Annotated in this window: 109 protein-coding genes and 2 pseudogenes (1 of these 111 running past the window's edge); 53 read left to right on the top strand and 58 right to left on the bottom strand. The window is 40.0% G+C overall.

The window, feature by feature from the left end:
• The 3 genes in view from tsaD to CWB72_RS02640 are tightly spaced (at most 30 nt apart) and all read right to left on the bottom strand, a layout consistent with a single transcriptional unit that may run on beyond the window.
• Nucleotides 1–311 carry the 5' portion of a tRNA (adenosine(37)-N6)-threonylcarbamoyltransferase complex transferase subunit TsaD gene (gene tsaD, locus CWB72_RS02650; RefSeq protein WP_138629144.1) on the bottom strand. Its footprint begins 703 nt before the window's first position, so 311 of the gene's 1014 nt are visible here — the first part of the coding sequence; its start codon is at nt 309–311; the stop codon falls past the left edge of the window.
• Nucleotides 312–341: 30 nt separating this feature from the next.
• The gene (locus CWB72_RS02645; protein ID WP_138629057.1) at nt 342–932 is read right to left on the bottom strand and encodes a YjaG family protein; all 591 of its coding nucleotides are present in this window, start codon (nt 930–932) and stop codon (nt 342–344) included.
• Nucleotides 925–1248, bottom strand: a complete 324-nt coding sequence (locus CWB72_RS02640; protein ID WP_130255882.1) for a putative signal transducing protein — start codon at nt 1246–1248, stop codon at nt 925–927. Before CWB72_RS02640 ends, CWB72_RS02645 begins: the two co-directional genes overlap by 8 nt.
• Nucleotides 1249–1283: 35 nt before the next feature.
• Here CWB72_RS02640 and CWB72_RS02635 point away from each other — a divergent pair, with 35 nt between their 5' ends.
• The 3 genes from CWB72_RS02635 to CWB72_RS02625 all read left to right on the top strand — a co-directional run bounded on the left by CWB72_RS02635 (nt 1284) and on the right by CWB72_RS02625 (nt 4273).
• Nucleotides 1284–1679 (top strand): DUF2721 domain-containing protein, encoded by a 396-nt coding sequence (locus tag CWB72_RS02635; protein WP_138567167.1) that lies wholly within the window; start codon nt 1284–1286, stop codon nt 1677–1679.
• 61 nt (nt 1680–1740) lie between these two features.
• Entirely contained in the window at nt 1741–3270 is a 1530-nt protein-coding gene (locus tag CWB72_RS02630) for a DUF3369 domain-containing protein (protein ID WP_138629055.1), read from the top strand.
• Between the two features lie 109 nt (nt 3271–3379).
• Nucleotides 3380–4273, top strand: a complete 894-nt coding sequence (locus CWB72_RS02625) for a LysR family transcriptional regulator (RefSeq protein WP_138629053.1) — start codon at nt 3380–3382, stop codon at nt 4271–4273.
• A 67-nt stretch (nt 4274–4340) separates the two neighbouring features.
• On the opposite strand, the gene ubiA is transcribed toward CWB72_RS02625, so the two are convergent.
• Together ubiA and CWB72_RS02615 are read right to left on the bottom strand one after the other, a co-directional pair.
• Entirely contained in the window at nt 4341–5216 is an 876-nt protein-coding gene (gene ubiA, locus CWB72_RS02620) for a 4-hydroxybenzoate octaprenyltransferase (protein ID WP_130255886.1), read from the bottom strand.
• Entirely contained in the window at nt 5206–5730 is a 525-nt protein-coding gene (locus CWB72_RS02615; RefSeq protein ID WP_171037206.1) for a chorismate--pyruvate lyase family protein, read from the bottom strand. Before CWB72_RS02615 ends, ubiA begins: the two co-directional genes overlap by 11 nt.
• A gap of 241 nt (nt 5731–5971) precedes the next feature.
• Here CWB72_RS02615 and CWB72_RS02610 point away from each other — a divergent pair, with 241 nt between their 5' ends.
• Nucleotides 5972–6367 carry a flagellar basal body-associated protein FliL gene (locus CWB72_RS02610; protein WP_130255888.1) on the top strand — a complete coding sequence of 132 codons (396 nt, stop codon included), beginning with the start codon at nt 5972–5974 and terminating at the stop codon, nt 6365–6367.
• Here CWB72_RS02610 and glpG read toward each other — a convergent pair.
• The 6 genes from glpG to CWB72_RS02580 all read right to left on the bottom strand — a co-directional run bounded on the left by glpG (nt 6364) and on the right by CWB72_RS02580 (nt 11685).
• Nucleotides 6364–7185: a rhomboid family intramembrane serine protease GlpG gene (glpG, locus tag CWB72_RS02605; protein ID WP_138567172.1), complete on the bottom strand. Its 822-nt coding sequence runs from the start codon at nt 7183–7185 to the stop codon at nt 6364–6366. The two genes, CWB72_RS02610 and glpG, sit on opposite strands and share 4 nt — an antisense overlap.
• Nucleotides 7182–7499, bottom strand: coding sequence for a thiosulfate sulfurtransferase GlpE (gene glpE, locus CWB72_RS02600; protein WP_130255890.1), 318 nt, complete (start codon nt 7497–7499; stop codon nt 7182–7184). The genes glpG and glpE overlap by 4 nt, the downstream gene beginning before the upstream one ends.
• Nucleotides 7500–7561: 62 nt before the next feature.
• Complete coding sequence (gene tdh, locus CWB72_RS02595) at nt 7562–8587, bottom strand: L-threonine 3-dehydrogenase (protein ID WP_138567173.1); 1026 nt, start codon at nt 8585–8587, stop codon at nt 7562–7564.
• 90 nt (nt 8588–8677) lie between these two features.
• Complete coding sequence (locus CWB72_RS02590; RefSeq protein WP_058028993.1) at nt 8678–9874, bottom strand: glycine C-acetyltransferase; 1197 nt, start codon at nt 9872–9874, stop codon at nt 8678–8680.
• Between the two features lie 163 nt (nt 9875–10037).
• Nucleotides 10038–10592, bottom strand: coding sequence for a D-glycero-beta-D-manno-heptose 1,7-bisphosphate 7-phosphatase (gene gmhB / locus CWB72_RS02585; protein WP_138629051.1), 555 nt, complete (start codon nt 10590–10592; stop codon nt 10038–10040).
• 40 nt (nt 10593–10632) lie between these two features.
• On the bottom strand, nt 10633–11685 hold the full coding sequence (locus CWB72_RS02580; RefSeq protein WP_138629049.1) for a glycosyltransferase family 9 protein: 1053 nt from the start codon (nt 11683–11685) through the stop codon (nt 10633–10635).
• A gap of 145 nt (nt 11686–11830) precedes the next feature.
• On the opposite strand from CWB72_RS02580, the gene CWB72_RS02575 reads away from it, so the two are divergent.
• Nucleotides 11831–12553: a 3-deoxy-D-manno-octulosonic acid kinase gene (locus tag CWB72_RS02575; protein WP_138629047.1), complete on the top strand. Its 723-nt coding sequence runs from the start codon at nt 11831–11833 to the stop codon at nt 12551–12553.
• 70 nt (nt 12554–12623) lie between these two features.
• Here the strand turns inward: CWB72_RS02575 and hldE are convergent, their stop codons facing one another.
• From hldE to CWB72_RS02560, 3 genes are read right to left on the bottom strand one after another with little or no spacing between them, the layout of a single operon-like run.
• The gene (hldE, locus tag CWB72_RS02570) at nt 12624–14066 is read right to left on the bottom strand and encodes a bifunctional D-glycero-beta-D-manno-heptose-7-phosphate kinase/D-glycero-beta-D-manno-heptose 1-phosphate adenylyltransferase HldE (RefSeq protein WP_138629045.1); all 1443 of its coding nucleotides are present in this window, start codon (nt 14064–14066) and stop codon (nt 12624–12626) included.
• A complete protein-coding gene (locus tag CWB72_RS02565) occupies nt 14066–14668 on the bottom strand; it encodes a D-sedoheptulose-7-phosphate isomerase (protein ID WP_252371477.1) in 603 nt (200 codons plus the stop codon). The genes hldE and CWB72_RS02565 overlap by 1 nt, the downstream gene beginning before the upstream one ends.
• Nucleotides 14669–14721: 53 nt before the next feature.
• Complete coding sequence (locus CWB72_RS02560; RefSeq protein ID WP_138629043.1) at nt 14722–16173, bottom strand: capsule assembly Wzi family protein; 1452 nt, start codon at nt 16171–16173, stop codon at nt 14722–14724.
• Between the two features lie 153 nt (nt 16174–16326).
• Here CWB72_RS02560 and waaA point away from each other — a divergent pair, with 153 nt between their 5' ends.
• A complete protein-coding gene (gene waaA, locus CWB72_RS02555; protein WP_138629041.1) occupies nt 16327–17583 on the top strand; it encodes a lipid IV(A) 3-deoxy-D-manno-octulosonic acid transferase in 1257 nt (418 codons plus the stop codon).
• Nucleotides 17584–17601: 18 nt separating this feature from the next.
• Nucleotides 17602–18153 carry a DUF1415 domain-containing protein gene (locus CWB72_RS02550; RefSeq protein ID WP_436409840.1) on the top strand — a complete coding sequence of 184 codons (552 nt, stop codon included), beginning with the start codon at nt 17602–17604 and terminating at the stop codon, nt 18151–18153.
• A 106-nt stretch (nt 18154–18259) separates the two neighbouring features.
• Here CWB72_RS02550 and CWB72_RS02545 read toward each other — a convergent pair whose 3' ends face one another.
• The 4 genes from CWB72_RS02545 to CWB72_RS02530 all read right to left on the bottom strand — a co-directional run bounded on the left by CWB72_RS02545 (nt 18260) and on the right by CWB72_RS02530 (nt 23102).
• On the bottom strand, nt 18260–19216 hold the full coding sequence (locus CWB72_RS02545; protein WP_138629039.1) for an aldose epimerase family protein: 957 nt from the start codon (nt 19214–19216) through the stop codon (nt 18260–18262).
• Between the two features lie 75 nt (nt 19217–19291).
• Nucleotides 19292–20875 carry a sodium/sugar symporter gene (locus tag CWB72_RS02540; protein ID WP_138629037.1) on the bottom strand — a complete coding sequence of 528 codons (1584 nt, stop codon included), beginning with the start codon at nt 20873–20875 and terminating at the stop codon, nt 19292–19294.
• 44 nt (nt 20876–20919) lie between these two features.
• Nucleotides 20920–22050 (bottom strand): galactokinase, encoded by a 1131-nt coding sequence (gene galK / locus CWB72_RS02535; protein WP_252371476.1) that lies wholly within the window; start codon nt 22048–22050, stop codon nt 20920–20922.
• Nucleotides 22051–22067: 17 nt separating this feature from the next.
• Nucleotides 22068–23102 (bottom strand): UDP-glucose--hexose-1-phosphate uridylyltransferase, encoded by a 1035-nt coding sequence (locus CWB72_RS02530; RefSeq protein ID WP_138629033.1) that lies wholly within the window; start codon nt 23100–23102, stop codon nt 22068–22070.
• A gap of 128 nt (nt 23103–23230) precedes the next feature.
• On the opposite strand from CWB72_RS02530, the gene CWB72_RS02525 reads away from it, so the two are divergent.
• From CWB72_RS02525 to ygjK, 3 genes are all read left to right on the top strand, one after another.
• The gene (locus CWB72_RS02525) at nt 23231–24283 is read left to right on the top strand and encodes a LacI family DNA-binding transcriptional regulator (RefSeq protein ID WP_138629031.1); all 1053 of its coding nucleotides are present in this window, start codon (nt 23231–23233) and stop codon (nt 24281–24283) included.
• A gap of 129 nt (nt 24284–24412) precedes the next feature.
• Entirely contained in the window at nt 24413–27607 is a 3195-nt protein-coding gene (locus CWB72_RS02520; RefSeq protein ID WP_138629030.1) for a glycoside hydrolase family 2 TIM barrel-domain containing protein, read from the top strand.
• Between the two features lie 3 nt (nt 27608–27610).
• Nucleotides 27611–29941 carry an alpha-glucosidase gene (ygjK, locus tag CWB72_RS02515; protein ID WP_138629028.1) on the top strand — a complete coding sequence of 777 codons (2331 nt, stop codon included), beginning with the start codon at nt 27611–27613 and terminating at the stop codon, nt 29939–29941.
• 37 nt (nt 29942–29978) lie between these two features.
• Here the strand turns inward: ygjK and CWB72_RS02510 are convergent, their stop codons facing one another.
• From CWB72_RS02510 to CWB72_RS02490, 5 genes and pseudogenes are all read right to left on the bottom strand, one after another.
• Entirely contained in the window at nt 29979–31052 is a 1074-nt protein-coding gene (locus CWB72_RS02510) for a hypothetical protein (protein WP_138629026.1), read from the bottom strand.
• A gap of 176 nt (nt 31053–31228) precedes the next feature.
• Nucleotides 31229–32077 (bottom strand): carboxylate/amino acid/amine transporter, encoded by an 849-nt coding sequence (locus tag CWB72_RS02505; RefSeq protein ID WP_138629024.1) that lies wholly within the window; start codon nt 32075–32077, stop codon nt 31229–31231.
• A 104-nt stretch (nt 32078–32181) separates the two neighbouring features.
• Nucleotides 32182–32361, bottom strand: a pseudogene (locus tag CWB72_RS21085) (DUF1501 domain-containing protein); the annotation flags it as partial.
• Nucleotides 32324–33058 (bottom strand): PKD domain-containing protein, encoded by a 735-nt coding sequence (locus CWB72_RS02495; protein WP_138629022.1) that lies wholly within the window; start codon nt 33056–33058, stop codon nt 32324–32326. The pseudogene CWB72_RS21085 and the gene CWB72_RS02495, both read right to left, overlap by 38 nt.
• 253 nt (nt 33059–33311) lie before the next feature.
• Nucleotides 33312–33575 (bottom strand): ribbon-helix-helix domain-containing protein, encoded by a 264-nt coding sequence (locus CWB72_RS02490; protein WP_138629020.1) that lies wholly within the window; start codon nt 33573–33575, stop codon nt 33312–33314.
• A gap of 20 nt (nt 33576–33595) precedes the next feature.
• On the opposite strand from CWB72_RS02490, the gene CWB72_RS02485 reads away from it, so the two are divergent.
• Nucleotides 33596–33991 carry a VOC family protein gene (locus tag CWB72_RS02485; RefSeq protein ID WP_138629018.1) on the top strand — a complete coding sequence of 132 codons (396 nt, stop codon included), beginning with the start codon at nt 33596–33598 and terminating at the stop codon, nt 33989–33991.
• Between the two features lie 134 nt (nt 33992–34125).
• Nucleotides 34126–34527: a helix-turn-helix domain-containing protein gene (locus CWB72_RS02480; protein WP_138629016.1), complete on the top strand. Its 402-nt coding sequence runs from the start codon at nt 34126–34128 to the stop codon at nt 34525–34527.
• A gap of 82 nt (nt 34528–34609) precedes the next feature.
• Here CWB72_RS02480 and CWB72_RS02475 read toward each other — a convergent pair whose 3' ends face one another.
• Complete coding sequence (locus CWB72_RS02475; protein ID WP_138629014.1) at nt 34610–34855, bottom strand: hypothetical protein; 246 nt, start codon at nt 34853–34855, stop codon at nt 34610–34612.
• 163 nt (nt 34856–35018) lie between these two features.
• On the opposite strand from CWB72_RS02475, the gene CWB72_RS02470 reads away from it, so the two are divergent.
• The 3 genes from CWB72_RS02470 to CWB72_RS02460 all read left to right on the top strand — a co-directional run bounded on the left by CWB72_RS02470 (nt 35019) and on the right by CWB72_RS02460 (nt 39749).
• Nucleotides 35019–36119 (top strand): c-type cytochrome, encoded by a 1101-nt coding sequence (locus CWB72_RS02470; RefSeq protein WP_138629012.1) that lies wholly within the window; start codon nt 35019–35021, stop codon nt 36117–36119.
• A gap of 149 nt (nt 36120–36268) precedes the next feature.
• Nucleotides 36269–39154: an insulinase family protein gene (locus CWB72_RS02465; RefSeq protein ID WP_138629010.1), complete on the top strand. Its 2886-nt coding sequence runs from the start codon at nt 36269–36271 to the stop codon at nt 39152–39154.
• A gap of 187 nt (nt 39155–39341) precedes the next feature.
• Nucleotides 39342–39749: an ExbD/TolR family protein gene (locus CWB72_RS02460; RefSeq protein ID WP_138629008.1), complete on the top strand. Its 408-nt coding sequence runs from the start codon at nt 39342–39344 to the stop codon at nt 39747–39749.
• 57 nt (nt 39750–39806) lie between these two features.
• On the opposite strand, the gene CWB72_RS02455 is transcribed toward CWB72_RS02460, so the two are convergent.
• Complete coding sequence (locus tag CWB72_RS02455; protein ID WP_138629006.1) at nt 39807–41015, bottom strand: iron-containing alcohol dehydrogenase; 1209 nt, start codon at nt 41013–41015, stop codon at nt 39807–39809.
• 128 nt (nt 41016–41143) lie between these two features.
• Between CWB72_RS02455 and dbpA the strand changes: the two genes are divergently transcribed.
• Together dbpA and CWB72_RS02445 are read left to right on the top strand one after the other, a co-directional pair.
• On the top strand, nt 41144–42532 hold the full coding sequence (gene dbpA / locus CWB72_RS02450; protein WP_138629004.1) for an ATP-dependent RNA helicase DbpA: 1389 nt from the start codon (nt 41144–41146) through the stop codon (nt 42530–42532).
• 180 nt (nt 42533–42712) lie between these two features.
• Nucleotides 42713–43114 carry a disulfide bond formation protein B gene (locus CWB72_RS02445; RefSeq protein WP_138629002.1) on the top strand — a complete coding sequence of 134 codons (402 nt, stop codon included), beginning with the start codon at nt 42713–42715 and terminating at the stop codon, nt 43112–43114.
• A gap of 81 nt (nt 43115–43195) precedes the next feature.
• On the opposite strand, the gene CWB72_RS02440 is transcribed toward CWB72_RS02445, so the two are convergent.
• The gene (locus CWB72_RS02440) at nt 43196–43696 is read right to left on the bottom strand and encodes a lactoylglutathione lyase family protein (protein ID WP_138629000.1); all 501 of its coding nucleotides are present in this window, start codon (nt 43694–43696) and stop codon (nt 43196–43198) included.
• A 92-nt stretch (nt 43697–43788) separates the two neighbouring features.
• Here CWB72_RS02440 and CWB72_RS02435 point away from each other — a divergent pair, with 92 nt between their 5' ends.
• Nucleotides 43789–44664: a LysR family transcriptional regulator gene (locus CWB72_RS02435; protein WP_138628998.1), complete on the top strand. Its 876-nt coding sequence runs from the start codon at nt 43789–43791 to the stop codon at nt 44662–44664.
• A gap of 157 nt (nt 44665–44821) precedes the next feature.
• A complete protein-coding gene (locus tag CWB72_RS02430) occupies nt 44822–45496 on the top strand; it encodes a tellurite resistance TerB family protein (protein ID WP_252371480.1) in 675 nt (224 codons plus the stop codon).
• Nucleotides 45497–45541: 45 nt separating this feature from the next.
• Here the strand turns inward: CWB72_RS02430 and CWB72_RS02425 are convergent, their stop codons facing one another.
• The gene (locus tag CWB72_RS02425) at nt 45542–46732 is read right to left on the bottom strand and encodes an alpha/beta hydrolase-fold protein (RefSeq protein ID WP_138628996.1); all 1191 of its coding nucleotides are present in this window, start codon (nt 46730–46732) and stop codon (nt 45542–45544) included.
• 166 nt (nt 46733–46898) lie between these two features.
• On the opposite strand from CWB72_RS02425, the gene CWB72_RS02420 reads away from it, so the two are divergent.
• On the top strand, nt 46899–47636 hold the full coding sequence (locus CWB72_RS02420; RefSeq protein ID WP_138628994.1) for a spondin domain-containing protein: 738 nt from the start codon (nt 46899–46901) through the stop codon (nt 47634–47636).
• Nucleotides 47637–47701: 65 nt separating this feature from the next.
• Here CWB72_RS02420 and CWB72_RS02415 read toward each other — a convergent pair whose 3' ends face one another.
• A complete protein-coding gene (locus tag CWB72_RS02415) occupies nt 47702–48631 on the bottom strand; it encodes a LysR family transcriptional regulator (protein WP_138628992.1) in 930 nt (309 codons plus the stop codon).
• A gap of 137 nt (nt 48632–48768) precedes the next feature.
• Here CWB72_RS02415 and chrA point away from each other — a divergent pair, with 137 nt between their 5' ends.
• A complete protein-coding gene (gene chrA, locus CWB72_RS02410; protein WP_138628990.1) occupies nt 48769–49923 on the top strand; it encodes a chromate efflux transporter in 1155 nt (384 codons plus the stop codon).
• 45 nt (nt 49924–49968) lie between these two features.
• Here the strand turns inward: chrA and CWB72_RS02405 are convergent, their stop codons facing one another.
• Nucleotides 49969–51585, bottom strand: coding sequence for an RNA polymerase sigma factor (locus CWB72_RS02405; protein ID WP_138628988.1), 1617 nt, complete (start codon nt 51583–51585; stop codon nt 49969–49971).
• 189 nt (nt 51586–51774) lie between these two features.
• Between CWB72_RS02405 and CWB72_RS02400 the strand changes: the two genes are divergently transcribed.
• Together CWB72_RS02400 and CWB72_RS02395 are read left to right on the top strand one after the other, a co-directional pair.
• Nucleotides 51775–52359, top strand: coding sequence for a CIA30 family protein (locus tag CWB72_RS02400; RefSeq protein ID WP_138628986.1), 585 nt, complete (start codon nt 51775–51777; stop codon nt 52357–52359).
• A gap of 58 nt (nt 52360–52417) precedes the next feature.
• Nucleotides 52418–53611: an acyltransferase family protein gene (locus CWB72_RS02395; RefSeq protein WP_171037205.1), complete on the top strand. Its 1194-nt coding sequence runs from the start codon at nt 52418–52420 to the stop codon at nt 53609–53611.
• A gap of 422 nt (nt 53612–54033) precedes the next feature.
• Here CWB72_RS02395 and sdhD read toward each other — a convergent pair whose 3' ends face one another.
• Nucleotides 54034–54363: a succinate dehydrogenase, hydrophobic membrane anchor protein gene (gene sdhD, locus CWB72_RS21080; protein WP_354384652.1), complete on the bottom strand. Its 330-nt coding sequence runs from the start codon at nt 54361–54363 to the stop codon at nt 54034–54036.
• Nucleotides 54363–54743, bottom strand: coding sequence for a succinate dehydrogenase, cytochrome b556 subunit (sdhC, locus tag CWB72_RS02385; protein ID WP_138628980.1), 381 nt, complete (start codon nt 54741–54743; stop codon nt 54363–54365). The genes sdhD and sdhC overlap by 1 nt, the downstream gene beginning before the upstream one ends.
• A gap of 156 nt (nt 54744–54899) precedes the next feature.
• On the opposite strand from sdhC, the gene CWB72_RS02380 reads away from it, so the two are divergent.
• Nucleotides 54900–55091, top strand: coding sequence for a hypothetical protein (locus CWB72_RS02380; RefSeq protein ID WP_138628978.1), 192 nt, complete (start codon nt 54900–54902; stop codon nt 55089–55091).
• Between the two features lie 98 nt (nt 55092–55189).
• A complete protein-coding gene (locus CWB72_RS02375) occupies nt 55190–55786 on the top strand; it encodes a hypothetical protein (RefSeq protein ID WP_212747867.1) in 597 nt (198 codons plus the stop codon).
• A gap of 106 nt (nt 55787–55892) precedes the next feature.
• Here the strand turns inward: CWB72_RS02375 and CWB72_RS02370 are convergent, their stop codons facing one another.
• The 3 genes from CWB72_RS02370 to CWB72_RS02360 form a co-directional block, all read right to left on the bottom strand.
• Nucleotides 55893–56141: a DUF3297 family protein gene (locus CWB72_RS02370; protein WP_058028947.1), complete on the bottom strand. Its 249-nt coding sequence runs from the start codon at nt 56139–56141 to the stop codon at nt 55893–55895.
• 84 nt (nt 56142–56225) lie between these two features.
• A complete protein-coding gene (locus tag CWB72_RS02365; RefSeq protein WP_138628976.1) occupies nt 56226–57347 on the bottom strand; it encodes a response regulator transcription factor in 1122 nt (373 codons plus the stop codon).
• Between the two features lie 22 nt (nt 57348–57369).
• A complete protein-coding gene (locus tag CWB72_RS02360) occupies nt 57370–58446 on the bottom strand; it encodes an HD-GYP domain-containing protein (protein WP_138628974.1) in 1077 nt (358 codons plus the stop codon).
• A gap of 144 nt (nt 58447–58590) precedes the next feature.
• Between CWB72_RS02360 and CWB72_RS02355 the strand changes: the two genes are divergently transcribed.
• Nucleotides 58591–62523, top strand: a complete 3933-nt coding sequence (locus CWB72_RS02355; protein WP_252371475.1) for a response regulator — start codon at nt 58591–58593, stop codon at nt 62521–62523.
• 42 nt (nt 62524–62565) lie between these two features.
• Nucleotides 62566–63423: a bile acid:sodium symporter family protein gene (locus CWB72_RS02350; RefSeq protein ID WP_138628970.1), complete on the top strand. Its 858-nt coding sequence runs from the start codon at nt 62566–62568 to the stop codon at nt 63421–63423.
• Between the two features lie 47 nt (nt 63424–63470).
• Here CWB72_RS02350 and CWB72_RS02345 read toward each other — a convergent pair whose 3' ends face one another.
• The 3 genes from CWB72_RS02345 to nth all read right to left on the bottom strand — a co-directional run bounded on the left by CWB72_RS02345 (nt 63471) and on the right by nth (nt 66917).
• Nucleotides 63471–64760, bottom strand: coding sequence for an MDR family MFS transporter (locus CWB72_RS02345; protein ID WP_138628968.1), 1290 nt, complete (start codon nt 64758–64760; stop codon nt 63471–63473).
• A gap of 202 nt (nt 64761–64962) precedes the next feature.
• Nucleotides 64963–66156, bottom strand: a complete 1194-nt coding sequence (locus CWB72_RS02340) for a CobW family GTP-binding protein (protein ID WP_138628966.1) — start codon at nt 66154–66156, stop codon at nt 64963–64965.
• Between the two features lie 89 nt (nt 66157–66245).
• A complete protein-coding gene (gene nth, locus CWB72_RS02335) occupies nt 66246–66917 on the bottom strand; it encodes an endonuclease III (protein WP_138628964.1) in 672 nt (223 codons plus the stop codon).
• A 231-nt stretch (nt 66918–67148) separates the two neighbouring features.
• Between nth and CWB72_RS02330 the strand changes: the two genes are divergently transcribed.
• Nucleotides 67149–68549 carry a S41 family peptidase gene (locus CWB72_RS02330; RefSeq protein ID WP_138628962.1) on the top strand — a complete coding sequence of 467 codons (1401 nt, stop codon included), beginning with the start codon at nt 67149–67151 and terminating at the stop codon, nt 68547–68549.
• Nucleotides 68550–68659: 110 nt separating this feature from the next.
• Here the strand turns inward: CWB72_RS02330 and CWB72_RS02325 are convergent, their stop codons facing one another.
• Entirely contained in the window at nt 68660–70768 is a 2109-nt protein-coding gene (locus CWB72_RS02325; RefSeq protein WP_138628960.1) for a TonB-dependent receptor domain-containing protein, read from the bottom strand.
• A 134-nt stretch (nt 70769–70902) separates the two neighbouring features.
• Here CWB72_RS02325 and CWB72_RS02320 point away from each other — a divergent pair, with 134 nt between their 5' ends.
• The 3 genes from CWB72_RS02320 to CWB72_RS02310 all read left to right on the top strand — a co-directional run bounded on the left by CWB72_RS02320 (nt 70903) and on the right by CWB72_RS02310 (nt 74012).
• Complete coding sequence (locus tag CWB72_RS02320) at nt 70903–71883, top strand: helix-turn-helix domain-containing protein (RefSeq protein WP_171037203.1); 981 nt, start codon at nt 70903–70905, stop codon at nt 71881–71883.
• Between the two features lie 100 nt (nt 71884–71983).
• The gene (locus CWB72_RS02315; RefSeq protein WP_138567223.1) at nt 71984–72823 is read left to right on the top strand and encodes an AAA family ATPase; all 840 of its coding nucleotides are present in this window, start codon (nt 71984–71986) and stop codon (nt 72821–72823) included.
• 4 nt (nt 72824–72827) lie between these two features.
• Entirely contained in the window at nt 72828–74012 is a 1185-nt protein-coding gene (locus CWB72_RS02310; protein WP_138628956.1) for a vWA domain-containing protein, read from the top strand.
• Between the two features lie 48 nt (nt 74013–74060).
• Here CWB72_RS02310 and CWB72_RS02305 read toward each other — a convergent pair whose 3' ends face one another.
• Nucleotides 74061–74309 carry a hypothetical protein gene (locus CWB72_RS02305; protein ID WP_138628954.1) on the bottom strand — a complete coding sequence of 83 codons (249 nt, stop codon included), beginning with the start codon at nt 74307–74309 and terminating at the stop codon, nt 74061–74063.
• Between the two features lie 187 nt (nt 74310–74496).
• Between CWB72_RS02305 and CWB72_RS02300 the strand changes: the two genes are divergently transcribed.
• The 3 genes from CWB72_RS02300 to CWB72_RS02290 all read left to right on the top strand — a co-directional run bounded on the left by CWB72_RS02300 (nt 74497) and on the right by CWB72_RS02290 (nt 76577).
• On the top strand, nt 74497–75213 hold the full coding sequence (locus CWB72_RS02300) for a substrate-binding periplasmic protein (protein ID WP_171037202.1): 717 nt from the start codon (nt 74497–74499) through the stop codon (nt 75211–75213).
• 92 nt (nt 75214–75305) lie between these two features.
• Nucleotides 75306–75998 carry a VC0807 family protein gene (locus CWB72_RS02295; RefSeq protein ID WP_138628950.1) on the top strand — a complete coding sequence of 231 codons (693 nt, stop codon included), beginning with the start codon at nt 75306–75308 and terminating at the stop codon, nt 75996–75998.
• Between the two features lie 372 nt (nt 75999–76370).
• On the top strand, nt 76371–76577 hold the full coding sequence (locus CWB72_RS02290) for a hypothetical protein (protein ID WP_138628948.1): 207 nt from the start codon (nt 76371–76373) through the stop codon (nt 76575–76577).
• A gap of 150 nt (nt 76578–76727) precedes the next feature.
• Here CWB72_RS02290 and CWB72_RS02285 read toward each other — a convergent pair whose 3' ends face one another.
• The 4 genes and pseudogenes from CWB72_RS02285 to CWB72_RS02270 all read right to left on the bottom strand — a co-directional run bounded on the left by CWB72_RS02285 (nt 76728) and on the right by CWB72_RS02270 (nt 79580).
• Entirely contained in the window at nt 76728–76928 is a 201-nt protein-coding gene (locus tag CWB72_RS02285) for a hypothetical protein (protein WP_130254277.1), read from the bottom strand.
• A 665-nt stretch (nt 76929–77593) separates the two neighbouring features.
• Nucleotides 77594–78649: a hypothetical protein gene (locus CWB72_RS02280; protein WP_138628946.1), complete on the bottom strand. Its 1056-nt coding sequence runs from the start codon at nt 78647–78649 to the stop codon at nt 77594–77596.
• Nucleotides 78650–79004: 355 nt separating this feature from the next.
• Nucleotides 79005–79157, bottom strand: a pseudogene (locus tag CWB72_RS02275) (cation:dicarboxylate symporter family transporter); the annotation flags it as partial.
• A 210-nt stretch (nt 79158–79367) separates the two neighbouring features.
• Nucleotides 79368–79580, bottom strand: coding sequence for a hypothetical protein (locus tag CWB72_RS02270; RefSeq protein WP_138628944.1), 213 nt, complete (start codon nt 79578–79580; stop codon nt 79368–79370).
• 342 nt (nt 79581–79922) lie between these two features.
• Here CWB72_RS02270 and CWB72_RS02265 point away from each other — a divergent pair, with 342 nt between their 5' ends.
• A complete protein-coding gene (locus CWB72_RS02265; RefSeq protein WP_171037201.1) occupies nt 79923–84050 on the top strand; it encodes a hybrid sensor histidine kinase/response regulator transcription factor in 4128 nt (1375 codons plus the stop codon).
• A 109-nt stretch (nt 84051–84159) separates the two neighbouring features.
• Here CWB72_RS02265 and CWB72_RS02260 read toward each other — a convergent pair whose 3' ends face one another.
• Nucleotides 84160–85530 (bottom strand): L-cystine transporter, encoded by a 1371-nt coding sequence (locus tag CWB72_RS02260; RefSeq protein ID WP_138628940.1) that lies wholly within the window; start codon nt 85528–85530, stop codon nt 84160–84162.
• 308 nt (nt 85531–85838) lie between these two features.
• Here CWB72_RS02260 and CWB72_RS02255 point away from each other — a divergent pair, with 308 nt between their 5' ends.
• Entirely contained in the window at nt 85839–86147 is a 309-nt protein-coding gene (locus CWB72_RS02255) for a hypothetical protein (RefSeq protein ID WP_058028923.1), read from the top strand.
• Nucleotides 86148–86323: 176 nt separating this feature from the next.
• Here CWB72_RS02255 and CWB72_RS02250 read toward each other — a convergent pair whose 3' ends face one another.
• From CWB72_RS02250 to CWB72_RS02240, 3 genes are all read right to left on the bottom strand, one after another.
• Complete coding sequence (locus CWB72_RS02250) at nt 86324–86710, bottom strand: hypothetical protein (protein ID WP_138628939.1); 387 nt, start codon at nt 86708–86710, stop codon at nt 86324–86326.
• A 228-nt stretch (nt 86711–86938) separates the two neighbouring features.
• Nucleotides 86939–87487 carry a peptide deformylase gene (gene def / locus CWB72_RS02245; protein ID WP_138628937.1) on the bottom strand — a complete coding sequence of 183 codons (549 nt, stop codon included), beginning with the start codon at nt 87485–87487 and terminating at the stop codon, nt 86939–86941.
• A 20-nt stretch (nt 87488–87507) separates the two neighbouring features.
• Nucleotides 87508–88560 carry a hypothetical protein gene (locus tag CWB72_RS02240; RefSeq protein ID WP_138628935.1) on the bottom strand — a complete coding sequence of 351 codons (1053 nt, stop codon included), beginning with the start codon at nt 88558–88560 and terminating at the stop codon, nt 87508–87510.
• Nucleotides 88561–88820: 260 nt separating this feature from the next.
• On the opposite strand from CWB72_RS02240, the gene CWB72_RS02235 reads away from it, so the two are divergent.
• The 8 genes from CWB72_RS02235 to CWB72_RS02200 all read left to right on the top strand — a co-directional run bounded on the left by CWB72_RS02235 (nt 88821) and on the right by CWB72_RS02200 (nt 94871).
• Nucleotides 88821–89615: a hypothetical protein gene (locus CWB72_RS02235; RefSeq protein WP_138628933.1), complete on the top strand. Its 795-nt coding sequence runs from the start codon at nt 88821–88823 to the stop codon at nt 89613–89615.
• A 186-nt stretch (nt 89616–89801) separates the two neighbouring features.
• Nucleotides 89802–90053 carry a hypothetical protein gene (locus CWB72_RS02230; RefSeq protein ID WP_130255241.1) on the top strand — a complete coding sequence of 84 codons (252 nt, stop codon included), beginning with the start codon at nt 89802–89804 and terminating at the stop codon, nt 90051–90053.
• A gap of 198 nt (nt 90054–90251) precedes the next feature.
• Nucleotides 90252–90560 (top strand): DUF6172 family protein, encoded by a 309-nt coding sequence (locus CWB72_RS02225; protein WP_138628931.1) that lies wholly within the window; start codon nt 90252–90254, stop codon nt 90558–90560.
• Between the two features lie 282 nt (nt 90561–90842).
• A complete protein-coding gene (locus CWB72_RS02220) occupies nt 90843–91709 on the top strand; it encodes an AraC family transcriptional regulator (RefSeq protein ID WP_138628929.1) in 867 nt (288 codons plus the stop codon).
• Between the two features lie 220 nt (nt 91710–91929).
• Nucleotides 91930–92136 carry a hypothetical protein gene (locus CWB72_RS02215; RefSeq protein WP_138628927.1) on the top strand — a complete coding sequence of 69 codons (207 nt, stop codon included), beginning with the start codon at nt 91930–91932 and terminating at the stop codon, nt 92134–92136.
• Nucleotides 92137–92289: 153 nt separating this feature from the next.
• Nucleotides 92290–93417, top strand: coding sequence for a helix-turn-helix domain-containing protein (locus CWB72_RS02210; protein ID WP_138628925.1), 1128 nt, complete (start codon nt 92290–92292; stop codon nt 93415–93417).
• Nucleotides 93418–93547: 130 nt separating this feature from the next.
• Nucleotides 93548–94009: an ABA4-like family protein gene (locus CWB72_RS02205; RefSeq protein ID WP_212747866.1), complete on the top strand. Its 462-nt coding sequence runs from the start codon at nt 93548–93550 to the stop codon at nt 94007–94009.
• Nucleotides 94010–94247: 238 nt separating this feature from the next.
• Nucleotides 94248–94871: a hypothetical protein gene (locus tag CWB72_RS02200; protein WP_171037200.1), complete on the top strand. Its 624-nt coding sequence runs from the start codon at nt 94248–94250 to the stop codon at nt 94869–94871.
• A 357-nt stretch (nt 94872–95228) separates the two neighbouring features.
• Here CWB72_RS02200 and CWB72_RS02195 read toward each other — a convergent pair whose 3' ends face one another.
• Nucleotides 95229–96095 (bottom strand): pirin family protein, encoded by an 867-nt coding sequence (locus tag CWB72_RS02195; RefSeq protein WP_138628921.1) that lies wholly within the window; start codon nt 96093–96095, stop codon nt 95229–95231.
• Nucleotides 96096–96211: 116 nt separating this feature from the next.
• On the opposite strand from CWB72_RS02195, the gene CWB72_RS02190 reads away from it, so the two are divergent.
• The 3 genes from CWB72_RS02190 (at nt 96212) to CWB72_RS02180 (ending at nt 99994) form a co-directional block, all read left to right on the top strand.
• Entirely contained in the window at nt 96212–97117 is a 906-nt protein-coding gene (locus tag CWB72_RS02190) for a LysR substrate-binding domain-containing protein (protein WP_138628920.1), read from the top strand.
• Between the two features lie 169 nt (nt 97118–97286).
• Nucleotides 97287–98135 carry an HAD family hydrolase gene (locus tag CWB72_RS02185; protein WP_171037199.1) on the top strand — a complete coding sequence of 283 codons (849 nt, stop codon included), beginning with the start codon at nt 97287–97289 and terminating at the stop codon, nt 98133–98135.
• 119 nt (nt 98136–98254) lie between these two features.
• Nucleotides 98255–99994 carry a hypothetical protein gene (locus tag CWB72_RS02180; protein ID WP_138628916.1) on the top strand — a complete coding sequence of 580 codons (1740 nt, stop codon included), beginning with the start codon at nt 98255–98257 and terminating at the stop codon, nt 99992–99994.
• A 130-nt stretch (nt 99995–100124) separates the two neighbouring features.
• On the opposite strand, the gene CWB72_RS02175 is transcribed toward CWB72_RS02180, so the two are convergent.
• A complete protein-coding gene (locus CWB72_RS02175) occupies nt 100125–100895 on the bottom strand; it encodes a DUF4097 family beta strand repeat-containing protein (protein ID WP_138628914.1) in 771 nt (256 codons plus the stop codon).
• Between the two features lie 437 nt (nt 100896–101332).
• On the bottom strand, nt 101333–101710 hold the full coding sequence (locus tag CWB72_RS02170; protein ID WP_138628912.1) for a MerR family transcriptional regulator: 378 nt from the start codon (nt 101708–101710) through the stop codon (nt 101333–101335).
• A gap of 58 nt (nt 101711–101768) precedes the next feature.
• Between CWB72_RS02170 and CWB72_RS02165 the strand changes: the two genes are divergently transcribed.
• Entirely contained in the window at nt 101769–102620 is an 852-nt protein-coding gene (locus CWB72_RS02165; RefSeq protein WP_138628910.1) for an alpha/beta hydrolase family protein, read from the top strand.
• A gap of 57 nt (nt 102621–102677) precedes the next feature.
• Here the strand turns inward: CWB72_RS02165 and ppiC are convergent, their stop codons facing one another.
• From ppiC to CWB72_RS20485, 4 genes are all read right to left on the bottom strand, one after another.
• The gene (ppiC, locus tag CWB72_RS02160) at nt 102678–102956 is read right to left on the bottom strand and encodes a peptidylprolyl isomerase PpiC (protein WP_138568714.1); all 279 of its coding nucleotides are present in this window, start codon (nt 102954–102956) and stop codon (nt 102678–102680) included.
• Nucleotides 102957–103362: 406 nt separating this feature from the next.
• Nucleotides 103363–104577 (bottom strand): hypothetical protein, encoded by a 1215-nt coding sequence (locus tag CWB72_RS02155; protein WP_138628908.1) that lies wholly within the window; start codon nt 104575–104577, stop codon nt 103363–103365.
• 467 nt (nt 104578–105044) lie between these two features.
• Entirely contained in the window at nt 105045–105599 is a 555-nt protein-coding gene (locus tag CWB72_RS02150) for a hypothetical protein (RefSeq protein WP_212747865.1), read from the bottom strand.
• Nucleotides 105600–106128: 529 nt separating this feature from the next.
• On the bottom strand, nt 106129–106278 hold the full coding sequence (locus CWB72_RS20485; protein ID WP_165385534.1) for a hypothetical protein: 150 nt from the start codon (nt 106276–106278) through the stop codon (nt 106129–106131).
• A 226-nt stretch (nt 106279–106504) separates the two neighbouring features.
• Between CWB72_RS20485 and CWB72_RS02140 the strand changes: the two genes are divergently transcribed.
• Nucleotides 106505–106711: an XRE family transcriptional regulator gene (locus CWB72_RS02140; protein ID WP_138628902.1), complete on the top strand. Its 207-nt coding sequence runs from the start codon at nt 106505–106507 to the stop codon at nt 106709–106711.
• A gap of 97 nt (nt 106712–106808) precedes the next feature.
• On the opposite strand, the gene CWB72_RS02135 is transcribed toward CWB72_RS02140, so the two are convergent.
• Both CWB72_RS02135 and CWB72_RS02130 read right to left on the bottom strand, forming a co-directional pair.
• Nucleotides 106809–108041, bottom strand: coding sequence for an aspartyl protease family protein (locus CWB72_RS02135; protein ID WP_138628900.1), 1233 nt, complete (start codon nt 108039–108041; stop codon nt 106809–106811).
• Between the two features lie 52 nt (nt 108042–108093).
• The gene (locus CWB72_RS02130; RefSeq protein WP_130255258.1) at nt 108094–108570 is read right to left on the bottom strand and encodes a MarR family winged helix-turn-helix transcriptional regulator; all 477 of its coding nucleotides are present in this window, start codon (nt 108568–108570) and stop codon (nt 108094–108096) included.
• 268 nt (nt 108571–108838) lie between these two features.
• Between CWB72_RS02130 and CWB72_RS02125 the strand changes: the two genes are divergently transcribed.
• Entirely contained in the window at nt 108839–109153 is a 315-nt protein-coding gene (locus CWB72_RS02125; RefSeq protein WP_138568705.1) for a hypothetical protein, read from the top strand.
• Between the two features lie 412 nt (nt 109154–109565).
• On the opposite strand, the gene CWB72_RS02120 is transcribed toward CWB72_RS02125, so the two are convergent.
• A complete protein-coding gene (locus CWB72_RS02120) occupies nt 109566–110558 on the bottom strand; it encodes a fatty acid desaturase (RefSeq protein ID WP_138628898.1) in 993 nt (330 codons plus the stop codon).
• Between the two features lie 442 nt (nt 110559–111000).
• The gene (locus CWB72_RS02115) at nt 111001–111438 is read right to left on the bottom strand and encodes an acyl-CoA thioesterase (protein WP_138628896.1); all 438 of its coding nucleotides are present in this window, start codon (nt 111436–111438) and stop codon (nt 111001–111003) included.
• Between the two features lie 590 nt (nt 111439–112028).
• Here CWB72_RS02115 and CWB72_RS02110 point away from each other — a divergent pair.
• From CWB72_RS02110 to CWB72_RS02100, 3 genes are all read left to right on the top strand, one after another.
• Nucleotides 112029–112490, top strand: coding sequence for a MarR family winged helix-turn-helix transcriptional regulator (locus CWB72_RS02110; protein WP_138628894.1), 462 nt, complete (start codon nt 112029–112031; stop codon nt 112488–112490).
• A gap of 15 nt (nt 112491–112505) precedes the next feature.
• A complete protein-coding gene (locus CWB72_RS02105) occupies nt 112506–113597 on the top strand; it encodes a S41 family peptidase (RefSeq protein ID WP_138628892.1) in 1092 nt (363 codons plus the stop codon).
• Nucleotides 113598–113867: 270 nt separating this feature from the next.
• Nucleotides 113868–114470, top strand: a complete 603-nt coding sequence (locus tag CWB72_RS02100; RefSeq protein ID WP_138628890.1) for a hypothetical protein — start codon at nt 113868–113870, stop codon at nt 114468–114470.
• Nucleotides 114471–115343 lie beyond the last annotated feature (873 nt).

Below are 115343 nucleotides of genomic sequence, written 5' to 3'. Positions count from 1 at the left end.
TTACTCCAAGCAAATGCCAATGAGCGACCAATTGAAGTGCCTACTAATAGCGCCCCTACTAAACCAGGCCCAGCAGTATAAGCAACACCGTCTATGTCTTCGGGACCGCAGCCGGCTTCTTTAAAAGCTTCATCAATCAGTGGAATGGTTTTGCGAACATGGTCTCGTGAAGCCAGTTCTGGTACAACACCGCCATAATCAGCATGTACCTTTACTTGACTGTAAAGTTTATGGGCTAGTAACCCTTGCTCATCATCGTAAATTGCAATTCCCGTTTCGTCACAAGATGATTCAATGCCTAAAATGCGCATCAATAATTCTCCAATCTCTTAATCTTTACGTTAAATTGCAATGCCGATATTAGTTTGACCATCAGCGATAGCTTGTTGCTTAAGCGCTTTCACACTGTCGCTGCTGATACGACCCATACTCTCAACGAATTCAATCATCTTGCTTAACACGTCAATTTCATATTGCATGTAAGGATGTTCACGAACCAGTTTGTTTTCAGGTTCTAGTCCTTCGCTTTCGATCAATAGCTCAACATAACGCGCAACGGTTGCTTGTGAAATTTTCGCAACACTCACAAATTCATGCTCATCTTTGGCCATTAAACCATGAATTAAGCCAAGTAAAGCAGTTGCTGCATCAATGGCGGGGTAAGTCCCGAACATCGGATAATCGTTTAACTCTGGTACATTCGGTTCAATTTTCTCAATTTGCTTTTCTAAGCTGATCTTACTTTTTGGCAATAAGATTTTTTCCCAACACACATTTAACGCACTGCGTAACGTACTGGCATCACCAAATTCTGTGGCTTCACTGAACAATTCGTAGTTAGGCAACATACGCTCTAAAACCGCAGCAGCCAGCACCGCCTTTTGTAAATAATTTAACTCTCTAATTCGCTGAAAGTTATTCGCTTTACTCATAATCTTTTCCACATTGCCAGCATGCTTGAAAAGCTGGCCCGTTAAATTCGTCACACTCAGGACATTGCCATTCAGTGCTTTTTTCTTGTTGTTGGTAGTTTACCAATAATTCCTGCGCTTGGCGCAATTTTATCTTATAAACCCACACAGAAACCTTTGCTTGATCTAGCGGAATTTCTCCAAGTGCACCTTGTAACGCCTCCCCTTTGAGCAAAACATCTATATTTGCTTGCTCCAGTAACCCTTTTATCAAATGCGCTTCAATCACATTATCTGAGTTAAAAACTTCACACCATTGCCAAAGATTATCTGTCATAATAAATATTAAAAAGACCTTAAGTTAAAACGGCTATGACACTAACAACACCCGCACTGCTATTTCCTGCCATATCATTGTTACTATTAGCATATACCAATCGCTTTTTAGTGCTTGCACAATTGATAAGAGAATTAAACGCCAGAGAAGGAAGCACTAATCGCCCAGTTGTGTTAGCACAAATTGACAATCTGAAAAAGCGCATCAAATTAATTCGCGCCATGCAGGTTTGGGGCGTGTTTTCATTTTTACTCTGCACTGTATCTATGTTTAGCCTATTCATCGCCCAACAATTACCTGGCATCATTTTATTTGGGGTAAGCTTATGCTGCTTAACTGCTTCATTAATTATTTCACTTTATGAAATTCACATCTCATGTGATGCCATTGAAATAGAATTGCAAAATATCGAAAAAAAGCCCGTTGCTTAATTGAGCAAGCTTGCCCTTTCCTGTCTATACTCATTTTGAATAAGTATAGACAGGGTGAAGTGTGGATAATTTCCTATTTTCTGATGAAAATTTAAATCAAGAGCACCAAGCGCAGAGTAATATTGACGACTGCTGGGATGTACTCGTGGTTGATGATGAAGAAGATATCCATCAAGTTACGAAACTCGTACTATCTGGTTTCGAGTTTGAAGGTAAAACTTTGCGATTTCATCATGCCTACTCGGCCAAAGAGGCCATAGAGGTGTTAAATCAGGAAAAAAATATTTCTGTCGGTTTAATTGATGTCGTGATGGAAAGTAATCATGCTGGTCTAGACCTGATAAAACATATTCGCCAAGATATAGGAAATCATGACATACGCCTAATACTCCGGACAGGACAACCTGGCGAAGCCCCTGAAGAAGCCGTGATACGAGATTACGATATCAATGATTATAAGAATAAAACTGAGTTAACCGCGGTCAAGCTCAAAACCTTACTCTATTCAGCGCTTCGCTCCCACCGAGATATCCAAACTATTGCCAAACATAAAGCTGGCCTTGAACGAATAATTGATGCATCAGGTTCATTCTTAAGATGTAACAGCGTTCGTGAGTTCGCTTCCACAATACTTGCTCATGTTTCTGACGTAATGGGGCTATCTTCAAGTGACATATATTGTGCTGCTGCTGTGAATAATCAAGGAGCACAAGCCGAACAGTTTAGGTTGTTAGCCACATCTGGAGAAGGCGTAGAACCGACCACGGAGGCAATCCCTGCTAATGTAAAACAGCTTTTCATGGAAACGCACAATAACAAGCATTCTTTGCAAACTGAATTCGAATACATTGGCTATTTTCCTTCGCAAAGTGGAGGAGAAACCATGCTATATGTGAGTAAAGATTCCGCGTTACAGCAAACTGATTGCCAACTGTTAGCATTCTTTGCCAATAATATTGCACTAGCTTATGACAACATTAAATTACGAGAAACAGTCAAAGAGTCACAAAAAGAGCTTTCGTATATTTTAGGAGAAGCCGTTGAAAAACGCTCCAAAGAAACGGGCTCTCATGTCAAACGCGTTGCTAATTACAGTCAACTATTAGCCAAGCTGTATGGGTTGAATGACTACCAATCAGAAATTATAAAACTTGCTTCTCCTTTACATGACATTGGCAAAATTAGTATTCCGGACATAATTTTAAATAAACCTGGAAAGTTGACCCCTGAAGAGTGGGAAATTATGCAGACTCATGCACAAGTCGGGTACGAGATCCTCCATAATTCAAGTAATGAAATTCTCAAATGCGGTGCAATAATCGCTTATCATCATCATGAAAAATGGGATGGCCGTGGCTACCCACAAGGCTTAAGTGGCCAAGATATTGATATTGTTGGTCGAATTACTGCGTTAGCTGATGTTTTTGACGCTTTAGGCAGTGATCGCTGTTATAAACCAGCTTGGCCTTTAGAAAAAGTTATTTCACTGATACAATCGGAAAAAGGTAAGCATTTCGATCCCAAACTTGTTGATTTATTTATAAATAACTTAGATGAGTTTATAATTATCCGAGATAGTTATCCCGATTAGTTATTTGTAAGTTTAATGTAAAAAAGTATTTCACCCTTATTGCTATTTGTATTACTATTGGGTAAATACGTAGTTCTATACGAGCCGTTGAAATTAAAAGGAATTTCAAATGAGATTTGAACAACTTGAGCAATTTGTTGCTCTAGGCAATTTACGACATTTTCGCCAAGCCGCTGAACAAACTAATATTAGTACTTCAGCCCTCACCCGAAGCATTCAAACCCTTGAAGATGAAATTGGTTGTGAGTTAGTAAAGCGCTCCACACGCTCTGTTCGTTTAACTGAACAAGGCGAGTTATTTTTAGCTTACTGCAAAACAACCTTAAACGAACTTGAAAGTGCTAAGAAGAATATTAAACAAAGTCTTTTTGGCAGTGACCATACCAAAGTTGTCATTGGTTACACACAGCAAATGAGCAGTGTTGTCCCCGTAGTTTGCGGTCAATTTTTAGCACATCACCCGAGTGTAAAAATTGAAATGCAAATGCTAGATGAGTCCGATTTAACTAATAAGTTGCAACTAGGTGAGATTGATATCAGTGTTTGCATGCACTCTGCAGAATTGGCCAGCTCTGATGTATATATTCCTGATCAACTCATCATGTTTGTTGCAAAAAATCACCCACTGCTTAATAACGATACTGTGACAAAACAAGCGTTAGTAAAATACCCTATGTTTGGTTGTCTATCCCAATCTAGACATATCCAGCATATGTTAAATGAAACGGCTGATAGCTTTAACAAAGCAACATCAATGAAAGTCGGCAACATTAATGAGGTGCTGAGCAATATCAAAAATAGTGAACTCTTTGCTATCGCTGGTATTGAGCACTCCAAATTAGTTGCTCAAGAGTCTGATATTGTATTGATTAAAACCAATAAAGACATCCCAACTGAGCAGGTTTTAGTTCGAACAAACCACACACTAAGCGAAGATGCTAATATCAAAGAATTAGTAAGCTTAATTGAGCAATTTGAACAAAGGCGCGCACTATCAGTGTAATTTGTAAATAGATAAAAAACCTGCTTTTAGCAGGTTTTTTATTACTTTTTTAGATGATTCTGGTTGCTTAATTACTCCATAAAGCAACGGCTAACCCGAAAAATACCACCATTCCTACATAATGATTATTTAAGAATGCTTTAAAACAGTTTTCTCGAACTCTTTCATGAATAAGCGTTTGTTGAAAAATTAAAAAACCACTTGCTGCAATTAACCCAAAATATGCAAAAGCAGATAATGATTGGCTTGCAAAAATACCCGCCATAATCCCAACAAAAGTAATATTTAGCGCTGCAATTATGACCCTGTCATTATCGGCAAATAACACGGCCGTAGATTTAACCCCTAATTTTAGGTCATCATCTCTGTCTACCATGGCATACATAGTATCGTAGGCTACAGTCCAAATTAAATTAGCCGCAAACAACCACCAAGCAATCATAGGTACTTGCTGTTGAGAAGCCATGAAAGCCATAGGAATAGACCAGCTAAAAGCCGCGCCTAGTACCACTTGTGGCAAATGTGTGTAACGCTTCATAAACGGGTAGCATGATGCAAGTGCTAATGCCCCAAAAGATAAAACAATTGTTTGCCAATTCAGCGAGAGCACAAGCACAAAAGCAATTAATATAAGGCCTAGAAATAAACTTAGTGCTTCACCAGCAGACACCTTACCTAATGCCAGAGGGCGAGTAGCAGTTCGCTTTACTGCCCCATCAATCTTGCGGTCAGCAAAGTCATTAATAACGCAACCTGCGCTGCGCATCACAAAGACACCTAACGAAAAGACCACAAATAGATGCCAACTAGGCAAGCCACCATTCGCCAGCCAAAGCGCCCAATAAGTCGGCCAGAGTAATAGCAAAGTTCCAATCGGCTTATCGGTTCTCATCAACTGCTTATAAGCTTCACGATGTTGCCACTTTAAGGCGTCAAGTTGCATCTAAAACCTCAGGTAAAAAGACTTCGCACACCATCACATGTGCATCTGATTGAGAGAAAATACGTCTTCTCGCAAATATAGGCATCCTCTTAATGTCAGAACGATTAAGTAATTGAGCCAACTCTTCTCGTGACTCCACTTCAGCTACTTCTAACTCTGAGCGCTGCCATAACGCATTTTGAAATAAAACCTCCCCCAAAGGAGTTTCACCTAGTTGCTCAACCCCTTTTTCACAAGCTGGAAGAGAGATCCAGCTTTGCGCATACACCTGTATCACATCATCACACAGCAATAATACTTCTCTACAAATGTAATCACCATATTCATTGCCTAGTAGCTTGGCTTTGATGGGCTGCTCATTCAAAAGTAACACTTTAAAGTCTTCACTTTTACTTTTTAAACGCGCTGTCAGTGACCCTGTATCACCTAATATCGGTTTTAAAGCCGCAGGAACTGCTAACTCACAAAGCGAGCTTCGCCATGAGTAATCAATAGAAATAGGGGGTTTCAACAAAATAAAATCTTACTTAAATTACAACCAGCACATCATAACATTGCTCACAACAGCCACAAAGTTTAGGTTTTCCTTTTTTATGCTTTTTAGCCATGCTATTACATTTTTAATGATGGAATTATCGAAAACTCTCTGAGTAATTTCTATACTTGTTAAAAGCGGACCACACAGTATAAATTTACATAAAATACATATACAATTGACTTTAAAGAAAGTTTTAATAACAGGAACTTCGCTCACTATGAAGATGCTCTTAAGCCTTTTTGCTATATTCCTACTTACCTTTAGCAGCAGCTCTGTTCGTGCAGAAGCAAATGTTGGCTACTTTGGTTTTGAACCTGACATCACCACCAACTATATTAGGCAATCTAGTAAGAAGTTGGGATACATTCGTGTTACCGTTGATTTAATGTTAAATGATATGAAGAATATTGCCATTGTAGAGCACCACACACCGCTGCTTCGTGACGCTATTGTGCAGATTTTAAGCAAGGAACCAGAAGAGACTATTAAATCACTAACTGGCCGTGAAGAAATTCGTCAGCGTTGTGCGGAAAAATTAAAAAAGCTTCTTAAAGATGAAACCGGAGATGAAATTATCCGCGAAGTATTGTTTACTAAATACCTTTACCACTAGCTATGATTTTTGTTTGGCAGTTGTAATACAGCAATTGCCATTCCACTTAATAAACCAAATAGGTGCGCCCAGTTCGCCATACTAATAAATAACACGTTAGCAAAGCCTAATACCATCCATACCAACATAAAACCGACGATTGGCTTAGTGATTAACTGCTTTTCTTCGGGCAGTTTTGTACTGTAGATCCATGCAAAACCCAGCAAGGCATACACCACCCCACTTAATCCACCAAAACGGTTATCAACCAATAAATACTGAGCCCAATTACTCACTAATGCAGAGATAAAAAATAGTAAGAATAAGTTCAAACTACCCACTTGCTTCACAATTTTATTGCCTAAATACAGCCACCAGCTCAGATTAAAAATAAGATGTAATGCGCCATAGTGAATGATAGAAGGTGTCAACCATGAAAATGGTTCTCTTGGATTAAATAGTAACTTATCAAGCCATGATTGCGGATTTTGTGCAAAGAAAAAGCTTGCAAAAACCGAGATGCAAACAATAAACGTAAGCTTTAAAAACCAATGCAACCGGACAAATCGCTTCGCAAGATTTAAATCTTTACCCATGTAGTTAAACTTTACTTGGGTATCACCTGTTTGCCATGACGCCGCTAAATAGCGTTCATGATAGGGGTCAGTTAGAAACTCTTGCCACAGCAGCGTTGCACGCTCAGCATCTTGTTCTGATACCCACACTTGTGCAGTGCGGTTGTCTAAATAGGTCAACTTAACCTTGATCCCCTGACTCTTAAAATAGTCAGCTGCGCCTTGCAAGGCTCTAGGCTCTGAGTGTTGACCTAATAAAATCATTGGCTCACAGACTCTGGTTGCTCAAGCGCCCACTGCGTAAAACCACCGTCCATGCTATACACGTCTTCGAAGCCTTGTTCTATAAGATAATTTGCAGCACCTTGTGAACTCACACCATGGTAGCAAACCACCACGATTGGCTGCTCATAGTCTTTCTCAACCATAAACTGGCCGATGTTTGCATTTGATAAATGAATGGCGCCAGGCATGTGGCCAGCAGAAAATGCATTTGGATCACGAATATCGGCAATAACGACATCATCGCGTTGCATAAGCGCTTTAGTTTGTGCAACTGAAATATGTTTAAACGGCATAAATTACTTCTCAAAAATACAAAAAGGCGACATTTGCCGCCTTTAACACAAATGGAACTTTATTAGTCCCAGTTTAAGATCACTTTACCTGATTGACCAGAGATCATGGTATCGAACCCCGTTTGGAAATCATCAATATGGAACTGGTGTGTAATGATAGGGTCAAGATTTAAACCAGATTGGATAAGGCTTGCCATTTTGTACCAAGTTTCAAACATCTCACGACCATAGATACCTTTGATCACTAAACCTTTGAAAATAACTTGGTTCCAATCAACCGCCATATCCGATGGTGGAATACCTAACATGGCAATCTTACCACCGTGATTCATGTTGTTTAACATAGAGTTAAACGCCACTGGTACACCTGACATTTCAAGACCAATGTCAAAGCCTTCAGTCATACCAAGCTCAGCCATCACATCTTCAAGCTTTTCTTCTGCCACATTAACAGCACGTGTTGCACCCATCTTACGCGCAAGCTCTAGACGGTATTCGTTCACATCAGTGATGACTACATGGCGAGCACCTACGTGCTTCGCCACAGCCGCAGCCATAATACCAATTGGACCAGCACCTGTGATCAATACATCTTCACCAACTAGGTCGAATGACAGTGCTGTGTGTACTGCATTACCAAATGGGTCAAAGATTGAAGCTAATTCGTCAGAAATATTATCTGGGATCTTAAATGCGTTATAAGCTGGAATAACTAGATATTCAGCAAATGAGCCTTCACGGTTTACACCCACACCAATAGTATTTCGACATAAATGTACGCGACCAGCACGACAGTTACGGCAATGACCACAAGTAATATGGCCTTCACCAGATACGCGGTCTCCAAGCTCAAAACCACGCACTTCTTGACCCATGCCAACCACTTCACCGACATATTCATGACCCACAACCATAGGGGTAGGAATGGTGTTTTGCGCCCACTCATCCCACTTATAAATGTGTACGTCTGTGCCACAAATCGCAGTTTTACGTATCTTGATTAATAAGTCATTGTGCCCAACCTCTGGTTTTGGTGCATCTGTCATCCAAATCCCAGGTTCAGCTTTTAATTTCGATAATGCTTTCATTGTTACGTCCCAAGCAAAAAACAATTCGCCAGATCATACTTATGATTTGGCGAATTTCAGTATTAATAAGCGTATTGCTATTTAATAAATTTAGATGATACCTAGCTCTTTACCAATACGTGTAAAGGCATCAATTGCTTTGTCTAGCTGCGCTTTCGTATGCGCCGCTGAAATTTGCGTACGAATACGTGCTTGGCCTTTTGGTACAACAGGGAATGAGAAACCTGTTACATAGATACCTTCAGCTAATAACTTGTCAGCCATTGCTGCAGCCACTTTCGCATCACCAAGCATTACAGGGATAATTGCGTGATCTTTACCTGCACAGGTAAAACCTGCCGCTTCCATGTTTTCACGGAAGTAAGCTGCATTTTCCCAAAGTTGATCACGTAGTGCTTTACCGTCTTTAAGCATATCAAGTACAGCAATTGATGCTGTTACGATTGAAGGCGCTAAAGAGTTTGAGAATAAATAAGGACGAGAACGCTGACGTAGCCAATCAATCACTTCTTTCTTACCAGACGTGTAACCACCTGACGCACCACCAAGTGCTTTACCTAAAGTACCTGTGATGATATCAACGCGGTCAATCACGTTGCAGTATTCGTGTGTACCACGACCGTTTTCACCCACAAAGCCAACAGCGTGAGAGTCATCAACCATCACAAGTGCGTCGTACTTATCCGCTAAATCACATACAGCTTCTAAGTTACAGATAACGCCGTCCATTGAGAACACGCCATCAGTTGCGATTAGTTTTGTTTTCGCGCCCGCTTCAGTTGCGGCAATGAGTTGTTCTTCAAGTGCTGCCATGTCGTTGTTTGCGTAACGGAAACGCTTCGCTTTACATAAACGCACACCATCAATGATTGACGCGTGGTTTAAGGCGTCAGAGATGATCGCATCTTCTGGACCTAAAATAGTTTCGAATAAACCCGCATTTGCGTCAAAACAAGAAGAGTAAAGAATAGTATCTTCAGTTTGTAAGAACTCACTGACTTTTGCTTCTAGTGTTTTATGGATGTCTTGTGTACCACAAATAAATCGTACTGACGCTACACCAAAGCCATGGGCATCTAAGCCTGACTTAGCGGCTTCAATTAAGCTTGGGTGATTCGCTAAACCTAGGTAGTTGTTTGCACAGAAGTTAATTACTGAGTCACCACTTGCTACTGCAATTTCAGCCTGCTGAGAAGACGTGATAATACGCTCGCTTTTGTATAAGCCTTCTGCTTTTACCTGCTCAAGCTGCTCTTGTAGTTGACTATAAAATGCCGATGCTCTCATGTAGAGTCTCCAATAAATTGCACAGTGTGCCTGTTTTCACACAGTTTTTGTTGTCTGTTCATTGCGCCTAACTATCGCAATAATTTTAAACAGGCGTATTGTAAGGGCTACGCACTATAAATGCACGGAGCCATTGTTCAAAAATTGAGGCGAATGTAAACGTTTATGAGACAAATGCAACCGTTTCTTTAATAGAAACACAAACTTGATCTGCTTCTGCTGCATCTTGTTCTGAAAAAGCTTGTCCTGAATTGACTAAAATAGCCGTTTTCACGCCGGCTGCGCGCGCAGCCTGAATATCTGATACTTTATCGCCGATCATGACGCTTTGTGACACATCAATATCAAATGCATCAATGCCTTGCTGCAACATACCCGGGTTTGGCTTACGACAGTCGCAGTCTTGCAAATATTCAGGTAGCGCTTTTTTAGGATGGTGCGGACAAAAATACACCTCAGTTATTGGGCATTGCTGCTGTGCAAATTGTACTTTCATCCACTCGGTCAGCTGATTAAATTGTGCTTCATCATAATAACCGCGGCCAATGCCCGATTGATTGGTCACCACAATTAAAATATAACCCTTAGCGATAAAATCACGACAAGCGTCGAATACCCCATCGATAAATTCAAAGTCTTCAATTTTATGCACATAAGCGTGATCGTGATTGATCACCCCATCTCTATCGAGGAAAACGGCTTTCTGTTTCGTTGTCATGATAATTACTAATTCGTTTAGTTTTAAGAATAAAAGACTGTTAAATAAGGTTTTGCTCTTTGCAAACTCGGTCGAACATAGCTTGTACGTCTGCCACGCTAATTTGCGACATCAAGGTTTTGCCTTTAACTCGCGTACCCCAAGGTAATTGTTCGGCACTTTTCTTAAACTGTGCTTGAAGGTTTTTATGATATACCTCAACCACATAGTCTTGATAAAGATAAGGGCCTGTGCGTGCAGGATTTGAATGAGCATATAAACCAATCACAGGCGTGCCCATGGTAACCGCCATGTGCGCAGGACCAGTATCAGGAGCAATGACCAATTTAGCTTGCTCTAATACACATACAAGTTGTTTCAACGTGGTTTTGCCAACCAAGTTCAATACTTCAAAATCTAAGTAAGAGATAATGTCTGTTGCCAGTTGGCGCTCCATATCTGTCGGACCACCGGTGATCACCACATTAAAACCTTTCTGCTTTGCATATTTGGCAGTTTCGGCATAGCGCTCTGGCAACCAATTACGCTCATTTTTACTCGCTGCAGGAGAGATAACTAAAACATTTTCAAGCCCAGATAGTAACTCAGCGGCTACTTGCTTATCGTCATCACTTACTGGCATTTGCCAAGTTGGCTCGTAATGTGGCACACCAATGGCTTTAGTAAACCCTCGAAAACCCTCGAGTACGTGCGCTGATTTTTCAGCTGCAATGCGTTTATTGGTAAATAAGAAGTGCCCTTCTTTGGCACGGTGCCAATCAAAACCTACTTTTACTTTGGCAGGAATACAACGAGCCGCAAGGTTGGCTCGAAGCGCTACTTGCATGTGCAGTAGCACATCGAATTGACGCCCTTTAAAGGTCTCTTTTAACTGTTTAAATGCCGCTTTACCTTGTTTTTTATCGAAAATAACAAAATCAACTCCTGGCATACCTTGTAATAACATGGCTTCAATTTTGCCCACCACCCAAGTGATTTTCGCCTCAGGGTAATGACGCTGAATAGCCTGTACGGCCGACACGGCATGACATACATCACCAATCGCCGACAAACGTAAAATACAAATATCTTTAGGAGTTGAAGATAAAACCACAACAGTCTCTTATGCTTGTAAAAATAGTTGCCAGCAGTTTAACTTAATTTATTATCTAGCCCAACTTGTTAAAGCAAACGCCTACACATCTCGAATCCCGATCCCTTTTAAGTATATACTTAGCAAAAAACTGATTTAGAATTCTATGCGCGTCATTCATCCCTCTGCCAAAACACATATTCTATTGCCCGATAACTCAGCCTTACCCGTTGAAGAAAACTGGTTCGAACCTAGCTATTGGCAACAGCAAAACAAAGTCGTGGGTGAAAAAAAAGGCCGCGCTAAAACTTACTTTTTAAACTTAGGTGAGCAAATCGGTGTGTTGCGCCACTATTGGCGTGGGGGCTTAGTGGGTAAGATTTTATCAGATCAATATCTATTTAGCCGATTAGAAAACACCCGTACCTTTCAAGAGTTTCAACTTCTGACACAACTAGAAGAGTTAGGCTTGCCGGTATCCAAACCGATTGCTGCAAAAGTTCAGCGCAGCGGGCTTATCTACCGTGGCGATCTGATCACCGAAGCCGTTACTAGTGCTCAAAGTATACTCGACAAACTAAAACAAGCCACTCTCACTGAGAGTGAGTGGCAAGCAACCGCAGAAACCCTAGCACGCTTTCACAATGCGGGCGTGTTTCACGCTGACTTAAATATCAATAACATCTTGTTTGACGAGCATAGCAAGGTTTTTCTAATCGACTTTGATAGAGGCGAACTCCGCAAGCCTTCTCAACAAACGGTTGAAAATAATATGGCGCGTTTAAAACGCTCTTTTATAAAAGAATTAAATCGAAATACGGAGTTTTATTGGCAAGAAAGCAAGTGGGATAATTTTTATGAGCTATATCGTTCATTTCTTACAATCTAGCTAAAACTCCTAAATAAAAAACGAAAAACCCAAACACAAGTTTGGGTTTTTAATAAAAACTGTAGTTAAATTAATTACTTTGAATTTTCTTAATAACATTCGAAGTTGAGCAGCCATTTACAAACTCTAGCACTTCAACAGTGCCGCTATTTGCTAGGACAAAATCAGCACCGGCGATTTCCTCAACTTTGTAATCACCGCCTTTGACTAATACGTCAGGTTTTACTTGCTCGATAAGCTTAGCTGGCGTGTCGTTTTCTTCTACCGCACCGAATGGGATCACCCAATCAACTGACGCAAGAGCACCAATCACTGTCGCACGTTCATCTAATGGATTAATTGGGCGTTCAGGGCCTTTCAAACGACTGATTGAAGCATCGTTATTTAAACCGACAACCAGCTTGTCACCTCGCGCTTTAGCCTGCGCCAAATAACGTACATGGCCAGCATGTAAAATATCAAAACAGCCATTAGTGAAGACAATTTTCTCGCCACGCTGTCGAGCAAGCTCTATATGGTGCAAGATTTCTTGCGTCGGTGCTTGATATTGCTCACCGGTTTCACGGAGATATTGCGTCAATTTTGCTGATAGCTCTTCAGGTGATACTGTTGCAGCACCCAACTTTGCAACTACTAATCCCGCAGCAACATTTGCAATTTCCACCGCTTGTTTGGCTGGCATACCAGTACCAAGCATTACAGCTAGTGTAGCAATTACCGTATCGCCTGCACCAGTTACATCAGAGACTTCCAACACTTGCGCTGCAAAATCATGTTTCTCACTTGGTGTGATCAAAGACATGCCCTGCTCAGAACGAGTCAGTAGCATGGCACCAATGCCGCAATTATCAATAATTTTACGTGCACAATCAGCAAGTACTTGCTCATCGCCTTTAATTCCACCCGCTGCAGAGTACTCATTAAGATTCGGAGTAATAAAATCTGCACCACGATAATCGGCAAGTTGTTTAGATTTAGGGTCGACCAAAACAGTTTTACCAGCCGCTTTTGCCACTTGGATCATCTCGCTGATTCTAGCCAATGACCCCTTATTGTAGTCTGAGAAAAGTACCACATCATAATCATCAACAATCTTAGTGAGCTTGTGCAACAATAGCTCTGAATGTGCCTCAAGGAAGGTTTCTTCTAGATCAAGACGCACAACTTGCTGATGACGACTGATCACACGCATTTTAGCAATGGTCGGTGCATCATCTTGGGTAATAAGCTGAGAGTTAATTTTCTCGCTTTTTAACAGTTCTTGTAGTGAGCTCCCGTTATCATCATTACCAATAATACCTAATAGGCTAACTTGACCATCTAAGTACGCGATGTTTTTGGCAACGTTGGCTGCACCACCGGCCTTATCTTCAAGCTTGCTGACTTTAACAACGGGTACAGGTGCTTCTGGTGAAATACGGCCAGTGTCGCCATGCCAGTATCTATCGAGCATCACATCACCAACGACCAGAATTTTAGCTTGTGATAACTTTTGAAAATAACTTAAATCCATTATTCGCCTTTCTCAATCGCTAGATCAATGGCTTCACATAGCCAGTGACCGATAAACATATGTGCTTCTTGAATACGCGCTGTTTCACCATTGGCAATTATAATTGGTAGGTTAGCAATATCTTTTACTAAGCCACCTTCACGACCTGTTAGCGCTACCGTGTATGCGCCAATCTCATTTGCCGCTTGAAGTGCTAAATTAATGTTTGGACTTGTACCCGAAGTCGTTAAACCAATCACCACGTCTTCAGGCTTACACAATGCTTGGATCTGGCGTTCAAAAACCGTATCGAAGTGATAGTCGTTTGAGTGTGCCGTCAAAATAGAGGTATCTGTGGTTAAGGCAATTGACGCTAAAGGGCCACGCTCTAATTTATAACGCACAACAAATTCAGCCGCTAAATGCTGTGCATCCGCCGCGCTACCGCCATTACCACACCAAATTACTTTACCACCTGACTTAAGCGCTTTTTGACAAGCAGTTAAAAGTTGCATCGCTTCACTTTGGTATTTATCTACTGTTGCAAACAGCGCTCTGTGGCGCTCAAGGCTTGCTAAAAAACTGTTTTCAAGCATGTTGTCTTTTTTAATATCTTGCGACATGTGCGTTCCTACTTTTCCCGCTGTTGTCAAAAATCTATTGTCCTACTACTGGTCTACCAGTATACATTGACTGCTAACCAAGTATAGTTTTCACCAAATACGTCTTTACCTAAAGTGAGTGTGGTTTCTAGGCGCTTATCGCCATAGGCTCGGTCATAACCAAGTTTAAGCTCTTTTGCTGTATGATATTGACCACTTTTAAGTCCATTATCATTTACGTACCCACTACGGTTCTGAACTTTCATAAATTGAGCAGTCCATAGTGCATTCTTCGTATCCAGGTAAGAAATCAGTAATGTATCTATTTTACTAGGTACAATGTCAGAGAATGTTCTTCTATCTGCAGCAAAATTCCCTATTACAAAGCCATCGATTGTATTGCCTTGTTTTGGATAAATCCAATTTATATACCACTCGCCATGCATATTGGTATGTTCGTATCGAAAGGTCATACGATCTGTTAAATGTGGTAGAAAGACACCAAAACTGTTTGCAACATTTCCGAATTGGTAGTTTTTATGATCTCTTGTATCCTCGCCACCAGTTTCAAGGTACCACTCAACGGGAAGGATCCAATTTGTTCTAATCGAACTTGTAATTGTCGCCCACTGATCACCCAATTCATTATCCGGCCCGCCAACTAAACCCGAGTTATCATTTCCCGCAGGATCAAAATACGCTTTAAACACATCTTTCATTGATACTTTTCTAGGGCCGCCACCGAACTGCATCATGCGGTTTACGCCAATTTTCCAGCCATTAATTGGCTCAATCGATAAATGCGTACCGGCAAGTTTTGGCGTACCGCTGTGCAAAGTATCTTGATACAAAATGCCCTTTTCAACATGCTCTAATTTTGAATAGAAAAGCTCAAAATCGAAGTTCCACCAATTTTTTAACGGCGCGTTTAAACCCAGAGAAACAGATAAAGGCGCTTGAGCGTTGTTAGAGTAAACTTGCGCAAACGTTTTAAACGGCGAGAACCAATGCTCTTTGTAACCTAAATTCAGCTGTAAATTATCACCACCTAACGCATAGAAGCTGTTATAGGCGACTAGCTTGCCTTGCTCAACACGATACTCGGCGCCTAGTTGCATTAAACTGTGTTCACCACCGCGCCAAATACCATCGAAAGACACTTCCGCATACTCACTTGAGCTGTTGCTACGGTCGTTGGCCAGTTTTACTTCAGCGCCAGAATCGGCTCTAAGTTTAACGCCCATGCGCGTGACTGCATCTCGGCTCATATAAGGCTGAATACCAGATAAAATCTGTGCGTGCAGGCCTGGATTTGATTGTTTTATTTGCCTAAGGGCAATTTGCACATCATAAATGCGATACGGCTTCGCCATTGGCGTGCCTGTTGAGATGGCAAACATTCTATCAATTTGATGTTCTAATACTGGGTGCTTACCTAAAGGTAAATACGCAGTCGGTGCAGCCATCGCTTGACCTGCGATACCCAAAGCCGCAGCAAATAAGGTTGAAAATAGCTTTAACTTCATAATTCAATTCTTCTCTAATGAACTTGCCATAGTAACAAATTCAATAAACAGGAGCACGACCCTAAACTGTTTAAATTTGTTAATTCGTTTTCATAAGCGATTGAGCGGGTTAAAATGCCAGTTGTTTACTTACTTCAATAATAACGGTTGGTTATGGCGCGCTTTTTATATTCGTTGTTTTTATACGCACTCAGCCCCCTCATTGTGTTTTACCTTTATGTAATTCGTGGCAAAAAAAATGCGGGCTACCGTGAATTTTTTATCGAGCGATTTGCGCTTGGTTTAAAAAAATTGCCTCAGAAAGCGATAGTGTTTCATTGTGCTTCTGTCGGCGAAGTACTGGCTGCTACACCACTCATTAAAGCGTTCAAAGCTGAAAACCCAAAGCAAGCGATTATCGTTACCTGCAATACTCCTACAGGCCGTTCACAAATTAAAAATAGCCTGCCCAATACACCGCTTTGCTATTTGCCTATCGATTTTTGGAGTGCCAGTAAACGCTTTATTAAGACATTAACGCCCGTGCAGCTTGTAGTACTCGAAACTGAGCTTTGGCCAAATTTATTTGCCGCGGCCCATGCGAAAAATATCTCTGTCAATGTTGTTAATGCTCGCCTGTCAGAAAAGTCTCTACAGGGCTACCAAAAAGTGCTGCCGCTTGCCAATGACATCATGAGCCACATAACTACTTTAGCGAGTCACAACGAAGAAGATGCTAAACGCTTCTTACAGCTAGGGCTTAATAAAGAAAAAGTCACAGTAACTGGCTCAATTAAATTCGACATTAACGTCGATGAAGAGGCCAAAGCGACTGTCTCTGAATTCAAAGAATGCTTCAATCGCAGCAAAATTTGGGTTGCCGGTTCGACCCACCCTGGTGAACATGAACAAGTTCTGGCGGCCCACCAGCAAGTGCTTGAAACCCATCCTGATGCGCTACTGATTATTGCACCTCGACACCCTGAGCAATTTGCCAAAGTTGCAGAGCTTCTCAAAGACTCGAACTTGTCGTTTTCTAAGCGCTCAGGAGAGTTTAACCCGAACAGCCAAGCTCTATTGGCTGATACTTTAGGCGAACTTAAATACTTGTTTGGCAGTGCTAACATTGCCTACATTGGCGGCAGTTTAATTAAACGCGGCGGTCACAACCCATTAGAGGCTGCAGCATTTTCAGTAGGCACTTTGACTGGTCCCCATGTCTATAATTTTGCCCATATTTACCCTGATTTAGGGGCGCACCAAGGCTGTATTACCGTACATTCTAGTAACGAATTGGCGGAGCAAATAAATAGACTTTTCAACAACCCAAGTGATTGTGCAGAACTCGGAACGAACGCCCTTGCCTGCTTGCAAAAAAATCAGGGGGCGATAGCCAAAACCGTTAACTTAATCAGCACACATCTTTCTTAATTTATCGAGCAATATTTTATGACAATTGAACACACCTTAATTACCCAAGCCATGCAAAATTGGGTTAAAAGCGTCATTGTAAAATTCAACTTTTGTCCGTTTGCTCGCAAAGAAGTCGAAGCAAATACCATCGCCTATATTGTCTCAGAAGACGAAAAACACGAAGACGCGGTGATGACCATGCTTGAACAACTGGCACATTTAGACGCGCATCCAGAAGTAGAAACTACCCTGCTTATTTTTGCTGAAGGGTTTAAAGATTTTGATAGTTACTTAGACTTAGTCGACCTTGCTAACGCACTTTTAGCTGCACAAGGCTATGAAGGTAAATATCAAATCGCTCACTTCCACCCAGACTATGAGTTTGCCGACAGCGAACCGGGCGATGCTGCCAATTACACCAATCGTGCGCCTTACCCAACACTGCACCTTATTCGTGAGGAAAGCATGGCCGAAGCACTGGCAAATTACGACGACCCAGAAAGCATTCCTGAAAACAATATCCGTTTCGCTCGACGCAAAGGCGAAGCATTCTGGCAGCAACTTTTGGCTAACTGCTATAAGTCTTAAACTGCATATATTAGCTTCAGAATATTACTATTGATTGGCTTTTAACAAAGGCATCAATTTGAAGATTTAATAATTTTAAATCGAAAATTGATACTCGGTATAAAGGTCAATCAAGCTCAGTAAAACTCAATATCATAGTATTTTTATATTGCTGTTCAGGCTGAACTAGAATGCTATCAAACTGCTCATGATTTAATGCATCAGGGTAATTATGTAGCTCTAAACACATGCCCGAGTACGGCGAAAATGGGGCTGATAGAAATCCACCTATATAGCATTGCAAACCATTTTGGTCGCTAAAAACACTCATTCGCACGCCATTATTTTTTGATACCAGTTGTGCCACTAATCTCATACCTTGAGGCGCTTTGTGAAACACAAAATAATGATCTAGGTCGCCAGCCTGCTGCAACGATTTGGGCTCGCGAAAATCAAATTTTGAGGTCGCTAATTTGCTTTCATCGACTTTAATCAATTTTCCGGTTGGAATATTACCAGCATCTTTTTCTAACACTGATTCAGCATCAATACACAGCTCTAGATCTAAAGCTGAGTGCTCCGCCAGGTTAAAATAAGCATGATTCGTTAAATTGAGCGGTGTGGCTTTATCAGTATTTGCACAAATTTCAATTTCGAGTTTGTTGTCTTCAAAAAGGCGATAGGTGACTTGAATATTCACATTGCCGGCAAAGCCATTATCGCCATCCGGTGAGCTAAGTGTCAGCGTCACTGATGATGGCAACTGCTCAGTGATCTGCCAAAACCGTTTATCAATACTTTGCTCTCCGCCATGTAGACAATGCTCACCCTCATTTTGAGAATATTGATAGGTTTGCCCATCATAGCTAAAACGACCTCGACCAATCCGGTTTGCAACTCGTCCGCAAATAGCGCCCACATAAAAAGGATCTTCAAAAATCTGAGCTTCATCTTGATAGCGCATGAGCATTTCTTTGGGCCCATGACAGGTCGAAAAAATAATAGAACACAAGCGTGCGCCAAAGTCAGACACCACAACCTGCATGCCATTGTTATTTTTGAGGGTAATTAGAGTTTGCTTCATGAGTTAACGTATATAAAAAACAGCAGGTAATTCAATGAACTGTGAAGTACCTGCTGTTTATAAAAGAAATAACGGTTACCACCAAGTGGTATAAAGTGCGATTAAGATCACCACCACCCCTAACGCGGCCACATTGAAGCCAGTTGTAGTTGCGAAATTAACATCACCTAGTTGCACACACTCTGATCTATCTTGAGAGTCACGCTCATGCGCCTTAAACAGTTTTGAGACCAAAAAACATAGCAATAAACAGAGCACAAACACTAACCCCACTCGGTCCATAAAGGGCAAGCTTGGCAAGGCAAACTTCAAACTTAATGAAAACAGCGCAGAGCCGAACGCCGCAGCTAACGCACCATTGGCAGTTGTACCCTTGTAAAACATCCCCATCACGAAAATCACCACAATACCCGGAGTAAAGAACCCGGTGAATTCCTGAATGTACTGAAAAGCCTGCTCAAATTGGCCAAGTAAAGGCTTCGCGACTAAAAGTGCAACTACCAAAGCCAACAAAGCCGTGATACGCCCAATATTTACGTAGTGAGATTGGCTTTTGTCAGCATAAAGCTTTTTATAAATATCCATGGTAAAAATAGTTGAGATACTGTTGGTCATTGAGGCTAAAGACGACACAATCGCCGCCACTAACGCAGCAAAGACTAACCCTTTAATACCCACAGGCATAAGCGACATCATTGAAGGATACGCTTTATCTGGCGCTGTTAAGTCTGGGTATAACACCACAGCAGCAATGCCTGGCAGCACCACAATCAATGGCATCAATAATTTTAAGTACGCCGCAAAGGCAATGCCTTTTTGTGCTTCATTTAAATCTTTCGCAGCCAGAGCTCTTTGAATAATGTATTGATTAAAACCCCAGTAACTAAAGTTCATGACCCACATTCCACCAATTAATACCGACAGCCCAGGTAAGCTCATATAGTGTTCGTTTTCTGGTGATAAGATCATATCAAAATGCGTCGGTACTTGCTCGGTTAGCACACCCAAGCCAGCTAACACGCCTTGTCCGTCAGATACTGCATCCAGCGCTAAATAACTTAAGAACAAGCCACCAAATACCAGTAGGGTGACTTGCAGAATATCGGTAAATGCCACGGCTTTTAAGCCGCCATAAAGTGAGTACGCCACCGAAAACACCACTAAAAACATCATGCCATACAAGGCATCAACCCCAGCGACAGTTTCAATAGCAAGGCCACCGAGCCAAAGCACTGCAGTTAAATTCACAAATACGTAGACGGCCAACCAAAACACCGCCATGGTAGTTTTTACTCGGTCATCGTAACGCTGCGCTAAGTACTGTGGCATGGTATAAATTTGCTGTTTTAAAAATATCGGCAGCATGTATTTACCGACTAAAATTAGGGTAATAGCCGCCATCCATTCGTACGACGCAATCGCCAACCCCATGGCATACCCTGAGCCGGACATACCAATGATCTGCTCTGCCGAAATATTCGACGCAATCAGTGATGCACCTATCGCCCACCAAGGTAATGCTTTAGAAGCTAAAAAATAATCTTCGGTATTGGCACCTTCTTTTTTCTCACTGCGGGAGATCCATAATGCAATCGCCAGCAAGCCGAGTACATAAGCACTAAAAACAGAAATATCTGTGCTGTGTAAACTGATATTCATGATGTTCCTCGTTATTCTTTTTCTAATTACTTGGGTTATATTGACTAAGCTCTAAAAGCCCCCTGCACGGCTTCGCACACATACACGTCAGCCCTTAATCCGGTCTGTTTTTGGTACTCGGCTTTAACATTCTGAGTTACTGCTTCGACCAAAGCTTTTGGCATCACGGCTACCACGCAACCACCAAAACCCCCGCCAGTCATTCGCGCGCCACCTTGCTCAGCAATTTGCGATTGTATTAGCGAGACTAAACAATCCATTTCAGCTGTACTGGTAGAAAAGTCATCCTTTAATGAGTCATGTGATGCATTCATCAAACGACCTAATTGACTGACATTATTTTCTTTTAGTGCTGCAAATGCATCTAAAGTTCGCTGATTTTCGGTGATCACATGCCTTGCTCTTTTATAGTCCAGCTCACTCAAGTTTGCCTGCTCTGACTCTAATTCAGCCAAAGTCACCGCTCGAAGTACTAAAACATTAAAGTGTTTGGCCACTTGCTCGCATTGCTCGCGTCTTTGGTTATATTCACTCTCGACGAGGCCGCGTTTAACGTTTGAATTGACAATCACAATGGCTAAGTTTTCTGGAATGGGGGCGTCTTGAAAAGTTAAATCTTGGCAATCGAGTAACATGGCATGATTGCTCGCCCCCATTGCCGAAATACTCTGATCCATAACCCCGCAATTGCAGCCTACAAATTCATTCTCGGCTTGTTGCGCGAGCTTGGCCGCTGTAAAGCCATCAATCTGCAACTTAAATAAATCCGAAAACGCTTTGATCAAAGCGACTTGCAAACTAGCAGATGAACTCAACCCCGCACCTTGAGGCACGTTACCTGAGATAACGATGTCAGTGCCTTGCAGTACAAAACCGGCTTTTTGCAGGACATACACCACCCCAGTGACATAATTCACCCACATCAAATCAGGATTGAATAAAAGTTCTGTTAGCTCGAACTCGCATATTTGATTATCTAGATCATGCGCTAATACTTGCATTGTGCTGTCATCGCGCTTTGCGATGGCTACATCAGTGCCAAAGTTAATTGCTGCGGGCAGCACAAATCCCAAATTGTAATCGGTGTGGTCACCTATTAAATTCACTCGCCCAGGCGCGTGGATTACTTGCTCGGCTTGATAGCCAAACTGCTTGGCAAAAACCTGTTTAATCATTTCAGTACGGCACATTATTATTTCTCGCTGTAATGCGTTAAAGGCTGAGAACGTAATCGTTCAGCGGCTTGCTCTGGGGTTAAATCTCGCTGTGGCTCTGCTAACATTTCATAGCCCACCATAAACTTGCGAACACTGGCTGAGCGAAGCAAAGGCGGAAAAAAGCTCGCGTGTAATGTCCACTCAGGATGCTCTTGTCCATCAAATGGCGCACCATGCCAGCCCATTGAGTAAGCGAACGCGCATTCAAACAAGTTGTCATATTTAATGGTCAATTCAGACAAAATAGCCGCTAGACTCAGTCCTTGCGACTTAGTAAGTTGCGTCATACGCCGAACCGAAAAGCGCGGTAACAATAGGGTTTCAAACGGCCATGCCGCCCAAAATGGCACCACCACCAGCCAATCATCATTAATAGCGACAATTCGTGTTTGTTGCTGAATTTCTCTGGCCACATAATCTGCGAGTAAATTCCCGCCTCGCTCTGTAAAATACTGAGTTTGCGCTTGCTGCTTTTTTTCAACCAAGGTCGGTAAAGACTGCTGCGCCCAAACTTGTCCGTGAGGGTGCGGGTTTGAGCATCCCATCATCGCACCTTTGTTTTCAAACACCTGCACCCACTGGTAGGTGCCACCGAGTTCGCTATATTGCGACTGCCAGGTTTGCACCACTTTATGAATTTGCTCAACCGAAAGCTGCGCCAATGTCTTGCTGTGATCTGGTGAAAAACAAATAACACGGCTTTCACCTTGCTCAGACCGAATGGTAAATAATGGGTCGTCGCAGTGATGAACTGGCAGTTCACTTTGTAGTGCCGCAAAATCATTGTTAAATACAAAGGTATGGCTGTAATTAGGGTTTTGCTCCCCATTAATACGTGTATTACCAGCACACAAATAACAACTTTCATCATACAACGCAGTTGCTAATACTGACTGTTTTTCTGTTTGCCCCTGCCATGGCCGTTTGGCTCTATGGGGCGATACCAACACCCACTCATTGGTGAGCGGATTTAACCGCCTATGGGGGTGCTCTGTTGCATCAAATGTCATGCTTAAACCACAAAAGGATAATGTATACAAAAAAATGTAAACGGTTACATTTTTTTTAGCAAGTAAATTTACATAAAAAAATCACTCTGCTACCATCGCTCAGAATTAAGCCTTTTTTAAGCGAAAACATGGCCACCATTAAAGACGTTGCCCGAGAAGCCAAGGTATCTATTGCCACCGTGTCTCGCGTGATAAACCAAGATGACAAAGTAAGAGATAAAACCCGCGAGCATGTACTCGCGGTGATGAAAACCTTAGGTTATCAGGTAAACGTCAATGCGCGTGCTCTCTCCACACAAAAGACTGCCACACTCGGCTTAGTGGTGCCCGACATCAGCGACCCATTTTTTGCTTGCTTAGCAAAAGGCGTTGATAGCATAGCCCGTCAGCATCAAAGCCAAGTACTTTTATGCACCGCCCAAAACAGTAGCGATTCAGAACAACAAGCCATTGACTCATTATTACAACGCCGTTGTGATGGCATTATTTTGTACTGTACGCATTTAGCCAACAGCGTATTAATCGATATCGTACAACGCTATTCAAACGTGGTCGTGGTGGCACGAAATATTCCGGAAATAGCCGAAAACTGTATTTACCTAGATGATGAACTTGGTGGCCAATTGGCCGCTGAGCACCTACTCGCCTTAGGCCACAGCCGTTTTGCGAGCATTATGAGTGAGCTGCCGATTGAAGATCCCAAACACAGGCTGTCGGGGTTCAAAACGGCTTTAGGTAAGCAAGCACTTGCATTAATTGAAGAGCAAGTTACTTATGGCACACCAGATCAGCTCGGTGGCGAGCTGGCAGTAAATACCTTACTCAAAAATCAGCAAATTTTTACGGCACTTTTCGCCTACAACGATGCCATGGCAATTGGTGCAATTTCAGCGTTAGAAGAAGCGGGCTTTAAAGTGCCAGACGATATTTCGGTGATTGGCTTTGATGACATTTACCTTGCTCATTACAGCAGACCAAAACTCACCACCTTGCATTATCCTGTCGAAGCCATCGCCAAACATGCTGCACTATTGGCCATTAATAAGCATACTCAGATAGATAAAACAGCACATTCGCATAGCTATCAGCCAACATTAGTCGAGCGACAATCAACTGCATTCACGCCAACAGCGGCTGCAAAACAGAGCCTAAATAAAAATCAAGTTGAGCGGCAAAATTAAGGTTTAAGCTAAAGGCTAGCTAGCAAAAACAGAGCAACATAAAGCCTTTGGGAAGAACTATAAAAAACAATTGTATATTGTATTTAAAGCGCAATTTTAAAAATAAACAACACAGCTAAGATGACAACAATGAAAAATAAACCTTTTGTAATATTTAGCCTGAGCATGCTCACTACACTGCTATGTCAGAGCGTTTTCGCCAAAGCACCATGGCAAGACCATCAAGTGTTTGCCATCAATAAACAAGCACCGCGTGCCTCTGGGTTTAGCTATCAAAGCTTAGCGGGCGTCATGCAAGATGATCCAGCTCAAAGCGATAACTATTTGCCACTTAATGGCATGTGGCAATTTCACTGGCAACGCTCTGCGATTAATCCACCTAAAGGGTTTGAACAGCCTAATTTTGATGATTCTAGCTGGGGTCAGATCCCCGTGCCGGGCAACTGGGAGGTCGAGGGCTATGGCTACCCTATTTACTTAGATGAGCGCTTTCCGTTCACCACGAAATGGCCTGATGTCCCGCTTGAGTACAACCCAACTGGCTCGTATCGAAAGCCATTTACCTTGCCAGAGTCGTGGCAAAATAAACAAGTGTTTTTACATATAGGCGCTGCAAAATCATCGCTCGATGTTTGGCTAAATGGTGAAAAGGTCGGCTTTAGCCAAGGCGCTAAAACCCCTGCTGAGTTTGATATTACCGAGTTTGTGCAACAAGGCGACAACTTACTCGCGCTCAGGTTACGCCGTTGGAGTGACGCCAGTTATCTAGAGAGCCAAGATATGCTGAGAATTTCGGGTATTGAGCGCGACGTCTATTTATACGCCACGCCAAAACAGCATATTTTTGATTTCCATGCCAAACCACGTTTAAACAAACGCTTTGATAAAGGTACATTAGAGCTTGAATTAGACGTTAAAAACTATCAAAAAAATAACGCTCAGCTTACTGCAAAATTTGAGCTACTCGACCCTAAAGCAAACCATGCAGTTGTCGCCAAAGGCACAAAAAAATTCACGGCAAAAGCCAAAGGCACACAACAAATCAGCTTTTCAGAGCAAATAGCACATCCACAACTTTGGTCGGCAGAAACCCCAAACCTCTACACCCTAGTGATGAGCCTATACAATCAGCAAGGTGAATTACTCGAAGTGGTGCGTGATGAAATTGGCTTTAGGCACATTGAGATTGTAAATAAACAACTGACTATCAATGGTAAGCCGATTATTATTCGCGGCGTTGACCGCCATGAAACCTCGCCAACCCGCGGCCATGTCGTCGACAAAGCATCAATGGAGCAAGATATCAAACTGATGAAGCAGTTTAATATCAATGCTGTGCGCTCTAGCCACTACCCCAATCACCCATACTGGTATGATTTAACCGACAAGTATGGCTTATATGTGATCGATGAAGCAAACATAGAATCGCACCCGCTTGCTATTGACGAGAAAACCCAACTAGGTAATGAAATGAGTTGGTTACCTGCACACCTTGACCGTACTCAACGTATGTTTGAGCGTGATAAAAACCACCCTTCTATCATCATTTGGTCGTTAGGCAACGAAGCTGGCCACGGCGAGGTATTTGCCAACACCTATCAATGGTTAAAAGACAATGATGATCTGCGCGTGGTGCAATACGAGCCAGCCGAACTTGAGCATTACACAGATATCTTTGCGCCTATGTATCCGTCAATCGAAAAACTGGTTAACTACGCCAGCAATAATCCAGATAGACCCGCTATCATGATTGAATACGCCCATGCCATGGGCAATTCTGTGGGTAACTTACAAGACTATTGGGATGCCATTGAAAAGTACGAGGTGCTGCAAGGAGGCTTTATATGGGACTGGGTTGATCAATCACTAGAGTACCGCAATGAATTTGGGGAAACATACTTTGCTTATGGCAAAGACTTCCACCCGACTCTGCCAACCGACGGCAACTTTTTAAATAACGGCCTGATGGATCCAAACCGTAACCCTCACCCGCACGCATTTGAGGTAAAAAAGGTTTATCAACCGGTTAAATTTACTGCGCATAATCTGCTTAAAGGACAAGTGACTGTTCAAAATAAATTCTTATTCACGGACTTAAAAAAGTATGACCTACGCTGGAAAATTGAAGCGGACGGAGCAGTCATAAAACAAGGGCATAGTGCCATGCCAAGCGTGCAGCCGAGCAAAACCGCCATACTGAATTTTGATATTCAAGGTCTTCCTGCTTACAGCGACAAAGAATACTATGTCACCCTAAGTATGCATGCCAGAGCACAAGAGCCGCTACTGCCACTTGGTCATGAAATTGCTTTTGAACAATTCAAACTGCCTGTATCTAAGAAAAAATCAGCGTCACAAACTGATATCGAATCAGTTAAACCAAGCTATACACATCAAAAAAATACTCTAATCGCTAACGCTGCTGGCACTCAGCTTAGCTTTGATAAACGCACAGGCTGGTTACAACAACTTACTTTTAATAACCAAGCCATGTTAACCCGACCTCTTAAACCAAACTTCTGGCGTGCACCAACTGACAATGACTTAGGTAATAACCTGCAAGTACGTGCGGCTATGTGGCAAAGCGCAACTGACAGACTCAAACTCATCGCCTTACAAGCCAAATCATCGGGCGTAACTGCGCGCTATCAATCACCTGATTTTGCAGGAAGTTTGGTGCTGAATTATCAGATCACAGCGCAAGGCTATGTGCAGGTTGATTACCAGCTCAGCCTTGATGATAACCAAACCTTGCCCGACATTCCACGTGTTGGCATGCAGTTAAGTACCTTTGGTGAATATAAAAATATGTCTTGGTTAGGTCGAGGCCCACACGAAAGTTACGCCGACAGAAAAACCTCAACGCGAATTTCAGTGTTCAACACACCTGTGACCGAGCAACACCATTACTACATTCGCCCGCAAGAGAATTCTAACCGCACCGAGGTGCGCTGGATAGCACTGCAAAACGCGCAAGGCGAAGGCCTGCTTGCAGTGGGCGACAAATTATTAAATGCCAGTGCATGGCCTTATCTGCAAGCCGATATCGACTTTAACTCAGGTGATGCCAGTGCATCGGCATCAGGACTCGTACCTGTGACCACCAAGCACGCCATTGATGTTCCAGTGCGTGACCTTGTCACCCTGAATATTGATCATAAGCAAATGGGCGTTGGTGGTGATACTTCTTGGGGTCGCCTTGTTCACAAGCAATACCGCATTGCCGCTGAAAATCAGCAGTATCGTTTTACCCTAGCGCCGCTTTCTGGTGATAAAAAAACCGCTGCATTAGCCCGTGAAATTAAAGTAAGTTACGGTGAATAAACCATGAAGAACACTTTTTTGAGAACAGCAAATACACTGCTTATAGGCTTGCTTAGCGCTCTCTTTTGCACACAAAGCCAAGCGAGCTATGAGCACTTGCAGAACACCCTAACCCGAATTGGCGAGCCAAGCATGATGAAGCCCGCCGATAAATTTGGTCACAGCCCGTTTAACCCATTGTTTGATGCTGGCGCTTGGCACGGGCACTTGTTGCCAAGCTCCGCCGATGAGCTGGGTGGTTTTACCGGCCATGCACTCATTCAAGAAGAGTATTTAACGTATCTCGCCAAGCGCTTTGATCGCTTACAGGTGTATAAAAATGGTAAAAAGCTGACACTTACAGGTAAGGTGTTGAGCGAGCCAGGCAAACTTATTCAGTACCTTAAGGCAGAAGACGTAACCGTCACCCTTACTTTGATGTTTGTTGGCCCGCGTACTTCTCTGGTTGAAACAAAAGTTGATAGCGACTTCCCGCTAACTTTAAAGTTTGACGGCGAGCTACTTACACAATTTGATAAAAAGCGTACGCTTGAACAAGCCCACCAACAACTGCAGCCTAGCCTAAAAGCAACGCCACAGGGGATCACCGTACATTTTAATCAAGTGCGTTCACCTTATAGCTTACTTACCTCAGGCAGCTCGGCCTATGTTATGAGCAAATCATTAACAACTACCACACGCATTCAAGGGCAAGGTTACAGCAGCCAAGCGGATATCAAGGGCACAACTACGTTTTATACCCTATTCAGCCATGTTCTGAACGCACAAGAGCACACTGAGATTAAACAGCGCCATCAAGCAATGCTTAAAGCGCCTCAGCAATTTATGCAGGCAAGTAAAGCCCGCTGGCAGCATTATCGTAAGCCTTTACAACAACTAGAGCACCCTGCTCAGCAGCGCTTGATGGCCAAATCAATTGAGACCTTAATTGGCAATTGGCGCAGTCCTGCAGGTGCTATTACCACCGACACAGTTAGCCCGTCGGTCACCGCGAGATGGTTTTCGGGTAATTTAACTTGGCCTTGGGATACGTGGAAGCAAGCCTATGCGCTCAGTGACTTTCACCCTCAATTGGCCAAAGCCAATATTGATACGGTATTCAATCAACAAATACAAAGTGGCGATACAGTCAGGCCACAAGATGCGGGGTTTTTACTCGACCTAATCGGCTACAACCTAAGCCCTGAGCGCAGTGGTGACAGTGGTAATTGGAATGAGCGCAATACCAAGCCTAGTCTTGCCGCTTGGGCGGTATTAAAAGCCTATGAGAGCGACCAAGATAGAACATGGTTGGCAGCGCTTTATCCTAAGCTCAAAGCATATCGTGCATGGTGGCTGCGCAATCGTGACCATAACCAAAATGGCATTCCTGAGTATGGTGCAACCCTAGATAAAGCTCACAATAACGAGCAAGGTGAATTGTTATTTATTCACCAGCAGGGCAAGACAAAAACCACCAAATACGGACTTGCACAATATCGCAAACTATTAGCTCAGGGTGAGCAAGTTTTTGCCCCAGCACAAACCGCAGCCTCGTGGGAATCAGGCCGGGATGATGCTGCCACCTTTGGCTTTATCAGCAAAGCCCAGCTTGCAGATTATGTAGAGCAAGGCGGTGATGCCGCTGATTGGCAAGTGGATTTTGCTCAAAACCGTGATAACACAGGTAAGTTATTTGGCTATTCTTTGCTGCAAGAGTCGGTAGATCAAGCCAGTTATTTTTATACCGATACCCTGTATTTGGCGAAAATCGCCAACATCCTCAACATACCTGACGAAGCCAAGCAGTTTGAAGCTGATGCAAAACAAGTAAAAAGTTACATTAATCGTTGTATGTTCGATACCAATACGGGCTTTTATTATGATATTCGCATTAACAACACACCACTTAAGAATGGCTGTGCTGGCAAGCCTATCGTCGAACGAGGTATGGGCCCTGAGGGGTGGTCACCACTGTTTAATCAAGTAGCAACAGCCACGCAAGCGAAATTAGTTCGCGATGTCATGATGAACCCAGAGACCTTTTACAGCAAAGTACCGCTCGGTACAGCCGCCAAAAATAATCCAGCATATGGCCCGAATATCTACTGGCGAGGACGCGTATGGGTCGACCAATTTTATTTTGGCGTAAAGGGGTTACAACACTATGGCTATGTTCAAGAAGCTAAACAACTTGTAAAACGCTTTTTAACCAATGCCGATGGCTTGATGGAAAACGCCCCCATTCGTGAGAACTACAACCCTGAAACCGGCGAGCAACAAGGCGCACCCAACTTCTCTTGGAGTGCTGCACATATATTTATGCTGCTGAATGAGGGGTTTACTGATCAATAGAATGAAAAATGGCGCTTAATAGCGCCATTTTTACAATTTAAAGTACTGCTTTGTAATCTCTTACAAAGCTATATTCAAAGCTACCTGAGCTTAATTCCTCACAAATTGATGAAAAGCCATCTCCATGAATGGTATTGATCTCAGATTTAATCGCTTGCTCTTTTGTCACTGAATATAAACCATTAAGCAATGGCATAACCTTTAACGGATCACCATTACAACCAAAATCTAAAATTGAATATAGCTTAGCGTAACTATCACCAAGTTCAGCGGCTTTATCTATCATGACTTTATTTTTGTCTACTACTCCTAAGACAAATAGCGCCCTTGAATTATTTTCCTGATGTGCCAAATACTTTAATATCGTTTTCGATTTATATTCAGATGTTGGAAAATCATGTTCATAACGGCCTGATTCAGTGAATCTATGGCCATTAAAATATGCATGAGCATATAGTAATGACTGTTTCACTGTAAGTGTTTTTAAGTTACGAGGAGTCACATCAATTTCTTTATTTTGCTGAGCTATTCTCTGCTTATTTGCTTGAACTATTTCTGCTTGTAAGGCTTGCCCTTCAATCACAAAAACTAACATAAGGGTAGTCATTGCATGAATTGACAGCATTGAAATCAAAAAGCTCGGCATAACCACAAACCAACGATTACACCACTTTTTCAAACTCACATGTTGAGTCTTTTCCATTAATTCAAAGTAAGCTCTGTGTTCTGCAAACGGCACTTTTGTTTTGGCAAAGAAAACCGCACTCCAAGCCCCAATAAAGTACAACCCAAATAAAATAATTGCCCAAAGTTTTCCTTCAAGCAAAATGCCAAAATCAACCGCAATTAAAACAGTAGAAAGATGCAGAGTAAAAGCGACTACAGAAAATCGTTTTGCATAACCTCGGCCGTGTAATCGAACGGCAATACCAATCAAGATGCCTGATAGCACCAACATAAGAGGCGCAAATTTAGGGAAGTTTTGAAAAACAAAGAACCACGCAAATAAAATTGGCATAGTCCAAAACGCGCCACCTAGCGCCGCCAGAAAAGCATTTTGTTTATTTAATTTAACTTCTAATTTTTCAATTTCTAGCTTTGATGCACTCATAATTATATTTATTATTGACTGTAAATTATTCAAGTTTATACGAGCGTGCTTTATTAAGACATAACAGTCATTAGTTCTTGTAATTAACCATTGTTTAATAGCCATTGCAATGAAGAAAACAAGAAATATATAGACTCTAAGTCAACAGCAATTTTACGCAATATACCTCAGGGCGCCTAGCGACCTGTAACAAACTTTTGGTTAATCCAAAGTGCGAGAAGGATAATACCTCCCCCTATCGCAAGCCTGATTAAATCGGCATCTCGGTTCCAAATAACCAAATTAACCAGTATACCCGCGGGAATAAGTACGTTATTCATCACTGCAAGTGCACCTACATCCACTAAGGTTGCACCTTTATTCCACGCAAAATAACCAAAGCCAGAGGCCACCAAACCAAGGTAAATTAATATGCCCCACTGAGTGCTAGTCGTTGGTAGCTTGTCTGTATTGCCGAACAACAAAAAGAACAGCAAAGATACGACTAATGCTCCGACAAAAAACCAGCCAAACACGGTTTTATGATCGAGTGCACTGTCTTGCATTAAACGCTTATAAGTCACTTGCCCAGTTGCGAAACAAAGGTTAGCGCCTTGTACAAGCAACAAGCCAAATAAGAACTCACCATCAAGATTTTCATAACGAATAGCAACCGCACCTATTACGGCTATCACCGCAACCAGTAGATATTTGCCGTTAAACTGCCTATCAAGCACATCATTGAGTAAAGTGATATAAACCGGCGTCATCACAGTAAACAGTAACACCTCCGGCACACTCAAAAACAAAAACGAGTGATAGTAAAACCCGTACATTAAACCGAGCTGCACACCACCGATGGCCATTAATTTAAGAATAAGATCTTTAGGAGTATGTGAGCGGATTAAAAAAGGGATAAACACGCAAGTCGCCAGTGCAACTCGGCTAAAAGCGCTAAACCAAGCATCGACTTGTCCTGCCAAATACACGCCAATTAAGCTAAAAGAAAACGCCCATAAACAGGTTACAAAGGCTAAATAAGACATCAGAAAACCACATTATTATTTTCGCTTAGTAAACCATGAATACACAAAAACAAAAAGCCACAGTCATTGAGACAATAGCTTTTAGAAAATCTCAGCTAGTGATTTTAAATGAAATTCAGCGTGTGCTGATTAAAGTTCGCTAAGTTTGGAAAAATATCCACCAACTCAGAATCTGGCACGTCAAACCATTTTGCTAAGGTTGCGAAATATTGTTCGTTGGCAACTTCGGGAATAAGTCGACCACCTCTAGTGTCTCTGGGCCCGTTGAGATGCTGTGTCAATACGATTTATCTGCCTTGGGTAATCTCTGTCAAGATAATTTTCTAGATAATCGACATGATAAGTTATGGGTAACTGAATTTGAGCTTCAATCCAGTCTTGGGCACTCATACCCTCTGCAGCAAGAATCTCTGAGTAAGTAGGACCAATCCCAGCTTGATGAAGTAGCCGTGAGGCTTGCACTGTATCCATTAAAGTTTTCGCAACAAACTCAAACTCTTGCTTGGATTGCGCACCAAACTCATCACTGACGGTTAGTGAAAAGCGATAAACCTCATCGTAGCCACTATTTGCTTCAGGAATGATAAAAGAAAGAGACTGCTCTGCAGACAAAGTGACAGGCTGCCCAGAAAGTTGTTGCCATACATAACTAAGAGGACCACCTCCGGGGTCAGTGGCACTGGCTGTTAACTCTATACTTTGACCATGCTTAACCTCAGAAGGTGTAAGCACGCTGATAACCGGGCCTTGATTATCTTCGTCTGAGGCTAAATTATCGTCACCTTGGTTTTGTTCTGTGTCGGTATTACTGTCGTTATTGGTGTCATTATTGACGCCTTCACTACTTGTATCTTTTCCCGTTTCATTACCACTATCAGTAACTGGTTGATTTGAGGGGGTTGATATTGATGTATCCTTACTCGTGTTTGCTTCATTGCCACCACCACATGCAACTAAGGAAACAACTTGTAAGGATAACAACCGCTATGCGCTTACCCACCTTTATGCCTTAGTATTTACAAAAAAACCAAACCTTAGAATTAGATAGAATATTGCACACAATTATTTAGTATTACTTTTATTCAAGTTTCTGGTCATTCCTGAACAAGTTAGTGATTACTTTTTATAAGCAGATTAAAAATAGGGCGAGCAAGATGAACAAACCGTTAATTTAGATCAATTCATACATAAAATAGCGATGTAGTATTCGAGTACTACCTACTGCGCTGGTAGTTTATTTATTATTAAGCGCATAAGTCAAACAGGTAACTCGCAGCATTGAAGCTAGGTTCTTCACACTACCATGGCGTTCAATCACTTCTTGATAAAGGGTTGAAATAAAATCTGCCACAGATCGGTTTTCAGTACTCGCTATCTGCTCTAGTAACTGCCACACCTGATTTTCTAAAGAAATACTGGTAACAACTCCTTGAATGCGAACTGAGCGCTTAGTTGTTTCATACAAGTCTTGCGGCTGAGATGAGTAGAGTTCACACATAATGAAAGAGGCCCCTTAATATGGCAAAAATGATCCACAGTATGATACGAGTCATGAATGCAGAAAAATCGACGCAATTCTATCAAGATATACTCAACTTAGAAGTAAAACGAAGCTTAAATTTTAAAGGATTTGACTTACATTATTTAGGCAATGATGAGAGTGACTTTGAACTTGAACTCACAGTTAATCATGATAAAACGCAACCTTATATTCTTGGCGATGGCTATGGTCACTTGGCATTTAGTGCACAAAATATCGAGTCTCTTCATCAAAAAGCCGCTCAATTAGGTTATCGTCCTCGCCCAGTAAAGTCGTTTTACAATGATGATGAGCTAGTTGCTAAGTTCTTCTTTATTACTGATCCAGATGGTTATGAAATTGAAATCATCGAACGATCGGAGCAATACCATTAACAATAAAGACTTAACTTTTCTTACTTAAATAATCTTACTTATACAGATTTCATAGACTTGTCTGGTCAATGACGTGGCTTTTACCCTTAAACTTGTTTTAAATTGGGTACTCACGGAATATCTGAGGTTACTGTATGTCTTTAAAGCAATTACGTATTCAAAAAGGTTGGTCGCAAGAAGTGTTATCTGAGCAAAGCAATATCAGCGTTCGAACTCTACAACGAATAGAAAACGGCAAAACGGCCAATCTCACAACTTTAAAAGCACTGGCTGATGCACTAGGCGTTGAAGTGATACAACTAACTCAGCCAGATACACCTATCTATAATTGGTCCCAATCGCAAAAAGCATTTATTTCACATTTGATATATTTTGTTGTGGTCATGTTTTCATTAATCGTCATTAATATTACGTCAACACAAAATCATAGCTGGGTTTGGTGGGTATTTCTTGGTTGGGGGTTGTACCTACTCTTCGAAGGGTTAGAGGCATTTGGAGTATTCAATGTTCTAGACAGTGATGATACAAGTGAATAAGCCAGCTAAAAGCGATAGATTCATAAAAAACCACCTTGCGAGACAACTTGCAAGGTGGCCCTGGGCAGAGTAAAAATATGGCTTAAAAGTCACATTTTAATAATTTCATTGGCTTATCTGAGGCTAAAACACACCCTCTTGCTTCGTCTGTGGCTGCTTTACATTGCTTTAGCATATCCGCTTTACTTGGCGCGTTTTCTTTAAGAATGGTTTGAGCATGAGCAACTACTTTGTCACATTCACTGACAGATACAAGTTCAGCTTGAGAACAAGCAAATAAGCCCGCAGCCAAACAAGTTACTAAAATAGCTAAGTTTTGTTGTTTCATTTGACGCTCCTTACTCATTGCTAATCTCAGTATAGACAGGATCTGACCTCGCGCCATAAAAAATCATGAACAAAGCAAATTGTTACGAGATTTGTATTTGGCTAGCAATCATTTTTATCAGGCTTTATGCTCGAAAGACCGTCATTACTCTGCAAGGTTGGCTATGTCTAAAATATCTAACGGGTTGTTAGCAAGCGCCCTTATAACCATTACGCTGTTATCAAATATGGCCTTTAGCCAAGAACGTGAACGTCGCTCTCCTCCTCGAAAGCTTACCGCTGAACAGTCTCGCGTCGCAGCCAGCAACTATCAAAAGTACTGCGCACTTTGCCATGGTGAAAACCGTGAAGGCCATAAAAACGATCACGCCCCTTCACTTAGAAGTAAAAGCTTAATGGAGTCTGGTGTTGCCCACCAGATCCTCAGACCAATGCAATATGGCCGAGAAGGCACTGCCATGGGTGGATATTTAAATGAAGTCGGCGGCCCTATGACACTAGCCGAAACATGGAACCTCACTTATTGGTTATTTGAACAAGCAGGTTACGACCGTCTAAAGTTCTCAACAAATCCAGTACTAGGTGACATTAAACGAGGAGAAAAGGTTTACCAAGAAACCTGCGCAAGCTGTCATGGCAAGCAAGGTGAAGGGATCACAGGCCCAGCATTAATGAACCAATCTGCACTTGCACATAATACTGATGAGTTTATTCGCTACGCCATTCAAGAAGGTCGACAAGGGACGCCTATGCAGGCTTTCAAAAATACGCTTTCAGCTGCTGATATCGACAATATAACTGCATTCTTACGCAGTAAGTCTATGGGGTTAGTAGAAGAAAAGCCGGTGCTTAGGGCACTGCCTGAACCCAAAGATTATATTGTCAATAAACACGGAGACGACCCTAATTTTGACTTAAAAGATGGTATGTATGTACTGTCAAAAGATCTCAATGATGCTCTGAACGCCAAAAAGAAAATGGTGCTACTCGACACTCGAGTCACTTCTGTTTGGCAAACCGCACATATCGAAGGGGCCATCCCCTTCCCTTACTATGCCGATTTAGATGAAACCGTAGCGGGTATTCCTAAAGACGTACAAATTGTCGCATATTGCTCTTGTCCCCGTGCAGCCGCGGATCACACAATCAATCGTTTGCGCGCTCGAGGTTATACTCGCACTGCCGTATTGTGGGAAGGCATATTCGGCTGGATGCACTTAGGCTACCCTGTTCGCAGAGGTGATATAGCTGGTGTGAACGATTAACAAATAAAGCAATGTAAGCTGTAACTGCATAGTTTTTCCTCCTGTAGTTACATCGCTTTACATTCCGCGCAAGCAAACTGATGATTAATCTCAAGCTTGCACGTAAACTCAATAATTCAAAAACTGTATATTTCAAAGGACAACACCTAATGAAAAAAGCATTTGCCATTAGTGCTCTCGCTTTAGCACTCGCAGCGTGCTCGCAAACGTCGAACAATAATTCGCAAACCAGCGCAACAAATTCCCTAGCGCCTCTCAATACACTTGCGGTTAGCCCAAATGACCAAAGAGATTACAGAACACTAAAACTTGAAAATAATATTGAAGTCATCTTGGTATCCGATCCAAGTACAGAAAAATCAGCAGCTGCATTAAATGTGGGTGTTGGCCTTTTACAAGATCCTATGACTCAGCAAGGTATGGCTCACTACCTTGAGCACTTGCTATTTTTAGGCTCAGAGAAATACCCTGACACCAATGAATACAATGAGTTTTTAACTCAAAATGGTGGTACATCTAATGCATCTACTTGGATGACATACACCAACTACATGTTTAAGGTGAATAACGACGCTTACGACCAAGCCCTTGACCGCTTCTCTGATTTCTTCAAATCGCCTAAGCTGTATCCTGAATATACTGAAAAAGAAATCAACGCAGTAAACGCAGAATGGTCAATGCGTCGCGAAATGGACTTTTTCGGTCAATTTAAACTGTCTCGCGCCATGATGGGCGAGCACCCAGCAAACCGCTTCTTAATTGGTAATTTAGAAACACTCGGTGATAAAGAAAACAGCAATCTGCACCAAGAAACGGTCGACTTTTATAATAAATATTACTCTGCAAACATTATGAAAGTGGCGCTGATCAGTAATGCTTCGCTGGATGAAATGGAAAAGTTAGCGAAAAAACACTTTGCCCCTATTAAAGATAAAGGCATTGAAAAGCCACAAGTTAAGCAAGAAATAAATTTTGCTGAGCTAGGTGGTAAGAAAATTTACTACAAGCCTAATCAAGACTTAAAACAGTTAAAACTCGACTTCACGATCAGTAATAACCAAGACCAATTTAAATATAAACCAAACTACTTTGTTTCTTACCTGCTTGGCTCTGAAATGCCGGGTACACCCGCGCAACTGTTAAAAGAGCGTGGCTGGATAAGCTCACTCAATGCTGGCGACTCGCCAAACCATTATGGTAACTATGGTGAAATGTCGATAACCGTTAATTTAACCGATCAAGGTATGCAAAATCGTGACGAGATTGTCGCCATTATTATGCAATACATTGAGCTAGTTAAAGAAAATGGTATTGATGAGAAATACTATCAAGAGATCAAAACTTCACTTGATAATCAATTCCGCTTCTTGCAAAAAATCGACGAGTTCAGTTATGCGGCACAGCTAGTAAATAGCATGCAAGATTACCCTATCAATTACAGTATTAATGCCCCTTACTATTTTGGCCAATTTAATGCGGATGCCATAAAACAAGTACTTGCTCAGTTAACACCTGAGACACTGCGTATTTGGTATACCAGCAAAGATGAGAAAGTCGAAGAGAAACAACACTTTTATGCTGGTGAATATCGCATTGCAGACATCTCAGCAGAAGAAATGGCTAGCTGGAAAAAACCAACCAAACTGGCTCTCAATTTACCTAAAGTGAATCGTTTATTGCCAGAAAACTTTGACTTAAAAACTGCGGGTATGAAGCAATCTTCCGCTGAGTTAAAAGTTGAAAAGTCGGGGGTTAAAGTATGGCATTACCCAAGTCAGCTATTCGCGGAACAACCCAAGGGTATTTTAAAAATAGACCTTAATGCAGGCGAGGCTAATGCAGAAATCGACACACAAGTTGCTCTGGCGCTTTGGTCTGATTTATTTAACCTACAGCAAAGCTTATTACAAGCTGAAGCGAGTGTTGCTGGGATCAGCACTCGAGGTTCAAATAATAATGGTATCAGTCTATTACTTAATGGTTTCACTGATAAACAATATTTATTACTGAATGAACTGTTGTCAGATTTAATGCCTGAAGTTAATGAAACCAACTTCGCACAAGCAAAAGATCGCTTTGTACGTGGTATAAACAATGCTCAAAAGCAATTTACCGTTCGTCAGTTATTCCCTGCACTTCGTAACTTAACTGAAGCAAATGGTTTTGAAGATGACGCTCTCATTGCTGCGGCAAACAACTTAACGGTTGCAACATTCAAGGCAAATATTGAAGAAGCCCTTTCAGCAAATCAACCTCGTGTATTTGCTTTTGGTAACTACAATCAAGCAGATTTAGAACAAATCGCCGATGCTATTAGCAAAACACTTGGCAGTGAGCACAAGCAAACTGAGTTCGCTAAAACCAAAACAATCGCACCATTGCCTCAGCAAGTATTAAGTTATCAAAAAGATACCGCCGCAGCAGACAATGGTTTATTAGACATTCATGTGCACCGCAAAGCAGGCTTTAAGCAAAAAGCCATTGCCAGTGTGTTAGCAAAACATTTCAGTCACGAAGCGTTTAACCAATTAAGAACAGAAGAGCAGCTAGCTTATGCTGTGGGTGCTTTCTATTACCCTGTCGATGACTTCGCAAGTATTGGCTTATATATTCAATCGCCTGTGATGGATTTAGTTCAAGCTCAGAAGCGCTTCGACGACTTCAGAGTTGAATACAAAGCCAAACTTGATGCGTTAACTCCAGAGCAATTCGCTGCCATCAAACAAGGTGTATTAGTGGGTCTAACTGAAGCACCTAAGAATATGTATGACGAAGTGTCGCCAATTTTCTCTGATTGGTACAAAGAGAACTGGCAATACGACTCAAAACAACAAATGATTGCTGAAGTGCAAAAAGTTGAATTAGCTGATATCAAGCAGTTTTATAACGAAACGCTTGCCAACCCGAAAGCATCTCGTATTAACGTGCAGCTGCGTGGTGCTAATTACCAAGACAAACCATTTGCACAAATTAAAGGGCAAACAACCATTAAAAATGTTGCAGACTTAAAAGGCAAAGTGACCTATCAACTATAAATAAGCACTTACTTTAAAAATTGAACAATAATAACAAAAAGGGTTAACCACTAGGTTGACCCTTTTTTCTTGCCACTTTTCTTCTACTTATACATTTTGTGAAAAATTGTAAATATTAACAATAGATTAAAGGTGAGGTTACAAGCGTGGTCTAGGCTGAATATTGAAACAACATGGAGATAATGAAATGATAAAAACAGCCAAAGCACACATGCAAGAAAACCTCAGCGTAGACATGAATCCAATGCTAGACATTGTTTTCATCTTATTAATCTTTTTTATTGTAACCGCCAGCTTTAACAAAGAAGCTGTATTAGACATCGAACGAAACAACTCACCGACATTGTCTGTCACACCTAAAGTGACCCCACAGTTCATCATAGATGCAAGCAACAAGGTGTATCTAAATAATCGCCAAGTTGAAATTGATGCAATTAATGTAAATATCGCCAAACTTGCTGCCAATGCTGACATTACCGCTATCAGTGTTAGAGCACATGAAAGCAGCCAACACAATACACTGGTCACAGTTTTAAATGCGATTAAAGAGCAAACTTCAGTGCCAGTTGCACTAGGCGATGTATTAGCAAACTAGCTAAAAGCTCATAATCAAAACATAGGGGGCTATACTGCCTCCTAACTCAATGCTTTTCTAAAAAGCTACTTCTCTCTCACCGGCTTTTACCGCATCTAAAATTCGAATTACTTGATTAAGTTTCATCACTTTGGGCACAGAGTAAGAATCGTTCGCTTCGCGCAGTGCCTGTTTCGCTATCTTGAAAAAGTCTTTTTCTAAAAGACTATCTAGAGACTTGTCTATTTGTAGCGCATCAGACAATTGATCGATCCGTTTAATAAAACTATGTGCCAACTGCAGTTCGGGCAAGTCTGAGCCCCCCCCTGAAATTGCACTTTCTATTTCGGCCAGTTGATTTAAACAATGTGGTTTATTGAATCTTAATACTCTCGGTAACACCACGGCGTTAGCTAAACCATGGGGCGTATTATAATGGGCACTGAGCTGATGAGAGATGGCATGCACATAGCCCAAGCCTTGTTTACTAAACGCATAACCCGCCATAAACGAGGCAAGCGCGACCATTTCGCGTGCTTCTAAATCTGTACCATTTTTATAAGCACGAGGTAAATACTCGAGCAATAAACGAATCGCAGTTAAGGCATCACTCTGTGCATCATTAAAATGCACCCGCGCAATATAAGCTTCAATGGCATGAGTCAGTGCGTCCATGCCGGTATAAGCTGTGATCGCTGGCGGTAATGAGGCGAGTAAATCAGTATCGAGTCCTGCCGCAAGTGGCACAAAATAAGGGTCTAAGAAAAACGCTTTTTGATGTGATACTGGGTCAGAGATCACCGCAGCAACGGTGACTTCAGAGCCAGTACCTGACGTAGTTGGCACCGCAAACAAAGGCAGGGGTTTGTTCCTTACCCGCATCATGCCAATGAGTTTTTTGGGTTTGTTGCCATTAGTAAGCGTCGCCGCAACCACTTTGGCAATATCAATCGCTGAGCCCCCGCCTACGACAAATATACCATCAGCCTGAATACTCTGAGCCATTGTCACGCTGTTTTCGACTTCTAGCATGGTCGGATTCGGCACAACTTCGTCAAAAATTGTAAACTGACATTTGGCATCTTTTAGCAACTGCGTCAATGCAGACAGATTATCGTTTTGCGTCATAAAGCCATCGGCAATGATCAGTGGGCGACGTACACCACTACATACCATGAGCTTAGCCAGTTTGAGCATTGCGCCATTACCCGTTATCAAGGTAGGTTTGTTAGCAGGAAAAGCTCCCGCTAAAAACTTAATCCCCCATTTATTTATTGCAGCACGCATAGCTGAACTCCCTTGTAAAAAATATGGTATCAAATAGGTTAATTACTCAACAATAAACTAGCTAAGCCAGAGTCTCAAGCCATGCTATACTCTCGCAAATCAATTTTAGTAATTCAAAGAGCCTGACCTTGACGCAACAGCTATTTTCTCAAACATCCCTTTCTCACGATTTGTTAGACAACCTAGAATCATTGGGTTATCAGCACATGACTGACATTCAAGCACAAACACTGCCATTAATTTTAGCAGGCAAAGATGTAATTGGTCAGGGCAAAACAGGTTCAGGTAAAACGGCCGCATTTTCTTTAGGTTTATTGCATAACCTGAACGTAAAACGTTTTCGTGTGCAAGCGCTGGTCGTATGCCCGACGCGTGAATTAGCTGACCAAGTTGCTATTGAAATCCGCAAACTTGCCCGTGCTATTCACAATATCAAAGTACTCACTCTATGCGGCGGTGCACCGATGGGCCCACAAATTGGCTCTCTTGAACATGGCGCCCATATTGTTGTTGGCACACCTGGTCGAATTGAGGAGCATTTACGCAAAGGCCGTTTAGACTTAAGTGAAGTAAATACCTTTGTGCTTGATGAAGCTGACCGCATGCTAGAAATGGGCTTTGAAGACGCTATCGAATGCATTATTGAACTCTGCCCAGCAAAACGTCAGAACTTACTATTTAGTGCAACATTCCCGCCAAAAATTGAGCAACTTGCTAAGCACGTTATGACTGCACCAGAAAAAGTGACGGTCGAAGCAAGCCACGATCACAGCAACATCACCCAATATTTCTATGAAGTAGACAACAACGATGTGCGCTTAGATGCCGTACAAAAGCTACTACTTGAATTTCAACCAAAGTCAGCGGTGATATTCGCTAACACCAAAGCTGAGTGCCAAGCGGTATGTGATGAATTACAACAACTTGGGTTTGATAGTGCCGCCCTTCATGGCGACCTAGAACAAAAAGACCGTGACCGAACGCTTGTTCGCTTTGCTAATAAGAGCTTAACCATTTTAGTGGCCACCGATGTTGCAGCTCGCGGTATTGACGTTGACCATGTTGAAATGGTGATCAACTACCATATTGCCCACGACCCTGAAGTACACGTACACCGAGTTGGCCGTACTGGCCGAGCTGGTAATACGGGTATTGCATGCTCACTGATGAGTTATAAAGAGTCTCACAAAGTAAATGCCTTAGAAGATTATTTAGATATCACCATTGAGCCAAGTGATCTGCCTAGTGATGCCGTGTTTAACAATCCGATTACCCGTGCACCTATGGTGACACTACAAATTGATGGCGGCAAAAAAGCCAAGCTGCGCCCTGGTGATATTTTAGGTGCCTTAACGGCGAATAATGCGTTAAAAGGCAGTCAAATCGGTAAAATTAAAGTGACGGCCATGGCCTCTTTTGTTGCTGTTGAACGTAAAGTTGCGGGAAAAGCGTTAAGCGTGATCGGTGAAGGTAAAATGAAAGGCCGTAACTTCAGAGTGCGTAAAATCAATCGCTAATATAAGCATATAAAACAGCCAAACAGCTACGATATACACAATAATCGTAGCTGTTCTATTTAATCCTCACTTACACCTTCATTGAGCAAAACTCGCATATAACTAAAAAGAATTAATTAGACCCAAAAGAAATATGGTATATTGTCACTCTTTTTTGAATAAGATTATAAACAGAGTGTTATGAATCAACTGACATTAGAAAACATCATCGCCAAACGTCATTGGCTGGGATTATTTGCCATTGCAGTCAGCATCATTGCTTGGACGGTAGAATTAATGGGTGCCGTATATATTTGTCCATATTGCCGAACACAACGCACTGTTATCGGTTTGCTTGGCATTATTGTGATTTTGCCATTTGTGCATCATTTTTTAACAAAATATCTCGCGTTAGTGCTGGGGTTCTTTGGTGCAGTAGTCGCTGCTAATCAGCATTTTATGGGCTGGAAGAAAATTTCAGCAGGTAAATTCTCTTTCAATGAGAACATTTTTATCGACCCTTTCTTGCTCTCAGGTGGCGCGCTATTTTTCATCATTGGTTTGACTGTAATTATTTTGCATACTCAAAAGCCAAGTAGCTAGCTATTTTCATTACATAATTTCTGTCTGAGGTTTCTCAAGCTCTGAGAAGCCTTTTAAAGTTTAGCTTGTTAACTTAATAATTTAATAAGCGCCGGCACTATAGATCAGTTCATAGCTATGGCTATAAATTTCTAATATGTTGCCAAACGGGTCTTCCATATAAATCATGCGATAAGGCTTTTCACCCGGATAATAGAAACGCGGTTTTTCCATACGCTTTTTACCACCCGCAGCCACGATTTTTTCAGATAGTTCTTCAACGTTAGGGTCTTGTACACAGAAGTGGAAGATCCCAGTCTTCCAATATTCAAAATTATCTTCAGGGTTTTGTTGGTTTTTAAACTCAAACAGCTCCACACCAATGCGATCACCTGTAGACAAATGCGCGATGCGAAAACGCTCCCATCCAGCACCAAATACATCAGTACACATTTCACCAATGGCACTGTCATCTTCTATGATTTCGGTTGGTTCCATAATCAAATACCAACCTAACACCTCAGTATAAAACTTAACGGCTTGCTCCAGATCTGGAACTGAAATTCCAATATGTGAAAAGGTTCTTGGGTAAACTGCGCTCATAATGTTCTCCTGTAAAGTACAGGAAATAGTCTACGCAATCGGCTATCATTATTTGAAATTATAAATTATTATATTTTTAAGTAGCTCTACTAATGATAAACCCAGTCTTCTTGCGTACCTTTTGCACACTCGTCGAAACCAAGCATTTCACTAAAACCGCTGAACAGCTTTTTATTACTCAGTCGGCAGTCAGCCAACATCTCAGAAAGCTCGAAGACCTGTTGGGCGAACCGCTTATTCAAAAAACAGTGAAAGGGTTTGTGCTTACGCCAACCGGTGAGCAAACCTATCAAGAAGCAAAGACAATCGTTGCCACTTTGCAAAGCTTCAAAGAAAAAGTAACCACAGACTCAGAGCATGTTGGCGTGGTTAAGATTATGTCACCAGGCAGTATAGGTTTACGCCTCTACCCACAACTATTATCGCTGCAAACACAATTTCCTGAGCTCATCATTCACTATCAGTTTGCGCCAAACAGCTGCATTATTAAGGCGTTGCAGCAAGGTGACATCGATATTGGTTTAGTCACAGAACATGCAAACTCAAGCCTACTGAACTTAGAAGAAGTTGCGCAAGAGCCACTACAATTGGTACTCCCCGCAAAATTCAAAAATGCTACATTTGATACTCTAAAGCAGCTTGGTTTTATTAATCACCCTGATGGGCATCACCATGCTAATCAACTGCTCAAAGCGAACTTTGCTGAATTCACGCATATTAAGGACATAAAAGAAAGTGGCTTTTCAAACCAAATTGGCTTGATTTTAACCCCAGTGAGCATAGGGCTTGGCTTTACAGCACTACCTCAAAGTGCAGTAGCAAGTTTTGCAGAACCTGAAAAAATTCATATTCATGAACTCACTAAGCCAAGCATGGAACCCGTTTACCTCGTTACTCAAAACAAAAGGCACACCGCCAAACGGTTATTATTCGTGTACAACAAAATTAAAACGTTACTGAAAAATTGACGTGCTTTGTAACAAATATGGGCTTTTAATTTTAGGTTGCTTCTCTTAATCTGAGCACAGATATACTCAAACTACATCTACCTATGGAGTAGTTTAGGTAAACGTGAAGGAGACAAAATATGAAAGACTTGCAAAAACTCGTTGGTAGTCTTAACAAATCAGGTGCTCTAAGTGGCTTTTTAGGGGGGTCGCCGGCGGTGGTTTAACCAGCTTAGTCAGCGGTAAGAAAAGTAAAAAAACCGGGAAAAAAGCCGTTAAATATGGTGCACTTGCTGCGGTAGGCGGTCTTGCTTGGAAAGCTTATAAAGAATATTCAGAGCAAAATAAAGCTGCGCAACAGCAAGCCGATAGCCGCGCTTATGACAACGCCATGAATAAACGTAGCCACAATCAAGCGCATGCTCACCAAGGTCGTACTTTTGACTTCACACCTGCTTATATGCCGGAGCAAAGCTTTGAACAAGTGGTGGAGGATGAGTCGGGCTCAGGCCAACTTATTATTATGCGTGCCATGATAGCCGCGGCTTATGCTGATGGCCATATTGATGAAACCGAGCGTCAGAAAATCTTTGCGCAAGTTGAAACCATGGAGTTGACTGTTAACGAAAAAGCCATGTTATTTGATGAGTTAAGAAAACCTATGACACTTTCTGAGTTGGTGCAATCAGTGCCTGACGGACAAACAGGCATTGAGGTTTATGCCGCGAGTGTCAGCGCCATTGATTTAAACCAGCCAATCTCAGGGCAATACCTTGAGGCGCTAGCCAATCAACTTTGTCTACCTAGAGAGCTGGTGCAGTCGATTCACCACCAGCTTACCGTACAAGCTTAACTTAAAGCTTGGTGACTCACTTATCATCAAGCAAACTGACCTATATTATAAGTTTGCCTTTAATAGCCTAGCTTCAAGCTCGGCTATATGATGATTGATCTGACCCCGACTACCTATGGCCAATTTGGGTTGGCTTAAGGCTCTTTCGTATACGCTTATGGCTTTTTTATAATTTTGTTGTTTTGCATAAATAGAAGCCAAGCCTATATACGCTGACAATGTGCTGGGTTCACGCTTTAGAATTAATTCGAACAATGACACTGAAAGCTGCTGTTTATCTTCAAATAAAGCGTCATAGGCTAACGCTTCGAGCTGACTTTCAAGGTGCTGTTTAACCCCATACTTACCCTTTACTAGTTTTTGATGTGCCAAAATCTTCTTCTCACCTTGTGCGGTGTTTGCAAGCGTAAGTGCAAAGTCAGAGAATATTGATTTCAAACCAAAATACATGCCCTGATTAACCACACTATTATGGTTTTCTCCTAAAAAGCGCTTAGCTGAAAACTTAAACCCATCGATAGACTGATTATTTAAATATAACTTCACTTGCTCATAAGGGTCTTCCATCAATGCTCCCTCTTCACCCACAGCAAAGAAAATCGATTTATCTGTTAATTTATTTAAAGGTATCGACTTTAAATGCCCCAGCCAAGCTTGATGATCCCACCAAAGGCTTGGACTAATCGCAATAAAAGCGTCAAATAGATCTGGTTGTTTAACTAAGCTGTAAACCGCAAATAAGCCACCGAAAGAGTGACCTGCAAATACATCATAACCTGAAACCCGATAGTGCTTCTGAACATAAGGTTTAACTTCATCAGCAATAAAGTCTAAAAACGCCTCAGCGCCGCCGGGATCTTGATTTAGCAGCATTGCACCATCGATCGGGAGCACCTCAAAACTATCTTCGCGATAAGTGGGGGTAAGGTTATGAGTGCGGTTTTGATTACTTTCAATACCGACGATAATTAACTCAGGTATTAGACCCTGCGATGATAAAAACTCAACAGAAGCGATTGTATGTTGGAGATTTGCTCGACCATCAGTCATAAATAAAACAGGATACTTTTGTTGAGACTCTGCATATTGTTTGGGTAAATGAAGATGTAGTCGTCTCTTTTCTCCTAAAACCGAAGACTGCAGTTCAATAATATGCGTACTAGCTTGATTACTTTCACCAAAACCACCACATCCGAACAAACAAAAAACCAGCAAAACCAAACAAATATGTCTCACTTTTAACTCCCTTAAATTACCACAATATTTTTAACGAATTTAATCAGTTATAACGCTATGCTTCAAGTTAAGAACGCTTAATTCGAACAAAAATAAAACAGTTTTTGAAATAAATATCTATAGTCTCAGGTCTGGTAAAAAACATGACATGAACCCAAGTGTAGCTATGAACAAACTCATTCAATTTTCGACTGTTTTAAGCTTTACCCTTTTAACTGCGTGTGGTGGTGGTTCAAGTTCTAATTCTACACCTGAAACAACAACGCCAACGACAACACCAGCAAGCACAGCGCCTGCTGATACAGTGACTTACGAGCTCACTTTTACGCAAGAGTGGACAGCTGCTAACTTTGCCACCAACTACCCAAGTGGCACTCACTTCTCTCCCCTTGTAGGACTTACCCATAATTTAGAAGGGGGGATCTTCAAGCGTGATGAGGTAGCGTCGCCAGGTATTGTTTTAATGGCTGAAACGGGTGGCAAAAGTACGTTGAAAAATGAAATCAGTGACATACAAAATGCAGGTCATTCTAATTATTTAATTGATGAGTCAGGGATCTCAAATGGCAGCCAAAGTGTGACGTTTACCTTTGAAGCCAGCCAAGACTTCCCGCTTTTAAGTGTGGTGTCGATGATAGCACCGAGCCCTGATTGGTTTGTGGCCATTAACAGCTTATCTTTATTTAATGACAATACATGGGTTGAGAGCCAAACTATTGAATTAAAAGTCTATGATGCAGGCAGTGATAGCGGTCTGCGCTTTAGCTCTGGCAACCTAGCTACAGATCCTGCTGAGCCAATTACTTTACTTTCAAGCGAGCGTGACGACACAGATTTTGCTGAGGGTATTCATCATCAAACCGGTAAGCATATTGGTTACATCGAAATTAAGTTAATGCAGTAACCCTTGCTGAGAGCCTTTTTGCTCTTCCCTTGTTGGCGCCTTAAACCTTAGGTTTAAGCCCTTTTTTATACCAACACCTTGTTTAAAACACTGCGTAACCAATGGTTTTTGTCATCTTGGTTTTTCACCTCAGGCCAGATCATCGTAATATCAAAATCAGCAACTGCAATCGGCGGCTCTAACATCGACAACCCCGCTTGCTCGGTAGCCAAAACTGCCATCTTCTTCGGTACAATCGCTATCAAGGCGCGCCCTTTAAGCAAGGTTTGAACAGTTAAAAAGTTACGACTTGCTACTGTGACTTGTCGTGATAAACCATGCTCAGCCAAAGTTTTATCAATTTGTGTTGCCAGCTTACCGTCGGGGCTCACTAAAGCATGCTCAACCTGTGTAAATGACTGCAAACTTAATTGACCATCGGCTGAGAAAATAGATGGATCTAAAGCCGATAGATCAGCCAAACACACATGCTGTTCAGTGTATAAATGTTGACTGCTAAACCCATCAGCTAAAAGCGGTATACTACCGATAATGATGTCGAGCTTTTCTTGTTCAGAGATTTGCTCATAGTTACTGCGATTCACATTTATCAAGCTGATCTGAGCATGAGGGGCTTGCGCTCGAATAGCATCATAAATCGCTGGCGCAAATATCAATTCGGCATAATCGGTTAACCCTATTCGGCACACACCTTGATAATGACTAGGTGAAAATGGCTCACTTTGCAAAATCTGTCCAGAAACGGTATCGAGTAATACACTGATTTTAGGCGCTATCTGGTGGGCACGCTCGGTTGGGCACATTTGATGCCCTTTTCTTTCGAATAATACATCGCCTAAAAGCTGTCTTAATCGAGCAAGACTATGGCTCATTGCCGATTGGCTCACACAGGCATGCTCTGCGGCAATACTGACGCTACGATGGCGATACAGATATGAAAATGCCACCAGCAGATTTAAATCAATATATCGCCACTGCAATTCTTCTTTACCCATTTATTTCTCTAGCTCACTCCAGCTAATAAATCCCAAATCATTCATAGTTAGCATAAATACTATTAATTTGAATCATGCTAAGTGAGTTTTTACACTATGGGCATATTTATAACAACCTTGTATTTTGCGTCTTGCGTATGTTTTCTATTTTTAAAACTTTTTTCTGGCTTGGCTGGATAAGCTTTGGCGGGCCAGCCGCTCACATCGGCTATTTTCGAAAAACCTTTGTCGAAAAGATGAAGTGGCTTGATGATAATGAATATGCGCAAATCGTTGCGCTTAGCCAGTTTTTACCGGGTCCGGGCTCTAGCCAAGTCGGCTTTGCACTGGGTTATAAACGCGGCGGCCTGATAGGAGCCTGTGCGGCATTTTTAGGTTTTACCCTGCCATCTATTCTGATCATGATAGGTTTAGCCTTACTTTCAAGCCAAGTCATGGATACCAGTGCTTTTCAAAATGTGGTGCATGGCTTGAAGCTACTGGCCGTGGTAGTGGTTGCCTATGCTGCTTGGGGTATGTATAAAAACTTCTGTAAGAACACGCTATCGGTAAGCTTGTGCTTGCTCACGGCAATCGCGATATTAGTCATGCCAAGCATTATGATGCAAATCGCCGTATTAGTTTTTGCAGCTATCTTGGGCACACTGTTTTTACAATCAGAAAAAAGCCACTCAAATGGTGCAAATTCAAGCCCTTTCAAGCCGAATCTAGTCCCGCTAATCTTATTTATCGGCTTATTACTAGGGTTACCATTTGCTGCGCACATCGCGCCAGAGCTTGGCTTGTTTAATGACTTTTATCAGGCGGGTAGCTTGGTATTTGGTGGCGGCCATGTGGTACTACCGCTACTGCAAAATATCGTCGGAGCTCAGCTCAGCCAAGATGCATTTTTAACGGGCTACGCGGCCGCACAAGCTGTGCCTGGACCTATGTTCACCTTCGCGACTTACATTGGCTATGAGCTACTACCAGGCAACCCAATTGCAGGCGCACTCATTGCCACAGCGGCGGTGTTCCTTCCAGGCTTTTTATTATTATTAGCGGTATTGAAGAACTGGCAACAGCTGGCGCAAAAGCCTAAGGTTGCAGGCGCTTTAACGGGCGTAAACGCTGCCGTCGTTGGTCTACTTGCTGCGGCGCTATATCAACCTGTATTTATTAGTGCAGTACTACAGCCGCTTGATATTGCCTTAGTATTAGTGGGTTTTTACTTAATGAAACATCTAAAACTGCCTATTATCTGGATGGTTGCTTTCTTTATGTTGGCAGGCTTTGCAGCTGGCCTTGTTTGAGAAAAAGCCTAGAAATAACGAGTTTTAACTTAAAAAACGCGCTGATCATTTCAGCGCGCTTTTTCTCATTCTTGTTCTGACTTTATTCGAATGACACACAGCAGGAACAATCACAAATACCGCAATGAGTGCAAGCACCCAAGCATAATACTGGTTAATGAAAGATAAATTCGTCAATTGCGCGGCGAGTTCGTTATTTGCTTGCTCAGCATACGCAATTGCGCCAATGGCACCGTTTACGGCAACTGCAAAGCCACCACTCACAGCCCCCTCCCATGCCAATGAAGACAAAGATGAAAATGCCTGATAGCCAATGGCTGAGGCGCCAAATGCCAAACCACCTATGGCCACCGTGCCTGCGGCCAGTAACCCAATGCTTACTGCCCCTACACTTAAAATGCCAAACGAGATAATACCAACACTAATGGGCGCGACCGCAATCCCGCCCCATGCAAACAGCAACCCATACGCTTTACTCCCACCAGCTATCCAACCAACGGCGGGGTTGTCGGTTTGCTCAGGCATGGCAAACTGCATATGGATCAGGGACACACCGAATAGACGAATGGGACTAATATACTCTCTTTGCTTGGCAATGGGTTTATCTTGCTCTGCGCTAAAGGCATCAGGGTTAAAAAGCCGCTCTTGCGCCCTTAATTGCTTCATTGCATTAAATGCGTGTTTCACTAGCCAAAAATAAGCCGCAACAAACATAAATACGCTAAGATGCGCGACCAAGGTAATTTCATCGACATAATTTTGCTGTGCATAAGCAAGTGGTTTGAGTAATAACAAAACCCCAACAAACAGCGCAGCAACGAACATAAATAAGAACACGCTTTTTTTTACTAAGCTTTTTTCTCGCTCAGTGCGAGATTGATCAAGGCTGGCTCGCAAACCAAAATACGCACTCACAACCCCAGATGCTGAGCCTAGCACGGCCATGATGCTGGCAAAGTTAAACCCTGAGCCTGCTTTAAAAGCACCGAAACCTGCAGCTGCTTTAGCTGGTGGTGCAATACCGCTGATCGCAGACATCACCGCAGAGGTAAAGGCCAGACCCGGTTTTGAATGTTTAAGCGATACTTCAACAAGATCAGTAACCACCTCTTTCATCATCTTCCGACCTCGCGACAAGCGCTGCTTTACGGTGTCGACCGATAAATCCAGTTCACTGGCGACACGCTCAACGGATTGCTGCTCTCGGTAAAATAAAATCAGCGGTGCACGGTAGGTATCGTCAAGCTGCTCAAGCACTTGCCACATCAATGCTTGTTGCTGCGCTGAAATTGCGTTGGCTTCAAGCTCAGCGTTTTCAGCGCCAATATGCTCTGCGCTATCTAACTGCTCAGTGTGCTTTTCTGCACTTGAGGCCTGCTTGCGATAATGATGACTTATCTTAAATTTAAGAATACCACACAGCCAAGCCTTGAGTTTATTTGGGTCGTGCAATGTATCGAGCTTTCTCCACGCCTCAACAAATGCATCTTGCGCTAGGTCTTCACTGTATTTGATATCGCCCACGGCTGAATAGGCCAATGAACAAAGTAGTGTTTGGTAGCGCGCTACTATTTTGCAAAAAGCGTTTTTATTACCGCCAAGCGCGGCCATCACCAAAGCTGCATCATCAAGTGTTTTATGTTGTTTTGCTGTATCGAACATGCCTCAAGCCTGTTTTTATCATCTTCTTTTTATAAGTGCCAGCTCTCCAGAAAAGGTGACAACAAAAATTAAAAAAATTTTTTGTGATTTATTTTGTCACCTTTTCGAACCACCCGGCACTTATTGATTAAACCAAGCAAAAACGCCGCAGGCTTTTTGCAGTCGATAATCAACATAGAGCACACTAACATGACATTTAAACACTTTATAGAAATCGTAAAACTTACCCTGCTAATTAGCTTTTCACATGCCACTTGGGCGGGAGAGTCGCAAACACTGGTCGATGATTTTAATTCGCCCTCACAAAACAATATGGGCTTTGAAAGACTCTTTATTGACGACACCAGCGCCGGCGGTAAAACCAAAACCCAGATTAGCGTCAACAATGGCCTACTTTCAGCAAAGGGCGATATTGTGCCGCCTAGAGGTCAACCGGGCTGGGCAAGCTCGGTACTGCCACTGAACGAATTTGGCAAACAGCTCGATGCCAGCCAATATCAGGGCATAGTTTTAAAAGTTAAAATCAACCAAGGCATGTTGTCGGTGTCAGCCAATAGCAGTGCGATTGATAACTACGACTATCATGCACTTCCGGTCATGATCAAAGCAGATGGACAATTTCATACCGTCAAATTGCCTTTCAAAGACATGAAACGCGCATGGTCGGCACAAACACCACTAGACCCTAAAACCCTAAATAGCTTAAGTATTGTGGCGTTTAGCCTGCAACAAGCCAAATTCGATTATCAAATTGATGAAATTGGCTTTTATTAGTTCCGTGTTTCATAAGGCCTAAATGCAGGCCTCTCCCCTCAATTTGAGAGATATAACAATGACGACCACAACCCGATTGCACTATTTAGACGCAGTTCGTGCGTACGCTTTATTACTGGGCATTGTCTATCATGCTAGCCTTTCGTTTTTACCTATCTTCATCGGCTGGGCGGTGATGGATATTTCAACCAGTGACTGGGTGTCGGTGTTTGTGTTTATTAGTCACGCGTTTCGTCTAGAGGTTTTCTTTTTAATTGCCGGCTTTTTCTCTTGTATGACACTTCAAAAAGTCGGCATAAAAGGGTTTTTAACATCACGATTTACACGAATTGTGCTGCCGTTTTTACTAGGCTGGATATTGCTTAGGCCACTGCTGGTGTCAGGCTGGATAATGGGTGCTGAAAGTATGCAAGGTGACGCGAATATAATCATGGCTTTGGTGACAAGTTTTAGCGACTTTAATGGCCTATCGATGAGTTTATTTGTCGGCACACATTTGTGGTTTTTATATTACCTCACACTGGCCACTATACTGACGTTATTACTCTACTTTCTCCATACCAAACTTTCGCAATTTTCGCCCAATTTAGCTGGCAGAATACGCTTTATTCTTGTGCATACACTTACCAGCAAAGGTTTGTACTTGCTTGTCATTCCTCTGGCTGCTTGTTGCCTTTGGAATATGCAGCACTGGGGGGTCGATACCCCAGATAAAAGCCTGACACCACAATGGCCAGTGCTATGTTTATATAGCGGTTTCTTCATCTTTGGCTGGGTATTATTCAATCACCATAAAACACTTGCAGATTTTACGAAGCTGAGCGCTTTTAAACTAGGTGTTTGGTTATGCAGCTGTATCGCTGCAGTTATGCTCTCTCGTTATCAAATGCAATATATGCACGAGTACTATCTACAAATAAAAGTCGCCTTTGTAATCAGTTATGCTGTCATGATGTGGACCTCATGTATGCTGTTTATTGGTTTATTCAAGAAGATTGCAAACAAACCCAATGCATTCACACAAAAACTCGCAGACACCTCTTATGGGCTTTACTTAGTGCATTTACCTCTGGTTGTTTGGCTACAAGTGGCTGTGGCAGAATTAACTATGCCATTGACATTTAAATTGTTCATTATTTGTACTTCTACAGTTGCCATATCACTATTGCTCATTGAAAGTATTAAGTTTCTCAAAAATATATTTATGAATAATTTTAAAAGTGAACCAGAAAAAGGCATGCGCAATCAATAAAAAATTGATTTTTAGCTTTCACTTTAAACAAGAAATCAATATTATTGAATGATAACTATTTGCAATTGATGTGTAATGATATGTTTAGAGAACTACTCTCAAGGAAGTGCCCTTGTTGTAATAAATCATTGGGTATATCGCAAAGGCTTCCATTATTAAACCGAGAACCTTTAAACTGTATTTATTGCGCCAAACCACTCAAACCTAAGTTAAATGTAATGTTATTTAATATATTTTGGTTATGCATGAGTGTATCTTGGATTGTAAAAACACATACTGAATTGAACTACTTTTGGGCATGCTCTGTGTCGTTATTATTTGCTAGTACAATATTGCCAGCTTTAGATCTGCTCTTCCCACTAGAAGAAGAGCAGTATTGAGCTAAATAACGGAGCTCAGGTTAAGTAAACAATACGGTCTAATTAACCCCAGAGTGTTGCGAGAATAATGACAACTGAGACTGCACTTGCAGTCATACATATCATATTAAACAGTTTATTGAGCGTTTTTTGTTTTACATAATCTCCTGCAATTTGCCAACCTGCTAGTACACTGTTAAAAGCAAAAAATATAACACACAAAGAGGTAATCACTTTAAACCATGTACTATGAAACAAGTTAGAAACTGCGGAGAAGCTACTCAAATCTACAGTACACAATAAGCAAATTAAACATGCGCTATACGCAACAATGCAAGCATTGCTTAAACGTTGAAAAACCCACTGGTTTGAACCTGACTTAAGTATATTCATCATAACCAGATCCACCATATAGCCAATAAGCTAAGCAAAATCCCAACTGCGATTGCTACCAATGAAATCACCTTGCCGCTTTTTAGTTCTTCGCAGTATCCAAAATCTTGAATAATATGCTTTACAGTTCCCGCACAGTAATAGCCTAGTGCTGTCAAAAACCCCCAAACCACAAATTTTGCAATAAAATAACTCTCTAACACTGAGCTTACTTCATTAAAGTTAGTTTCAGACTTTAATGCGAAGTAACTAATAACAATAGCTACTATCATCGCAACCCAGACAATCACCCCGCTTACTCTATGTAAAATAGATGCATACGCTGTAGCAGGTAAAGCAATCGTATTTATGGCCAGATTCATTGGCCTTTCTTTTTTCATATTTATGTACCAATAGACAAACGAACAAACCAAATGCTAACGCAAACCATTTTTATTTACAATTTTTTGATTGTACATTTAATTTTTTAGAAAAAGTAAACTCTACGACTGTTTAATTCGTAATCAATTATGAGAAATAGTTAAGGTAGGTTAGTTATGCAAGCAAATGAATTAAAGCGCGGTGAATGGGTAGAATATAACAATCATCCAGTAGAAGTGGTTGCCATTGATGCTCAAAAGCAACAAGTAACGGTATGGGATGAGCAAACTTCAACACATCAAACACTGGGTATTTCAGAGTTGAATGCCGACCCACAATGTCACTGCGACTCACACCAATATTACTAATTACCAAAAAGTCAGTATAGACATAGGATATGCTTTGCTGACTACTTTTTTATTAAACTTAGTTATCTAAATATTGTTAAGATTGACTAAACTAAATAATGTTTAGAGGTGTTCTGAAAGGGTTTTGTCATGAAATTATATCTCACTGCCGCATCATTATTTTATCACCCATATCAACCATTACGCACGCATCTAAGCCATCTAAACATTTATTAATTGACGCTCAATCTGATGCCAATGCATTGCAATTGATGGTTGGCTTTCCACCTCCTATTGATAAACGCGTCACTTTACCTGACTCTAATTTTTTCAGTTTTCCAAAACTACGCTGGTCGGTTTGTCATATGCGTGAATTGCTGCCAAGCGCCAGCATAGCACGTAACCCTTACGCCTACTCGCCGCTAAAATACGCCTTATTACAAGGCATTGATGAACTGACATTTAAGCCAAGTAACAGTAATAAGCGAATGACTTGGCAGCAAATTTTGGGGGAGTTACAGTGGCATTTTCACAATAAGAATGGCGCATTCGCTGCACGTGGTGTGCACGGACAAACAATTTATATAGATTCAACAGCCGAGATGGTCATTGTTCGCTTAGAATCACACCCTATTGCTGCGAATGGTGTGATTGATCCAACATCGTTGCCTGCCTATCAAGCAGTGGCTGACTTTTTAATGAAGCAGTCTAAATAAAATTGAAGTTTCAAGTTGAGAGGGAATTTGGCTTATTTTAGCAAAGCCATTTATAAAGTAGCTTTATAAATCAAAGGAGTAAGCAGGCGCTTACTCCTCAAAGTGATTAGCGGAAGAATACTTCTACTTCACCTTTTGATTTGATCAGCATTGGCTGACCGAAACGGTCTAGCGCCTTAGGTGCAGCTGTTTTGATCCAGCCTTCGCTGATGCAATACTCTTCAACGTCGTTACGCTCTTTACCTTTAAAACGCACACCGATATCGTGCTGTAAAATCTCTTCATTGTAGAACTTGCTACGAGGATTAATTGAAAGGTGATCTGGAATTGCTGGTAAATCTGTCTTATCAGTCATAATCTTTTCTTAAATACAGTGTAAAAACTGGGCGTATTGTAGGTAATTGCTAACAAGCTCTCAACCAACTTTATCACTTAATAATTAATCTTCTACTAAAGTGTCTAATTTATAGAAAAAATCACCAAATACGGCTGTCATATCTTCTGTATGTTCATTAACTTCCAATACCCGCTCTCTAGACTTACTAAGCAAGGAAAGTAGTTCAGCTTCTTGTTGCTGACTCAAACCAAAACCTAAACTCGCTGCTTCGATCTCGAACAATAGGTCTTCAATTAAATCTTGAATCGATTGAGTATAAGCTTTGTGAGTTTGTTCGATATTAGACAAGTCTTTTTGGGCAATTTCGCTCAGCTCTTTGATCCCTTTGTTTCTTTGCTGCATCATTTGGATATTAGTTTCTAAAGATGACAATCTTGCATCAGCCCCTCTTACTATTAAGGCTAAAATGTCATTAAAGCGGCCATACTTTTCAGAATCATCGCATGGCATATTTTTAACTAACAACGAACACCGCTCACTATTAAAAAAACTTCTTTTATCTATATTAATTACTGTTTTAGAACTTCTTGCTCGAGTTAACAATTCATTTTCTAGCGGGTTAACTAACTCTGAACTGCTGTAATTTTTAAAACTATTCAATATCCCTATTTGAGTTGATACCTCTAAACCTAATTGCTTGGATGAACTAATGACTTCATTGGCTAACGCCGTCATTGTTTTGCACTGATAGCTTTTTTCTATAAATTCAAGCGCAACGCCCAACTCACTACAGCTGGTAATCGCTGCCAGTGTCACTTCTTCTGCATTTTGACAACTCTCTTTTAATGAAGCTATTTCATCATTTAGACTCATTAATCTATCTATACGAAACTTTAACTCATCTGCATCAAAAGGTTTGGTAATGTAATCATCTCCACCAGCGCGAAACCCTTGTAAGATATCTTCAGTAGAACTTTTGGCAGAAACAAACAACACTGGCGTGCGACAATTAAGCTGATTTCGTAGCTGTTCACACACCTCATAACCATTTACTTCAGGCATAACCACATCCAGTAAAATGGCGTCGTACTCTCCTTGAGACAACAATTCAAGCCCTTGCTTACCTCCTAAAGCTGGAGTGATATCATAGTGCTGGCCGAGCATTGAGCTCACAATGTCATGGTTTACATCATCGTCATCAATTACAAGCACTTTACTTTGCATACCTAGCTCCTAAGCCTTATCATTAATCTCGATACTTTTCAGAAATAGCAAAAAATTCGTTTTCAATTTCAAGAAATAAATCAATAAGCAAAGGATCGAAATGCTTGCCTTTGCCCTCTTTGATAATTTCAATAGCTTGCTCATGAGACATTGCTTGTTTATAAACTCGTTTAGAAATAAGTGCATCATAAACATCAGCAATAGCCATTAACCGAGCACTTACAGGGATCTTCTCGCCGCTAATTCCCTTAGGATAGCCGCTGCCATCCCATTTTTCATGGTGGTATAAAGCAATCTCTTTCGCAACTTCTAGAAAATCATGCGCTGTGCCAGCTTTTTGCTCGGCCTGATTTATGGCGCTATATCCTAGCACTGCATGACTTTTCATTACTTCAAACTCATTCTCAGTCAACTTACCTGGTTTAAGTAAAATGCTATCTGGTATGCCAACTTTGCCAATATCATGTAAAGGTGCTGACTTATAAAAAATATTGATCCGCTCTTTTGTGAGCACTTTTTTATATTTAGGAAGCTTTGCTAACTCCTCAGCTAATCGCTTTACGTACAATTGCGTACGCTTAATATGAAAGCCAGTTTCTTCATCTCTCGTTTCAGCTAAACTCGCCATTGCTTGAATGGTCACATCCTGCAATTCGGACATTTGCGCAGCGCGCTTTTGAACTTCTTCTTCTAAGTATAAATTTTTACTCTTTAAGAAGTCTTTTGAGCGCTTATTTAGAAGATGCGTTTTTAGCCTTGCCATCAAAATTGGAGGGCTGATTGGCTTTGAAATATAATCTGACGCACCTAGCGAGAAGCCTTTTTTTTCGTCCTCCACAGAAGACTTTGCAGTAAGAAAAATTACAGGTATATCTTTACTTTTAGGGTTAATTTTTAATTCTGTAATTACCTCATAACCGTCCATTTCAGGCATTACAACATCTAATAGAATAATATCTACTTCATTACGCTCTAAAATGGCCAGTGCTACAGAACCACTTTTAGCAGCCAACACCCTGTATTCATCACCAATGACCTCACTAATAAAAGATAAATTTTCGCTGACGTCATCAACTACAAGAACTGTTGCATTCTCCATAAATAAGCACTGTTTATTTTTTAAACATAAAAATAAATATAGGTCTATCCTTTAAATTACAGCAAATAAATTTATTGAATAATGCTTAACTTAAGAACCACATTCATCATTACATTTACAATAATGCTGCTTTCTGGGCTAGGTATGGGCTTAACAACCTACACCTCCCAAAGTAAGTTATCCGAGATCACTTTATTAAAAGAGCAGCTTTTTAAACTAAACAACCTCGCCAATGAGTTGAAAACCAGTTCAGATAAGCTCTCTCAATTTGCTCGAAGCTACGCAAACACTAGAAATAAACGATGGTTAGATTTATTTGATTATGTTTTGCTATTACGTCAAGGCAAAGTGCCCCTTCCTGCTGAATACACTCTCGACTACTGGGATAAATTATCAGCTCCCAATGTGCCCCTCCCTCAAATAGATAAAACCATCAAAGGCATAAGTATTATTGAGCGACTTGAAAATACCGGGATCAAACCAATAGAGCTTGCAAGATTACGTAATGCTTTAGCTAAATCTGATGCCCTAGTGAATCTAGAAAATCGTGCTTTTAACGCAATGAAAGGTTTGAGGCAAGATGAATTTGGCAATTGGAATATTAAAGGTGACCCCGATTTTGCGTTAGCAAGGCAAATATTATTTAGCGATGAGTTTTTTGCCGCTAAAGCCAATATCATGACAGAAATTGAACAAGCTTATCATAGCGTTGAGAGTCGCCTTAATAATCAAATGCATAAGTTAAAAGAAGAGTACGAAGTTGTTCACTTTACTAATACGGTGCTGATTGTCTTACTTGTGAGTAATATTATTATTTCTTTCTATTTGCTCTGGAGTTTATACATCAAGCCAGTTGCCACAATTCAAAAGCAAGTGGTGCAAAATGTAAAAGAGAAAAACCTCAATTTCAAACTCAATGAATCAGTCAGAGGTGAGCTTTCTATATTCACTAAGTCTATGAATTTCTTATTAGAGAACATCTCTGAACAACTAAACTTTAATACCATCATGAAAGATTTTGGTATGGCTTTGAGGGGGAAGAAAGATCCCAAAGCATTGGGTGAAGAGCTTCTACAGTTTTTAGAAAAGCGCTTACCCATCCCCTTAATGGGCCTTTATGTCATAGAAAATAATAGCGTTCTCACCAGGGTAGCTGGTACAGGCTACTGTGCTTCAGCCCCAAAAAAATATGACAATAAAGACTGCATTCATTTTCATGTCGTAGAAACAAAAAAACCATACAGACTGCGTTTTGGTGAACATCAATACTCGATTGATTTAAATGGTGAACGCCTTGACATAGACGAGATGCATTACTTCCCTCTCTTAGTCGGACAACAAAGCATTGGCTTATTAGAACTTGGGTGCTTAGAAAGCATTAATAGTTCTGATTATAAATGGGTTAAATCTGTTATTCACGATTTGGCTATTAGTTTGCAGTTGACACAAAATATTGAGCTGCAAGCCAAGGCTGAAAAACGTGTCAGTGAACAATTAGAGCTTAATAAGAAAATTCTAGATGCAATACCTAATCCCATGTATTACAAAGACAAAAAGGGAGAGTTTTTAGGCGTAAACAGTTCTTTTCATCGCTACTTTGGGACTTTTGACGCAGATGTACTCTCAGCTATGCCCTCTGATATTTTTTCTCCACATGTTGCCTGTATTTTTGAAGAATCTCACCAACGTTTAATCTCTAACGGTAGCAATCATAACTTTGAAATTATGATTGACGATGAACAAGGTCACACCAGAAGCTTCGTCGTATACGAAGCCAGTTTTACCGATGTTAATAATATTGCTGATGGCGGCGTTGGGTTATTACTTGACGTAACCGAACGCAAACAAATGGAGCAAGAGTTAATAGAAGCAAAAATCAAAGCCGATGAAATGAGCTCTGCAAAAGGAGAGTTTTTGGCAAACATGAGCCATGAAATCCGTACGCCTATGAATGCCATTATTGGTATGAGCCATTTAGCTTTAAAAACAGAACTAACAAAACAGCAATATAACTACATTAATAAAATAGATCTGGCTGCAAAGAATTTGCTAGGCATCATCAATGATGTTTTAGACTTTTCTAAAATTGAATCCGGCAAATTGTCTTTAGAAGAAGTACCGTTTTCACTCCAAGAAGTACTAGACAATGTTGTTGCGATTAACATTATTAAAATCCAAGAAAAAGACCTCGAATTGCTCATTGATATTGAGCCAAATACACCAATTAACCTGATTGGCGATCCTTTACGATTAGGGCAGATTCTTATTAATCTTGTCGGTAATGCAATTAAGTTTACCGAAAAAGGCGAAATAAAAATCACAGTCAGTTCTAAGAAAGATGGGCAAAAAATTGCTCTAGACTTTGCAGTGCAAGACAGCGGCATAGGTATGACGCCTGAGCAGCAAAAAAGGCTGTTTCAAGCTTTTTCACAAGCTGATGGTTCAATTACCCGCAAATATGGTGGAACTGGCCTTGGCTTAAGTATTTCTAAGCGCTTAGTTGAACTTATGCAAGGCGAAATCACTGTTTCTAGCACCCCAAATAAAGGCTCAAAATTTAGCTTTAATATTCTCTGTGAGATTCAAGGTGACAAAGCCTCAACTGTAACCTGCCCTGCGAGTATGTTAGAAGGAAAACAGGTCTTAGTTGTAGATGATAATGACAGTGCGCGTGATATTTTGGCAAACATTTTAAGCTCTATGAAATTTAATGTTCACCGAGCTAGCAGCGGTTTTGAAGCCCTTGAAATATTAGAAACAGAGCGAATCGAAATACTATTCATTGATTGGAAAATGCCTCAATTAGATGGCATTGAAACAATACATAAAATAAGAGCCAAATATTTAGAGCTCTCTCCAAAATGCATTTTAGTCACAGCTCATGGTAGTGAAGTACACCTTGAACAATCATTGCAATTTGTAGATGCTTTAATGCTAAAACCAGTTGATGCTTCACAGGTAAATAATGTGCTTTCAGAGTGCTTTAACCTTCAGCAACCGAACTATAAAAAGCCATCTCAAACGCACAGTGAAACAAAACAGTTTAATCAAGAGCGTATTTTATTAGTTGAAGACAATGAAACGAATCAAGAAGTCGCTTCTGAAATGTTGCAACAGGCGAACCTAAAAGTCACAGTGGCTGATAATGGGCAGATAGCTTTAAATTTACTCTCAGAACATGCTTTTGATTTAGTGTTGATGGATATGCAGATGCCAGTGATGGACGGACTAACTGCGACGAAAGAAATTCGCAAACTAGAACAATTTACAACACTTCCCATCATTGCAATGACTGCCAATGCGATGCAAGAGGATATAGATAAATGCTCTAATGCTGGTATGAATGCGCATATTGCCAAGCCCATTAACTTTCAAACCATGATAAACACCATTCAAGCCCATTTAAGTACTGTTGAACTTCCTTTACCCTCAGAAACGACTGAAGAGACGCCGACCGATTCACCTGAAGAACCCAGTAATGTGGGGTTTCAATTTGAAGGGCTTGATTACCAACAAGGTATTGAACGCTTAGGAGGAAATGAAGAGGTATACTGGAAGATCTTGAAAAAGTTCATCAATAAACAAATTGAAGAAACCATTAATTTAAACCAAGCACTCATGCTAGGTGATACAGAATGTGCTCACCGTTTGGCCCATTCATTAAAAGGCTCTGCAGCAAATCTTGGTGCTCACTTTCTTGAGCAAAACGCGTTAGAGATCGAACAAGCAGTGCAAAACAATCAAGCTGTGAATAATGACCAAGTCAATGAATTAACGGTATATTTAAGAGCACTTAACAAAGCGATAACACTTGAAGAAAGTAATCAAAATGAAAGCTCTGGGACAGAAATTGATCTGGTAACTTTAGATAAAGCGCTTTTGGTTGAGCGCTTTAATACATTAAATGAAACATTGCAGGCTTATGATGCCAGTTCGAAGAGTCACCTAAAGTCAATTGTCGAACTCAATATGTTACGAAAAGAGCAGTTATCGCCTATTGAAGCACATATTGATAATTTTGACTTCGAACAGGCGATTGAATCTCTTAATGCCTTAAGGCAGTCAATTAACTGCTAGCTTAAATTAATAAAACCGGCAATAACGGTACAAGGAGTATCTATGCCCACAATGCTAACCAGCATAGGTTTACCCGTCGCGCTGATCTTAATTATGATTGGTGTCGGCATGAGTTTGACCCGAGACGACTTTACTCGGGTTTTCAAACAGCCTAAGAGTTTTTTAATAGGCGCTGGTTGCCAAATGTTATTGCTACCATTGGTCGCGATTGCCATTATCACTTTAACCGGCTTATCGGGCGAGTTAGCCATTGGCTTATTTATTTTATCTTTATGCCCTGGTGGCACAACCTCAAACCTATATAGCTACCTAGCAAAAGGCGATGTTGGTTTATCCGTTTCACTCACCGCGGTCATTGGTTTTATCACCCCATTTACTATCCCGTTTTTGGCCACTTGGGTAATCGCATTTTATGGTGAGCAAGCTCAAAACTTTCAATTACCTATAATAAGCACTTGGTTCAAACTTCTGGCAGTGACTGTATTCCCAGTTTTAATAGGTATGGGAATACGCGCTAAATGGCCTGCTTTTGCGAATCGTGTGCAAAATTACGTAAGTTGGTTTTCTATTGCTGTTCTGACTCTGGTGATTTTAAGCATTTGCATTAAATTAGGCGACCAACTCATTGAGTTTATTATACTAGCAGGACCTGCGGCTGTTTTACTCAATATCGTCACTATGTCGTTAGGTTACTTGATTGGTCAAAAGCTATTACATAACGATGCTCAGTCGCGCACCATCACCCTTGAGGTTGGACTGCAAAACGGCACCCTCACATTACTGATCACCAGTACCATTTTAGAAAGCACGACGATGTCTATTGCACCAAGTATTTATAGCTTATTTATGTTTATCTCTGCAGGTTTATTTACTTACTTTGTCACCAAAAAGACAGGCTAAGTTATTGAAAACGGACAATGAGCCAATGCACATTGTCCGTATAAACGTTAAGAATGCAGCTCCCTTTTCGTAGGCTCTGTAAAGTCTGGTCGAGGTAATTTTTCTAGTACATAATACAAGCCCATTACCACGACACACATGGCTGAACATAATACAAATAAACAAAAACCGCCAAATAGATCCAAAATAATACCGCCACCAAGGGGCGCAAAGGCAAAGCCAAAATCGTAAAACGCGGACGCGCCGAAATAAGCTCCCCTTAGATTATCCGGTGCAATGCGGTCTATATGTACGTTCATGGTCGGGAATAAAATCGCCTCCGCTAAGCTCAGCACCACCACTGCACCTATCCAGCCCCAGAAAAAACTCGGCGCATTGAGTGCCATAAACACTTGTGAGCACATCAACAGAACTAAGCCAATTTGAATACGATGTACTAGTTCAACTTTAGCCATGATCCGCAATAACAGAAACTGGCAGGTGATGATCACCATTGCATTGGTAAATATCAGTGATGAAACTAGCTCCAGTAATTGCGGAACATTCTCGCGAGTTAGGTATTGCAGCAATGAGCTGTCCATTTGCCCGTAGATAAACAAACAGATGACATTGGCTAATATCAAACACTGAAGTAAGCGATCTTTGGCTAAAATAGCCAAAGTTTGCTTCATGCCGATGCTTTCTTTTTCTGGTTCATTATTCTCTAACTCTTTCGAGCATGTACTTTGACTCTCTGTATTTTTCTGTGACTTTTTATGATAGGAAAAACCCCACACTAGCAGCCCTAGTAAAAATGCAAAGGCCACGGTCGTGATATAAAAACTCGACTGCTGGCCGGTTAAGCCCAACCAAACACCGGCAATAGGGCCAACTGCACAGCCCACATTAACGATGAAATACATGCTCTGCATCGCCAGTTCACGAGTTTTACTATCATCAATAATGTCACCGATGAGCGCAGAAGCCAGCGGTCGCCAGAGCGCTGTAGCAATAGAGCAAAGCGTGATCACAATGGCAAACATAGTGACAATATCAGCCTCAGCCAATAAAGAAAAAGACACGATATAAAGTACACCTGTAGCATACATCACCGTTTGTCGACCCAGCTTGTCAGAAAGCGTACTGCCAATAAAGCTGACAAATACCGCCACTACAGCAGCCGTCGATAGGATCAGCCCGACCTCAGTCGCACTTAAGGCAAATTTATCGTACAGAATGACCGCCAAAAATGGCCATACCATAAAGAAACTCCCCCGAGTAATAAAGGAGCCAAAAAGTAATATCCACATCAGTAAAGGGAAATCCTTCACCCGTAAGAATGATAGTTCACTACTCATAACTGATTGTTCGCAAATAATAGTTAGCTTGACGCTGAAATTAACAAGAAGGGTTTTGTTGGGAAGCCCGAAGTATTCATAATGACGCTAATAAAAAATTTGTCACTATAAAATTAAAGGCTTTGTTAGGTTAAAAATGTAACCAGAAATGTATGCCTGTATACGTACCGTTTTATACAGGCAATTTTATTAAAAAGAGTTCTTATACTTGCGCTACTTTTTGTGGCCAAGGATCATCGAAGGTGCCGCCGTTTCGCCAAAAGTTCAATTCTTCATCGGTTAAAAAACAGTTTTTAAGTGCCTTAATAAAATCCGCCGCTTCTTCTTTTTGTCCAATCACGGTTAAACGACAACGTCTGTCTCCAAACCGGCTTTCTATCTTATCGACCTTATTTTTTAGAATATCATAGTGTTCTTGCGTAAAGTTTTGACTGTCATCATTGAGTATCGGCGCACGCCAAAAACCAACGACTTCTAACCCTACACTGCCATTGCTTTGGCTCCACAGTAATGACACATCATCGCGGGTCGGCAACCAAAAGAACCCCTTACTTCTAAATACCCCATGAGTCATATGATTATGGCAGGTTTCCCACAAGCGCATAGGATGAAAAGGCCTATCATCACGTAAGACTTTTGCAATCAGCTTTTGATTTTTTTTGCCTGAGAGTGTGAGTGGCGTATTCACCGCAGCACGTAATTCATTTGTAAGTTGAGACACTAAGTGGAAATTATAATCTTCAAAACTTTGGATATAATTTAAATCGACCTTACCCCATTGCGCACTAGAAATAGCAGCATAAGGGTTGATGGGGTGAATAGCTTGAGCGACGGCCGTGACCGCTTTATCGGTTAATTTATCTGTTTTGGTTAAAAATACATTATTAGAAAATAGAATTTGCTCAGCCAGAATGTTTTCGATCCCCCGCCTTTGTGCATTCATATTATCTTGCCATCTCGGCATCAATTCTTTACCAAAATTGTAGTTCTCTTTTAGCCAAGTCGCATCAACCAATGTAATCACGCCTTTAAGCGCAAAATCCTTATTATCTTTAAAAAACTCTATCAGGGGTAAAGGATGGCTACTCCCCGATGTTTCAATAATGATCCATGGTGGCCTAGCCTCATTCTTGAGTGTTTTTAAAGCCATTTTAAGCTCTTTGAGCCCTTTGCTACTACTGACACTGTGGCCACTAATGGTTACAAAGTTGCCACTCTCACTACTGACTATTTCAGTGTTCATGATAAGTACACCATCAACATCTAACTCACTCATATCATTAACAACCACTCCCGGCACTTGCTGAGATTTATATGACTGGGACAGTAGGCTGCGCAAAAGTGTGGTTTTTCCTGAGCCAAGAAAACCATGCAAAATTGTGACTGGAATAGACATGACAACTCACCTTAAAAATAAAGATACAATATAACATACCAAAAATTGATTAAGGTGAGAAACTGAGTGCAAAGAAAGCTTTAATTAAATCAGGGCTTTTTGATTTTCTTCGGGTGCTTGCGGTTTGGATAACAAGTGGTGCAAATTGGGCACACTAAACCATGACAACTTCTTGCTTGGCAATGCTCGCGGGCATAATAAATGATCTGCAAATGTAAGTCGTTCCATGTCTCTTTAGGAAATAGACGCTTTAAGTCTTTTTCGGTTTGCTCAACGCTGCGACCATTCGTTAAACCCCAACGCTGCGCTAAACGATGAATATGAGTGTCGACTGGAAACGACGGAACACCGAATGCCTGAGCCATCACGACCCCTGCAGTTTTGTGACCCACGCCCGGCAGAGTTTCTAAAATAGCCATATCTTGCGGTACCACACCGCCATGTTGCTCAACTAATATTTCAGACAAACGTTTAATTGCTTTCGACTTTTGCGGAGATAAACCACAAGGACGAATAATAGCTTGAATGTCTTCAACACTTTGTAATGCCATATCAAACGGGTTATCAGCTAACTCCCATAATGCCGGCGTCACTTGGTTTACACGCTCATCGGTACATTGCGCCGACAGTAACACCGCCACCAGCAAGGTGTATGGGTCTTTATGATCTAAAGGAATTGGCGGGTTTGGATAGCGCTTTTGCAGTTCAGCCAAAATATAATCAACACGTTCTTGTTTTAATAAGTTTTTTACTTCCACCATTTGCTCTTTTTGTCAGCATAACTTGCTTGGCATTATAGGTACTCGACTCAAGCCTTCAACCGCTAACTTTCAATTTAGACAAATGACCTGTCCGGTGTCCGTCCGTTTTACGTCCACCGTCCGTACTTCAAAAAACAAAAAAGAACATAAGCACCTGAAAAATAACAAATTAAAATTTGGCATAGAGATTGATTTAGAGACTGTATAAATTACATCAATCAGGACAATATTATGATTACTCAGTTACGCCAAACTACTACTAAAAATAACTTTTTCAGTAAATTAAAAACAACGTTAGCCAGTTCGCTACTTTTACTCTCAAGCCAAGCCTCTTATGCAGCAAATGCGCTAGGCCACTTTTCGCAAACATACACAGCTGCCGAAATTCAGGCTGACCTGGCTCAGTGGGTGAATTGGTTGCATAGTACTCACCCTGATCTGACTCATAGCATAGATGATATTGACGCATTTTATGCGCAAATTGCAGCATTGCGAAGCTCTATTACCACACCGATGACAGGAGAATCACTATGGCGTGAATTAGCAAAATTAAATGCAACCATGGCCGACGGACATTTAAGTTTCAGTGCAGGTAAATATACTCAGTGGCGTGAATGGGTAGCCAATGGTGCCCACTTATTTCCATTTGAAATCGCCATCAACTCGGAACGTTTATTTATTAAAAGTAAACTCGGTGGTGAAGCTAGCCCTTACCAGGGGCAGCAGATCACACATATCAACGGCACGCCTGCAAATGAAGTATTAAGTGCACTTTTAAAGCGTACCGAAGGAGATAATTTAGCTTTTCGAAAAGCCCTACTTAGTCTGCGTTTCCCGATGATTTATCGCATGCAGTATGGCCAGCAAGATAATTTTGAAGTAACACTGGCAACTGAAAATACATCGACGACTTTATCATTAAGCGCGTTAAACATTGCGCCATATAGCATCAAAGTAAAACCATTTGAACATTACTTTAACTTGCAACTACTTGAAGATCAGCAGGCCATACTTACAGTAAAAAGCTTTGGTTGGGACGAGCCGAAAAAATACTTTCAGTTTATGGAGCAGGCATTTAAAAAGATAAAAGCAAATAACACTCAGCATTTACTCATTGATATTTCTGAAAACACCGGAGGCGACGATATTTATTGGATGGATGGCATTTTAAAATACATAGCACAACAACCTTACAAGCAAGGCTCACATTACATAGGAAAAATCTTAGCTAAGTATCGAGACCCAGGTGAAGTGATTGGCAGTGTTGTTACTGGCTCGCTTACTCGTATGATCCAACCGGAGAAAAATCACAGCCTGCTATATACAGGGAAAGTGAGTGTGATCACTGGGCCTCTCACCTATTCATCAGCCGTATTATTTGCTAACACCATCCAAGATCATCAGTTTGCCAAATTAATAGGCACACCTACAGGTGGCAGAAGCACACAAAGTGGCGGTATTCAATTTCTGACACTTAAAAATACTCAGTTTAGCGCTGTTGCACCGAGATTTGTATTGGCTAGACCAAGCGGAGAAAAGCAAATGACACCAGTACAGCCCGATATTGCACTCACACATGATGCTCTAGATGATACTAGTTTGATTAAGCAAGCATTAACCCAACAACTTTAAACTAATTACTTCCGGCTATAGGTGTAGTCATTGACACGGCTGCATCTATTTTTTAAGTTTTTTACAAAAAAGGCCGGCATCAAAGCCAGCCTTTTTCAAACAAATCGCGATTAGAATGAATAAGCTATTGTCGCTTTAATATTTCTACCTGGCTCATAGTCTTGTAAATAAAGCTCTTTAAACCTTGGGTGGAAAGATAAACCTGTGCGAGATGATTGCGACGCGTAATATTCATCAAACAAGTTATCTACACCAAATATCACAGTCAGACCGTCAAACTGCTCAGGTGCCCATTTTGCAGAGATATTATGTACCGTGTATCCATCTTTGCTGTTGTCCAAACTCGCACCGTCTAAATCAATACCGGCGTCAACATCTGAAACCGTTAATACTTCCCAGTTTAAAGCTAGATTAAGTGCAGATAACTCATAATTAGCGTGTGCACTAATTGTGCTACCTTGCTGTCTATCTAGGCGTGCTTTATCAAGATCTTTATACTGTGAAAATGCATCTAACTCACTTTCAGCATCTGAGAAGGTAATACCAAAACTGAGGTCATTCAGCTCATAGTTAATATATGCTTCATAGCCATCTACAGATAAATCACCAATATTATCTTTCCAACTGCGAACTTCTGAGCCCTCAGGTGGCGTTGCATAATCGTAGATGTAATCATTAATTTGCGTATCAAATACAGTTGCACCCATTGATAACTCGCCCTCACCAACCTCAACTCTATAAGCAAAAGAAAGCTCAACGTTCAAGCCTGTTTCAGCATCAATGTTAGCGTTAGCTAAGTCATCGCTTCCCGCACCTGTGAATACTTCGGCAATTTCTGGGCCCTTGAATATTTCAGTACCGCTTAGTTTAAATAATAAATCATTAGTTGCTTGGAATTCGAACGCTAGAGCAAATGATGTGTCAGTAAAATCATCATCAATTAAGTTTGAATCTATGCTGTAGTTGTCATAACGTACACCTGGGATCACAGTAAACTGCTCATTCAACGCAATTCTGTCTTGTACAAATAAGGACAAGGTGGTTGATTCTTCTTCCGAATTATTTGAACCAGCATCACCTTTAGCTGTGTATTTAGTATCATGTTTTACATAGTCAAAACCATACGTCAGCTCTTGACTTATTGCACCGTCTACAAAGGTTTCAGCTAATACATTGAAGCCCGAATTGGTTGCTTCACCTGTCACTACGCCAGCCCATCTAGCAAAAGCAGGGTTTTCAGCCCACCCCATCTCGTTTCGCCATAATTCGCTTGTACTGCTATAAATTGCGGCTTCAACTTGAGTCGTATTTGTACTAAGTTGATAATTAACAGTCGCGGTGTCACGAGTCAGTTTTGTAGGCCACAGTAATGGTACTTTTAGTGCGTTTGTGATGGCTAAATCCGTTGCAAGCCCCATATCTGGGCGATAGCTGTAGTTACCTTCATCGGTATATTGTTCGTAACTAAACTGAATACGCTGCGTGTCAGTTAAATCAACACCAAACTTAATTAGTGCATCATCAACCTCACCCGCAAGCCCTCTCACAGTGCCATCTGTACCAGGAAACACTTCGCCTTTTTCATTTAAGATTTTTCCGCCACCCACTTCGTAGTTATCACGATCAACAAAGTTGTAATAAGCAAGAAAGTCAACATTATCGTTTATAAGCCCATAGCCCGTCAGAGAGTAGTTACTACCTGAATTGTCTCCAGCACTGACTTGAACGCGTCCACCAAATTGTTGTTCTTTGTTAAGAAGATCTCTTGCTTGCTTGGTTTTAAAGCGAACCGCGCCCCCTAAACCACCATTTAATACTGAGTTACTTCCCACTTCTATTTCAACTGATTGCAAAATATCAGCATGGATCTGTAAGTTACCCATGTGATGATACATATAAGTATTTTGACGAGCACCATCGATTGAAATATCTAAATCTTTGTCATCCATACTACGAATTGTAATACGCTGGTTTAATGAGTGAGCTCCACCTACATCGACACCAGGAATTGTGCGCAATAAATCGCTTAAGTGGTCAGCTTGTTTGGTCGCAATATTTTCCTTATTAAGGTACATTGATGATGCTTTTACGCCTGTACTCCACACTGCAATCTGTTCAATCTCTTTATCTTGATTTGAGTCTGCCATTACTGGCGTAGAAGAAAAAGCAACTGCTACAGCTGCGGCTAAAGAACACTGTGAAAAGCGTTGGAGTGACATTTAAGATCCTTAATAAAAACTTAATGAGAATAATTCACATTACAATACCTGTTTACATGATAAAGTTCCCTAAAGAATATTATGCAGAACTGTCATTTTGTTATGCTTAACTGTCAAAAAATAAGATGTGCGCCATGGATTTAAAAGATAAAAACCATTCAAAACAGAAGCTTAAAAACAAAATCCTACAAGCTGGTTATGACTTTTCATCAATAGAGGGAAGTGGACAAAGTTCGGATACTCTTCTATCAGGAGCATTAAATTTTAAACAGCTAGCGAATGGGATATCTTTTCACTTTGCTGATACCTATGAATCGAGTAATACCGTGAGTAGCTGTGAAATTACAGACCTAATTAGCTTTAATATCTTATTTTCCGGCAAGTTATCGTTCGCCATCAATGAGCAAAAATACCATTTTGATGCAACTAAATCGGAAAAAGTCTTCATTAATGTAATAAATGGAAAACAAGCTTTTTCTCGTTTTCTAACCGTTGATAATTCGCTAAAAAAGCTAAATTTAAGTGTTAGTAAAGAGTGGCTAATTCAACGCAGCCTAAATGATCAAGAAAAACGTTTTATTTCTTCATTATTCAAAAATAAGCATGCTGTATATGAATTGAAGTGCTCAGAATTATTAAAAGAGCAAGCATTGCAACTTTGTAGCATCGAATTAAATGATTCACTCAAATCACAACTTATTTTGGAAGCACACGCGACTCTGTGCATTACAGAGTTACTCTCAATGTTAAAATCCAATGTTTCTAGCAGAGTCAATAGCATTGAATCTCTTGTAGAAAAGCAGAAAAGAAAGTTCGACAAAGAAGTGCTACCTTTTATTCAAGGCGGCTTCACAGTAAAGCAAATTGCGAATAAACTCGGAACAAGTGAAAGTACAATGCAGCGTTATTTTAAGCAGCATTTTCAGATGAGTGTTTTAGAGTTCATCAGAGAAAAGAAGTTAGAAAAAGCCAGAAGCATGCTAGTTATCGAGCGTAAAAGCATCGGGGAAGCAGCTTATTATAGCGGCTACAAACATGTCTCTAATTTTGTTACTGCATTCAAAAAGCAATTTACAGTTACACCCAGTGAACTGTTAAAACAGCATAAATCATAACATCTTCAAGATTCCTTAGGCGAAAGTCATGTCGCTTTTATCTACAGAGCACTTATGGCAGACTTACAGGTCAGATCTCTTAGAAAAAATAGGCAACGTCGTGCAATTTACCGGTACTGAAAACTACATCGCATCTGACTCTCTTAAGCTTGCAGTGAATGCGGCAATCACGCTAGAAAAACCATTATTAATCAAAGGTGAGCCGGGTACAGGTAAAACTATGCTTGCCGAAGAATTGGCTAAAGCACTCGATACCGAGTTGATTCAGTGGCACATCAAATCAACCACCAAAGCACAGCAAGGCCTTTATGAGTACGACGCTGTATCACGTTTACGTGATAGCCAACTTGGCGATGATCGCGTTCATGACATCAGCAATTACATTGTGAAAGGTAAACTTTGGCAGGCGTTTACCGCTGAACAGCGCCCAATTCTCCTGATCGATGAAATAGACAAAGCGGACATTGAATTCCCCAATGACCTACTTTTAGAGCTCGATAAAATGGAGTTCTATGTGTATGAAACACAAGAAGTTGTTAAAGCCAAGCAGCGTCCGATCGTGATTATCACGTCTAACAATGAAAAGGAATTGCCGGATGCCTTCCTTCGCCGATGTTTCTTCCACTATATCAACTTCCCAACCCCTGAAGAAATGGCCAGCATCATTGATGTGCACCATCCAAATATCAAACAAGAGTTAGTGCAAACGGCACTCAGCGTGTTCTTCAACTTACGCGAAGTAAATGGCTTGCGTAAAAAGCCATCGACCAGTGAATTAATCGATTGGCTGAAATTATTACTAGCCGAAGACATCGATGCCAAAACGCTGCACGATAAAACGCATAAAGGTGGATTAATGCCATTATTTGGCGCACTGCTTAAAAACGAGCAAGATGTCAGCCTGTTAGAAAAACTGGCGTTTATGGCAAAGCGCGGCTAACCCCATGCTTATCGATTTTTTCTTCACCCTAAAAAAATATCGCGTAAAGGCCAGCTTGCGCGAATTACTTGATTTAATTAACGCTTTAAAACAACAAGTGGTGTTTGCCGACATCGACGGCTTTTATGAGCTGGCAAAATTGTGCTTAGTCAAAGACGAAACCCAATTCGATAAATTCGACCGCGCTTTTGCCGAGTATTTTGAAGGGGTTGAAAGCATCGATATTTTTAGTCAATTACAACAGCATAACTTGCCCAGTGATTGGCTAAGAAAAGAGTTTGAAAAACAACTTAGTGAAGAAGAAAAAGCGCAGCTTAAATCACTCGGTGGCTTAGACAAACTCATGGAAACTCTTGCCGAGCGTTTGAAAGAGCAACAGAAACGTCATGCTGGCGGTAACAAATGGGTTGGTACCGGTGGCACTTCGCCGTTTGGTGCTTATGGCTATAACCCTGAAGGTATTCGCATAGGTCAAGACGGCAACCGCCATCGTCGCGCTGTGAAAGTTTGGGACAAACGTCAGTTTAAAAACCTCGACCAAGATGCCGACATCAGCTCGCGCACCATGAAGCTGGCTCTTAAAAAGCTGCGTAAATTCGCCCGCAGTGGCGAGAGCGACGAACTCGATTTAAACCACACCATCGAAGCCACTGCCAAGCAAGGTGGTATGCTCGATGTGAGAATGCAGCCACAGCGTCACAATGCCGTAAAAGTGCTGATGTTTTTTGATATCGGCGGTTCGATGGACGATTACATTCACACCTGTGAAGAGTTATTCAGTGCAGCGCACAGTGAATTTAAGCACTTAGAGTTTTTCTACTTTCATAACTGTCTTTATGAACACGTTTGGCAAGACAATGAACGCCGCTTTCGAAATGTGCTCGACACCATGACAGTGATCAACCGCTTCGGCTCAGATTACAAAGTGATTTTTGTCGGTGATGCCACTATGGGGCCTTATGAAATTAACTACCCCGGTGGCAGCGTTGAGCATTGGAATGAAGAGCCCGGCAGCGCGTGGCTAAAACGTATTACCAATCATTTTGACAATGTCGTTTGGTTAAACCCACAACCTGTGGATTATTGGCGTTACTACCATTCTATCGACATCATTTATGAGCTGATGGATAAACGCATGTATCCGCTGACGTTAGATGGTATTGGGCAGGCAATTAAAGCACTCGGGTAAGTAAACTCATCGTAAAGCGTGATCAGCCCACGCTTTACTTATAATTAATCAGTGCTTTTTGCTAACCCCATAACGCACCATATCTTTGCCGTTCTCGAATACCTCTTGCGATACCCAACGACCAAGTAGTAATTGGTGTTTATCATCTAACACAGCAACAAATGGTCGCCCATCACTATTATTTGTAGCCAGTGCTACACCTTGCACATTTGTCAGCCCTAGACCACCGTTTTCAACTAGGGTCAAAAATGCCTCTAGTTCCGTCAAAGTCTCAATGACTTCATTATCTTTAATCATGGATTATTACTCTTTGAAGATATTTGCGGGTAGCATATCAGCTCTATTTAAATCGATAAATGAAAGCGCTTAAGCTTTTTTATCACACAGCTCACTAAGAAAAAGTGTACTTAGATTGGCTTTTTGCAGGAATTTAACGCCATCTTTGTGTAAAATTAAGAAACTTATAAAAACTATGTGTGCTTTTATGTATAAAAAATTTGTGCTGTTCTTACTCATATATGCTTGTTTACTTCCTCTAAAAGCAACAGCTCAAGTACTGACTGCATGCATAGATGATCACCCTCCTTACCAAGTGCTTGGAGAAACACCTTCAGGTACTCATATCGACGCTTTACGCACCTTAGCTAAAGTACTCAATAAAGAAATAAAATTTATTCAATCACCGAACTTTCCTCGATGTGTTGCCTTTTTAGAAAGCGGAGAAGCAGATGTTATAGCGGGATTAAACCCCACAGAAGAACGTCAAAAGTTTGCTTTTTTTGCGCCATTTAAAAAAGCTGATGCCCTTAGAGTCATTTCAAAGAATGGCATTATGATCAATACCTATAATGATTTTAAAAATAAGCTCATAGGGGTATCAAGAGGCGCGCTATATTTTCCTAAATTTGATAAAGATGTCGATCTCGACAAAATTGAAATTCAAAATGTTAGAATCGGCTTTTCATTATTACTTAAAGATCGTATTGACCTCATTATGGTCAGCCCGGCCATGCTGAAAACTTTTTCGGCAGAAATAGAACAAGCCAATCTCATCGTCTCTCCCATTGCTTTAGAAGAGATGCGCAATAAAGAAACTTTCTTTGGGATTAGTAAAATGCATAAATTGAAATTGAAGCAGACAGATATTCTAAGCAAAATAAACCAAGCTTATATAAGTAAACGTTTTGACAATCCCCCTTAAACGCTTTTATATGTCACCAATCTAACAATTTGGCTTACCTCAGTATTTTACCGTACACTGCATACACGCTCCGTTACATTAAAGAGGTTTCTGTGACACAGCAAGAAAACAAACCAACGGGCTTTTTTGCCCAACTTCTATTTAATATTTTTATTCCAGTTATTATTTTGACGCGCTTTTCCAGTGACGAGTATTTAGGTCCAAGTTTAGGTGTTGCTATCGCTTTAGCATTTCCGCTTGGTTTTGGTCTTTGGGAATTAAAGAAAGTCGGCAAGTTTAGCTTTATTTCAATACTGGGGATTGTTTCTGTTCTATTAACTGGTGGGATCAGCTTACTCGAGCTTGATGTGAAATACATTGCCATTAAAGAAGCATTGGTGCCGGGCTTAATTGCAATCGCAATTTTTGTAAGTCAACACACTAAGTACCCACTTATAAAAACCATGCTATTTAATCAAAACACGCTAGATGTAGAACGAATAGAAAAAGCACTCTCTGAAAGAGGCAATCTAGATCAACTACCAAAAGTACAAACTGTGGCTTCTAATATTTTAGGCGCTTCTTTTATCTTCTCTTCAGCCATGAATTACATCTTGGCTAAAATGATTGTAGTGAGTCCAACAGGTACTGAAGCATTTAATAACGAATTAGGCCGAATGACGGCTTTAAGTTACCCTGTAATAGCCATACCAAGCATGATTTTATTCTTCGTTGCATTGTACTATCTACTGAGTTCGATTAAGAAACTCTCAGGACTGACCTTAGAAGAAATGTTTCCTGAATAAACTTATTCAGTTAATTATTTTAAAGCGGCCCTGAGTCGCTTTTTACTTTTACAACAAGCAAACGTAATTTAAGCGACTTGAAAAAACCTTAATAAGGTACCCCTTTCATTTTATCGACAAAACCTCAACAAAATAGCACATACGCTTCACTGATGGCTTTTGTTAGATAGCGACGTAGGCAACCAACCCTATCTACTTTTTAAACCAACCTATTTAATTAAGAACAAATTTATTGCTATTTTAATTGCAAAAAAGACACCGAAATTAAAAATAGCCTCATGTTTTTTATAAAATTACCGTGTATTTTTTTCATTTGCTTCAAGCGACCAAGAGGGATTTAATATTTAACGGTTTATTTACAAGGAAAAATCAATGAAACTTAAAATCAAAAAACAGTCACTTAAACAACTAACAGGTAAATCTCTTAACGATGACCAAACAGCTCAGATCGGTGCTGGTTACTTCACTCCAGATCCTAGAAGCTGGGTAATTTGTAATACTCACCCTGCACATTGTCAAAGTGCGCAAATCGGTGCGTGTTATACCGGTATTGATGGCAATGCTTATTGCAAAGGCTAATCAGGGCTCGCTATTAAGTTTATCTATCTAAATTACTTCTGTTTAATTGAACCCAAGCCGTTGGGTTATTTATTGCGGTAAAGGTGGGTAAATTAAGTGAATAAGATGGACTTTAAGTCAGGTCAAAACAACGACCTGACTTTTTTATACTTAGAAACAAGTATAGGTTTGTGTACCACAGTTTGGTGCAATTGAATCACATCCTTCGCTTGCACAGTTCATATCTGTTTGACAATAACGGCGTGCTGTAGGAATAAAACCACCTGCTACATTAGGTGTTAAATCTTTAGCTAGTACGTTACTGCTTGGTGTTAATGACTTTAATTTTGATTTTTTTAATTGAAGTTTCATTTTAATTTTCCTTGTTGTTTTAAAAACCACCCCAATTGTTACTTTTGCGTTTATAAAATGTCAAATTTAAAATAAGTTTAATTCATGGAAAATTTCTTCATTTGCAAAAATGATGTCTAGGCTCTGATTAAAGTCGGCCATATTAAATACAAGTGAATTAGTAAAAGAATTATCTGTTCAAGGGTAACGTTAATATGACTAATAACCCCCCAAGCTTACCGTATAACGGCAAACTTGGTTCATTTTAATATTTAGAATGCTTAGTACATCTCAATAGTGAACTGAGAAACGGGTGGAACAGCTTCGTCATTTTCATGATCGCCAAGTATAAATACTTCTCCATCTCTAATTGCAAAGTCACTTGGATCAGCCACATCCTCTTCTGACAAATCATAAACAGCTAAGATTTCGCCGACTAAATTAAACTTAATCAACTTAGTGTACTTCTCAGACAGTACATAAACATGACCATCAACATATTGAACCCCCTGTGCATCGTATTCAAAAATACTGCCTTCAGGCTCACCATTAAAAGTAATAGGGTGCTTTTCTTTTAACGAGAAATCAGCGTTAAGAACAATTAAAACGTCTTGCTGATCATCACCACCTTGATCTGGTACAAGATAATACTCACCACTAATTTCATCTTTACCTAAGCCTGAGTATCAGTAACTTTCTCCAGCTTCATTTTCTACATTAATTTGATGCTCTTGCGTTAAGCTGTAGTTGCTATCTTGCTTATTAAATTGACCTACAAGGCCTGAGTCTGTCAGTAAAAAAAACTCATCAATACCACCAACAATGGCTTCTGTGTAGCCTTGATTACAGTTGATACTATCAAACTCAATATTCACTTTTTCAGTAATAGTAAATGACTCATCCAAAGCAAAGATTTCAGCTTGGTCTGTTACCATCATCCAACTGCTACCTTGCAAAGACCATAACCCTGACGGTTGCTTAATATCATCTTCAAGTGGATGTTGCATGCTCAGCACAAGCTCAAAGCTGTCTTCAATTGGTCCTGCACCAATGAGTTTAGATTTATCCATCACTAAGAAAATATTGTGCTCTTTATCTGTGGTACTCACTGCTATTCGCCCATCAGGCATTAAACCAATATCGTTAAATTCAGCAGCACCAAAGCCTTCTAAATACCATGAGCCTTGATGTTCAAGAGCATGACCTTCAACCTGATAATGCAGTACCACACCCCGTTCATTCTCTTTAGCCAAAATCAAAAAGTTATCTTCACTGATTGCTAAACCATTCACTGCCAAATTATCTAACAAAGCTAAAATATTATTTTGCTGCTGATCAGCATCAAAATGCACCAGTTGATGGTTTGCTTGATCGTAAAGCCAAATATCTGCTTGGCCTGTTTCATCTATGGCAACTTCAGTAAATTGAGCATCAGCCAGTATTTCAAATACTTGCTCCTCATCCGTAGCACGATTGTATTGATATAAATTACCATCACTTTGCACATACCAAAGCACATCTTCTTGTCGCTCTAGATCAATCGCATTCGCTGCATTAATACTGTAATTATCAACTGAGTGATAAAATAGCTCATCTGAGTCACCATCAATAAAACCATACTCTAAACCTGATTGGTGAATATCAAACATAGGCCAGTTAACATCTATACTGGTGATGGCACTCACGACTTGCTCGCCTTCGGGGTACGTCACATACATGGCTAAAGGAAAGTCCTCGACCATAACACGATCTTCTTCAGGAGAAACCTACTCTAAACTAGGTGTTGGTGTGGGAGTAACGACTTCATTGTCATCATCATCGCTACAGGCGGTTAAACTTAATAAAACGGTGAGGGCTAATAAAGACTTTTGAAATTTCATATTGTAGGTCCAGCTTATTGAATAAGAGCCTAGAAAGTAGCGTTATAAAAGTCCTAAAAAAGTCTAAAACAGGCTACCTTTACAAATAATTACAGTGGGTTACAAAAAACATTAATTCATCAAAGACTAAAATGCCGCTCACTATGATGAACGGCATTTAAGTTAAATCATTTTGAGTAAAAAACTTTACTGAGTCACGACTCGAGCGGTTTCTAAATCATGGCTTTTTATCGCCCAAAATACGATGGGTGATCGTACCCGCAGTCATTGAACCTGATACATTCAATGCGGTACGCGCCATATCAATCAACGGCTCAATAGAAATAAGTAAAGCCGCAATCGTCACAGGCAATCCCATTGCTGGTAATACCGAACGAATTAATAGTACTCATCGTAACCAATGACACAATATAAGAGAATAATATAGAAAAGCTTTCAGCACTTGATTAGTGAAAGGTGAGCTGTATTAGCTAACATTAAAGTGTGACCTAATGCTTATAATAAAAGGCCACACTCAAAACAATCCTAGCTATTCAACAATAAAATTCGCTGAATAAACTAGTAATTAATAACTTTTTCCTTAGAAAGGAGGAGTAAAACAGTCAATGTTGCCACCTTGGTCGATCCAACAAATTTCACCATCATCCCACCACCAATCTTTACTAAGCGATGTTTGCTTTGTAATTTCAACAGCTGGAGACTGTTGAGCTAGAACTTGAGTGTTGCTATCAGTTGCAGCAAAAGTTGAAAGACTTAAAACAGCTAAAGAAGCTATTGTTAATTTCTTGAACATAATTATTGTCCTATATAATTTTTAATTTTATTTGTAATGGTACTTATCGGTTTCCTAACCTTTAATACTTCACCAGTTCATAAATCAATAACGATAATAAAAGCTCGTGAACCACCATTAAATCTTCAAGTATGCAAAAAACAGTTCGCATGAAACGAACCTGTTCAATGACCAATTAAAAGTGACACGAAGGTTCAAATACGAGTTAGAAAAAATAGGACATATAAATCAAATTTTGAGACTTTTCAAAAAACAAAAACACAACACCCTGTTAACAAAGGATAAAAAAACATAGACTATGGGTACAAATAATAAAAATTAATTTTCATAATGACTTACTTTTTGAAATGGCTTTCGCTTTGGATAGCAACCTTATACTTAGTAGCTGTATTAATATCAGCAAATGCTTATAGCTCCCCCACCAGTCATCAGCTCAAAATATTTGAACCTTTTGCATTTAATGATGAAATGCCAACAAAGCAAATATCAACTAATTTACAAGACCAAGATGGTCTAATGTGGATAGCTACATGGGGCAATGGCATATTCATAAGTAATGGGATTAAAGTTGTGAGCTTATATGAATACTTCCCTAAACATGAAAATAAACTATGGAGTGAGTTCATACAAAAAATCGTAACCGACAAGTTTGGGAATATCTGGATCGCAACTTCAGCTGGTGTAAATGTTTTCATTAAAGAGAAGGGGAAGTTAGAAAGAGTTTCTTTAAATAATGACATTAATACAACTCAATATATTCGAAATATGGGTGCAGACCACGATGGAAATATTTGGTTTGTTTTTAGGGGAGGCTCAGACGTTTATAAAGTTAACGAAAAAAGTCTAAAAGCCCCAGAAAAAGTAGAACTTTATCCAAAGGATTACGAGGCCACAAAGTCCATCGCAGTGAGAGTTCGTCGAGCTGAAAAAGGCTTTATATGGGTTTTTCGAAATGATGACTCTGTATTAAAAATAAATACATCATCAAATCAAATTGTAGAAAGGCACATTTTAGACTCAGCCAACTTCGATAAACTATTTATCAACAACCCGAGCTTGGGGATACGCTTAGAGAATGGTATGAGTGTATTTCCAAAAAGAGATTCTCTCTGGATAAAAGATCAAAATAATATCCAAAAAATAAAACTCTCAGAACACTTTAGCACCAATATAAACACAAACATTAGAGACGTAGCCAGTGATCATGACAATAATATTTTAATTGCCATATCGTCTGGCATCATAGAATTTACCCCTGATAAAAATCGGTTTTATCATTATCAATACGCTAACGAAAGTAAAAAAGACGTCAAACTGAGCCTTGTCACCAATATTAAACGTGATAATTTTAATAATATATGGATAAGTTCGTTCTCAGGTTTGTTTTTACTAAGCAACCAAAATCATTCGATCCAACACCTTCAACCTGCAACCAATAACGATATAGTGCACTACTCAAAAGGTAGTTATACCCTTTTTAAAGACAATTATGGATACTTATGGTCTGGAGATAATGGTCTCAATGTCTTTGGTGCCCCGGAGTCGTTTAACCAAGAACTCATTAAGCACTTTGAAGACGTTTTAATCCGAAGTATAAAATCCAATAAGCATGGATTGTGGATAGGTACTTTAGAGAAAGGATTATTTCATATCGACTATAACGCGAGTAAAATTAATAGTATTACTCACTTTAAAGAAACCGCCCATACCTATATCTTAGATTTGGCCTTTGATAGCAATGATAAACTGTGGATAGCTGGTTACTATTCTGGACTAAGTTATTTTGATACTGAATCTCGAACGCACCACAAGATAAACCAAAAGCCGTTCAATGATCAGTTAATCAACTTCGCTAAACAATCAGTATCAGCCATAAGAATCGACTCAAAAGATAACATATGGGCAGGCACTCAAAAGAGTGGTCTATACAAGCTGTCAAATGATGCATCGATTCAATCTCATTTTTCTTTTTCAGAGAACTCCAGCCATGTTGGCAGTCTATTCATAGACACAAATGACACAGTATGGGTGGGCTTGGAATCTGCAGGTGCTTTTGAAATTTCAAATGGCCAAGTTATTCCGTTAATAAATAAATATCCTGATTTACCTTCAAATATAGCCCAGCAATCTGTTTGGTCTATTACTAAAGATATATACAGTGCTATATGGTTCACCACTGATAATACATTGTATCAATTATCACCCAATGGAAGGATAAGAAAGTTAAACCGTGACTATCGAGCGTCTCTTGCAGCATTTAATGCTCATGCTATGCACCCAACTGAACTTGGAGAACTTTACATTGGTTCTGAAAAAGGCGTAACACTAATTAAAGCTGGTTACTCTGAGTCATTGAGTAATGAGGTTTTCAGTTCAATAAAGCCAATGGTAGGTGCTATGTTTTCTGACGAGATCAATAAAGAGGTCAGCCTATATACCTCTTCTCAATTGAAGCAGAGACCTATAAATTTATCATCTCAAGGTAATAAAATTGAGTTTACGCTAAGTTCTCCATTACATTCACACCCGAACAGTTTTGAATATCTCTATAAAATAGAAGGCTTTCACAACACATGGCAAAAGACATCTAACAAAGGCCATTCAATTCAGTTTATGAACTTACCACCTGGAGAGTATGTTTTAAAAGCTAAATTACTCAATAGAACATTGCCCTTTGAATTTGATGAACTTGAACAAACCATTATTATACACCCAGCTTGGTTTCAAACCTGGTGGGCCAAAGTACTTGGGATATTATCATTTCTTTTTGTCGGCTTCTTATTTGTCAGATACCGTTTCAGGCAATTAGCTAACAAAGCAAATAGGCTAGAAGGTTTAGTTAATGAGCGAACAAATGAAATCAATAATCTTCTAAAACAGAAGCAATTACTGTTTGCAAAAGTCTCTCATGAATTTAGAACACCGTTAACTTTAATATTAGCGCCGCTTGAAGACTTAATCAGCCATAATGAACTAAGCGCTTATAACAAGCAATTCAAGAATATGAAAGTGAATGCAAATAGGCTTCTTAGAATGGTTGAGCAGCTTTTAGAACTTGCTGCACTAGAGAATAATGCACATTTAAAAAGAGATTTTATTTCTGTCAAACTTAGATTGAATGTAATTGTAGAGTCATTTTCAAGTTTTGCTCGAAAACAAAATATAGTAATAAATATTTTACCATTTAAAGATCTCCACTTAGCGCTTATCAGAGACTCTTTTGACAAAATATTCAGTAACTTACTGTCAAATGCAATCAAATACTCAGATTCAGATTCAAGTATAACCATAAGCGTCATTTCAGATGCTGAGCGGGTTCAGTTTAAGATAACGGATGAAGGTATAGGCATAGCACCTAGCGAGCAGCAAAAAATCTTTGAGCACTTTACTCGCGGTGATTCTCAACAGCACTCAGAAACACCTGGAACCGGTATTGGCCTAGCGCTTGTAAAAGAATTGGTAATCGCAAACAACGGAAGTATCACTTTGCAAAGTGAAGTCAATGCTGGTAGCACATTTATAGTCTCATTTCCGGTAGCATCTGCGAAACAAATGACGTACGCAGAGCAAAATGATTCTTTACAATCTAATCAGGCACCTTTAATCCTAGAAGCGGATTACTCAACCCATCAAAATATAATTGCACAAACTGAAAATAATGAAACGAGTTTTTCTAATAAAAAAACGGTGTTAATTATTGAAGACAATGCTGAGTTGCGCAGTTATTTGCGCTCAACTTTACAAGAGCATTACTTGTGCTTTGACGCGCCAAACGGAGAGCAAGGCTTAAGAATAGCCAAAGAGCAAATTCCAGATCTGATAGTGTGTGATGTTATGATGCCTGGCATTGATGGCTATGCAACAGCGCAAGAGCTAAAAAGCGATGTACATACAAGCCATATCCCTATATTAATGCTTACTGCAAAAAATGACTTAAACAGTCGTTTAAAAGGTTGGCAAAGTAGTATTGATGAATATATGGCTAAACCATTTTCTAATACTGAGCTACTTTATCGGATACATAATCTATTAACTGTTCGTGACTTACTCAAAAAGCGCTTTGGTAGTTGCCTGAGCAACGAAACACCGGTTTTAAATGCTGAATTTATTCACAATAAAGACGAAAAGTTTATTTTAAAATTTGAAAAAGTGATTGAGGAAAACTTCACAAATCCAGGCTTCAAAAGAACTGATGCGGCCGAACTCATGGCAATCGGTGAACGTCAGCTAAATAGAAAACTATCTGCATTGGTAGACCACAACTTTAACGAGTATTTGCGCAAATTTAGATTGAGAAAAGCGAAAACATACATTGGATCTCAACTACAAGTATCTGAAGTTGCTGATATGGTAGGGTTTGCTAATGTGACGTATTTTAGCACTTGTTTTAAAGCCGAATTTGGTGAAAGCTACAAGAAGTTTGAAGATAAATCCATTACCAACACTGAGAGATCATGTTTAGAAAGTTAAGTTTCCGAGGATTATGGTTAACTTAACATGCCTAACAAAATGGCCTTTAGTGAAAGGCCATTTTGAAAGTATTAACAATCAATGTTAAATGGTAGGTTCTATAAAGCACCTATGCTTTAACTTCTTGCAAGGATACTTCTTCCTCATCACCCAAAATACGATGGGTGATGGTACCCGCAGTCATTGAACCAGATACATTCAACGCGGTACGCGCCATATCAATCAACGGCTCAATAGAAATAAGTAAGGCTGCTATCGTCACAGGCAGCCCCATGGCAGGCAATACAATCAAGGCTGCGAAAGTTGCACCACCGCCAACGCCAGCAATACCAAACGAGCTAATAGTTATCATAGCAACCAATGACACAATAAAAGAGAAGCTCACCGGGTCAACGCCGACAGTCGGAGCAACCATAACAGCTAACATCGCAGGGTAAATACCCGCACAACCATTTTGACCAATCGTCGCGCCAAATGACGCTGATAAGTTAGCAATGGCAGGTGGCACATTTAACTTGTTGATTTGTGTTTCAACATTAAGCGGTATCGTTGCAGCACTGCTTCGAGAAGTAAAAGCAAAAGTCAACACAGGCCAAATCTTTTGAAAATATTGTTTTGGGCTTACCCCGAACAAGCCCACCAGCAGGCCATGCACCACAAACATTAATAATATAGCGACATAAGACGCAACAATAAAACCAAGTAAATTCAGAATGTCAGTTAGGCTAGACATCGCAACAACTTTCGCCATCAAAGCCGCTACACCATAAGGGGTCAGTGAAATCACCATTTTTACCAGTCGCATAACAACAGCTTGTAATGTTTCTACAAACGTACGAATAGGCGCTTCTAACTCTTCACGCTCTTGCATCACTTTGCGTGCGGCAATACCCGTTAAAATACCAAAAATCACCACGGCGATAATCGATGTTGAACGGTCCCATGCGAGATCTTGGAAAATATTCGTTGGAATAAAGCTCACCAGCATTTCTGGAATTAATAAATCACTGACTTTTTCCATTCGCGTTTCTAAGTCAGCAAGACGAGTGGTTTCGCGCGCGCCTTCGGTTAGCCCCTCTGCGGTGAGACCAAAAAGCTGCGTAATGGTGATACCAATCAGTGCAGCAATCATAGTGGTGATTAAAAGAATTGAAATGGAGATACCACTGATTTTGCCAAGTGCCCCTGACTTATCGAGTTTTACAACTGCCGCAATCATCGACACCAACACCAATGGCATGATGATCATTTTAAGCAAACCGACATAACCACTGCCGACCACATTGGTCCAAGCTAAGGTTTCTTGAATCGCAGCGTGCCCTTCTCCCAAGAAGAATTGCAGTGCCAAACCAAACACGCTACCAAGAGATAATCCGATTAATACCAACCGCGAGAGCGGCGCCTCTTTTTGTTGTATTTTAAATAGCGCCAAGAGTATTGCTGCAAAGACAGCCAAACTCACCATAGCAATGAAAGACATAGCGTTAACCTATTAATACTGTTATTAACTTACAGACCAGAAAACCGACTGAATCAATTCATCGGTTAAAACGAAAACTTCTTATACGAAGGAAAACTTAAAGTAGAAGATAATTTTTAAAGCTTTTACTCAACGCAGCACAGTAATAAATTATTGTCTTTGAGAAAAGATTGAATCGGAATGAGATATATTTTCGAGTTATGACATTGCTTAAATAGTGATGCTTATCGCATTGTGTCTCACTGTTTTAGCCACTCAAGCTCAGGTATACTCTTGCTGTATTAACTCTTTGTCTTTTTGGTTAATTTATGAAAAAGCTTTCAAAAGTACAACAAAAGCAACAGGCCTTGGTTTTACAAATCGCAGATATGATCGAAGCGCAAGGTCGTGAAGAAATTCCAGGCATGCTGCAATGTTGGTTCGATGTTGAATATCATTTATTTCCTGGCTCGCTTTTATTGTGTTTTCAATTTGAAGATGAGCAATCGCTAGAAGCAGCAAAACCTGATTTATTAAAATGGCAGAAGCGCTTAAGCGCAGCCATGCTAAAGAAAGGCGTGATTTTAAAAGATATGCGCAAACACTTAACGTTTACCCTATTAGGCCCAGAAGATTAATTAAATATTAATAAATGAAAAAGGGAGACTGTGAGAGCCTCCCTATAAAACCTTTTACTTTACTAGCCTGCACATTATCGAGCCCCAAAACTTGTAAACCCTTTCGCGACAATACACCCAAGGCTGACTTCAAAATTAAAATATCGATGTGAGGTGTAAATATATACTTTTTGCGCTTATACAGATAATTGCTCAGTGTAAGAGTCAACCATAGCAGCCTGATGCTCAAGCATATTTTTTTCGACCATAGCTTGACGCATTTCATCATTATTTTTAGTCAAATACGCCTCTGACACTGACGTTTTACCATCATTAAAGCCCGATACCATATTGTTTGTTGCAATCGCTTTAGCTGATTTCTTTTGCTGTTCATCCAATCTAGGAACAGGTTGTATACGCACATTTTCCGCTGAATAATTTAACTGCCTAGCCTGCTCAGATAAGGTAACTTGTGTCTGATGAATGACGGCTTCTTGAGGCTCAACCTTTGACTGCGGCTGTTGCTCGAAAGCGTATGACGTCTTACCTTGATTGAACTCAGAAACATAACGAGATATTTGCATAACTTTCTCCATCCACTCACACAAAGCATGTACTTTGCAGTTAAAAAATGTGCTGTTTTACGATGTAGTTAAGATAGAGAAATTGCTTGAAAACATCTTCAAGCGAGTTGTAAAAGAATGTCAAAGTTTGAGAGTGAGCGTTACAAATTTTATACTACAGGTGCGCTAGCATGGGTGACAAGTCACGGTTTCCTTAACTGTACTCGCTCAGAAAAATAGTTTCTTTTATCACCCCTTTGCTGCATATCGCTGATACCAATAACTTTCACTGACTAAATCGTGAGTTGACTCAAGCCTATCTATAAAAGTTAAGCCATCTAAATGATCCAGCTCATGTTGGAAAATACGCGCAACAAAGTCTGTAAACTCCACCTCGTGTTCATTCGCTTGTTGATCAAGGTACCGCACCTTAATTGTTTTATGCCTCGGTACTAAACCTCTCATGCTTGGCACACTCAAACAGCCCTCCCAATCTTTTTCTACAGCTGTACTCATATGCATAATTTCAGGGTTAATGATGGCTGTTGGTTCCATATAAGGCGCATTCGGGTATCGTACATTTGGTTTAGAGCACATTATAAACACCCGTAAACTTTGAAATATTTGTGGAGCTGCGATCCCCACCCCACCCGCTTGCTCTACTGTCGACATCATTTGTTTTATAAGCTGTTGGCAATCTTCTGCGAGAATGTCTTCAACAACTTTCGCCTTCTGACGTAATACTGGCTGACCCACTTGAGCAATATTTGGTTTATAAGTCTTTTCTGTTAACTCCATAAAACTTCTCTTTTCTAAAGTTAATCGCCATTCCAATAATAAAAGGGAGTTGATTCACCTTTTTGGAAAAGCAAATAGGCTACCCTCTGCACTCTTTGCTCTACTTCATTTATGCTTTGTAGCAAATTAATATAAGGAGTTGAAATATTGGTTAGTTCTTCTCCTTCATCATCAAGCTGTCTGATAAAAACCACTCCATTTGAGACATGAGCTTCTAAGGACCAACCTTGCCTGTGATCAATAAAGTTTTCTAATTCAAAGCCAAATCTCAACCATGAAATAAAAAACATCATACTTGCTAGCGTGTCATACCAAGGAAAAGATATACTCTCTTCTTCATCAGGGTGCCAAAGCCACAAACGCATCCAATAAAAATAGCTCACTTCATAAAATGCTAAATTCGCTTGTTCAGTCACGTCTCCAACTTGCCGATAGTAATCATATAAACCATCTATGTTTAATAAAGCTTCCTCTGTGGTAGCCTGTTCTTCAACAATTCTAGGAAAGTTTGGTAAATTAATTGAAGTAGTTGCTCCTTGCGTACTTAATTCTTGTTTAAATAAAAAAACTATTTCAGCTTTTAAGCCGTCTAAAAGTTTTGTGTTCTGACACCACTCAGGTTGTTCCAAGATTTTTTGAGAAGGCTCTACACATTGAGTTAATAATAATCTTACTGCGTTCAAACGCTCTGTTTGAGTTGCCGTTAAAGCCTCATTAAAAATTGAGCATCTAACGAATAATTTATCCAGTGACTTGCGCTGCTCAAAAGTCAAAGATTGCACTGTTGCCTTTATTTTTTCAGCATAACTTTCATACGCATTTCTCTTTTTTATGAGTACATATGATGCCGAATAAACTTCTTTTAAATCTTTTGTTGATAAGTTTAAAAAGGTTAAAAACTGTTCAAGTATAAAATATCGGTACTTCACTTCAATTTCTATATCTTGTTCAATAACATATATAACAAGTGACGCAGCGACATAGATAGGATCATCAAGTTTTGCTTTGAGGCTATGTAGCCTGAACAGGTAGAAGACGATAAACATTATTATCAGAAAAATAACTATATACATTACAGATACTTACTTCTAAAAAACATCAGTAAAATTTTAAAATATCATACCCATTTAGAAATGCACTTAAAACACCGTCCTATCTAAGCCAGCAAGATACTCTAAGTATGACTAAACAGTTTTAAAACTAAGAAATTAGATACCTTTTATTAAGAATCAAATCAATAAAGCAGGATAATAAACATCTAGATTCCATCCTATCTCATTTTGCAGTAAGCTTCTTGACTCCGTTGTAAAGCCCTAAACCAAAGGTACATGCTTTGAGTAAAAGAATTGAGCCTGAGCTGCCTAGCATTATGCCCGATTTAGATCAGGTAAAAGATTTTAAGCAGTCACAAACATCTTCGAGTAAAACACCGCCTACTTTTGACAAAAATACAGCTGTTCATACTGCACCAGCAAAATCGAGTGGCCTTGCTCTTTGGTTAGGAATTATATCTATTTTAGGCTTAGCAACAGGTGGTTACATGTTGCACCAACAAAATTTAGCCATGCAAGCAAAGCTGTTTGCCTCTGAGCAACGCATCATTGAGTTAGAGAATGCCTTATCAGCCACTGGCGAGGAAATGGGCGAATCAGCAGGTGCAATTCGCGCTAAGCTCAATGCCATAACAGAGCGAACCGATGAGCTTTGGACACAAATGGACAAACTCTGGGCATCCGCTTGGCGACGCAACCAATCTGAGATTAAAAGGCTACGCAATCAAACCGCGGCTCTTGAGAATACACAAAAGCAGCAAACTAAAACACAGGCCAATTCGTCTTCAACGTTAAAGTCGTTATCAGATCACCAAGCCGATATGACTCTAAAGCTCTCATTACTCCAAGAGCAAGTTGATGCAACACAATCTATCAAAACCCAGTTAACGGCAATGAGTACAGATTTAGACAAGCTAAAGTCTCAATCACAAGGTCGAGATAACAAGCAATTAGAAATTGGCAGTAGCATTGCCCAATTAGAAATGACGCAAAGCGCGCTTGTAGAGCAACTTGAGCGACTAGAAAGTCAATTAACTTCATCAGCTTCTGCGCCAGCTCAAGAAAAGTTAAATTAGCATCGGATTAAACAAAGGCACTGCAACTTCTCAGTGCCTCGTCCCCACAGCAAAATCTTAATGCATTTTTTGCAAACTATTACATCAAGGCAGTTAACTCTTGTAAAGCGCATTAAGATTCATACTTACTCCACATTCGAAGCGTATCGTTTTATCCTTGTTTTTTAATCACTCTTACTCGTTCATATGGCTTTAAACTGCATTTTTTGTCACCAATGTGTCGTCAATACTGATAACTCAAAAGGTCACCCTATTAGTGTTCCGCCTTATGGTATTGCGCACTCTTACTGTGCAGAGCAAGATTTATTATTGAAACGAATCTTTAAAGGCATTCACATAGCCGAGCTAGATAATGAAAGCTTCCAAGAGCTTAAAGAAATGGTTTTAGCTGAAGACAATGTCAGAAACGGCATGACAGATGAGATCGATTTGTTTTAAAAAGCAGCATGATTTGTAGAAACTCAGCATATTAATTGTTTAAAGGTCACTAAGCCATACTCGCTCGTCTCGAAAATATAGCGTAAAATACTTTCCATGCATGTATCTATCAAGACGCTTCATTTAATACTTGATAAGTACCTTTCCCGACTCAAAAAGCAAGTCGCATATTGAGTCCTTGTTTGCTTGAAGGCAATTATGAAAAAAACATTTGAACTAACTCACCCTAAAATCAAAATCGCACGCCGTGTTGATGCGGTTAAGCATGAGCTTAAAAAGTATGTAAAACGCGAACGTAATAAAAAGCTACCTGCGGGCGTTGATTACTGGGACTTTGACTGTAAATTCGGTAACACTGAAGCTGAAGCCGAGACAGTGCATTTATCACAAATCAATAAGCTGATTGATAAAACACAAGATGAGAACTTAACTTCATTTTATGTTGAGATCCTAGCAAAGCCTGGTTTTAGAGAATCAGCAGACTTTGCTGATTACGACGACGAGTAAATAGCTAAACTGACTTCTTAGCTGAAAACGCACCTACTGAACTGATCCATCATGGCTGTGATATAAATCAGTTCAGTTTATTTAATTTCTCTCTCCCCTTTTTATGCTTACTCCTTATTTCTGCTAATCAAGTAACCTTTTTATAGGCATCTCTAGTTTAAAACTCCCTAAATTTATGTTACCCATAATAAATACAAAAAGTTAGCAAACATTATCAAACGGCTTTGCATTACCTTATCAATGTCGCTGAATAATCACCTTAACTTAGATTTTGAGTGAACCATGAACCATAAACTTGTTACCAAAAATCAGTATGAGCAACGCCTGCTTAGAGTTATCGACTACATCTATGAATATGTGGATGGCGAGCTGGATGTCAATGCACTTGCTGATGTGGCCTGTATGTCTAGTTATCATTTTCATCGGATATACCGTGAATTTGCTGGAGAGACCATCAATGTCACGGTAAGAAGAATGCGGTTATTAAAAGCAGCGGCATATCTAGTACGTAGTGACTTGTCTCAACAGCAAATTGCAAAACAGGTTGGCTATGGCAGTGTTGAAGCCTTTAACCGAGCGTTTAGTAAACACTATCAAGAAACACCAAACCAATATCGTGCAGCAAGAGCTGATAAGCAAGTGACCGTGCTTTATCCAAAATCAGATAAGGAATACAAAACCATGTTCCAAGTTGAACAACAAACAATACCCGCGCTTTCTTTAATCACCATTGATCATAGCGGTGACTATATGCAAATAGGCCAAGCATTTGAGAAGCTTTCAATGATGACTGGCAAACTAGACTTAATCAACGATAAAACACGATTTTTTGGTATTTACTACGATGACCCTAAAACCGTTAAAGCAGACGAGTTAAGGTCAAAAGCCTGTATTACGGTTGATTTAACTGCCCTGCCAAAAGAGCATGAATTTGAAGTCATGAACATTCCCGCTTCTAACTCTGTGTCTTTGCTATTTAAGGGAGATTACCCTGAACTTGAAAAACCTTATGACTGGTTGTTTGGTGAATATTTACCGAATAGTCAATATCAATTAAAAGACTTTCCGCCGTTTGAAGAGTACTTAAACGATCTGCGAGAAGTAGCGCCGCAAGACCTGCTTACACGTATTTATTGCTTGGTAGACTAATCATTAAACTAGGGTGTTAGATTAAGCAAACACCCTTACTTCCCCTTCATTAATGAAGCTTCTAAACTCATCGACATTCAAGAGGCTTCAATACCTCATCAGCAAACCAAGCACCCAATAAAGAAAATAAACATTTACAAATAAGTAACATTCTATAATGTCAGCCTAGAGTGCTTAAAAAGCACTCAAAACTTATATTAATAAATGAAAGGAAATCAAAATGATTAAAACAACTTTAGTCGCACTAACAACCTTATTTGTCGCTTCTATGTCGCCAGTTTCAGAAGCTCGCACTGCAACTTATGTATTTTGTGAAAAAGGTGGAAAACTCGCTTGGTCTGAAGAACATTACAACTCGCGTTCTGCTCAGGCTGCTTACTACCGCTGTGAGAATGAAGACGGCTCACCGCGCATTGTATATTTCTAATTTCTCCAATATTACTTAGAAATCACTTTTAAAGGGGGAACTCCCCCTTTTAATAACTAAATATACTAAAACGAGCTTAACCTACTTATTCAATACGATTTTGTAGGGTATATTTTAAAAATAGCCTACAAACTTATTGATTATTTGTGCATTGTGGATAATTTAATTCAAATATTATTTGCCATTGGTGGGATCCAAGGTTTAATTCTTGCGACTCTACTTTGTATTGATAAAACCAGTAACACACCTAACAAACTATTAGGTATTACGTGCCTGCTCTTAGCATTATGCTTTTTAATTCCCTTTGCATTCAATGCGACTCAAGACACTTTTTTATATCAACTTAAAAATTGGGTGCTTTTTGTTCCTGCCTCGTTCGGCGCACTTAATTTCTTATATTATCGTCATGCCCTTAGTGATAAACCACTCACTTGGCATGCGAGTTTGTACTTTATCCCCTTTGCTCTTTGCTACTTAATTAATTTGGACTGGCTAACTGAACCTTCGCATCTCATGGTGACCCAATATTTAAATGGCCAAATTGACACACCTTTAAATGTGAATATAGGCATCACGCTGATGTTTGTTCAAGCAATCGCATTTAACTCTTACAGTGCTTGGTATATTTATCGTATTCAAGTCACGGCTCAAGATAATCTTACTAACTTTGACCCTGATATATTCCGCTGGCTATGGACTTGTTTGCTTTTTACATTATCAATTTGGAGCTTAAAACTTTTCGCCGAGTATAGTAATGTGAAAGCTTACTCTAATTGGGCTGATGCCTTAATAGTATTGTTCATTTATAGCGTTGCCATCGCACAGTGGCGAAACCCAACATTATTTAGAGTATTACCGTCAGAGAAAAGAGGCGAAGAACTGGCTCAAAACAAAATTGATATAATTCAGAATACTAAACAAACTTCATACGCGCTCGACCTCGAAACCCGCGCAAATTTATTGGAACTAACCAATAATTATATGAAAGAACAAAAACCTTTCCTGAATCCAAATTTAACCTTGAATGACTTAGCAAATGCGCTGGGCATAAGTACTCATCATCTTTCAGAAGTACTTAATCAGGAGGCAGGAAAGAACTTTTATAATTACATAAATCAATACCGCATAGAGCTAGTGCTCGAGAAATTAAAGCAACAAGGCAATAGTAAAATACTCGACCTTGCTTTTGATTCAGGTTTTTCATCTAAAAGTACATTTAATGCTGTATTTAAACTTTTTGTTGGTCAGACACCCACTCAATTCAAAAAATCTCTTCAATAGAAACAAAGACTTGCTGACTTTAAAGTCCGACTCGTTCTAGCTGGACGTCTAACTTATCCGCTTCGGACGCCTGCCTATAAAAATATGGCTTCAATGTTGAGGTGTTTATAACAATTAATTGGATACAGTTATGGAAGGTTACTTATTTAACGGTGCAATTTCAGTAGAAGCGCTTTTTTCATTCAGCTCACAATTAGCCATGCTCGGCTGGGTAATACTCATTTTTTTCCCTAGAAAGTTAAAATTACTCAATAGCATTCCACAATACATCATTCCTCTGTTGCTAAGTTTTACTTACGCAATACTGATGCTCATTTACTTTTTTAATGCGCCCGGTGGCTTTAGCTCATTTAAAGCAGTACAAATCTTATTTGAAACTGACAGCTTACTACTTGCTGGGTGGCTACATTTTTTAGCATTTGATTTATTTATTGGCGCCTGGATAGCCAGAAAAGCGGACGATATCGGCATGTCTAGACTTTTTCAAGCACCTATCTTATTTGCAACCTTCATGCTAGGCCCTTTAGGACTAGGGCTATTTATCTTTATACGCGCGTTATTTGTTACTTCAAAGGGTCCTATTCATGCTTAAATTAACATTACCACTATTACAGGATATTCGCTCAAATCAAGCATTAGATTTAAATACAAAAATTGATAAAACAACAAGCTTATTTGTTTTTTGCACTGTTTTTACATTGGTGACAATACCAATATTGCTCAGTGCGAACCTACTTGACCTACGTATGCTTGATGGTATGCCTATCTGGCATAAGCCTTTAAGGTTTGCATTTTCATTGATGCTGCATTTTTTGACTTTAAGTCTGCTAATGAAATTAGTAATACCAAAAATGCGCGAAGCTAAACGTATAAAATGGGTGGCTTATGCAGCTGTTATGTCACTGTGGTTTGAGCTCAGCTATATTATTATTCAAGCCGCAAAAGGCAGACGCTCGCATTTCAACTTTGAAACTCCAATAGAAAATGCCCTGTATGGATTAATGGGCATAGGTGCATTTTTCCTAGTTTTAATTTCATTTTTAGTTGGCATTATGATCTGGCGATATGGTTATAAAGATCATTCAGGGCTCAGGTATGGAGCAATTATCGGCTTAATTGCCGGCTCGGTGCTGACGCTCATTTTTGCAGGCTTTATGTCAACTGATCCCACTTATATTAAGCAAAAACTGACACTTGAAGCTTCGGTTATTCCATATTTAGGTTGGTCTAAAGTAACTGGTGATTATAAGCCTGCACATTTTGTTGCCACCCACATGATGCAACTCCTCCCCCTAATAGGCATGTGGCTAGATAAAGCAAAGCTTGGCAACAAGCTTAGTAATCTTATGGGAAAGAAAAATGCTACCGTGCTCTTCGCTTTTATATTTATAACATTGGCATTCGCTCTGTTTGCCCAAGCCCTTTATGGCATTCCTTTTATTAAGAGCCGATAGTGGCAAAGGTTAGTGAAAAACCAGACAAAACATCATGAGTTTGAAGTGGCGAACAACCGCACTTCTAACTCACTGCCTTTATTAAAAATTTATCAAAAGCATGAAATATCTTTTAAATGATGGTTAGTGAATATTGACCCATTAGCCAATATCAATTAAAGACTCTCACGGTTTAAAGCGCCCTTGAATAACTTACGTGAATGTCATTTCTATACCTACAGTTTCAGAAACTCGTACTAGAAACTATGTTTTTTTGTGACAAAGGTGGCTCACCGAGTATAGGGTATTTCTAAATTCATATACTCAGTTGTTTAGTAATGGCACAAGGGGAGTAAACTCCCCTTTGTAACGAATGAGCTAAACAATACTACCCAACTCACCCGCTTCATACTTAACCACAACATCATCAATTTCTTGTTGCGTTGTCATAGCAAATGGACCTTGTTGAACAAAGGATTCTTTGATTGGCTCACCCGACATCACCACAAAGTGACTTTGTTTAGACGCTGTACCTCTCACAGTTAATTGTTGTAACTGCTCAAAAGTGAGTGCAATTGATGACCCTTGCTTTAAGCTTGCCCAATAACCACCTAACTGATACTCAATATCACCCTCAACGGCATATAACCATGTATTAAATCCACTTTGTACTTGATGAATAAACTGGGCTTGGTTATCAGCATAACCATCTAAAATAGTCACAGGCCAAACGGCACTGTCTTGTGAAGAGTGACCATTACTTTCTCCTAATACCAAACGAACTCTATAACCTAGCCCTTCAAGAGTTGGCATGTCTCCTCGTTTTATATGTAATGAACTTGGTGCAGCATGTTTTAGCTTGGCAGGTAGATTTACAAAAACCTGTAATCCATGAATTTTAGCGCCCGGTCTTGGCGCTTCATCATGAATTGCGCCGCTACCGGCATTGAGCCAATATAAATCACCCGCTTCAATATCAAAGTCATTACCCAACGAATCACGGTTATTGAACTTTCCCTCAGAGTCTTCAAACAGTACAGATACCGCTGAGATGCCAGCATGCGGATGTGCGCCAAAGGTCGGTATTGTCATCGTATAATGATCCGCCATGATCAAGGGGTCCATCACACCGTTAAATTGTTTATGGCGAAAACCTAAACCGGTAAAGCCTTCGCCAATATTAAGTGGGTTACCTATCACAGGTGAGAAATCAATTGTTTCATTTTTGTTTTCATAAGTCGTCATTTTGCTATTTCCTGTTGAATTATTTGCGTTGAAATAACTATAACAACTTGGAATTGGCACAAAAACAGACAATAATCGAACTCATCGTTCCATATTTAGAACAGCTCAAGTTGTTCATGAAACTAGATCTCAATGACTATTACTACTTCGTGCACGTCGTAGAAAAGCAAGGTTACACGGCTGCGGCTGCCGCACTGCAAATGCCAAAATCTCGGTTGAGCAGACATGTCGCACAGCTTGAAGCCCGCCTTGGTGTTAGACTGCTGCAACGCACTTCTCGACATGTCGCGGTGACACAAGAAGGTCAGCAATTCTATGAATATGCTCGCAAGCTCGTAGATGCCATGGAGCTGGCTGAATCTGCCATGAAGAATGCCCAAGGAGAATTCTCTGGCAAAGCTGTGATCAGCTGCTCCACGGGGGTTGCTCAATATGCTCTGGGGGAGTTATTGACTGAGTTCGCCGAGCAACATCCGCAGGTACAAATAGAGCAGCGCGTTTCAAACAGCATGACCAACCTGATCGCAGAAGGCGTCGACTTAGCAATTCGAGGCCACAGCACCGACCTACCCGACTCAAGCTTGATCCAACGTTCTATTGCGCGAGTCGACTGGCCATTATTCGCCTCTCCCGCTCTGTTAGAAAAAATGACACCATTAAGGGATGCTACCGACTTGGCTCACCTCAACTTCTTAAAGGTCGGTCGGTTTAATCAAGCGAACACCATTAGACTCATTGATGATAAAGGCCAAAACACATCACAAACGGTGATAGCCAAACTTTGCTCTGAAGATATGAGCACACTCAAACGCGCAGCCGTTGCAGGGCTTGGTGTTACCTCACTGCCAAATTATGTCTGTAAGTCAGAACTTAAAAGCGGAGAGCTTGTTCGTGTATTGCCTGAATATCTAACACAAGCAGCGAATTTAAGTTTAGTGATGCCATCAAGACTCGGTGTTCCCGCCCACATTAAAGCATTAGCCGATTTTATTCGTGACAAGCTACCCAGTGTGATGAATTGATAACTAAAACTAAGTAAAAGCTCTGTCATAATCTTTAGAGATACTTTTAACTGTTGCTATTAGACAGTGACTTCATTCACCTAGCAATGATCTATGTTAGGCTTTTACATGTAGAAACTTATATCAACACAGAATATGTTCTTTGATATTTCAACCTAGGATCCTCAGCTTGAATATACATACCCAGCAAGAAATAAAACAACTCGTCGTATTTGATCTTGATAGAACTTTACTCAACAAACACTCACAACTGTCTCCATTTACGCTTAAAACCCTTCGCGAAATGGACAAGAGAGGCATTCACTATACCATTGCCACAGGCAGAAGTTTTTTATCTGCAGAAGACATCATTAAAGGTCATACTTTTTCTTTGCCACAAGTTTATACCAATGGTGTTGTTACTTGGTGTCCGACACAGCAGCGCTTTAGCTTTGATAATTGTTTAGGTCTTGATGAAACCCTAGCAGCCACTGAAATTATGGCATCGAACTCTGCACACCCATTTGTTAATGCACTTAACGACCAAGGAGAACGCATTGTTTTTCACGGCGAATATAAAAACCAATTTGAACAAGCATTACTTGAGCAATTTGGGTTATCAGCAAAAACGCGCATGTTGCCTTTAGCTAGACTAAATCACGAATTTCAAATTACCAATATCAGTATGATTGGCCCCCGTGACGAAATTATTTCTGCCCACAACACCATTGAAAAACTCAACCATTTAATCGCTTATTCTGGGCAAGCCATAGAGCATGAGGCGTACCGCTGGATAGATGTTCATCATGCAAAAGCCACCAAAGGTACTGCAATCGCTAAATTAAAAGAATTGCTCAATATTGAATCAATCATTTGTTTTGGTGATGGTGACAACGATTTAAGTATGTTCGAAATTGCAGACGAATGTTACGCACCAGAGAATGCCAATATTGAAAATAAACAAGCCGCTACGGCTGTGATTGGTCATCATAACGAAGATGGCGTTGCAAAGTTTTTAACTGAAAGGTTTTCCCTTTAAAAAGAGAAAATCTTAGCAGCAAAAAATCTATGTAACTTTATATTTTTACTACTTAGTGACTGAAAACCCTGTTACTCTAAATAGGACTTGGATAATAATAATTCTTATGGAGTAAGAATATGAAAAAACTACTTTTAGCAACCGTTACTGGCGCAGCGGTTGCCTCTGGCGCTTACCTCGTCTCTAATCAAAATGAGTCATACACATCTTTACCCCAGCTCGATTACGTGCCTGCTGACACGGTATTTTTTTGGTCACAGCTAGAAGGCTTTCCATATCTGAAATACTTAGATGTATTGCCCTCTGCGTTTAAAAATACCCACCAAGTTGATGAATTACTTAAAGTAATGGAACAAGGTTCTCCTTCAAGTAATGAGTTGTTTTTTATCAACCTTTTCAAAGCTTACTCAAACAGTCTTAACTCGTCAGCTGACTTTGCTAACACTTGGGGCGCCGATAATGAGTTTAAATTAATTGGTTACTCTGTAGGTCTTTTACCCGTTGCTCGCGCACAACTGGCCAATGTTGACACCTTTTTACAAACGGTAAAAAGCGCGGCTGACAATGCAGGGATTCGCTATGAGACATCTCAGCTTGAAGGTCTACCTGTTACACGTTTCGTTATTGAACAAGGCAGTGAGAAAGTCCTCGATCTGGTGGTATCTACAAAAGGAAACTGGGTTACGGTTACCGCTGATACCCCATTTAATACTGAAAATGATTTAAAAATTGCGCTTGCTGCCACGCAACCTACAAAAGCACTTAGCCAAACGGGCCGAATTGAGCAATACATTCAAGACTATCAGCTAGATGGCCACTCTGTGGGTTACCTAGACACAACTTTACTGGTTGATGCGATTACCGCAAAAGATCCACAAAGTAATACCACAAAAATGCTTGATAGCCTGTTAGCCTTATCTGGGAATCAAGATGCATTAAACATGGTTAGAAACCCTGAATGTCAAAAAGACTTTTCTGATATGGCCAGTAACTGGCCAGCCATCGTCTCAGGCACACAAAGCATCGATATTACTAGCCAGTATGCAGATGTAAAAGTGTCAACTGTGTTTGCATCGAATGACAACAAAGTGCTTGATGCCATTAGTAAAACTCGAGGCTTCTTACCTGCACATACAAAAAACATTGGTAGTGCAATGGTATCGCTGGCTTACGGTGTAGATGCTTCGCAAATATCGCCTATGGTCAATACTGTTTGGGCACGCTTTGCTTCAGCTGAGTTTTCTTGTCAGCCATTAGTGGCTGCACAAGCACAAAGTAAAGACGCTAATCCAGCAGCATTAGCCATGATGACCGGTATGCTTGGCTCTTTGAAAGGTATGAGCCTTAGCGTATTAGACATGGACATTATTGAGCATGCTGAAAATCCTGGCATGCCAGATTTTAAGTCGTTAGATTTACTACTAACAGTATCTGCCGATGATGTCGAAGCGCTATTTAACATTGCGAAAAGCTTCGCGCCTCAGTTTGCTAGTCTGACTTTACCTGAAGATGGGTCAGCCATTGAAATGAATGAATACCTGCCACCTGGTTTAGAGCTCAACGCTTCACTTTATCTAGCACTTAAAGGTCAACACCTTGCTTTATATACCGGTGAACTGGGTGAAAAATTTGCTAATAGCCTGACTGAGCAAACAGTTGAAGCAAATGGCTTTATGGCATTTTCTATTGATAGTAATAAGTTCTTTAAAAGCTTAATTAAAGCTGCAGAAATTGCTGGTGAAGAAATGCCTGAAGAGTTTGAAAGATTCATCGGCCAAAATACACAAATGCAGATCAACCTAGATGTCGCGGACAAAGGCATTGTGACTGATGCTGAAATTGTGATTAAAAAGCTGTAATTAACGTATTCAATCAAACCTCATAACAATGCCCCTTACACTCAGAGCGTAAGGGGCATTTTGATTTAACCTGTTCCCACATGCTCTAAATTACGAAGAACATGCGGGGTTATTTTTTCTTAAATAACAATTACAGGTTTTTAATACGAATTGAGCCATTATTGCTCGATAGGCTTACTTTTGTTTTACCTGAGCCAATTTCACCTGATAGCGTTTTACGATTCGAACGACTTTTATCTACCTCTAAACCAAAATTATTGCTGATTGAGCCATTATTCGATCGTGCTTTAATACTGGCATCAATCGAATCAGGGAAATAAACAGTGATTGAACCATTTCGTGACTCAACCTCAACGTCAGAAAGTTCAGATAGGTTATCAGCATAAGATAACTTCACAGAGCCGTTATTACTTTCAATACGGGTGTTGCCAGCAAGCCCTGTCGCCACTAGGCTGCCATTATTTAAAGAAGCGTTAACAGCTCCCGTTACTCCTTTGATAGATAGCGAACCATTATTTAGTTCCACATCATCTAATTCAATGTGTGCAGGCGCATTAATGAAATAATCAACCTTGGCATAACCGCTATTATTCCAGCCAAACTGCCTAGCAAAGTGAGTTTCGATATCAATGGTATTGCCTCTTTGTGAAAGCTCAACCTCAACCCTTTCCCTACCTTCCTTGTCTTTACTGTAGATAGTTGCGGTTATATGTACCTCATCCTTGCTCCATGCTTCAATTTCTACTTTGCCGTTGGTATTTTCGATTTGTAATTGCGTGTCTGTATCTGCAGAGAAAGTCTTCTCCACAGTTTCAGTGTAACGTTGACCGTTATGGGCAAATACACTGGCAGAAGTCAGTGCACAAAGCGCTAATGCTAAAGTTGGTTTAAATAAATTCATGGTATTTCCTTTCTCTTAATCACCTGTCTTAACCAATAAGACGCAACCCGTGAAGGAAAGGTTTAAAAGTGCAAAATATACGTTGCGAAGCAAGGTTATTTTGCGCAAGGGCGACGAGCGACCGAAACGAAGTTTCGCAGCGCGAGGAGGTGAGGGTATGGATACCCTATGGGCGTAGCTACATGGATGTAATTCAGCACTGCTCTTAAACTTTTCATTTACAGTGCGTGCAGCAAGACTAGCGTTGAGCGTGAGGCCAAATCGTGCAAAATACACCTTGCGGAGCAAGATTAGTTTTGCGCAAGGTGAATTTAGCCGTTTTAAAAAGTGCCAAGATATTCTCAGGCTACATGGATGTAATTCAACACCAATTTATTTTTCAACATTACTTTTGCGTTCATGAAACAATCAATTCCTACAATCGCGAGCTTATTCCTTCACTTTCCGGATAATTTCTTTAGCTGTGCTCTATACTCACAACTTCCCTCTAACGTCTCTCTGATGTGTACTTTAAATTCATACAACTGTTTAATTTTATTATCAATTTCTTGTTCTTTTAGCTTTAAGAAACTACTCATTTCAGACATAGTCAGTTGCCTTGAGAATAATAAAGCGGCCAATTGCTTGATTTCTTCAAGCGTAAAGCCAAGCCCTTTTGCATGCTTGATCAAACTTAGTTGCTCAACATGGGTATCAGTATAATTTTTATATCCATTTAAGCCTTTCTCTACGTTCGTTAATAACCCCAACTTTTCATAAAAACGAACCGTATCTTTACTTAGACCTGTTTTTAAACATATTGCCTTAATTCTCATAACCCCTCTTGACCATGGAGTGCACTCTACGGTTTATGATAAAAATAAAGGCGCTAATATGAAAACAAATTTCACAATTACTTGTACTAATGATCAAAAGCTTACTGCCGTTAAATACAACCCAAATAACATAAATAATAAAAAGCTCGTAGTGATTAACTCAGCGTTAGGCGTCAAACAATCTTTTTATGAACCTTTGCCGACGTACCTAACGAAACATGGGTTTACTGTCATAACCTGGGACCCAAGAGGTATAGGGTTATCAAGCCAAAAAAATATTAAAAATGACCGTGCAAAGTTAAGAGAGTGGGGGCAAATAGACTTAACTGCACCTCTAGATAAAATCGTCGAAAAACAATGGACTGATTGGCACAACATCACACTAATAGGTCATAGCGCAGGCGGTCATTTAATTGGCTTGTGTCCTCGTATAAAGCAGATTAAAAAGGTCATTTTGATTTGCTCAGGCACGTGCGCTTGGCATTTATATCCAACAATCCACCAGCCTAAGATGTTATTTGCATGGTGTGTTCTTTTTCCGTTTTTATATAAAACCATTGGCTATGTACCAGATCAGTTTGGCCTTGGTCATGCACTACCAAAAGGTATCGCTAAAGATTGGAGGAAGTGGAGCTTAAATAAAAACTACCTATTTGGAGATAACAGTCTTGGGGAGCATTTCTACGCAAGTTATAAAGGCCAAATAGAAGCGATTGGTTTTAGTGATGATTACGGGTTTTCACCTAAAAAAACCATTTACGATTTAGTAGAACGCTTCACCCTAGCCCATTCAAAAATAGAGATTTTTAAGCCCTGTGAGTTTAATAGAAAATCAATTGGCCACTTCGGAGTCTTCAAAGCAAGCAATGAACACATGTGGCAAAAGCTCATACTTAGTAAACTTACTTAAATCAGTATCAAGATGAGAAAATGAAATCAGTTAGCGGAGTTTAACTCCGCTGACTGATTAGGTACGATAAAGCACTTTGATCACGTGCCAACCAAACTTAGTTTTAACCAACTGTGGCGTTAATACTTCACAAGAAAAGCAGACTTTATCAAACTGCGGCACCATAGTTCCGCGCCTGAACTCACCTAAGTCACCGCCTTTTTTGCCTGTTGGGCAAGTTGAGTGTTTTTTGGCTAAGGTTTGGAACTTAGCGCCTTTTTTTAACTGTTTAAGAATGTCTTCTGCTTGCTCTTTGTGCTTTACCAGAATATGTAAAGCGTGCGCTGTACTGGCCATACTACCTATACTCACTGCTAAATTGTTGCACTTTTAATGAGGGTAATAATACATGAATACGCAGCATATTATGAGGTATCGATATAAATTTTAAGAAGCCAACTGAACCGCCGAGAATTTCTTCTATAGACCTACTGTTATATATAACCATGAAATTAAGCTCTGACTTCACGACTAGTATTGCTTGACTAGTTGCTGGCATGAAATTGCCTGCAGCAATAGCTGTTGCACCACCCAGAATTTTAGAGTTTAAATTGAAATACTGTATCTGTGCTCTGTGTATTCAAATAGTCGAGATAATGAAATCAGTATCTAAAAGCTCTCTTTTTTTCCTGTCTTCAGTTTAAGTAATATTTAAAAACAAAAAGGGACTATTGAATATGCCCCTTTTAAATCCTAACTCATCTTACTGCTTAATTAGATTACCTGAATAAATTGCATCTTCGTAAGTAAGAAACTCGGCCTTCCAGCCCTTATAGGTAAAGCCTGTTGTTTCTCCATCTATAACTTCAACAGCATTTCTATTTAAGAGCCTTAGTGAGTGAAGCGAATCTCCTTCCTTAATTTTGAAAAATGTCCATGGCGTAAAAAGGGCCAAAGTTGAATCTTTAACAAGCAGCTTTGCTCTAGAAAGTGTCCATTGCTCTAATAAGTTAACTTCATAACTACCTAAACTAAGTTGCTGCATACACCCTGTCAGATAGCTAGCCTTCCTATTTTTATCAACCAATTTAGTCATTTTACTTTTGTTATTCTTAATAAACTCACCTAAATCGCTATCAAATTGATAACATGGGTTGTTACTTGGTACACCAAGATTTTTTGGCCAATCCCCTATTGTTAAACCATCCAATGAATGAGTAGCGCCACTATTTGAGTAAGACAATTTAGTAAAATCAAACACTTTAAATGTGCTTTCAAGGTCTTTAATATCTTTTTCGGTTAGGCGAGCAAAATTATTTAAACTATATGTTGCTCCGCTATTAACCATAGCATCCGGCGTACCTACAAACTCCAACATATTCCCTAATGAGGTAGGAATTAAATTGTTAGAATATTGATATCCAATAAATGTGTCATTCTTAAATAGGAAAGCATGTTTACGGCCTAACAACGTTAAAAAATAGGTCTCGTTAATAGGAATATATACAGTAAATCGACCATAGCGCTGTTGCATCTCACTATAACTAGACCCTAGCTTTGAACCCAATGCACTGTCTTTAGTTATTAAATTGTCAGTAACTTTCAGAAATTCAGGTGCTTCAGGAAAAATTTCATCTCGGTTACTAGAGGTAACTATGAGTTTATCTATGGTTGCTTGGGTCAATAGAGCAGTAGAAGTACAAGATTCAACTTCTTCAAGCGTTAAACTGGCTGAACTTGGAAACATTTGTTTAGGTGAATATTTAACTTCAAAACTTTTAACTCTTATTCCTTGTTCATAATTTTTTGCTACTTTGTTCCCTTTGTAAACCAAAGTACTTTTTAAATTTTCTATAATCGCTTGCTCGTTATAGAGCTTAGGTATGTTTAGATAAAATTGCTCAAGAACGATATCATTTTGATTTTCTTTAGGCGTACATTTACTTTCTTTTAAAAATAAGTTTCCCTCAGGGAACATAGTTTTAGAGTAAGTAACAAAGGGTAAAAAAGTAATAAAATTGAAAGGTATCGCACAAAACTTCCTTATTATTGATTATTTATTTCCAGAAATGATATCGCTTTTGCGATATCAACAATAGTAAAATAATGAGGTTAGTAACCTAAATACCCACATGTTCAGCACTTATTAGTAGTCAAACTTGAGTTACATACTTAAGCTCTAAACAATTCCAAGCCATAAATTTCTGTTCATCATTAACTCGTACCTTGATCGCACAGGTTTACGTTCGTATTAAAAAATAAACTTTGAAATCAATAAATGAGAGTACGCCACAAACTCTGTAAGCAATCACAACAAACAAAAAAATGTGTAATACATGCGTCGTACTGGCCATATTATCTCGATCTACGACTTAAAATTAACTCTAAGAATATAACGTATTATAACGAAAAATCATGACCACACTAACCTATGATTGTTCAGTGTTACTTAGTAAATAGCCCAAAAGGAATCACAATGCCAAACTGAGAAACCGTACCTCTTTCCAACGATAAAAATACGTCTACATTCACACCAATACCAATATATCTACCCACTGTGGCTGAAGCATGAAAAGGGAAACCAAAAGTTCCACCTTCTTTTAAGTCACATTTTTGAGAGGTACCAAACCAACTTTTTTCATAATCCGTGCAGTTTTCTGACCATGACCCATTGCCATAACCCAAACCAAGACCTACTTCAGCATAACCCCAATTAAAAGGTGCAGAGATAAACTTTGATACACCATACACTCTATACTCAGTATCAAGTTTTTTTAAAGTTGCTCTGTTATAGTCTGCAGGACCCAAAAATTTATCTTCTGTATACCTAGAATGAATAAGAGACCACCCCGTATTACCATCTCTAGCTTTGAGTTTAAATGTACTTCCTTCCACTAAACTAGTGCTCAATTCTAGCCAATAACGGTCATATTCAGCATGAGAAGTCACTGAGAATGTAAGTAGGCTAATCAAAAAAAAGATTTTTTTCATACGTTCCATAGTCTTAATGTTTGTATTTGTAGGTGATGCACTTAGATATAACCACATTTAAAACGTAGCCCTATGTTGATATTTGATAACTGCCCCCTAAATATTTTTATAAAATATGCAGCGACTGTTAACGTTCGAGAATATAGCAATTTAACTAAATCAGGTCCAACTATTCTATACTGATTAAGGTAGGTTTTGATCTGATTATCGACAGCATCGTATTGAAGCATAAATTAAGATCTAACTATTATGCGTATCCGCCATAAACTTTGTGGGCAATGCCAACAAGCTAAAAGTGTAATGTATCGGTGCCGATTTGATGGTAATGTGGCGTGGCAATTTGTTTGCGGACCATGCTTGCTACAAATTAAGAAACTGCATACTGAAACGTATCAATATGGTGGCACTTGGAAAGCTCGAAAAAAGTAATAGTAACTTAAAAGAAAGCTTTAATATTTATGAATATTTAGAGACTCAGCTACAAACAAAGTGAACTTAAAGTTAAGTTCACTTTGAAACTTATTCTTCCACTTCTAATTTAGCATAAACGTGTAGTACAATTTTGGTAAGAGCACCAAACATCACGAGATACCCAACCACCAGCAACTTGCTTAGTTGCATCAGATGGAATGCGAACCGAGTCTTTTGATAACGTTTTCAGCTTCTTCTTGTTTAGATTAAGTTTCATTTTTGATTTCCTTATTTAGTTTATTTGCTCCAATGAGCAAGACAACATTAACCATAGATGCTCAAATTATCAACACATCACCTTTATCTAGCACAATGATAAGCAACGTACAGTGCTCTCTTTTATAGATGTGACAATTGTCAGCATGAATTGATGACAATTGGCAACTGCTCTCTCGCACCTTATTTGCCACAATAATCACATCAGCTCATTAAAGGACAGCACCATGAACATCATCAAACATTTTGTTGAATACAGCTTAAGACATTTACCTATGCTTATTGTTCTAACACTTATTAATTTATTTACTGCGCCTGATTATTTATGGGTACTATGGGTGGCCTTATTTACAATGATTGGCTTTTTTAATGAAGCAGATTTCACTGGCCGAAAACGCTTTAGTTCGCGCAGAAGTTATAAACGCCACTGGTAAAGCAGCTGCACCTCTTTATTAAAAGCCGAGGTTTTAAAATATTTTTAAAAATACAACTCGGCTTTTTAGATGAACTTACTGAATAGACTTAAATTACTTACAACCTTGAAGAGAGCACCAGCTCACCACACTGCTTTGAACCCGCGCGCTGCCAGCATATTGGCAACTTAACCAACTCGCTGGAGAATAAAGCTCGTAGCTGATCAAAATTATGTTCTGTAACGGCACTACGGTTAATATGAGTAATAATATCACCCGGTAATAATGATAATTTGCTCGCGCCTGAGCGACTAGCAACATCAATCACCACACCACCGTGAATATGAGGCTCCATGTTTAAGCCACTGCGATCTATCGGTGTTGTTAACGTTGTTTTTTTTGCTTTCCTAAATGCGATTTTTTCAGATTGATAGTCAAAGATCACATCATATTTACGCAATAAACCACTGCCTAACAGCCCCACCCCATAGTCGTCTGAAAAATGCCCTACATCATGAGAAGTCACATCTGAAAATTCTGTATTGGCGAACTCAAAATAAGGAAGTCGGCCTGTCTTTATTTGACTCGCCCCTTCGAAGTGCTTCATGTTTCCTAAGAAATGCTTTTCCGGAAAACTTACATTCTCCACCAACTGACTATTAATATAAATATAATCTGGAGCACCTGTATCTAGCACAAAAAACTGACTCTCTTTTTGATCATCATTATTTTTCAGTGACGCCTCAATATAAGGAATATTGCCTTTGATCATGATTGGTAAAACTAGCAAATCACTCGACAGTTTTTCGAGGTCATGCTTTTTATAAAAAATCACTTTTTGATTTTGATAGTCTATTTTTGTCACATACTGCTTAAGTACATCGTAACCAATTGCACCATCAAAATAAGCCTCTTCAAAACTGTTAAACAAGGGCGACTGCTCTAAGGGGACATGTACAATCGTCAGATTTTCAATGGTGATACCTGATACTGATACCTTTGCATCATTGATTAAGTTCACTGTACTTCCAGGTAAATCGAGAGTGGTATCAACGTTTAGTGACATACTTTTGCTTCTTAGGGTCTCAAATAGCACTGTCGCCGATGCACCTGAGTCCAAAGCTAATTTCAAACCAGCCTGACCATTTATCGAAGTCTCAATAATGATGTGTCCATCATACCAAGTAAAAGGTACCTCAATTTTATCGGCTTTATTTGACCATGTGTGCTCAGCAAAAGGGTTGCCTGTTTGTAAGTTAACAATGCTTTTACTAATACAACCTAATGTAAGCATTGAAAATAAACAAACCAGTACTGTAGTTTTAATTCTCTGAATAATGTTGGGTATCATGCTGCCGCCTTATTAGATTTTATCGTACATTTATATGTAACCAATACTTAAGCTACTCGCCTGCTAACCGGGATTTTAAGGGGTTTGCAACAAGCGCAAGCTCTGCGCTGCGGATCACTTTGGTTAAACTGCAATCCAGTTCAGCTTCTAAACTGTCAAAGGCACTTTTTAACTGTTGAGTAAGCGGTGTAAGCAAAGCGGCTTCTTGCTTCCCTAGCTCTGTTAAAACGATTTTCTTCGCCCGCTTATCTTCTTGATCTTCTACACGCTGCAATAACTTTAATTTCTCTAAAGCGTTTATGCGCTGCGTTGCCATTTGGTGGCTAACACCTAACGCATCAGCCAAAGCAGCAACCGTCACGTCTTTCTCATTGGCTAAAAATAGTATGCTAGAGATAGCGGTTGTAGGTGTAACGAGTTGCGCTTCTTGCAAAATCACACTGGCCTGCTCAATGATCAGATCTGATAACCGACGTGAGAAGTGGGCTAAATATTCATTTCCCAAGCTTTCAAAGTATTTTTCTTTCATTAGCAATCACATTTATACAAGTACTTGTATAAATTACAAGTGAGACCAATTTAAATGCGCCACACTACACTTCACCCCAAAATTAAAAGTGAGGCCGTCTTGTATTTAACATCACAATAAATTGACGTTTAGAGTTCAACTAACTTCTCACTTATTTAAAAAGCCTCCTATTTTCAAGGAATACAGGGAGATATAAAGAAGCTACCTAGCTTGGTTTAAAAAATGCATACACAACAAACCCGAAAACTCACTTAGGCATGACATCACAATGGATCAAAACGAAAATACAATTTATGTCTTAAGCGGATATGCTAAATGTGCAACTGCCAACAACAGTAAATACAAACTTGGTAATAAACATTCAATAGGCTTACTAACCACAGATGAAAACTATCAAGACAACATCAATAAGCATGAAACTTTCATTAAAAATTTAGGCTGGGATTCTATTTCTTTCTGTATGGTTGAAGAAGTTGCCGACATAAACACTTTGTCTAATGATGTTTTAATCTCAAGCTTTATCCGCGCCAAACAAAACGGCCAATCTTTAGTGGTAAATGACCTACCAATCATCGTGCATTAAATCGTGCAGAGGGTTAATGACAGAGAGCGAAGCGAGCACATTCTCTTTGCGCAAGGTGAAACAAGCAAGTTTAGCAACCGTTGAGCTCTTCTCAATCTAAGCAAGGTTATTTTGCGCAAGCTGAAATAAGCAACTATAAAAATTGATACAGCCAACACCAGTGAAGCTGATTTACTTTTGCGCGGGGTCAACCAGCGCCTACAAGCTAAACCTTTACCCCCACTGTAGGCGCCTACTTTATGTCGCGCTTTTTGACCCTTACGCAAATACAAAACCTGTCATCCTGACGAAGGTCAGGATCTATAAACTCGAATTAGACCCTGAAATAAATTCAGGGTGACGAGTGTCTGAAATGCAGCTTTTTAGCACTATGCATTTCTGCGCGATGTAACCCTGCGCCAACAAACCAACCTTACCCTTTCTCAAAATATCGATTCGCATGCTTTAAGCTCTGCAAATCATTAAAGCGCACACCATGCTCAGCCATAATCGGCTGTACTTTCTTGCTAATTAACTGGCGAATATAAAAAGGCTGATTCGGTACAAAGTGATGAATAGTATGCGTTCGGCCAAAATCAAAACAGAACAGCTGAAAAGGCAAAAACCAGCGGCTGCTAATCACATGCGTTTGCTCTAACAAGTTAGTCACGCCACCGTAGTAATGCATTGAAGAAGTCACAAAGTTCAGCGACGTTGAGCGGATCATGTTTGGCACAATCAGTACTACCATTAAAAACTCAGCCACTGCTAATATATCCGCTCCCCAAAGAGGCACTTTGAACGGCTGAATAAATTGCACTACATGATAAGCAATTACGCCATATAAGGTCGCAAAGTAAGCCGAGGTGATCGGAAAACCGGCATTAAACACCTGTAGGAACTTAAAGCCTTTAATCTCTTTGCTAAAACGCTTGGAGTTAATCAGTAAACCGAGCAATCCATCGACAATCACCACTGCTCTTAAAAATGGCGACTGAATGCCATTACCGACTAAGCGCTCTTCTAAATCTTGCTCAGTGCCAGACACTTTGTGATGGTGTAGGTGAATTTGTCTACGATACCAAGGATTAACCGTATTCGGTCGCATCAGCCATACCGTCAACATCATAAAATTATGTATAAACGGTCGATTACTAAAATACTGTTTGTGAATTAGATCATGTTCTAACTCATGGGAAATAGACGTGATTAAAGCCGCTAAAATAATACATAACCACGCAGGAATAAGTGCAATGTAATACAGCATACCAACGCCAATGAGTGAAAACAGTGACAGCAACATAATTGTCATCGCAATGCTATTTTGCTGGTTAAGAATAGGAAAACGGACTCGAAGAGATTGCTCTTCGGCTTTAATCGCAGTCACAATGCTTTTTATGTTCTGCTTCGCGGTTAATTTTGACATTAAAAATATAACTAACTTCTTGGTGCCAAGATCATATCGTAAAGGCAACATTCCCTCGACTAAATACGGTGGAATATAGTGCAAAATACACTTTGAAGGTGTAAAGGGTTTATGACTGCGAGCGCAGCGAGTACATTCTCTTTGCGCAATGTGAAATAAGCAATTTTAATAATTGGTAAAGCCGACTAGTGACCACAAAAATATATGGAATATTTTTGAACTGCGAAATGAGCTATTTTAAAAACTGCTGAACCTGCATCTAGCTAGTAGGTGCAAAGGGTTTATGACTGCAAGCGCAGCGAGTACATTCTCTACTCAATCGGAACTGCGCTATTTTCAAATCTACTGAATCCAAAGCGAAGCTACTCAGTCTGAAGAGATGGGAACAAGGATACCTAATGAGCAAAGCTCAATAAGTAACCCCTTCCTCCACCAACAAAACCTACTGAGCAACATCCATCTCATACTGCTTAAGTATGGCCAGCATATTCTCAGGAATTGGCGACTTTTGTCCGGTTTTCATATTAAACATCACCACATTCGCATAGCCCGTTGTACAGATTGCTTGTTGCGACTCGCTAAACGCTTCATAACGCATAGTAAAACGATCTTCTTTAATATCGGTGATGTATGAACCAATGTACAAGGTATCGGGAAAAGTCACTGGGCGCTTATATTGCGCATAAGTGTCGCGTAACACTGGGCTATGTGTCGGCTCAGATAAAACAGATAACAACCCAGTTTGTTGTAAAAAGTCGATCCGCGCGGTTTCAAAATAGCGGAAATACGACACATTGTTCACATGCCCCAACGCATCCATTTCACCCCACACCACCTTTACCTTAGTGGTGATTGCGAACTTCTCAAAAAATCCCTGCATGATGTAGCCTTTTTATGGTTATTTGTTTTAGAATAAAAAACTCATCGTACCAGTATAATGGTGCAAAATAAATCTTGCGAAGCAAGGTTACTTTTGCGCAAGGTGAAATGAATTATTTTAAAAACTGCTGAGACTGCATCTAACTGTAACTCAGACAAAAATTAAAGACTGTGAGTGCAGCGATTACATTCGCTTGGCACAAGGCTGACAAATTAATATAAGAATGAATGGAATATTTTTGAACTGCGAAGCCGAGTGAAAAGATTTTTGGGACTAAGAAATGACTAAAAACTAATATGAATTAATAAGTAAAACTATAAACAACCTTACTTTTATAGCAATTTTAAGATTAACAAGTTTCAAAACTAAAAAAACGCCCTGAACAAGGCGTATTATTTTAAAACTGTTTATCACTCAACACCCTATTTTCTTATTACCTTATAACTTCCACAAAACTTAAACTATGGCATTATGACCAGATCAAACTCATTATCCATTAATATTTTGTAACAATTTAAAACTTACCACTTTACATAAGCGCTTATATATTATTTTACATAAGCACTTATACATTATGATATCAGTACAATATGAAACGAACATTGGGCACCACACTTCGCCATCTTATAGAGCTGTTAGATGGCTCAGTAGAACAAGTCTATAGTGACTTTGGTCTTGACTACAAACCGCGGTTCACACCTATTATGCGCACCCTTGCAAAAATAGAAGTTATCTCAGTGAGCGAACTTGCAAAAGAAGCAGGAATTACACAACCAGCAGCGACACAAACAATCCAAGCAATGGCGAAAAAAGGGCTTGTAACAATTTCGGTGAACAAAAAAGATAGCCGACAGAAGCAAATAAGCCTCTCAAAGCAAGGCAGTGCAATGATGTTACAACTCGAAAGATGTTGGCAAGCAACAGCCATTGCAGCAGAAACTTTGGACAATGAATTACAGACGCCATTAACTGTTTTGGCAGAAGAGGCAATTCAGGCCCTAGAAAAAAAATCATTTCTCTCACGGATAAAAAAAGCACATCAACAGCTATAAAAAAAGGTAAATATTATGGAACACATAAAAAGCAACAAACCGGCAGGGAAGTTACTATTCCCTGCATTATTATTGTCCTCCATGGCTTTTAACGGCTTTGCAAAAACAGTTAAAGGTCAAGATGAATTAGTATTAAATTGTGCTTCTGAAAATGTGCAAAAAGAAGTACTTGATGCGCTGCATAAAAAATTGGTAAGTGAATATATTTTTCCTAAAAAAGCCAATGCTTTTAAAAAACATATGCAAAGCCCTAAGGCCCAAAAAGCACTTAACGAAGTTAAAAACTGTGACGCATTGGTAAATACAGTTAACCAATGGTTAGCTGAAATAACCGCTGATAAGCACTTACATGTAACCTTTAGCCCATTTGAAATACCTGAAGATACACCTGAGTCTAAGGCTCAATTTTCAAAGCAAAAAGATGCATTTATGCGTTCTCTTAATTATGGATTTGAACAAGTTCAGCGGCTACCGTTTAATATTGGCTACGTTAATTTAATACTGTTTTCAGATATAGAAAAAGGCGGGCCACAACTTGCGTCAACAATGAACCTATTGCGCTATACCGATGCTCTAATAATCGATTTAAGAGAAAGCCGAGGTGGCGAGCCAGCTATGGTAGACTTAATTGCGAGTTACTTATTAAATGAGCGCACAAATACAAGTAACATCTATTATCGAAATGAAAACCGCACCGAAGAGCGCTTCACGACGGTTAATGTAACAGGCAATCATTACGGGCAACAGCGTCCATTGTATATTTTAACCAGCAAAGATACGTTTTCAGCTGCAGAAGATTTAGCATATACCTTAAAACATCTGAACAGAGCTACAATCATTGGCGAAGTAACAGGTGGCGGAGCGCATCCTGGTGAAGTAATAAAGCTGACAAATCATTTTGAAGGGTTTATTCCAAATGGCCGCTCAATTAACCCTGTTACTAAGACCAACTGGGAGGGTGTAGGCGTTCAACCGCATATAAAAACCTCTGCTGACAATGCACTCAATACAGCACAAAGAGAGATTTTAATAACATTAAAAAACAGCGAAGTTAATCTTACTCGAGCAAACCGGATGCAAAAACGCATTGATCGCTTAAAACTGTAAAGCAAATTAATGGGGTCATCCATTGGTCCCATAATCACGTTGCTATAGCAATTAATAAGTGCTCAATAATTTTAAAGAGAAGAGAAAACCGCCTTATCAATAGCTCAGGTGTTCATTACTAAAAACTGATGAGAAAGACTAAAAAGTCTGGCTACTTCAGAGTTATAGCGTGACTTGCCGAAATAGCCCGTAGACAAGCGTTTAACTGAAAATCTTCACCAATTTGATCAAATACATTTGATAAGTAGTGTTTTCGTGTAATTAAGTGAAATGTACAAAAAATGCTTATACACTAGTGTGTTAAGGGCAATAGCAAAAGTCCCTTTACTAAATGCTGCCGTACAAATTGGCATAGGAATAGCCTGCCAAGGTGCTGCTGCATGTCTTGCGATTTATAATGGTGCACAAACATACGCTGTAACAGGAAGCGCAAAAGCAGCACTTACATCAGCAGCGATTTCCTATGCGTCAGCACAAGTATTTCAGAAAATAGGTGGACAATTTACTAAAACCACAGGTGGTTTTTTTGATGCTGGGGTTAAAAATGGGTTCCGCCATATTGTCTCTCATGCATTAGCTGGTGGAGTGATATCAAAAGTCCAAGGTGGAAAGTTTGGGCATGGGTTCTTTAGTGCTGGTTTAACAAAAGGTTTAACTCCTCACTTTGAAGGTATCGGTGGTTTTGATGTTGGTGGATATAATCCTGCCGAAGCTATAGTTGCGAGTATATTAGGCGGAACGATCTCGAAAGCAACTGGTGGTAAATTTGGCAATGCTGCCATGACAGCGGCAATGGCGAATTTGTTTAATAATCAGAGGACGAGGTTGGAGAATTTAGAAAAAATGCAAATAAGTTTGTTAAGAAAGGTGTAGACGGTAAACAAACTACGATGGTGTTAAGAGGGAATAGTAAAATAGAACAAACTCTTAATGGAGCAATTCAAGAGCATGTTTGGGGGCGTCCAGTTAGTGCATGTCCAGTTGGCGCAGTTACTGTGTGTACAATGAGTTTATTTCTTGGGCGAGAAATTCCAAGCGAACTAAAAACAGTTGTTCATACAACTTTAGATGGGACAACGAAGATAATCGGAGCTGTGTGTGAGCGAAACTAATTTAGTTCCAGCCCCTGTTGAGTTTACAGTAAATTTTGCATCGGCTACTTGGAATGTCTCTACTGCACATTATATTTGTGAGTTAGCATGTTCCGCGAAGAATTCATTAGGAAGTTATAAATGATTTATATTATTAGAATTTACCAAGTGTTGTTTCTTTATCTATTATTAGATCGAGCTAAACTGACCATAATTTATGGATATGGTGATGTTTCTATGCTATTGGCATATTGCTTCTTTGTTGTTTTATATTTACTTTTCGATCTAAAAGATAATTTATGGTTTGGCATTACTTCACTTGCTTCATTGTCTATTTACCAAGCCATACCATACTTTATTTATTCTAGTTCATCATATGAAGGTACTGTTACTGGGCAGCTAATTCTTCTTGCATTAGTAGCTGGTTTCTACGGACCCGCGTTCGGCTTGGTTTTTTTCAAAATACGAAGAAATAAAAACTAACAGGGTCAGGTCTTGTATTGCATTGTGCAATATCACAAAGGTTAACGATTTTGATTAGTAAGCCTTTTTCATGATTTTGACAATTCAGGTTCCATGTATTTATAAGAATTATTTATTTTCCAGCATAAAAATATTAAGTCAAAATAAGAAAATAACGGGGTCAGGTCTTGCA

Origin of the sequence: Pseudoalteromonas phenolica, assembly GCF_005886345.1 — a bacterium.
Lineage (GTDB): Bacteria > Pseudomonadota > Gammaproteobacteria > Enterobacterales > Alteromonadaceae > Pseudoalteromonas > Pseudoalteromonas phenolica_A.
This window is presented reverse-complemented; position numbering and strand designations above follow the sequence as displayed.

What these genes read in the sequence shown, in the direction of transcription:
- CWB72_RS02645 (WP_138629057.1), bottom strand. Translation starts at nt 932, where the DNA reads ATGAGTAAAGCGAATAACTTTCAGCGAATTAGAGAGTTAAATTATTTA.
- CWB72_RS02640 (WP_130255882.1), bottom strand. Translation starts at nt 1,248, where the DNA reads ATGACAGATAATCTTTGGCAATGGTGTGAAGTTTTTAACTCAGATAAT.
- CWB72_RS02635 (WP_138567167.1), top strand. Translation starts at nt 1,284, where the DNA reads ATGACACTAACAACACCCGCACTGCTATTTCCTGCCATATCATTGTTA.
- CWB72_RS02625 (WP_138629053.1), top strand. Translation starts at nt 3,380, where the DNA reads ATGAGATTTGAACAACTTGAGCAATTTGTTGCTCTAGGCAATTTACGA.
- ubiA (WP_130255886.1), bottom strand. Translation starts at nt 5,216, where the DNA reads ATGCAACTTGACGCCTTAAAGTGGCAACATCGTGAAGCTTATAAGCAG.
- CWB72_RS02610 (WP_130255888.1), top strand. Translation starts at nt 5,972, where the DNA reads ATGAAGATGCTCTTAAGCCTTTTTGCTATATTCCTACTTACCTTTAGC.
- glpG (WP_138567172.1), bottom strand. Translation starts at nt 7,185, where the DNA reads ATGATTTTATTAGGTCAACACTCAGAGCCTAGAGCCTTGCAAGGCGCA.
- glpE (WP_130255890.1), bottom strand. Translation starts at nt 7,499, where the DNA reads ATGCCGTTTAAACATATTTCAGTTGCACAAACTAAAGCGCTTATGCAA.
- tdh (WP_138567173.1), bottom strand. Translation starts at nt 8,587, where the DNA reads ATGAAAGCATTATCGAAATTAAAAGCTGAACCTGGGATTTGGATGACA.
- CWB72_RS02590 (WP_058028993.1), bottom strand. Translation starts at nt 9,874, where the DNA reads ATGAGAGCATCGGCATTTTATAGTCAACTACAAGAGCAGCTTGAGCAG.
- gmhB (WP_138629051.1), bottom strand. Translation starts at nt 10,592, where the DNA reads ATGACAACGAAACAGAAAGCCGTTTTCCTCGATAGAGATGGGGTGATC.
- CWB72_RS02575 (WP_138629047.1), top strand. Translation starts at nt 11,831, where the DNA reads ATGCGCGTCATTCATCCCTCTGCCAAAACACATATTCTATTGCCCGAT.
- hldE (WP_138629045.1), bottom strand. Translation starts at nt 14,066, where the DNA reads ATGGATTTAAGTTATTTTCAAAAGTTATCACAAGCTAAAATTCTGGTC.
- CWB72_RS02565 (WP_252371477.1), bottom strand. Translation starts at nt 14,668, where the DNA reads ATGTCGCAAGATATTAAAAAAGACAACATGCTTGAAAACAGTTTTTTA.
- CWB72_RS02560 (WP_138629043.1), bottom strand. Translation starts at nt 16,173, where the DNA reads ATGAAGTTAAAGCTATTTTCAACCTTATTTGCTGCGGCTTTGGGTATC.
- waaA (WP_138629041.1), top strand. Translation starts at nt 16,327, where the DNA reads ATGGCGCGCTTTTTATATTCGTTGTTTTTATACGCACTCAGCCCCCTC.
- CWB72_RS02550 (WP_436409840.1), top strand. Translation starts at nt 17,602, where the DNA reads ATGACAATTGAACACACCTTAATTACCCAAGCCATGCAAAATTGGGTT.
- CWB72_RS02545 (WP_138629039.1), bottom strand. Translation starts at nt 19,216, where the DNA reads ATGAAGCAAACTCTAATTACCCTCAAAAATAACAATGGCATGCAGGTT.
- CWB72_RS02540 (WP_138629037.1), bottom strand. Translation starts at nt 20,875, where the DNA reads ATGAATATCAGTTTACACAGCACAGATATTTCTGTTTTTAGTGCTTAT.
- galK (WP_252371476.1), bottom strand. Translation starts at nt 22,050, where the DNA reads ATGATTAAACAGGTTTTTGCCAAGCAGTTTGGCTATCAAGCCGAGCAA.
- CWB72_RS02530 (WP_138629033.1), bottom strand. Translation starts at nt 23,102, where the DNA reads ATGACATTTGATGCAACAGAGCACCCCCATAGGCGGTTAAATCCGCTC.
- CWB72_RS02525 (WP_138629031.1), top strand. Translation starts at nt 23,231, where the DNA reads ATGGCCACCATTAAAGACGTTGCCCGAGAAGCCAAGGTATCTATTGCC.
- CWB72_RS02520 (WP_138629030.1), top strand. Translation starts at nt 24,413, where the DNA reads ATGAAAAATAAACCTTTTGTAATATTTAGCCTGAGCATGCTCACTACA.
- ygjK (WP_138629028.1), top strand. Translation starts at nt 27,611, where the DNA reads ATGAAGAACACTTTTTTGAGAACAGCAAATACACTGCTTATAGGCTTG.
- CWB72_RS02510 (WP_138629026.1), bottom strand. Translation starts at nt 31,052, where the DNA reads ATGAGTGCATCAAAGCTAGAAATTGAAAAATTAGAAGTTAAATTAAAT.
- CWB72_RS02505 (WP_138629024.1), bottom strand. Translation starts at nt 32,077, where the DNA reads ATGTCTTATTTAGCCTTTGTAACCTGTTTATGGGCGTTTTCTTTTAGC.
- CWB72_RS02490 (WP_138629020.1), bottom strand. Translation starts at nt 33,575, where the DNA reads ATGTGTGAACTCTACTCATCTCAGCCGCAAGACTTGTATGAAACAACT.
- CWB72_RS02485 (WP_138629018.1), top strand. Translation starts at nt 33,596, where the DNA reads ATGGCAAAAATGATCCACAGTATGATACGAGTCATGAATGCAGAAAAA.
- CWB72_RS02480 (WP_138629016.1), top strand. Translation starts at nt 34,126, where the DNA reads ATGTCTTTAAAGCAATTACGTATTCAAAAAGGTTGGTCGCAAGAAGTG.
- CWB72_RS02475 (WP_138629014.1), bottom strand. Translation starts at nt 34,855, where the DNA reads ATGAAACAACAAAACTTAGCTATTTTAGTAACTTGTTTGGCTGCGGGC.
- CWB72_RS02470 (WP_138629012.1), top strand. Translation starts at nt 35,019, where the DNA reads ATGTCTAAAATATCTAACGGGTTGTTAGCAAGCGCCCTTATAACCATT.
- CWB72_RS02465 (WP_138629010.1), top strand. Translation starts at nt 36,269, where the DNA reads ATGAAAAAAGCATTTGCCATTAGTGCTCTCGCTTTAGCACTCGCAGCG.
- CWB72_RS02460 (WP_138629008.1), top strand. Translation starts at nt 39,342, where the DNA reads ATGATAAAAACAGCCAAAGCACACATGCAAGAAAACCTCAGCGTAGAC.
- CWB72_RS02455 (WP_138629006.1), bottom strand. Translation starts at nt 41,015, where the DNA reads ATGCGTGCTGCAATAAATAAATGGGGGATTAAGTTTTTAGCGGGAGCT.
- CWB72_RS02445 (WP_138629002.1), top strand. Translation starts at nt 42,713, where the DNA reads ATGAATCAACTGACATTAGAAAACATCATCGCCAAACGTCATTGGCTG.
- CWB72_RS02440 (WP_138629000.1), bottom strand. Translation starts at nt 43,696, where the DNA reads ATGAGCGCAGTTTACCCAAGAACCTTTTCACATATTGGAATTTCAGTT.
- CWB72_RS02435 (WP_138628998.1), top strand. Translation starts at nt 43,789, where the DNA reads ATGATAAACCCAGTCTTCTTGCGTACCTTTTGCACACTCGTCGAAACC.
- CWB72_RS02420 (WP_138628994.1), top strand. Translation starts at nt 46,899, where the DNA reads ATGAACAAACTCATTCAATTTTCGACTGTTTTAAGCTTTACCCTTTTA.
- CWB72_RS02415 (WP_138628992.1), bottom strand. Translation starts at nt 48,631, where the DNA reads ATGGGTAAAGAAGAATTGCAGTGGCGATATATTGATTTAAATCTGCTG.
- chrA (WP_138628990.1), top strand. Translation starts at nt 48,769, where the DNA reads ATGTTTTCTATTTTTAAAACTTTTTTCTGGCTTGGCTGGATAAGCTTT.
- CWB72_RS02405 (WP_138628988.1), bottom strand. Translation starts at nt 51,585, where the DNA reads ATGTTCGATACAGCAAAACAACATAAAACACTTGATGATGCAGCTTTG.
- CWB72_RS02400 (WP_138628986.1), top strand. Translation starts at nt 51,775, where the DNA reads ATGACATTTAAACACTTTATAGAAATCGTAAAACTTACCCTGCTAATT.
- CWB72_RS02395 (WP_171037205.1), top strand. Translation starts at nt 52,418, where the DNA reads ATGACGACCACAACCCGATTGCACTATTTAGACGCAGTTCGTGCGTAC.
- sdhD (WP_354384652.1), bottom strand. Translation starts at nt 54,363, where the DNA reads ATGAATATACTTAAGTCAGGTTCAAACCAGTGGGTTTTTCAACGTTTA.
- sdhC (WP_138628980.1), bottom strand. Translation starts at nt 54,743, where the DNA reads ATGAAAAAAGAAAGGCCAATGAATCTGGCCATAAATACGATTGCTTTA.
- CWB72_RS02380 (WP_138628978.1), top strand. Translation starts at nt 54,900, where the DNA reads ATGCAAGCAAATGAATTAAAGCGCGGTGAATGGGTAGAATATAACAAT.
- CWB72_RS02375 (WP_212747867.1), top strand. Translation starts at nt 55,190, where the DNA reads ATGTTTAGAGGTGTTCTGAAAGGGTTTTGTCATGAAATTATATCTCAC.
- CWB72_RS02370 (WP_058028947.1), bottom strand. Translation starts at nt 56,141, where the DNA reads ATGACTGATAAGACAGATTTACCAGCAATTCCAGATCACCTTTCAATT.
- CWB72_RS02365 (WP_138628976.1), bottom strand. Translation starts at nt 57,347, where the DNA reads ATGCAAAGTAAAGTGCTTGTAATTGATGACGATGATGTAAACCATGAC.
- CWB72_RS02360 (WP_138628974.1), bottom strand. Translation starts at nt 58,446, where the DNA reads ATGGAGAATGCAACAGTTCTTGTAGTTGATGACGTCAGCGAAAATTTA.
- CWB72_RS02355 (WP_252371475.1), top strand. Translation starts at nt 58,591, where the DNA reads ATGGGCTTAACAACCTACACCTCCCAAAGTAAGTTATCCGAGATCACT.
- CWB72_RS02350 (WP_138628970.1), top strand. Translation starts at nt 62,566, where the DNA reads ATGCCCACAATGCTAACCAGCATAGGTTTACCCGTCGCGCTGATCTTA.
- CWB72_RS02345 (WP_138628968.1), bottom strand. Translation starts at nt 64,760, where the DNA reads ATGAGTAGTGAACTATCATTCTTACGGGTGAAGGATTTCCCTTTACTG.
- CWB72_RS02340 (WP_138628966.1), bottom strand. Translation starts at nt 66,156, where the DNA reads ATGTCTATTCCAGTCACAATTTTGCATGGTTTTCTTGGCTCAGGAAAA.
- nth (WP_138628964.1), bottom strand. Translation starts at nt 66,917, where the DNA reads ATGGTGGAAGTAAAAAACTTATTAAAACAAGAACGTGTTGATTATATT.
- CWB72_RS02330 (WP_138628962.1), top strand. Translation starts at nt 67,149, where the DNA reads ATGATTACTCAGTTACGCCAAACTACTACTAAAAATAACTTTTTCAGT.
- CWB72_RS02325 (WP_138628960.1), bottom strand. Translation starts at nt 70,768, where the DNA reads ATGTCACTCCAACGCTTTTCACAGTGTTCTTTAGCCGCAGCTGTAGCA.
- CWB72_RS02320 (WP_171037203.1), top strand. Translation starts at nt 70,903, where the DNA reads ATGGATTTAAAAGATAAAAACCATTCAAAACAGAAGCTTAAAAACAAA.
- CWB72_RS02310 (WP_138628956.1), top strand. Translation starts at nt 72,828, where the DNA reads ATGCTTATCGATTTTTTCTTCACCCTAAAAAAATATCGCGTAAAGGCC.
- CWB72_RS02305 (WP_138628954.1), bottom strand. Translation starts at nt 74,309, where the DNA reads ATGATTAAAGATAATGAAGTCATTGAGACTTTGACGGAACTAGAGGCA.
- CWB72_RS02300 (WP_171037202.1), top strand. Translation starts at nt 74,497, where the DNA reads ATGTATAAAAAATTTGTGCTGTTCTTACTCATATATGCTTGTTTACTT.
- CWB72_RS02290 (WP_138628948.1), top strand. Translation starts at nt 76,371, where the DNA reads ATGAAACTTAAAATCAAAAAACAGTCACTTAAACAACTAACAGGTAAA.
- CWB72_RS02285 (WP_130254277.1), bottom strand. Translation starts at nt 76,928, where the DNA reads ATGAAACTTCAATTAAAAAAATCAAAATTAAAGTCATTAACACCAAGC.
- CWB72_RS02280 (WP_138628946.1), bottom strand. Translation starts at nt 78,649, where the DNA reads ATGGTCGAGGACTTTCCTTTAGCCATGTATGTGACGTACCCCGAAGGC.
- CWB72_RS02270 (WP_138628944.1), bottom strand. Translation starts at nt 79,580, where the DNA reads ATGTTCAAGAAATTAACAATAGCTTCTTTAGCTGTTTTAAGTCTTTCA.
- CWB72_RS02260 (WP_138628940.1), bottom strand. Translation starts at nt 85,530, where the DNA reads ATGTCTTTCATTGCTATGGTGAGTTTGGCTGTCTTTGCAGCAATACTC.
- CWB72_RS02255 (WP_058028923.1), top strand. Translation starts at nt 85,839, where the DNA reads ATGAAAAAGCTTTCAAAAGTACAACAAAAGCAACAGGCCTTGGTTTTA.
- CWB72_RS02250 (WP_138628939.1), bottom strand. Translation starts at nt 86,710, where the DNA reads ATGCAAATATCTCGTTATGTTTCTGAGTTCAATCAAGGTAAGACGTCA.
- def (WP_138628937.1), bottom strand. Translation starts at nt 87,487, where the DNA reads ATGGAGTTAACAGAAAAGACTTATAAACCAAATATTGCTCAAGTGGGT.
- CWB72_RS02240 (WP_138628935.1), bottom strand. Translation starts at nt 88,560, where the DNA reads ATGTATATAGTTATTTTTCTGATAATAATGTTTATCGTCTTCTACCTG.
- CWB72_RS02230 (WP_130255241.1), top strand. Translation starts at nt 89,802, where the DNA reads ATGGCTTTAAACTGCATTTTTTGTCACCAATGTGTCGTCAATACTGAT.
- CWB72_RS02225 (WP_138628931.1), top strand. Translation starts at nt 90,252, where the DNA reads ATGAAAAAAACATTTGAACTAACTCACCCTAAAATCAAAATCGCACGC.
- CWB72_RS02220 (WP_138628929.1), top strand. Translation starts at nt 90,843, where the DNA reads ATGAACCATAAACTTGTTACCAAAAATCAGTATGAGCAACGCCTGCTT.
- CWB72_RS02215 (WP_138628927.1), top strand. Translation starts at nt 91,930, where the DNA reads ATGATTAAAACAACTTTAGTCGCACTAACAACCTTATTTGTCGCTTCT.
- CWB72_RS02205 (WP_212747866.1), top strand. Translation starts at nt 93,548, where the DNA reads ATGGAAGGTTACTTATTTAACGGTGCAATTTCAGTAGAAGCGCTTTTT.
- CWB72_RS02200 (WP_171037200.1), top strand. Translation starts at nt 94,248, where the DNA reads ATGAAATTAGTAATACCAAAAATGCGCGAAGCTAAACGTATAAAATGG.
- CWB72_RS02195 (WP_138628921.1), bottom strand. Translation starts at nt 96,095, where the DNA reads ATGACGACTTATGAAAACAAAAATGAAACAATTGATTTCTCACCTGTG.
- CWB72_RS02190 (WP_138628920.1), top strand. Translation starts at nt 96,212, where the DNA reads ATGAAACTAGATCTCAATGACTATTACTACTTCGTGCACGTCGTAGAA.
- CWB72_RS02180 (WP_138628916.1), top strand. Translation starts at nt 98,255, where the DNA reads ATGAAAAAACTACTTTTAGCAACCGTTACTGGCGCAGCGGTTGCCTCT.
- CWB72_RS02175 (WP_138628914.1), bottom strand. Translation starts at nt 100,895, where the DNA reads ATGAATTTATTTAAACCAACTTTAGCATTAGCGCTTTGTGCACTGACT.
- CWB72_RS02170 (WP_138628912.1), bottom strand. Translation starts at nt 101,710, where the DNA reads ATGAGAATTAAGGCAATATGTTTAAAAACAGGTCTAAGTAAAGATACG.
- CWB72_RS02165 (WP_138628910.1), top strand. Translation starts at nt 101,769, where the DNA reads ATGAAAACAAATTTCACAATTACTTGTACTAATGATCAAAAGCTTACT.
- ppiC (WP_138568714.1), bottom strand. Translation starts at nt 102,956, where the DNA reads ATGGCCAGTACAGCGCACGCTTTACATATTCTGGTAAAGCACAAAGAG.
- CWB72_RS02155 (WP_138628908.1), bottom strand. Translation starts at nt 104,577, where the DNA reads ATGTTCCCTGAGGGAAACTTATTTTTAAAAGAAAGTAAATGTACGCCT.
- CWB72_RS02150 (WP_212747865.1), bottom strand. Translation starts at nt 105,599, where the DNA reads ATGGAACGTATGAAAAAAATCTTTTTTTTGATTAGCCTACTTACATTC.
- CWB72_RS20485 (WP_165385534.1), bottom strand. Translation starts at nt 106,278, where the DNA reads ATGAAACTTAATCTAAACAAGAAGAAGCTGAAAACGTTATCAAAAGAC.
- CWB72_RS02140 (WP_138628902.1), top strand. Translation starts at nt 106,505, where the DNA reads ATGAACATCATCAAACATTTTGTTGAATACAGCTTAAGACATTTACCT.
- CWB72_RS02135 (WP_138628900.1), bottom strand. Translation starts at nt 108,041, where the DNA reads ATGATACCCAACATTATTCAGAGAATTAAAACTACAGTACTGGTTTGT.
- CWB72_RS02130 (WP_130255258.1), bottom strand. Translation starts at nt 108,570, where the DNA reads ATGAAAGAAAAATACTTTGAAAGCTTGGGAAATGAATATTTAGCCCAC.
- CWB72_RS02125 (WP_138568705.1), top strand. Translation starts at nt 108,839, where the DNA reads ATGGATCAAAACGAAAATACAATTTATGTCTTAAGCGGATATGCTAAA.
- CWB72_RS02120 (WP_138628898.1), bottom strand. Translation starts at nt 110,558, where the DNA reads ATGTCAAAATTAACCGCGAAGCAGAACATAAAAAGCATTGTGACTGCG.
- CWB72_RS02115 (WP_138628896.1), bottom strand. Translation starts at nt 111,438, where the DNA reads ATGCAGGGATTTTTTGAGAAGTTCGCAATCACCACTAAGGTAAAGGTG.
- CWB72_RS02110 (WP_138628894.1), top strand. Translation starts at nt 112,029, where the DNA reads ATGAAACGAACATTGGGCACCACACTTCGCCATCTTATAGAGCTGTTA.
- CWB72_RS02105 (WP_138628892.1), top strand. Translation starts at nt 112,506, where the DNA reads ATGGAACACATAAAAAGCAACAAACCGGCAGGGAAGTTACTATTCCCT.
- CWB72_RS02100 (WP_138628890.1), top strand. Translation starts at nt 113,868, where the DNA reads ATGTACAAAAAATGCTTATACACTAGTGTGTTAAGGGCAATAGCAAAA.